We start from the raw sequence: 114,065 nt of genomic DNA, 5'->3' as shown, positions 1-114,065 counted from the left end.
CAACGCCCGCCCCGCCGACAACGCCTTCTGGCAGACCGTCGTGGCGGACCCGCAGCGCGACACCATGTTCGCCTCCGCCGTCTACCAGCGCGGCGCGATGACCCTCCAGATGCTCCGCGAACGCATCGGCGACACCGCGTTCTTCAAGCTCCTGCCCACCTGGACGAAGCTGCACCGCTACGGCAACGCCAGCACCGCGGACTTCATCAAGCTGGCCGAGAAGATCAGCGGGCAACAGCTCGACGACCTGTTCCAGACCTGGCTGTTCACGCCAGGGAAACCGACCCTGTAACCCTTGCTTTGAAAGGGAGGCACCCTTCTGTAGGTAAGAATGTGGGGTGCTTCAGCAACTGTTCAGTCCCTCCGTCCAGCACACGCTCGACCTCGTCGGCATCTTCGTGTTCGCCATCTCCGGCGCGCTGCTGGCCGTCCGCAAGAACTTCGACGTGTTCGGCATCGCCGTGCTCGCCGAGGTCACCGCGCTGGGCGGAGGGGTCTTCCGGGACCTCATCATCGGGGCCGTACCCCCGGCCGCCTTCACGGACCTGGGCTACTTCAGCACCCCGCTCGTCGCCGCGCTCCTCGTGTTCTTCCTCCATCCGCACGTGGAGCGCATCCAGGCCGGCGTCAACGTCTTCGACGCGGCCGGCCTCGGCCTCTTCTGTGTCACCGGCACGGTGAAGGCCTACGACTACGGGCTCGGCCTGACCGCCTCGGTGGCCCTCGGTCTCGGGTCCGCCGTCGGCGGCGGTGTGCTGCGCGACGTGCTGGCCAACGAGACGCCGTCCCTGCTGCGTTGGGACCGCGACCTGTACGCGGTCCCCGCCATCGTCGGCGCCACCATGGTCGCCGTGTGCATCCACTACGACGCGCTGGGCCCGTTCACCAGCGGGCTCGCGGTCGTCACCGCCTTCGTGTTGCGCCTGCTCGCGATGAAGTTCCACTGGCGAGCGCCTCGCGCCTGGAACCGGCGGTCGAATGCCCGAGAGGATCCGACGCCGACTTAGTGATCCTGGGGTGGTTCTGGCCCAGCTCCAGGGTCAGCCAGCGGAACACCGTCCTCACCTGCGGCCGCCACAGCGCCATGGTGTGTCCGCCGTCGCTGCGCGGCAGGAACACCACGTGCACGCTCGTCGGCGCCTTCGCGATCTGTTCGAGGGCCACGCCCGCCTGGTAGCCGTCGCCGGACTCGCCGGAGAGGTACATCGCGATCGGCGGCGGTGTCGTCGCCTTCTTGAGCAGCAGATAGGGGTTGTTGGCCTCGCGCAGGGCCACGCTCTGTGCGGCCAGCGAGTTGCGTTCGCCGATCGGGTCGTTGTAGCCGGACATGCTCACCGCGGCCTGGTAGCGGTCGGGGTGGGCGACGGCGAGCTTGACCGCGCAGTGCGCGCCGGCCGAGTAACCGGCGACCCCCCAGCCCTTGGGAGCGGGCTGGGTACGGAAGTTGTCCGTGACCATCTTCGGCACGTCGACGCTCAGCCAGGTGTCGGCGTTGACCGTGCCGGGGATGTTGGCGCACCCGGTGTCCACGCCGGCCAGCAGGTTGTAGCGCGGCGCGACCAGGATGAACGGCGCGATCCGTCCGCTCTTCATGAGCGGCTCCAGCTGCTGCGTCACGTGCATCGACCCGAACCAGGCCTTGGCGGAGCCGGGCCAGCCCGGCAGCAGTTCCACGACGGGGAACTTCTTGTGGCGGTATGCCGCCTCCTTGTACTGCGGCGGGGTCCAGACGTAGACCTCGGCGTTCACGCCCGACACCCGGCCCTTGAGCTGGGTGACCTCCACCTGGCCCGCGGAACTCATGCCGGGACCGGTCGCGGGGGAGAAGTCCTGCTTGACCTTGGGCAGCTTGTTCAGCGAGATGTTGCCGGTGCCGTTCTTGCCGAGGTTCGCGGCCTGCTGGACGTGGTTGCCGGTGCCGAGGAGGTCGGCCCAGTTGTCGTAGAGGTTGTTCTGGTTGTTGACCATGACGAAGACCAGGGTGACGGCCGTCGCCTGGGCGAACAGCAGCATCAGGGCCCGTGCCGCCACGCGGACGGCCTTGGGGCCGCGCAGCCGCGACCACAGCACGAGCGGCAGTATGAGGGCGACGATCGTCAGCACGACGGCGGTGTAGAGGAACGGAGTCCCGGTGAGGCTCATGTCCCCAAAGAGGGGGATCACGGGCCGCGGGTCACGGACGAGTCCGGACACTTACCAAGAAATTGCCGGTTCCTCACCCGGCCGGCGGACAACCCACCGGTGGTTTCATATGCCCGCAACAACAAAGCTACCGCTTAGTAATGTCATGTTGTACGGTTCATTCATGCGAGAAGCAGCACCCGCCCCGGCACCCACGCGGGCCGCACAGGCCACGATCGGCGACAGCGAGTTCGACCGCGACACGGCGGTCACCCGCCGCACGCCCGGCGTCTACGACATCGACCTCTCGCCCGGCTGGACGATCATCAGCGCGGTCAACGGCGGCTACCTCCTCGCCGTCCTCGGCCGAGCCCTGGCGGACGCGCTCCCGCACAGCGACCCGTTCACGATCTCCGCGCACTACCTCACGGCCTCCCAACCGGGACCGGCGGTCATCCGCACGGACACGGTCCGCACCGGCCGCACCCTCTCCACGGGCCAGGCGTCCCTCTTCCAGTACGACGAGGAGGGCAGGGAGATCGAACGCATCCGAGTCCTGGCCTCCTACGGCGACTTGGACACCCTCCCGGACGACATCCGTACGACGGCACGCCCGCCGGTGTTCCCGCCCATGGACCAGTGCTTCGGCCCGGAGGACGGCCCGGCCCCCGTCTCCGGCAGCTCGGCCATCGCCGACCGCCTGATGCTCAAGCTGGACCCCTCCACCCTCGGCTGGGCCCTCGGCGCCCCCTCCGGCAAGGGTGAAATGCGCTCCTGGTTCGGCCTGGCGGACGGCCGGGACGCGGACCCGCTCTCCCTCCTCCTCACGGTGGACGCCCTCCCCCCAACGGCCTTCGAGATCGGCCTGAAGGGCTGGGTCCCCACGGTCGAACTCACGGTCCACGTCCGCGCCCGTCCCGCACCGGGACCGTTGCGGGTGTCGATCACCACCCGCAACCTGGCCGGCGGCTTCCTGGAGGAGGACGCGGAGGTCTGGGACACCGAGGACCGACTGGTGGCCCAGTCAAGGCAGTTGGCGCGGGCCCGGCTCAGCTGACCGGCTTCCGCCCCAGCCAGGCCGCCAACTGCCCGTAGACGTCGGCCCCTTCGGGCGCGGCCTGTGCCGTGGCGAAGGGGGTGTCCGCGTCCCGCTCGGCGTCGGGCAGCACCCGGCGGGCCATGGCGAGCGCGAACTCGGCCAGTTCCGGGTCGAGTTGGAGAGGGTGGCCCAGGGACTCCGAGAGGTCCCAGACGTGGGTGACGTTCTCCATGATGTAGCCGGAGAGGGCGATACGGCCCGGTGTTCTGCCCCACGGGACCTGGACCAGGGCGTCCAGGCGGGTGTCGTCCGCCCAGGCGTTCCCGACCCGGACGCGGGCCTCGTCGTACGCGGCCGACCAGCCGTCGTCGGTCACGCCCTCCACGAAGGGGTGTACGGCCATGCCGTCGCCGCCCTCGCCGATCGTCGCGATGCGGTGGGTGCCGCCGACGAGGTGGCTCAGCAGGGTGCGTACGTCGAACTCCGTGCAGGGGGTGGGGGAGGAGAGCTGCTCCGGTCGTACCGTCCTGATCAGGGCGGCTGCCTGCTCGGTGGCTCGGGTGTAGAGGGGGCGGGGGTCGGTGCTGTTTGTGTTCATGGGGGCGATGGTGGGCCCATAACCTGACAGTTTCCGTCAACATTTGCGCGGGGTTTCCGGGAGGCGGATCCTGGGGGGCGTGAAGGCCGACCGTCTCCTCTCGATCCTCCTGCTCCTGCAGACCCGGGGGCGCGTTCCCGCGCACGAACTCGCCGACCGGCTGGAGGTGTCGGTGCGGACCATCTACCGGGACGTCGAGGCGCTGTCCGCCTCCGGGGTGCCGGTGTACGCCGAGCGCGGGCGGCACGGGGGGATCGAGCTGCTCGCCGGGTTCCGTACGGATGTGACGGGACTGACCGCCGACGAGTCGCGTGCCCTGTTCATCCTGGCCGCGCAAGGCGCCCACGCCGCCCTCGGTCTCGACGCCGCGCTCGGTTCCGCGCTGCGCAAGGTGATGGCCGCGCTGCCGGCGCCGTACCGGCCGGCCGCCGAGGTGACCTCGCGGCGCATCCTCGTCGACGCCACGCGCTGGAAGGGCGGGCCCCAACCCGCCGTGGATCTGGACGTGTTGCAGGACGCGGTCTTCGCCGACCGGCGGCTGCGGCTGCGTTATCGGCACAGCGGGGCGAAGGAGCCGAGCACCTACACCGTCGACCCGTACGGCCTCGTCTCCAAGGCCGGCGTCTGGTATCTCGTCGCCGACCGCCGGGCCCGCCCCCGCCTCTTCCGCGCCGACCGCGTGCACTCGGCCACCCTCCTGCCCGACCCGGTCAAGCGCCGCCCCGGCGTCGAACTCGCCGACGCCTGGGAGGAGTTGCGCCGTCAGGTCGAGGAACGCCCCGGCGGACTCGACGTCACCGTCCGCGTCCGCCGCTCCCGCCTCGACATGTTCCTGCGCCTCAACGCCTCCTCGCTCGCCGAACTCCCCGAGGACGAGGGCGAGAAGGAGTGGGTGACGGTCCGGCTGTCGTACGGCGTCGTCCGTGAAGCGCGTCAACTGCTCCAGTTCGCCGACGCGTTGGAGGTCGTATCACCGCCGGAGGTGCGTGTGGAGGTGGCCGCGGCGGCCGCTTCTGTCACGGAGCTGTACCAGCGAGTAGGCGCGGCCCGAGAGTGAAGTCGCAGGTCAGGGCGGTCTCTTGAGGCGCCCTTTACTTCGCGCACAGGGTGGGGACAGGGCTCCGACAACGAAGGCTTAAGCGGCGTTGGTTGAGTTCCCGTCACAAGACATCCTCATCGTTTTTGGAGCTGTTTCTCATGAAGCGTGCGCGTCTCCTCCCCGCAGTGGCCCTGCTGGCGCTCTCGCCCCTGGCCCTGGCGGCCTGCGGTTCGAGCGACTCTTCGTCGTCCTCCGGCAGCGGCAACTCCGGTTCCACACAGTCCTGTTCCGCCTCCGGCATGCCCACGGGCAACGCCACGGCACGGCCCAGCGGCGCCCCCTCCGGCGCGCCCACGGGCGCCGCGGCCTCGGGTAAGCCGACGGGCATGCCGACCGGCAACGCGTCCGGCATGCCGACCGGCGGCCCCGGCGGAGGCGGCGGACAGGGCGGCCAGGGCGGCGGCCCTGGCGGCGGGTGCGGCGGTGGCCCGGGCGGCGGCCAGATGAGCGGGGCCCCGCAGCAGGGCTGACCGCGGCCCCGCACAACAGGGGCGGCACGCTCGTACACCGGGCGTGCCGCCCCTGTCGTATGTCACGCGTGCGGGGTGATCAGCCGAGCCAGTGCCGCCGCCCCACGCTGATCAACCGCATCTGCTGCTGGGCGAGTTGGGCCACCCGCTCGCGCTCCTCGTCCGACGCCTCCAGTGCCTCCAGGAAGAGCGAGGCCGTGATGAGCATCTGGTCGACGTAGAGGTGGGCCAGCATCAGCAGGTCGTCGTCGCGCCAGCCCCGCGACTCGGGGTCCTTGGCGAGCTCGGCCTTCACCTCCTCGGCGAACCGGGCGAGTTGCTCCCGGATGGCCTCCCGCACCGGCTGCACCCCGCCGTGCCGCTCGCGCGCGATGAAGCGGACGTGCGCCGGATACGTGTCCACGTGATGGGCGATCAACTCGACGGCCCGCGTGATGCGTTGACCGCTGTCGGCCGGGGCCACCGTCTGCCGGATCATCGGATGCAGACTGCCCAGCGCCTCCTCGACGAGCGCGACCCCGAGGTCGGCCGTGGAGCGGAAGTGCCGGTAGAAGGCGGTCGGGGCGACGCCCACGGCCCGGGTGACCTCGCGCAGGCCGAGACTGCTCAGGCTCTGCTCCTCCAGCAGCCCCAACGCGGCGTCCAGCAACGCCTGTCGGGTCTTCTGCTTCTGTGCCTGCCGGATGCCGAGGGTGTGACTCATGTCATCCAGTTAACAACTGTTCTCCGTAATTGGAAAGTCGCCCGACGCGCTAGACTCAAGTTCAGTGAACAAGTGTTACTACAACCGTTCACCGAAACGTAACGAGAGCCGTCCCGGACGTCCCGGCCGGCTCGGAGGGGGATTCATCCCATGCTGTTCCTCGTCGTAGCGCTCCTGCTCTTCGGCGTCGTGGTGGGCACGGTGGCCCACGCGCCGCTCGCCTTCACCGCCGTCGCCGCCACCGTCATCGCCGTCTGGCTGGGCATCTTCGCGCTCCGCGAGCGGCACGGCCGCCGCAGCCGTACGACCGCCAACTGACCGTCCACGCCTGTCTGTTGACAGCCCGGCCCACCACCCGCCCGATCATCGGGAGCTGAACCCACATGCAACTCACCGCCCCGGCAAGCAACACCACCCATGACGCCAACGTGAAGCCCACCGGCCGTCGTGACGCCGACGGCATGGCCGTCGCGTCCTTCATCCTCGGCCTCGTCGGCCTGCTCGTGCTCAACGTGTTCCTCGGCCCGATCGCCATCGCCCTGGCTGGCGCGGCGCTGTGGCGCGGCACCGCCCGTCGCGGCCGTGCCTTCCTCGGCCTCGGACTCGGCATCGCCGATCTGCTGGTCCTCGTCGCCTTCATGCAGATGGACAGCACGGTTTCCTGGAGCTTCTAGGCGCGACCGGAGATCCTTCCGGCAGCCACCGGAAGCGACCGGCGCGGATGTGGTGACAAGCGGCCCGGGACGAGCCGCGCCACCACCGCCCCGTCCGGCACCGGACCGCCCGCCCCTCCGGGGTGCGCGCCGGGGCCCGTAGAATCGGCGTCACCATGGCATACCTCGACCACGCCGCGACCACCCCGATGCTTCCCGAGGCAGTCGAGGCGATGACGGCCCACCTGAGCATCACGGGCAACGCCTCCTCCCTCCACGCTTCCGGCCGCAAGGCCCGCCGTACGGTCGAAGAGGCCCGGGAGACCCTCGCCGAGGCGCTCGGCGCCCGGCCCAGCGAGGTGGTCTTCACCTCCGGCGGCACCGAGGCCGACAACCTCGCGGTGAAGGGCCTGTACTGGTCCCGCCGCGACGCCGACCCGGCCCGCACCCGCGTCCTGGCCAGCCCCGTCGAACACCACGCCGTCCTGGACGCCGTGCACTGGCTGGGCGAGCACGAGGGCGCCGCCGTCGAGTACCTCCCGGTCGACTCCTACGGCCGGGTCCACCCCGAGGTGCTGCGCGAGGCGATCGCCCGCAACCCCGACGACGTCGCCCTGGCGACCGTGATGTGGGCCAACAACGAGATCGGCACGGTTCTGCCGGTCCGTGAACTCGCCGAGGTGGCACGGGAGTTCGGGGTGCCGCTGCACGCCGACGCGGTGCAGGCCTTCGGCCAGGTCCCGGTCGACTTCGCCGCCTCCGGGCTCGCCGCGGCGACCGTCTCCGGCCACAAGATCGGCGGGCCGTACGGCATCGGCGCCCTGCTGCTGGGCCGCGAGTACACGCCCGTACCCGTCCTGCACGGCGGCGGCCAGGAACGCCATGTGCGCTCCGGCACCCTCGACGTCCCCGCGATCGCCTCCTTCGCGGTCGCCGGCCGCCTCGCCGCCGAACAGCGCGAATGGTTCGCCCGCGAGATCGGCGCCCTGCGCGACGACCTCGTAGCGGCCGTCCGTACGGCGGTCCCGGACGCGATCCTCGGCGGCGACCCGGTGGACCGCCTCCCCGCCAACGCGCACTTCACGTTCCCCGGCTGCGAGGGCGACTCCCTGCTGCTCCTGCTGGACGCCCAGGGCATCGAGTGCTCCACCGGCTCGGCCTGCACGGCGGGCGTCGCCCAGCCCAGCCATGTCCTGCTCGCCACCGGCACCGATCCGGACCTGGCCCGCGGCACCCTGCGCTTCTCCCTCGGCCACACCTCCACGGAGGCCGATGTCGAGGCGGTGGCCAAGGCGATCGGCCCGGCGGTCGAGCGGGCCCGCGCCGCCGGCCTGACCTGACCCGGACACACGAGAGCCGGGGAGAGCCCGCCGGCTCTCCCCGGTCTCTCCGGCAAGAGGTGTCCGGCGCCCACGGGGGAGGCCGACGCCGGACGGGCTTCTAGTCGTCCGTCGCGCTGGCGCTCGCGGTCGCCGTGGCGGTGGAGTCGTCCGTCGCGGTCGCCGACGCGGAGGCGCTCGCGGATGCCGTCGCGCTCGCGCTGGCCGTGGCCGTGGAGTCGTCGGTGTCCGTCGTGGTGGTGCTCGTGCCGTCGTCCGTGACCATGAGGGAGGCCATCATGCCCTCGTCCTCGTGCTGCAGGAGATGGCAGTGGAGCATGTACATGTAGGTGTCGTCGGCGAAGTCGGTGAACTCCATGGCGATCTTGATCGAGCCGCCGCCGACCACCTCGTAGGTGTCGTACCAGCCGAGCTGGACCCCGGTGGGATCCTCGCCGTTGATGGAGATCAACTGGTAGGGCACGTCGTGCAGATGGAACGAGTGCTCCAGCTGGGTCGAGTTCTGGATCGTCCAGATCTCCTTCGAGCCGAGCGTCGTACTGATCATCGCCATCGCGGCCATGGTCGTGCCCGCGGCCCCGTCGATCAGCATCGTGGCGCCGCTCTGGCCCAGCGTGATCGTCCGGGCGGTGAAGTCGCTCGTGTCGTAGCGGTCGATGGTGTTGAGGGTGCTGGGCAGGTCGGCCGGGGTGTCGGAGCCACTGGCCGTCACCGCGAGGACGTCGTACGTACCGCTGCCGCCGCGGATCCAGCCGGTGGTGATCACGGCCTGGAGGGTGGCGTCCGCGGTGAGGTCCATGACGAACTCGGCCCGGGCACCGGCCACCAGGCGGATCGTGGTGACCTCGGTGGCCGCGGTCAGATAGCCCTGGTCGGTGCTGATCTGGGTGAGGGTGCCGCCGTCGCTGCGCTGGATCACGATGATGTCGGACGGCGAGGCGTTCAGCGCGCGGAACCGGGTCCGGGTCTTCGTCGCGGTGAAACCGAGCGTGGTGGAGTCCACGTTGGTTCCGTTGAGCAGCAGCGGGAAGGTGGTGGTGCTCAGCCGGTAGCCGGCCGCGTCGTACTTGATGTCCCCGTCGGTGTCCACGGCGAGGGACTGGAAGATGAGCGGGATGTCGTCGACGCCGTAGTCGCTGGGCAGCGCGGCGGACGCGTCCGAGGAGTCCTCGACGATGATCATGCCGGCCAGGCCGTGCACGGCCTGCTTGGCGGTGGTGCCCAGGGCGTGCGGGTGGTACCAGAGCGTGGTGGCCGGGTCCTTGACCGTGAACGTGGGCGACCAGGTCGTGCCGTCGGCGAAGGCGACCTGCGGGCCGCCGTCCATCTTCGCGGGCACATGGGCGCCGTGGAAGTGGACCGTCGTGTCCTCGCCGATGTCGTTGGTGATGTTGAGCAGGACCTCGTCGCCGTTCGTCCACTTCAGGGTGGGGCCGAGGAAGTCCTGGTTGTAGCCCATCGTGCTGCTGGTGACGCCGGAGATCACCTCGTGGGTGCCGGTCTTCGCCTCCAGCGTGAACGTGGTGACGCCGCTGGTGGTGGTGCCCTCCAGCAGGTCCGGGATGACCAGGGTGCTGTCCGCCGCGGATGCCTTGTTCTTCGCCGCGTCGTTCAGCAGCGAGAAGGCGCCGCCGGCCGCGGCGACCGCCGCTATGCCGGCCCCGGCCATGCCGCCGAGGAATTTGCGCCGGTGCAGACCCTTGCCCCGGGCGGCGCTGTCCTTGCCGTGGTCGCGCTTCTCGGCGGTGGTCTTGCGGTGGTTGCCCTTGCTGTCTCTGTTCTGCTCGGACGCGGGCTCGCTGGTGTGTGTCATGCGGCAGAGATTTGACCTAAGGGCTGTGTAAAGACTGGGCGACGCTTAGTAGTCAGCACAGCAAGCTGTGAAAGGTAAGCGTGCACGATCCCTCCACAACTCCCCTTGAAGAGCAGCCGAGTTGACGTGCCCCAGGTCACATTCGGAGCAGGGGACGCAACGGACACCGCCGTAACTGAAACGACTCATAGCCAAAGCGCGGTGTGACCCGAGTCACACGTGTGTCTGGTGTGCCCGCCTTACGAGTGTCATGTACCGGTCCCAGTCCCAGTACCGCCCGGGATCCGTGTGATCCGTCCCCGGCACCTCCACGTGCCCGATGACGTGCTTCCGGTCCACAGGGATTCCGTAACGCCCGCATATCGCCGCCGTCAGCCGTGCGGACTCCGTGTACATCGCGTCCGTGAACGACGACTTCCGCTCCACGAAGCCCTCGTGCTCGATGCCGACACTGCGTTCGTTGTACTCCCGGTTCCCCGCGTGGAAGGCCACGTCCAGCTCGCGGATCATCTGCGTGACGGCCCCGCCCTTGCGGACGATGTAGTGCGCGGCGGCCTGGTGCCCGGGGTCCTGGAAGGCCTTCACCGCACTGCCGTAACCGCCCTGCGTGACATGGACGACCACCCGGTCTATCGCGTAGTCGTCCGGCCGGTCGGCCCGCCGGTAGTTCGCCGAGGAAGCCGCCACCCACGTGGCCCCCGGAAAATCGACGGCCCCCGGAGTCCGCGGCTTCTCCACCCCCGGCGTCCGCCACCACAACCGAGCCAACTCGTCCCGAGCCACCACAGCGGTCCCTACGGCGGCCACGACCCCGCCGATCAGCAGCGCACGCCGCCCGGGCCGCCGGACCGGGCCGCCCGGCGCGGTGTCCGCGGGCCCCGGTGGCTTCCCCGCCCGACCGTCCCCACCGTCCCCGGCGTCCTCACTGTCCCGACGGCTCTGCTCGCTCTGTGTCTCCCCCATGTGATCGTCAACGGATACTCGCGGGTTCCGGTTCCCGATGCCCCGTACCCTGGAAGGGTTATGACTGAGACCTCGCAGCGCCCTCGCCCCCTTCGCGTACTCGCCGCCATGTCGGGCGGCGTCGATTCCGCCGTCGCCGCCGCCCGCGCCGCGGAAGCCGGCCACGACGTGACCGGCGTCCATCTCGCGCTCTCCGCGAACCCGCAATCGTTCCGCACGGGCGCGCGTGGCTGTTGCACGATCGAGGACTCACGGGACGCCCGCCGCGCCGCCGACGTCATCGGCATCCCGTTCTACGTCTGGGACCTCGCCGACCGCTTCCGCGAGGACGTGGTCGAGGACTTCGTCGCCGAGTACGAGGCAGGGCGCACCCCGAACCCCTGCCTGCGCTGCAACGAGAAGATCAAGTTCGCCGCGCTCCTCGACAAGGCGCTCGCCCTCGGCTTCGACGCGGTCTGCACCGGCCACTACGCCCAGGTGATCGTGAACGAGGACGGCACCCGCGAACTGCACCGCGCCTCCGACATGGCCAAGGACCAGTCGTACGTCCTCGGCGTCCTGGACGAGCGGCAGCTCGCGCACGCCCTGTTCCCGCTCGGCGACACCGTGACGACGAAGGACGAGATCCGCGCGGAGGCCGAGCGCCGGGGCCTCGCGGTCGCCAAGAAGCCCGACTCGCACGACATCTGCTTCATCGCCGACGGCGACACCCAGGGCTTCCTCGCCAACCGCCTCGGCAAGGCCGAGGGCGACATCGTCGACGAGTCCGGCTCCGTCATCGGCTCGCACGAGGGCGCGTACGGCTTCACCATCGGCCAGCGCAAGGGCCTGCGCATCGGCACCCCGGCCGCCGACGGCAAGCCGCGCTACGTCCTGGACATCTCCCCGGTCGACAACACCGTGACGGTCGGCCCGGCCGCCTCCCTCGACGTCAGCGGCCTCACCGCCGTCAAGCCCCGCTGGTGCGGCACGGCCCCCTCCGGCCCCGGCACCTACACCGCCCAGCTCCGCGCCCACGGCGGCGAGACCGAGGTCACCGCCGAACTCGTCGACGGCACCCTGGAGGTGACGTTCACCGAGCCGGTACGGGGCGTGGCCCCCGGGCAGGCGATCGTGCTCTACGACGACACGCGCGTGGTGGGGTCGGCGACGATCGCGACGACCACGCGCGCGGCGACGGCGATGGCCTGACACGGCCGGTGCAGGGCCCGTAGGCGTGATGTCGGGCCCTTGCACGGCTGGTTGGCCGGTCGGCTAGTCGGCGAAGAACTCCGTGAGCACCGGCGCCAGGACGGCCGGGTCCACCATGTGGGTCTGGCCCTCCAACGTGCGGTACGTCCCGTCCGGCGCCGCGTCCGCCACGGCTCGCGCGGCCTCGCGCATCCACTCGGCGCTCGCGCCGCCCGCGATCGTGAGCACCGGGACGGACAGGGAGGCCAGCCGCTCCGCCGGCACCAGACCGTCGCCCATGGCCGCGTCGTCGTAGGCGAGGGTGGGGGCGATGGCCTCCATGCCGGACCACATGGGGGAGTTGCGGGCGCCCTCGATCATCTGCGGGGGTGCGCCGGTGAGCGCCATGAAGAGGGCGACGGCGTCGCCGTGGCGGTGCTCGGCGAGGAGTTCCGTGAGGCGCTCGGTGTACTCGGCGCGCTCCTTGGCGCCGGTCGTGTCGAGGGCGAACGGGGGCTCGTACAGGGCGACGTGGGTCACCGGGAGGCCGCTCGCCGCCGCGTGCAGGACCAGGGCGGCGCCGGAGGAGTGGCCGTAGAGCGCCGCGCTGCCGCCCACGGCGTCGATCAGCGCCGCGAGGTCCTCGACCTCACGGGCCACCGCGAAGGGCGCCGTGTCGCCGCTGGCGCCCCGGCCCCGGCGGTCGTAGGGAACGGCCCCGAACCGGTGCGCGAGCTGCGCGGCGAGCGGCAGCAGCCCGTCGCCCGTGGTCATCGCGCCACCGACCAGGACGACGGGCGCACCCGCACCGATGCGTTCGTACGCGATGGCGGTGCCGTCGCGCGAAACAGTCTTCTTGTCCATGGAACGTGAGACTGCCGCACCTCGCGGAACTAATCGGTCACAACACTTCTACTCCGTCACACCTCTTCTACTTCGTAGAAGCAGAGGTGGTCCTTGATCTGGGCGACGTCCGGCTTGGGGTCGGGGTACGCCCACACCAGGTCGGTCGCGTCGGGGAGGGACCAGTAGGACGCGTCGCCCTTGAAGGGGCAGTGCGTGTGGGTCTCGGAGGGGGTCAGGAGGTCCAGGCGTACGTCCTCCGGGGGGAGGTAGTACCGCACGGGACAGCCGGTCTCCTTCAGGATCAGGGGGCGGTCGCTCTCCGCCAGCACCTGGTCGCCGTGGACGACGCGTACGCGCCGGTCGCCCTGCTCGATCGTGATCGTGTGTCCTTGGGCCATACCGGAAAAGCACTCGCGGGCCCCTGGTTCTTCCCGCGTACGGTGACGACATGAAGATCTGTGTGTTTCTCTCCGCCGCCGACCTGGACGAGCGCTACACGCGCCCCGCGCGCGAGTTCGCGGAACTGCTGGGCAAGGGCGGGCACACGCTCGTGTGGGGCGGTTCGGACGTCGGGCTGATGAAGGTGGTCGCCGACGGCGTACAGGCCGCCGGTGGACGGCTGGTGGGCGTCTCGGTGACCTTCCTGGCGGCGAAGACGAGGGCGGGTGCCGACGAGATGGTGATCGCGGCCGACCTCGCCGAACGCAAGAAGCTGCTCCTGGAGAAGGCCGACGCCGTGGTGATCATGGTGGGCGGCACCGGGACGCTGGACGAGGCGACGGAGATCCTGGAGCTGAAGAAGCACGGCCACACCGACAAGCCGGTGGTGCTGCTCAACACCGCGGGGTTCTACGACGGCCTGAAGACCCAGTTCCGGCGCATGGAGGACGAGGGGTTCCTGCCCGTCCCGCTGACCGACCTGGTGTTCTTCGCGGAGGAGCCGGTGGGGGCGCTGGCCTACCTGGAGGCTGTGACATCAGCGGCTCCCGCCGCGGGCCAGGGCATCGAGTGATGCGAGCATGGCGGGCATGGCTACACATGTGATCACCGGGGCCGGTTCCGGCATCGGCGCGGCCGTCGCCCGCCGACTGCACGTGCGCGGGGACGACCTCGTGCTCCACGCGCGCGATGCGGGCCGCGCGAAGGAACTGGCGGCGGAGTACCCCGGGGCGAGCACCCTGGTGGGCGACCTGGCGGACCCGGACAAACTCAGCTGGGCGTTCTCGCACCAGACCCTGCCCGACCGCGTGGACACGCTGCTGCACATCGCCGGGGTGGTCGACCTGGGCCCGGTGGGCGACCTGACCCCGAAGACCTGGCGCCACCAGCTCAACGTCAACCTGATCGCCCCCGCCGAACTGACCCGCCACTTCCTGCCCCAACTCCGGCTCTCCGGCGGCCACGTGGTGTTCGTCAACTCCGGCGCGGGCCTGCGCGCGAGCGCCGACTGGTCCGTGTACGCCGCCTCCAAGCACGGCCTGAAGGCCCTGGCCGACTCCCTGCGCCACGAGGAGCACGCCCACGGCGTCCGCGTCACCTCGGTCTACCCCGGCCGCACGGCCAGCCCCATGCAGGCCAAGGTCCACCAACAGGAGGGCAAGCCGTACGACCCCGCCCAGTGGATCGACCCCGAGTCGGTCGCGACGACGATCCTCATGGCGATCGATCTGCCGGGGGATGCGGAGGTCAACGACCTGACGGTGCGGCCGGGGCGGTGAACGGGGCGAGCGGTGCCGAAATCCTGGGCTGGCTCGACGAGGTCTGGGAGCGCACGGCGGCCGCGGTCGTCCTCGAAGGCGGCGACAACTATGGGCCGCTCGCCGAACGTGGGCTCAGAGGTGAGGTGTTCGACGCCGAGGAGCTCGCGGAGCTGCGCTCTCTCACCACGACCGGCGCCTTCATCGACGACATCTGCCGCTGCTTCGGCAGCGCGACCATCGCCCTGCTCGACGCCGACGGCGAGTTCATCGGGAGCGGCAGCGTGCACGGCGGGACGGACGTCTCCTGGGAGCGCGACCGCTTCGGCAACAACTTGGAGGTCGCGGACCCGGAGCGGATGGTCGCGTTCCTGGAGCGGCTCAGGATCCGGCTGCGTTGAATCGCCGGTCATTTCTCAGCCCGTCCGGCGTTTGAGGACGAGATCCCTTCAGGGCCGATGCGGGGTCTGGGGGCGCAGCCCCCAGGGGCGCTGCTTCACCCCCGGAGGGTTCCGTAGTCTTCCGGGGTGAGCAACAACAGCCAGTTCAGCTTCGGTCCCGCCACCGGTGTCGGTTCCCTGCCCGGTGGTGACGCCCGTGAGGCCGCGAAGACCGCGACCGGGGCCTTCGAGGACTTCCCGTTCCTGCCCGAGCTGCCCGCCCGGGGACCCGGCGCGGACATGATCGGCCGGACCGCGGGGCTGCTCGTCGAGGTGTACGCGCGTGTGGAGCCCAGCGGTTGGCGGATCGGGGACCGGCCGGGACGGGACACGAAGCGGGCGTGGGCCTGGCTGGGGGAGGACCTCGACGCGTTCGAGGAGTTCACCCAGGGGTACGAGGGCCCGCTCAAGGTGCAGGCCGTGGGGCCCTGGACGCTCGCCGCCAGTCTGGAGTTGAGGAACGGCGAGTCCGCGCTCTCCGACCTCGGCGCCAGTCGGGACCTCGCGGGCTCGCTCGCCGAAGGCCTGCGCAATCACCTCGCCGACGTCCAACGCCGCGTCCCCGGCGCCCAGATCGTCCTGCAACTCGACGAACCCTCCCTCATGGCCGTCCTGCGCGGACACGTCAGATCGGCCAGCGGCTACCGCACGTACCGCGCCGGCGACCGCCAACTCGTCGAGGACACGCTCCGCGACGTCGTCGGCGTGCACGGGAACGGCCCGGTCGTCGTCCACTCCTGCGCACCGGACGTGCCGTTCGCCCTGCTGCGCCGGGCGGGCGCGGCCGGGGTCTCCTTCGACTTCTCGCTCCTCACCGAGCGTGACGACGACGTGATCGGCGAGGCGGTCGAGGCGGGCACCCGGCTCTTCGCCGGTGTCGTGCCGGGCACGGACACCGCATTGTCAGACCCTGCCGGTAGCGTCATGGGTGTCAGGACGCTGTGGCGCAGGCTGGGGCTGCGACCGGGACTTCTCGCGGAGTCGGTCACCATCACCCCGTCGTGCGGACTCGCGGGGGCTTCTCCCGAGTACGCGCGCCATGCCCTCGCCCACTGCGTCCGGGCGGCGAGATCCCTCGCGGACAACCCTGAGTGACGGAAGGACAACACGGTGGCCGGCGACAAGCAAGCGGAGACGACGGTGCCCGCAGAGGCACGGGAGAAGCACGCGCAGCTCGCTGAGCAGATCGAGGAGCACCGCTTCCGGTACTACGTGAACGACGCTCCGGTCGTCAGCGACGCCGAGTTCGACCAACTCCTGCGCGCCCTGGAGGGGTTGGAGGAGGAGCACCCGGAGCTGCGGACGCCGGACTCGCCGACCCAGAAGGTCTCCGGGGCGTACGAGACGGAGTTCACCTCCGTCGTCCACCGCTCCCGCATGCTCTCCTTGGACAACGCCTTCGACGACCTGGAGCTCGCGGCCTGGGCCGAGCGCGTCCAGAAGGACGTGGGCACCTCCGACTACCACTTCCTGTGCGAGCTGAAGGTCGACGGCCTCGCCGTCAACCTGACGTATGAGCACGGCCGCCTCACGCGCGCGGCGACCCGCGGCGACGGCCGCACGGGCGAGGACATCACGCCCAACGTCCGCACGATCGCGGAGATCCCGGACCGCCTGACCGGCGACCACGTGCCCGACCTCGTGGAGATCCGCGGCGAGGTCTACTTCCCGATGGAGAAGTTCGAGGAGCTCAACGCCCGCCTGGTCGAGGCCGGCGACAAGCCCTTCGCCAACCCCCGTAACGCGGCGGCCGGTTCACTGCGCCAGAAGGACCCGCGCGTCACCGCCACCCGCCCCCTGCACATGGTCGTGCACGGCATCGGCGCCCTGGAGGGCTTCGAGCCCCTCACCCGCCTCTCCGAGTCGTACGCCCTGCTGAAGTCCTGGGGCCTGCCGACCTCTTCGTACAACAAGGTGGTCGACGACCTCGACGGCGTACGGGAGTTCATCCGGTACTACGGCGAGAACCGTCACTCCGTGGCGCACGAGATCGACGGCGTCGTCGTCAAGCTCGACGAGATCCCCCTCCAGGGACGGCTCGGCTCCACCTCCCGCGCCCCGCGCTGGGCGATCGCGTGGAAGTACGCGCCCGAGGAGGTCAACACCAAGCTCGTCAACATCCGCGTGGGCGTGGGCCGTACGGGCCGGGTCACGCCGTACGCCCAGGTCGAGCCGGTGACGGTGGCGGGCTCGGAGGTCGAGTTCGCGACGCTGCACAACCAGGAGGTCGTCAAGGCCAAGGGCGTCCTCATCGGCGACACGGTGGTGCTGCGCAAGGCCGGTGACGTCATCCCGGAGATCCTCGGCCCGGTCGCCGACCTGCGCGACGGCAGCGAGCGGGAGTTCGTGATGCCGGCCGAGTGCCCCGAGTGCGGCACGCCGCTGCGGCCGATGAAGGAGGGCGACATCGACCTCCGCTGCCCCAACGCCCGTACGTGTCCTGCCCAGTTGAGAGAGCGCCTCTTCTACCTCGCGGGCCGCAAGGCGCTCGACATCGACCACTTCGGGTACGTCTCGGCGGCCGCCCTCACCAAGCCGCTGGAGCCCGCCGACCCCCCGCTGGCCGACGAGGGCGACCTCTTCGACCTCACCATCGAGCAGCTGCTGCCCATCAAGGCGTACGTCCTCGACCAGAACAGCGGGCTGCCCAAGCGGGACCCGAAGACCGGCGAGGAGAAGATCGTCACGGTCTTCGCCAACCAGCAGGGCGAGCCCAAGAAGAACGCCCTCGCGATGCTGGAGACCATCGCGGCGGCCAAGGACAGCCCGCTCGCCCGCCTCCTCACCGGCCTGTCGATCCGTCATGTCGGCCCGGTCGCGGCCGAGGCGCTGGCCCGCGGGTTCCGTTCGATCGAGCGGATCGAGCAGGCCACCGAGAAGGAGCTGGCGGACACCGACGGCGTCGGCGAGATCATCGCCGCCTCGGTCAAGGAGTGGTTCGCCGAGGACTGGCACCAGGAGATCCTCCGCAAGTGGCGGGCCGCCGGGGTACGTATGGAGGACGAGGGTTCCGGCGAGGACGAGGGTCCGCGCCCGCTGGAGGGCCTGACCGTGGTCGTGACCGGCACACTTGAGCACTTCACGCGGGACGGGGCGAAGGACGCCCTGCAGAGCCGGGGAGCGAAAGTGACCGGTTCTGTTTCGAAGAAGACGTCTTTCGTCGTCGTAGGTGACAATCCTGGTTCGAAGTACGACAAGGCGATGCAGGTCAAGGTGCCTGTTCTGAACGAGGACGGCTTCGTCGTCCTGTTGGAGCAGGGGCCCGAGGCGGCCGCCGAAGTCGCGCTTCCGGTCGAGGAGTAGCGAGGTGCGGCGGTTGAAGGCCACCCGATCGGCGCATACCAGATGCATACGGGTGGCCGGGTCGCATTCGGGCAACCGTCTACGACCGCTGCCCGTGGAAGCCTTCTGCGGCCTACTGTTGAGGTGTGCACCTGCCGTGCCCAGCTGCGGTTGGGGCAACCCCCTGCTCTTGGTGAGCAGGGGGAGGGGTTTTCCAAACGCGGTGCCGTTGACGGAAGTCGGGCATCGGACCGCGTGGCGTGGGCACCGCCGGCTGTGAGAGGGACGGGAATGGAACCGACCGAGAGCGCCCCCCCGGACTCACTGCTGCGCCGGGTCACCGGCGCCTGGCGGGAGAGTCGTTGGGGAGCGCGACCCGTGGAGCGTCCGGGCGCCCAGCCGCGCGCCACCGGACAGTACTCCACACCGGACGCCCGCCACTCGGCGCCGCTCTCCACCGACCCGGGCGCGGGACTGCCCGGCGACGGCGAGCGCCATCTCACCTGGCCCGCGCTGCCCACGGCGGTCGTGGTCGCGGCCGCGTTCGTCCTCGGTGCCGGCTTCTTCCGGGCGTTCACCGGCGACCACGCGCTCTTCCCGTCCGGCACGGTCGGCTGGTCGCTGGCCGTCCTCACGGGCATCATCGTCGGCCACCTGGTCGCGCTGGGCCGCGCCCGCTGGTGGGGCGGCACCGGCTCGGGCGCCGCCCTCACCCTCGGCGTCCTGCTGCTCTACGGCTGGGTCGCCGCCGGCATGGTCAGCCTCACCGTCGTCGTCCTGGTCGGCATAGCCCGGCGCAACCGCTGGCGCCAAGGCGTCCTGCACGGCGCGGTGGACATCCTCGGCATAGCCGCCGGCGCACTCGTGCTGGGCGTGTTCGGCCGGGTGCCGTCGGTCGAGACGCCCTGGAACCCGGACACCTGGACCGTCTACACCGCCCCCGAGGTGGTGCTGGTCGCCGTCGCGTATCTCGCCGTGACCCGCACCCTGCTCTGGTATCTGCACGCCCCGCGCCACGGCGGACTGCCCACCGTCGCCCGCACCGCCCTGCTCAGACAGGGCCTGGTCGCCGTAGCCCTGCTCGGCATCGCACCGCTGATCTGCGTGGTCGCCGTAGCGCAGCCGGTCCTGCTGCCCCTGTTCTCGATCCCGCTCATCGCGCTCGACTCCACCCTGTGGATGGCCAGGGCCCGGGCCGAGGAACAACTGCGCGACCCGCTCACCGGATTGCCCAACCGGCAGTGGCTCCTGGAGCGCATCTGGACCGCCCTGGACGACGCCGAGCGCATCGGAGCCAAGGCCGCGCTCATGCTGATCGACCTGGACCGGTTCCGGTCGGTCAACGACACGTTGGGTCATCTCGCCGGTGACCGGCTGCTGTTGCAGATAGCCGACCGGCTGCGGGTGGCGCTGCCGCGCGGGGCGGAGGCCGCGCGGCTCGGCGGTGACGAGTTCGCCGTCCTGCTGCCCGTCGCCGACTCCACCACGTCCGCGACCCGGGTCGCCCGCAACCTCGTCGCCGCGCTCAGCTCCCCACTCGACCTCGACGGGCTCACCCTCGTCCTGGAGGCCAGCGCGGGTGTCGCCGTCTTCCCCGACCACGCCCTCGACGCCGAGGGGCTGCTGCGCCGGGCGGACGTCGCGATGTACCAGGCGAAGCGGGACCGGACGGGCGTAGAGGTCTACGAGTCCAAGCGGGACTCCAACACCCCTGACCGGCTGGGTCTGTTGGGGGATCTGCGGCGGGCGCTCGACGCGCACGAGGTGCAGTTGCACTACCAGCCCAAGGTGCGCTTCGACGGTCAGGTGGCCGGGCTGGAGGCGCTGGTGCGGTGGGTGCATCCGGAGCGGGGGAAGGTGCCGCCGGACGAGTTCATAGCGATCGCCGAGTCGTCCGGGCTGATGCCGCATCTGACGGAGTACGTGCTGGACACGGCTCTCGCCCAGGTCGCCCGGTGGCGTGCCCAGGGGCTGTTCGTGCCGGTCGCGGTGAACGTCTCCCCGCGCGACGTCCACACCCCCGGGTTCGCCGGCTCGGTCGCCGCGCGCCTTGCCCGGCACGGCGTTCCGGCGGGCTCGCTCCAGCTGGAGATCACCGAACACGTCCTCCTGGAGGACCCGCAGCGCGCCGCGGACACCCTCAACGGGCTGACCGGGCACGGCGTGAAGATGTCTCTCGACGACTTCGGTACGGGGTATTCGTCCCTGGTGCATCTACGGCGGCTGCCGGTCAGCGAGTTGAAGATCGACCGGTCGTTCGTGGCTCGGCTCGCGGTGGACACGGAGGACGCGGAGATCGTTCGGTGCACCGTTGATCTCGCGCATTCCCTTGGGCTGCTGGTCGTTGCCGAGGGGGTTGAGGACGACGAGACGTGGGAGCGGTTGCGGGACCTCGGGTGTGATGCGGTGCAGGGGTGGCTTGTTGCTGCGGCGATGCCTCCCGAGGACATGACGGCGTGGTTGCGGGCGCGGGGGTCTCGGGGGTGGCAGCGGCCTCGGGCTGCGTTGCCTGCGGCCTTGCCTTCGGCTGCGGCCGATGATCCGGGGCGGATCGGGTGACCTTTCGCGCCTAGTGGGGTGGGGGTTTCTGTTTGGTCGCGGCTGCGGCCCGGTTGTGGCTGGTCGCGCCCACGCGGCGGAGCCGCAAATTGACACAGCCCCGCGCCCCTTGGGTGGGTCAGCTCGCCCCTGCTGTGAAGTGGGCGATCAGCAACGCAAGCCGCTGCTCGTGGGCCTTCTCCGGTAGGCGGCCGCTGCGCATCAGCGTCACCAGTCCATGGAGGCCCGCCCAGTACGTCTCCGTCAGCAGGCCCGGGTCGTCGCCCTCGGCCGCGATGGGTTCGACGGCCTGGAAGATCTCGCCGAAGGCTGCCTGCAAGGGCGCCGGTGCCTCCGGGGTGGCGAACGGCAGGTCCACCATGTGCGTGAACATCGCGTCGTAGAGGGCCGGGCGGCGGCGCGCGAATGACGTGTACGTCTCACCGACCGCGCTCAGCGCCCCACGCGTGCCCTTCGCCGCCGTGCGCGCCGTACGCAACTCGGCGGCCAGCACCGCGCAGCCCTCCACCGCCACCGCCGCCATGATCGCGCCCTTGTCCTTGAAGTGGCTGTAGAGGACGGGCTGGCTGTACTCGATCTCGGCTGCCAGGCGGCGGGTTGTCACCGCGTCCCAGCCCTCCGTCTCGGCCAGTTCGCGTGCGGCCGAGACGATCAGTTGCTCCCGCTCGGCCCGCTCGCGCTCCCGGCGCGTCTGAATCGTCATGCCCGGGATTCTAGCATCGCTAGCGTTTCTTTCGGTGCTCTGCTAGCTTCGCTCTTGAAGCTAGCGTTGCTAGAAAACAGCCGTGAGGAGAAGTGACGTGACCATCACCGCGTACACCCTGGCCGTCGTGCTCGACCTGTTCTGCCTGTTCCTGGGCTACCGGTTCCTGTTCCAGCCGGGCCCCGCCGCTGCCGGGTACGGAGTCCCGGCCGATCCCTCCGGTGACGCCGGCGCCTACCTCACGATCAAAGGCCTCAGGGACGGCACGCTGGGTCTGGTGGGCCTCGCGGTGCTGGCCTTCGCCGGGGCGCATGCCGAGGCCTGGTTCATGCTCTGCGTGGCCCTCGTGCCGTTCGGCGACACCCTGATAGTGCTGCGCCACGGCGGAGCCAAAGCGGTGGCCTTCGGGATCCACTTCGCCACGGCGATCGTTGTACTGATCAGCGCCGTGCTGCTGTTCCTTGTCTGACTCGTCCGAGCCGTACTCCTCATTTCCGGTCACCAAGTCGTCACCGCGGGACCCGGTGACCGGGGTCCCGGTGAAACCGTTTAACGGCTGAGGGCCCCCGCCCCATAGGATTGGCGCCAAACCACACACACTCACCCCAGAGGAACGCTGCATGCCTGGCATCACGCGCGAGGAGGTCGCCCACCTCGCCCGGCTGGCGCGTCTGGAGCTGAAGCCCGAAGAGCTCGAACACTTCGCGGGACAGCTGGACGACATCATCGGCGCGGTCGCCCGCGTCAGCGAGGTCGCCGACCAAGACGTACCGCCGACCTCCCACCCGCTGCCGCTGACGAACGTCATGCGCGCGGACGAGGTCCGTCCCTCGCTCACCCCCGAGCAGGCGCTCTCCGGCGCCCCGGCCCAGGAGCAGCAGCGTTTCAAGGTGCCGCAGATCCTGGGGGAGGACTAACCACCATGACGGACCACAGCAGCATCATCCGGCTCACCGCCGCCGAGATCGCCGCGAACATCGCGTCCGGCGTGCTCACGGCCGTCGAGGTCACCGAGGCCCACCTCGCCCGGATCGACGAAGTCGACGCGAAGGTGCACGCCTTCCTGCACGTCGATCGCGAGGGCGCCCTCGCGCAGGCCCGCGCCGTCGACGAGAAGCGGGCCCGGGGCGAGCAGCTCGGCCCGCTGGCCGGCGTACCGCTCGCGCTCAAGGACATCTTCACCACCGAGGGCATCCCGACCACGGTCGGCTCCAAGATCCTCGAAGGCTGGATCCCGCCGTACGACGCGACCGTCACCAAGCGGCTGAAGGCCGCCGACGTCGTCATCCTCGGCAAGACCAACATGGACGAGTTCGCCATGGGGTCCAGTACGGAAAACAGCGCCTACGGGCCTACCGGTAACCCCTGGGACCTCACCAAGATCCCCGGCGGTTCCGGTGGCGGTTCCTCCGCCGCGCTCGCCTCCTTCCAGTCGCCGCTCGCGATCGGCACGGACACCGGCGGTTCCATCCGCCAGCCGGCCGCCGTCACCGGCACGGTCGGCGTCAAGCCGACGTACGGCGCGGTCTCCCGCTACGGCATGGTCGCCTTCTCCAGCTCCCTGGACCAGGGCGGGCCCTGCGCCCGTACGGTCCTGGACGCGGCGCTCCTGCACGAGGCCATCGCCGGACACGACCCGCTGGACTCGACGTCCATCGACGCCCCGGTCCCGCCGGTCGTCGAGGCCGCCCGCAACGGCAGCGTGCAGGGCATGCGCGTCGGCGTCGTCAAGCAGTTCCGCGGCGAGGGCTACCAGGCCGGCGTCATCCAGCGCTTCGACGAGGCCGTCGCCGTACTGAAGGAACTCGGCGCCGAGATCGTCGAGTTGGACTGCCCGTCCTTCGACCTCGCCCTGTCGGCGTACTACCTGATCGCGCCCTCCGAGTGCTCGTCGAACCTGGCCCGTTTCGACGGTCTGCGCTACGGCCTCCGGGTCGGCGACGACGGCACCCACTCGGCCGAAGAGGTCACCTCGATCACCCGTGAGGCGGGCTTCGGCCCCGAGGTGAAGCGCCGCATCATGCTCGGGACGTACGCGCTGAGTTCTGGGTACTACGACGCTTACTACGGCAGCGCCCAGAAGGTCCGTACGCTCATCACCCGCGACTTCGAGAAGTCGTTCGAGAGCGTCGACGTGATCGTCTCGCCGACCACGCCGACCACCGCCTTCCCGATCGGCGAGCGTGCCGACGACCCGATGGCGATGTACCTCGCGGACCTGTGCACCATCCCGACCAACCTGGCGGGCAACTCGGCCATGTCGCTGCCCTGCGGTCTCGCGCCGGAGGACGGTCTCCCGGTCGGGCTGCAGATCATCGCCCCGGCGCTGAAGGACGACCGGCTTTACAAGGTCGGCGCCGCCGTCGAGGCCGCCTTCGTGGAAAAGTGGGGCCACCCGCTGCTTGAGGAGGCACCGTCGCTGTGAGCAACGCACTGTCGAAGGCCAAGGGCTTCAAGAAGTCCAAGTCCGGCACCTATGTGTCCATCGCCACCACCGCGTTCGGCGCGCTGGGTGTCGCCAAGCAGATCAAGAAGGCGCGCACCGAGCACGACACGCTCCGTCTGATCGACGCCACGGTCTCCGCCGTCGCGATCGTCACCGGCCTCGCCATCCTGTACCGCGAGCTGAAGCGGCTGGGCGACGACGACGTCCTGCTGGGCTGAGAGGGAACTTTTCACCGTGACCACCACGACCGACGAGTTGGTGTCGTACGAGGACGCCCTGGCGACCTACGACCCCGTCATGGGCCTCGAAGTCCACGTCGAACTCGGTACCAAGACCAAGATGTTCTGCGGCTGTTCGACCGAGCTGGGCGCCGAGCCCAACTCGCAGACCTGCCCGACCTGCCTCGGCATGCCCGGCGCGCTCCCGGTCGTCAACGCGATCGGCGTCGAGTCCGCGATCAAGATCGGCCTCGCGCTGAACTGCGAGATCGCCGAGTGGTGCCGCTTCGCCCGGAAGAACTACTTCTATCCGGACATGCCGAAGAACTTCCAGACCTCCCAGTACGACGAGCCGATCGCCTTCAACGGCTACCTCGACGTACAGCTGGAGGACGGCGAGACCTTCCGGGTGCAGATCGAGCGCGCCCACATGGAGGAGGACACCGGCAAGTCGCTGCACGTCGGCGGCGCGACGGGCCGTATCCACGGCGCCTCGCACTCGCTGCTCGACTACAACCGCGCCGGCATCCCCCTCATCGAGATCGTCACCAAGCCGATCGAGGGCGCCGGCGAGCGTGCTCCCGAGGTCGCCAAGGCGTACGTCGCCGAGCTGCGCGAGCTGATCCGGGCGCTCGGTGTGTCGGAAGCCCGCATGGAGCAGGGGCAGATGCGCTGCGACGTGAACCTGTCGCTGCGCCCGCACGGCCGCGAGAAGTTCGGCACCCGGAGCGAGACGAAGAACGTCAACTCGCTGCGTTCCGTGGAGCGTGCCGCTCGCTTCGAGATCCAGCGCCACGCCGCGGTGCTGAACTCGGGCGGCACGATCATCCAGGAGACCCGCCACTTCCACGAGGACACCGGGTCGACGACCTCGGGCCGCGTGAAGGAGGAGGCGGAGGACTACCGCTACTTCCCGGAGCCGGACCTCGTTCCGGTGGCCCCCTCGCGCGAGTGGGTCGAGGAGATCCGCGGCGGTCTGCCCGAGCAGCCGCTGGCCCGCCGCAACCGGCTGAGCGAGGAGTGGGGGATCACCGCGTTCGACATGCAGTCGATCCTCAACGCCGGTGCCATCGACCCGATCGTCGCCACGATCGACGCCGGTGCCGACGCGGCCTCCGCCCGCAAGTGGTGGATGGGCGAACTGGCGCGCAGCGCCAACGAGTCGGGCAAGGCGCTCGACGAGCTGCCCATCACGCCGGAGCAGGTCGCCCGGGTCACCGCGCTGGTCACGGCGGGCGACCTGAACGACAAGCTCGCCCGCCAGGTCATCGAGGGCGTTCTCGCCGGCGAGGGCACCCCGGACGAGGTCGTCGAGAAGCGCGGCCTGAAGGTCGTCTCGGACGACGGCGCCCTCACCACCGCCGTCCAGGAGGCCATCGCCGGCAACCCGGGCGTCGCCGACAAGATCCGCGGCGGCAAGGTCGCGGCGGTCGGCGCGCTGGTCGGCGCGGTCATGAAGGCCACCCGCGGCCAGGCCGACGCGGCCCGCGTTAAGGAGCTCATCCTGGAGCAACTGGGCGTCAGCGAAGGCTGATACGGCCGTAGGAAATCAGCCGTAGGAAATCAATAGCCCCAGGGGGTGCATCGGTTGCGATGCACCCCCTAGGTGTGTCATCACGTCCGGCGGCCCACGATCCGGGCGAAGCCGAGGGTGCGGCCTTCATCGGCTCGGACCAGTTCGACCGAGTCGCGCGCCATGTCCGCCATCCATGCGTACGGACTCTCCTCGGCGCACACCTCGCTCCACAGCAGCCAGTCCTTCCAGCCGTCGGGCTGCCAGTCGGCGGTCTCGACGTGCACGGTTCCGCCGCGGGTCCAGTGGCGGCGCCACCAGGCGGGGGAGTGGAACGCCCAGAAACCGGGGTCCCAGAAGGGCTTGAGGTGCTCCGGGGGTTCGTCGCCCTCCAGCTCCTCCTGGAGGGCGGGGACGACGATCCCGATCCGGCCACCCGGCTTCAACAGCTTTGTCAGGGTGGGCAGATAGAGGTCGGCGGTGCCGAAGTACTGATAGGCGTCGATCGACACGATCGCGTCGAACGTGCCCTCCCCGAAGGGGATGTCGTGCGCCTCCACCTGGAGGGGGAGGACCCGGTCCGCGACACCCGCCTCGGCGATCCGTACGGCGTTCTCCTCGGGCTTCACCCACAGGTCGGCGGCGGTGACCTGGAGGTCGTACTCCTTGGCGAGGAAGACGGAGGTCATGGCGCGGCCGCAGCCCAGGTCGAGCACGCGCGCGCCGGGGCGCAGGGTGTCCAGGCCGAGGGCCGGGGCCAGCCACTCCAGGAGCCACAGGGCGTGGGGGCCCATCTGGTTCTCGATGGTCCAGCGGGCGTCGTAGGTGCTGCTGCGCGGGTAGCGGGGGTGGGTCAGGCGGGCGGTCAGGTCGGTGTCGGGCATCGGTGAACGCGGTCCTCCGGTTCTGCGTAGGTTGCTGTGAGGAAGCAACGAGATTGTGGAGGACGTCGGTTGGCCGCGCACCAGGTTTCTCAGGCGGAGGCGCTACCCTCGCCCGCCATGGACGGACGCGGAGATTCCGAGACACCGGACTTCGGGGACCCGGCGCTGGACGCGCGACGGGCCCGTTGGACGGCCGCGCTGACCGGTGCCGTGCTGGCCCTCGCGGGCGTGGCCGCGGCGGTGCTGCGGGCGAGCGGGGCCGCGCCGGTGCTCGTCCCGGCCGCCTACGCGGTGGGCGCCGCGGTGTGTGCGCTCGCGTCGGTGCTCGGGTCCAGGGGCCGTACCAGACGGGCGCTTTGGCTGTTGGTCGTCGGGGCGATGGTGATGGCGCTGGGGGACCAGTTCGACTGAGCCGGCAGTCAAGGTGGCAGTCGGGGCTACAGAGTTGCCGTTACTGTCCTGTGATCTGGCTCCCACTCCCGTGATTCGGCGCACGAACGTCATGAACGATCATTTTCTGCTGCAAGAGTGGGCCCCGTATTGCTCATGCGTTCTTTGCGGGCTGTTCATCCCTTGAACCAGGATTCCCGGTCAAAGATCCACAATTCGCCTTCCCCGGGAGCACGTTCGTGGCAGCCCTTGCCCGCTGGTGTGTTCGGCACCGCCTTGTCGCCGTCCTGCTGTGGCTCCTCGCGTTCGGCGGGGTCACCGCGGCCGCCGCCGTCACCGGCTCGGCGTACTCGAACGACTACGAGGCCCCCGGCACCGAGTCGGGCCGCGCGACCCAGTTGCTCAAGGAGGGGTTTCCGGGTCTCGGCGGCGACAGCGATACCGTCGTCTGGCGCACCTCACCCGGCTCCGTCCGCGCCGCCGCCGTCGAACAGACCATGACCGCCGCCCTGGACAGGATCGAGAACCTGCCCGGAGTCGCCTCCGTGGTCAGCCCCTACGACGGCCAGGGCACCGGCCGGATCAGCGCCGACGGACGCACCGCGTACGCCACCGTCACCTTCGCGCACCCGGCCGAGGACATCGACAAGTCCGAGGCGCAGGCCGTCGTCCGCGTGGCCAAGGCGGCCCAAGTCGACGGACTCCAGGTCGAGTTGGGCGGCAGTGCCATCGCCCTCACCGAGTCGTCGAGCGGGCACACCGCCGAGATCGTCGGGGTCGCCGTCGCCGCTCTCGTGCTGTTCCTCGCCTTCGGGTCGCTCGCCGCGTCCCTGCTGCCCATCGGTACCGCCCTGGTGAGCGTCGGCACCGCGTACGCGGCGATCGTGCTGCTCGGGCACGCCATGACCGTCGCCGACTTCGCGCCGATGCTCGGCATGCTGATCGGGCTCGGCGTCGGCATCGACTACGCCCTGTTCATCGTGACCCGGCACCGGCGCGGGCTGAAACGCGGGCTGTCCGTCACCGAGGCGGTCACCAACGCGGTCGTCACCACCGGGCGCGCGGTCGTCTTCGCGGGCGCCACGGTGTGCATCGCCCTCCTGGGGATGCTGATCCTGCGGCTCGGCTTCCTCAACGGGGTAGCGATCGCCGCCTCGTTGACCGTGGTGCTCACCGTCGCGGCCTCTGTGACGCTTCTCCCGGCCCTGCTGTCCTTCATCGGCCCCCGCGCCCTCAGCCGCCGCGAACGGCGCCGGCTGGCCGAACACGGGCCCCAGCCGGAGCTCCCCACCGGCCTCGCCGCCCGCTGGTCCGCGTTCGTCGAGCGCCACCCGAAGTCGCTCGGCGCCGTCGCCCTGGTCGTGATGGCCGTCCTCGCGCTGCCCACCCTCGCCCTCCACCTGGGCACCTCCGACCAGGGCAACGACCCCCAGTCCTCGACCACCCGCCAGGCCTACGACCTCCTCGCGACCGGCTTCGGCCCCGGCGTCAACGGCCCCCTCACCCTCGTCACGAAGATCGACGGAGCCGAGGACAAGCTCACCCTCGACAACCTCGACGCCACCCTGCGCACCACCGAGGGCGTCGCCTCCGTGACCCCGGTGACCTACGACGCCGGCGGCTCCACCGGGTACTTCAGCGTCGTACCGGACTCGGCACCGCAGTCGCAGAAGACCAGTGACCTCGTCGACCGGCTGCGCACCGAGGTCCTGCCCCGGGCCGAGACCGGCACCTCGCTCGACATCCACGTCGGTGGAGTGACGGCGAGCTACGACGACTTCGCCGATGTGATCGTCGGCAAGCTCCCGCTGTTCGTCGGGGTCGTCATCTCGCTCGGCTGTGTGCTGCTCCTGCTGGCCTTCCGGTCGATCGGCATCCCGCTCAAGGCCGCCGCGATGAACGTCGCCGCCGTGGCCGCCGCCTTCGGGGTCGTCGTCGCGATCTTCCAGTGGGGCTGGGGGAGCGAGTTCCTCGGCCTGGGACGCGCCGGGCCCATAGAACCCTTCCTCCCCGTGATCATGGTGTCGGTCCTCTTCGGGCTCTCCATGGACTACCAGGTCTTCCTGGTGAGCCGGATGTACGAGGAATGGCTGGAAACCGGCGACAACCGCCGTGCCGTCCGCGTCGGCCTCGCCGAGACCAGCCGGGTGATCAACTCGGCCGCCGTCATCATGATCTCGGTCTTCCTCGCCTTCGTGCTCAGCGGCGACCGCGTCATCGCCATGTTCGGCATCGCCCTCGCGTCCGCCGTCGCACTCGACGCCTTCGTCCTTCGCACCCTCCTGGTGCCGGCCCTGATGCACCTCCTGGGGGGTGCCAATTGGTGGCTGCCCCGGGGCCTCGACCGGGTCCTGCCCCGCATCAGCATCGAGCCGCCCGAGTGCCGCGCCGCCCATGAGAGGCTGGCCGCCGCGACGGACGCCGAGGTGGCGGACGTCCTGGCCGAGGAGCAGGAGCAGGATGTACGCGATATCCCTGGGTGACGACGGAGCCGAACTGCGTCCCCTGGAGCCGTGGCACGCCGAGGAGTTCTTCGCTCACCTGGAGCGCGGCCGGGAGTTCATCGGACAGTTCATCTCCTTCGGCTCGAAGGAGACGGACGTCGACTCCGCGCGGGCCATGCTCCAGCGCTACGCCGACCTGCGTGCCGCCGACAGCGCGTCCCTGCACGGCATCTGGCTGGACGGCAAGCTCGTCGGCGGTGTCCTCTTCCTGAACTTCCACGCCGACCAGGGCAACTGCGAGGTCGGCTGCTGGCTGGAACCCGCCGCTGCCGGGCGCGGGCTGATCACCCGCGCGATACGGATTCTCATCGACTTCGCGATCGACCAGCGCGGCATCCACCGCGTCGAATGGCACGCCGCCGCGGGCAATGAGAAGAGCCTGAATGTTGCCCGCCGCATGGGCATGACCAGGGACGCGGTCCTGCGCGAGTCCCACCCCTACGGGGGCGTAAGACACGACATAGAGGTGTGGTCCGTGCTCGCCCCCGAGTGGCGCGAGGCACGCGCGCGTGCGCAACACAGCGATCTTTAAGGAACTTCTCAGACTTCACCCCTACCGTGCGCACCATGGGTACCAAGACTGTTGACGAGGCCGCGAACGAGGCCACCGAGGTGAAGAGCGACGCGGAGACCGTCGATGTCACCAAGACCGACGAGGCTGTGACCGCGCAGGAGGCGGACGACCAGACCGAGAACGCCGAGGCGGCGGCCGAGGACGAGGACGACCTCACCGAGGAGGAGTACGCGGCCGAGCTCGCGAAGCTCCAGCTGGAGCACCCCGAGGAGGGCCCCTCCGGCGTCGGCCAGGGCGCAGCCGCCGTGGTCTCCGCCGCGCTCGGCTTCATCTCGCTCTCCGGCGGCTGGATCGGCACCGTCGCCGCCGCCCGCGAGACCCTCGTGGGCCAGCTCCACACCGCCTCCACCGCGAGCGTGGCCACCCAGATCAAGGAGGTCTACGGCGACGCCTGGCACACCACCGCGCTGTGGGCCGGCATCTTCGCCCTGGTCGGCGCGCTCGTCGGTGTCGCGGCCCTCGTCCGGCCCGCGTTCGGCACCCCGGGCAAGCCGCAGGCCACCTGGATCAAGTCGGTCGCCTGGGCGGGCGTCGCGCTCGGTGTCGTAGGACTGCTCCTGGCCGTCCTGAAGTACACCGACGTCCTGCTCAGCCTGCCGTCGGCCACCTGACAGCCGGCTCGCGCCCCCGCACGTAACCAGGGGTCTTAGGGCCTCCGTAAGTACCTTACGGAGGCCCTAAGACCCCTCACGCATGTCTAAGGCCCGTCCGGCCCCGCAAGATGCGGAACTCTCCCGATGTGGCGGACCCCCCTTGGAGACGAAGGTTGAGGCATCGCAAGAAGCGAAGCCCGAAAAACCGCCTCCACCAAGGGACTTGAGATGTACGAGTACGAACTCCAGCAGATCCGCTCCGCCGAACTCCGCCGGCAGGCCGCGAACGAGCGGCTGGCCCGGGAGGCCGTGCGCGGCGCCCGCGCCGCCCGCCGCGAGCAGGCCCGCCAGGCCGCCGAGGGCGAGGTGCATACCGAAGGCCCCCGCAGGCACCTGTTCGCCCGCGCGTCGTGACCGTCCGGGCCCGGGAGGACGGCCGTACGGCGCCCGTCCGGCCGACCGGCGGGGCGCTCCTCCCGGCGGCCGCCCTCCCGAAAACCGGTGCCGCGTTGTCAGACCCGCGTGACATGCTCGCAAGTGTGGAGACCAGGTCCGTCAGTCCGGTCTTCGTCGGTCGCGCCGACGAACTGGACACGCTGAACGATGCGCTCGCCCGCGCCGCCGCGGGCGAGCCGCAGGCGTTGCTGCTAGGCGGCGAGGCCGGCGTGGGCAAGACCCGGCTCGTCGAGGAGTTCGCCACCGCCGCCTGCCGCAGGGGTGCCGTCGTCGCCCTCGGCGGCTGTGTCGAGATCGGCGCGGACGGACTGCCCTTCGCCCCGTTCTCCACGGCCCTGCGCGCGCTGCGCCGCGCACTGCCCGACGAGCTGTCCGCGGCGGCCACCGGCCAGGAGGAGGAACTCGCCCGGCTCCTCCCCGAGTTGGCGGAGACCCCCACCTCCCAGCGGACCGGCCGGCACGACGAGGAGGGCATGGCCCGCCTCTTCGAGCTCACCGCGCGCCTCCTGGAGCGCGTCGCCGCCGACCGCACGGTGGTCGTCGCCCTGGAGGACCTGCACTGGGCCGACGCCTCCACCCGGCACCTCCTCGCCTACCTGTTCCGCACCCTGCGCACCGGCCGCCTCCTCGTCCTCGCCACCTACCGCGCCGACGACATCCACCGCCGCCATCCACTGCGCCCCCTGCTCGCCGAGCTCGACCGGCTGCGTACGGTCCGCCGGATCGAACTGGGCCGCTTCAACCGGCAGGAAGTGGGCCGCCAGATCGCCGGCATCCACGCCGCCGAACCGGACCCCGCCCAGGTCGACGAGATCTTCGAACGCTCCGACGGCAACGCCTTCTTCGTCGAGGAACTCGCCGTCGCCGCCCACGACGGCTGCCGCAGCAACCTCACCGACTCCCTGCGCGACTTGCTCCTCGTCCGGGTCGAGTCGCTGCCCGAGAGCGCCCAGCGGGTCGCCCGGATCGTCGCCGAGGGCGGCTCCACCGTCGAGTACCGACTGCTCGCCGCCGTCGCCCGGCTCGCCGAGGACGACCTCATCGAGGCCCTGCGCGCCGCCGTCGGCGCCAACATCCTCCAGGCCGCGCCCGGTGACGACGGCTACCGCTTCCGCCACTCCCTGGTCCGCGAGGCCGTCGGCGACGACCTGCTGCCCGGCGAGCGCTCCCGCATCAACCGCCGCTACGCCGAGGTCCTGGAGGCCGACCCGACGCTCGTCCCCGCCGACCAGCGCGTCATGCGGCTGGCGAGCTACTGGTACCACGCCCACGACGCCGCCAAGGCCCTCCCCGCCGTCCTGGACGCCTCCGTGGCGGCCCGCGGCCGGCACGCCCACTCCGAGCAACTACGGCTCCTGGAGCGGGCGATGGAGCTCTGGGACACCGCCCCCGACGCCGTACGCGCCGGGCTGCGTCCCGTCGACTACACCGAGGTGTATCCGCCCTGCGGCTGCGACCCCGAGACCACACCCCTGCGCTATCTCGACCTGATGGCGGAGGCCGCCGTCGCCGGACGGCTGAGCGGGGAGCGCGAGCGCGCCCTGAAGATCACCAAGCGGGCGCTGCGTCTCCTGGAGGACGAGGGCGACCCGCTGCGGGCCGCCTGGTTCTGGGTGCAGCGCTCCGTCCTGGTCCGGCACCAGGCCCGCGGTGACGGCTGGGTGGAACTCGCCGCCGCCCAGGAGCTGGTCCGCGGACTGCCGCCTTCCGAGGTGCACGCGGAGGTCCTCGCCAAGGTCGCCGGCTGGTCCATGGTCCATGTGCCCGGACCCGACGCCTATGTGGCCGCCGAGCGCGCGGTCGAGTACGCGCGCATGGTGGGCGCCCGCGAGATCGAGATGGACGCCCGCCTCACCCTGGCCGGCCTCATGGTCGCCTCCGGCGACGTCGAGCGAGGCCTCGCCGAACTGGTCGACGTGAACGAACGCACGGTCGCCGAGGGCATCTGCACCGTCGCCGGCCGCAGCTATGTGAACCTTCCCTCCTCCCTCGAAACGGTCGGCCGCTCCCGCGAGGCCGTGCCCATCCTGGAGACGGGGCTCGCCTTCGCCAAGAAGTACGGCCAGTTCGACAAGGAGTCCTGGATCTGGGGGAACCTCGCCGAATCCCTGTTCTCCCTCGGCCGTTGGGACGAGGCCGCCGAGGCGGCGACCAAGTCGGAGCGCGTGGGCCAGAGCGCCAAACCCCGCGGCTTCCACGCCCGCATCCGCGCCGAACTCGCCCTCGCCCGCGGCGATTTGACGGAGGCCCGGCGCCAACTGGCCGCCGCCCGCCAGCACTTCGGCACCGACGACGTCGCCCCCCAGCACCATCTGCCCCTGGAGCGCATCGAACTCCAGGTCGCCACCGCCGAGGGCCGCGTCCTCGACGCCCGCGCCACTCTCGAACGGGTCCTGGACTCCGGCTTCCGCCCCGGCAGCCACTTCGAGGCCTGGCCCCTGCTGGTCACCGCGGCCGTCGCCGAGACCCGGGCCCTCGGCCTGCCCGTCGCCGACCCCGACCGCCCCAAGGTCCTCGAACGCATCCGGCAGGCCGCCAAGCCGGTCCCCACCACCGTCCCCGTCTGGCAGGCCCACGAACGCTGGCTCCGCGCCGAAGTCCGGCACGCCGAGGGCCGCGCCACCCCGGACGACTGGACCGAGGCGGTCGCCGCCTTCGAATGCCTCGACCGCCCCTACGATCTCGCCCGCGTCCGGCACCGGCTGGCCGAGGCGCTGCTGTCCGACCCCGACGGCGGTGACGACGAGCGGGACCGCGCCACGGAACTGCTCCGCCTGTCCGCCGCCGTCGCCGACCACCTCGGCGCCCGCCCGCTCGCCGACTCCGTCGCGCTGCTCGCCCAGCGGGCCCGGCTGACGCTCACGAAGGTCCCGGCGCGCAGAGCGGCCCCCGTCGACCCCGTCGAGGCGCTGGGCCTCACCAGCCGTGAGCGTGACGTCCTGCGCCTGGTCTCCGCCGGCCGCACCAACCGGCAGATCGCCGAGGAACTCTTCATCTCCCCGAAGACCGCGAGCGTCCACGTCTCGAACATCCTCGGCAAGCTCGGCGTCTCGGGCCGCGGCGAGGCGGCCGCCGTCGCCCACCGCCTGGAGCTGTTCCCGCCCGACCCGCTCCCCGTGCGCTCCGCGCGATGAGTCGTACGCTGTAGGGACCGGCACAGGGGAGGCGCCGTGTTCAACATGTTCGAGGAGTTGTTCTCACCGGGCCGCAAGCACACCCAGGACGAGGCCAACCGACTTGAGCTGACCAGGGTCGACGTCGCGGACGGAGACCCGGGGCGCGGGCCGATAGACCTGGAGTCGGGCACGGTGGTCGTACGCCTGCCCGATCACGCTCCTGAGGCAGCGCCCGATCACGCTCCTGAGTCAGTGCCCGAACCCGCTCCTGAGGCAGTGCCCGACCCTGCACCTGAGCCGGCGCCCGATCCCGAGCCGGTCCAGTCGCCGGAGTCCGCTTCGTCGCCCGGCCCCGCGTCACCCGGACCTATGTCACCTGAAGCTCCAGAATCCGGTCGTCCCCCGACTTAGGCGTGCCCCGGCCGTCCGTGTTGCTGGTGACGAGCCACAGCTTGTCGTCGCCGGCCGAGACCACCGTGCGCAGGCGGCCGTACTCGCCGGTGAGGAAGGCCTGCGGGGCGGCCGACAACTTCGTGCCGTCCAGCGGGATGCGCCACAGGCGTTGGCCCTTGAGTCCCGCCATCCATATCGAGCCCTCGGCGTAGGCGATGCCGCTGGGGGAGGCGTCGTCCGTGTGCCACTGGGTGATCGGGTTGTGGTACTTGGGGTTGTCGCCCTTGCCTTCCGCGTTCGGCCAGCCGTAGTCGTCGCCCGGGGTGATCGCGTTCAGCTCGTCCCAGGTGTCCTGGCCGAACTCCGAGGCGAACAGCCGCTGCTTGGAGTCCCAGGCGAGGCCCTGCACATTGCGGTGGCCGTAGGTGTACACCGGCGAGTTCGGGAACGGGTTGCCCGGTGCCGGGTCGCCCTCCGGGGTCAGCCGCAGGATCTTGCCGCCGAGGGACTTCTTGTCCTGCGCCAGGCCGCGCTGGCCGCTCTCGCCCGTGCCCGCGTACAGCATGCCGTCCGGGCCGAAGGCGATTCGCCCGCCGTTGTGGATATAGCCCTTGGGGATCCCCTTGAAGATGGTGTCGGGCGCGCCCAGCTGCTCACCGGCCGGCTTCTTCTCGTCGTACAGCATGCGGGCGATGCGGTTGTCCGAGGCCGTGGTGAAGTACGCGTAGACCATGTGGTCCGAGGCGTAGTCCGGGGAGAGCGCGATACCGAGGAGGCCGCCCTCGCCGGCCGCGGAGACCCCGGACACCTTGCCCAACTCGGTCTTCTTGCCGGTCTTCTCGTCGATCCGGGTGATCGTGCCGTCGTCGCGCGAGGAGACGAGGAGGTTCCCGTCGGGCAGCGGGGCGAGGCCCCAGGGCGTCTTCAGGCCCTCGGTGACGGTACGCAGCACCTTCACGGTGCCCTTGGCGGGCGGGGCGGCCTGTTCGGTGGACTGCGGGGAGGGGGACGACCCCGTCGCCGTACCGGAGCTGGTGGACGACGCGCTCGTGCCCTCGCCCGGGGATCCTCCCCCGTCGGAGGAGCAGCCCGCCGTCAGCAGGAGCGCGGTCACGGCCAGGGCGGCCGAAGCGACTCGACGTTGCACGATCAGGTCCTTTCGACGGGCGGGTACTCACCAGTGGGTACGACGGGTTCTTGCGGTGGGCTCACGACCGGCCCCTGCGGCTGGTTCTACTTTTCATACACCGCTCGCGCCGCCCGGGTTCCCGATCACCGCGCACCGACGCACGATCGAGCCGTCGGGGTGGGAAAGCGGGGCCGCGCTCGGCCTCAAGCCCCCAGCCCGCACACCCTCAGCCCTCAAGTCCCCAACACCCCCGCCACCCCCTCAATCCCAAGACCCCAACGCCCCCGGAAGTTCCGCCACCTCCGCCAGATCCTCGTCCGTCAACCGCACCCCCGCCGCCCCCGCGTTCTCCACCACCCACCGCTCCCGCTTCGTCCCCGGTACCGCCACCACATGCGCCCCCTGCGCCAGTACCCACGCCAGGGCCACCTGGGCCGGGGTCACCTCCGGGCCGTGGCGGCGGGCGATCCGGCGCAGGCCGGCGATGATCGGCTGGTTCGCCGCGGTCATTTCGGCGGTGAAGCGGGGGTGGCGGGCGCGGACGTCGTCCGGTTCGAAGCCCTCGCCCGGGGTGAGGGTGCCCGTCAGGAAACCGTTGCCCAGGGGCATGGCCGCCAAGAAGCCGACGCCTCGTGCCGCGCACCAGGGCAGCAGGGCGTCCAGGGCTTCCGGGGACCACACCGACAGTTCGGCCTGTACCGCTGTGACCGGGAACACCTGTTGTACGCGCTGGAGTTGGCGGATCGTTCCGTCATGGAGGCGGGCGCCGGGGCGGCGGGCGGAGCGGGCGCCTACCGCGCACAGGCCCAACGCCCGTACTTTTCCGGCCTGTACGAGGTCCGCCATCGCACCCCAGGTCTCCTCGACCGGGACCTCGGGGTCGGCGCGGTGGAGTTGGTAGAGGTCGATCACGTCCGTCTGGAGGCGGCGGAGTGACGCGTCGCACGCTCGTCTGACGTAGCCGGGGCGGCCGTTGGCCACGATGTGCTGTTCGCCGACCAGCAGGCCGACCTTGGTCGACACGAACGCGTCCGCGCGCCGCTCCTTCAACACCCGCCCCAACAACAGCTCGTTGGTGAACGGGCCGTACATGTCGGCGGTGTCCAGCAGCGTCACGCCGAGATCGAGCGCCCGGTGCACGGCCCTGACCGACTCGTCGCCCCGCCGCCGCGACCCGCTGTAGGCCCAGTTCATCGGCATGCAGCCGAGTCCCACGGCCCCCATAGCGAGCGCCCCCGCGCCGATCGTCCTGCGCTCCACCTGCTCGCGACCCTCCCTCTCCTGGCCCACCAACCTAACCTCTACGCGCGCGTGGCCCTGACATAGCCTCCTGACCATGACTGTTGACGTATGGCTGTCCATCCCGCCGGAGGAGATCGAGGGGCTCCCCGAAGGGCCCAACTACCTGTTCTGGGACGGGGGTGACGAGTTCCCCGCGGACCCGGCCGACTGCGCCTTCTACGTCGTGCCGTACATGAAGAGCGGCGAGACCGGCCTACGGCCGCTGCCGGAGATGAGGTCGGTGGAGGTCGTACAGACCCTCTCGGCCGGCATCGACAACGTGCAGCCGGGGCTCAAGTACCTGCGCCCCGGTGTGCAGTTGTGCAACGCGCAGGGCGTGCACGAGGCGAGCACCGGCGAGCTGACTCTGGCGCTGATCCTCGCCTCGCTGCGTGGCATCCCCGACTTCGTGCGGGCGCAGGACAAGGGGGAGTGGCGCGGCGGGTTCCACCCCGCCCTCGCCGACAAGTCCGTCCTCATCGTCGGCTACGGCTCCATCGGCGCCGCCATCGAGGACCGGCTCACTCCCTTCGAGCTCGCGCGGGTGGCGCGGGTGGCGCGCTCCGCGCGTACCACCGCGCGCGGGCCGGTGCATCCGCTCGCCGAACTGCCCGCCCTGCTCCCGGACATGGACGTCGTCATCCTGTCCACGCCGCTCAACGAGACCACCCGGCACCTGGTCGACGCCGAGTTCCTGGCGCGGATGAAGGACGGGGCGCTGCTGGTCAACGTGGCCCGCGGCCCGGTGGTCGACACGAAGGCGCTGCTCGCGGAGCTCGAAAGCGGCCGTATCACCGCCGCGTTGGACGTCACCGACCCCGAACCGCTGCCCCAGGGGCACCCGTTGTGGCAGGCGCCCGGCGTGCTGATCAGTCCCCATGTCGGCGGGCCCACGTCCGCCTTCCTGCCGCGTGCGAAGCGTCTGGTTGTCGACCAGTTGGGACGATTCGTGAACCGGCAGCCCCTGCGCAACGTGATCCTTACGACAGGCGAGACGGGGAAGCCGGAGAACTAGCCGCGACAGGCCGGTCATCCGCTTCCGGCACCCTCCGCAACCTTTCGGAAGCGGGGCGTGTACGCATCTCTGCTGGTCGTCACGGAGCGTAGAGGAACTATGTCCCTGAGTGACGAGACTGGTGTATCGTCCCGGCAGGGGCTGCGCCGCGCACCGTTCGGCGCCGGGGATGGACATTTCAGACTGTGAGGGGGGCGACGGGCGATGCACGGCCTATGGACGAGCGATCCGACGCGGCGGGGCCGCCGACGGCGACCCTGGCGCACCGCCGCGCGCAGCCGCGGCCATCACGCCAACCACTGCGGTCACGCCGGTCATGGCGGCCGCGCCGGACATCACAGCAACCACAACAGCCATCACCACCGCAGGCCCAACAGCCGCCGCAGGCACGCTCATCCAGCGCACCCGGGCCCGCGGGACCCGGGAGCGACGCGGACCGGGAGGGCCCGGTGAGTTCGCCACCGTCTCCGACGACCACCCTCAACGGGGCGCTCCGGGACCGGACTTCACCCGGGACGCGGCAGCCACGACCACCGGCGACCGGTGGCACGTGGAGCCTGGTCCAGCAACTCGTCCTGGCCCTGGTGTGCGCGGGATACGCCGTCGGTTCCGCGCTCGACTGGGGCTCGCACCAAGTCGCCCTGATCATGGGCGACTTCGGGCTCAGCGCGGCAGCCGGTACCGCCGCCGTCTCATGTTTCCTCTACGCGCGAAGCCGCCGTATCCGCTTTCGACCCGCCTGGCTGCTGTTCTCGCTCTCCTCGGCGATGGCGGCACTGGGCAACGGAGTCTGGGGGTGGTACGAGGTCGTCCTGGAGCGACAGGTGCCCAGCCCCAGTTTCGCCGATCTGTTCTTCCTGTGCTTCGCGCCGCCCGCCATCGTCGGGCTGCTGGTTCTCGCCAAGAGGCCGGTCACCAAGGCCGGTTGGGTCTGTCTGGCGCTGGACGCCTGGCTGATCGGGGGCTCGCTGCTCACGCTGTCCTGGAGCCTCGCGCTGGCCCAGGCCGCCAAGTTCGACGGGCCTAGCGTGGCTCACACCGCGCTGTCCCTGGCGTACCCACTGCTCGACATCGCGCTCGTCAGCATGGTGCTCGCGCTGCACTTCCGGCGTTCCTCGGTCAACCGCACCGCCGTGAACACCGCGATCGGCGCACTCGCCCTGACCGTGATGTGCGACGCCCTGTTCACCTCGCCGCTGCTCCACAACAACTACCACTCGGGCCAGTTGCTCGACGCGGGCTGGTTCGCCGGCTCGCTGCTCCTCGCCTACGCCCCCTGGGCCACGCCCCGGCACACCCACCCCGAGGGCGACGGGCACACGCGCGTGGTGCACGAGCACCGGCCCGGACCGCGGGTCGGCATCCCCCAGGCGCCCGCGCCCGGCGCCGACCACGGCCGGTATCCGGCCACCCGGCCCATCGCCGGTTCGCTGGCCGCGCTCACCCCGTATCTCGCCGCCGCCGTCTGCACGTTGGGGGTTCTCTACAACGTGCTCAACGGCCGCAGCCCCGACCGTGTGGTGCTCATCACCGCGGGCTGCGTGGTGCTCGCCCTCGTGGTGCGCCAGGGCATCATGCTGCTCGACAACATCACCCTCACCCAGGAGCTGGCGCAGAAGGAGAACCACTTCCGCTCCCTGGTGCAGGGCTCCAGCGACGTCATCATGATCGCCGCCCCGAACGGCATCCTCCGCTACGTCTCCCCGGCCGCCGCCGGTGTCTACGGCAAGCCCGCGGAGGAGCTGGTCGGGACCGAACTGGCCTCGCTCATCCACCCGGAGGACCTCGGCTGTGTGGTGCACGAGGTGCGCCGCTTCCTCACCGCCAACCCCTTCGAGGAGTCCACCACCCGCATCGAATGCCGCTTCCGCTCCGGCGACGACCGCTGGCTGAACGTCGAGTCGACGGTCAACCGCCACCACGGCGGCCTGATCTTCAACAGCCGGGACGTGACCGAACGGGTGCGCCTCCAGGCGCAGTTGCAGCACAACGCCGAGCACGACCCGCTCACCGACCTGCCCAACCGCGCGCTGTTCACCAAGCGCGTCCAGCAGGCCCTGTCCGGCCGCCGCTCCACCGACCGCGGCACGGCCGTGCTCTTCATCGACCTCGACGGCTTCAAGGCCGTCAACGACACCATCGGCCACCAGGCGGGCGACGAACTCCTCATCCAGGCCGCCCGCAGACTCGACGGCGCGGTCCGGCACGGCGACACCGCGTCCCGGCTCGGCGGCGACGAGTTCGCGGCCCTGATCGTCGGCGACGGCACCCGGGACCGCTCCGCCCGCGAGCGGCACATCATGGAACTCGCCGACCGCCTGAGAATCACCCTGTCCCAGCCGTACCTCATCGACGGCAACGATGTCCGCGTCGCCGCCTCCATCGGCGTCGCCTTCGCCGAACCGGGCCTGGGTGCGGGCGAGTTGCTGCGCAACGCGGATCTCGCGATGTACCGCGCCAAGGGCGCCGGCAAGGGCCGCGTCGAGCTCTACGCCCCGCAGATGCAGCAGGACGTCGTACGGAAGGCGGAGTTGGCCACGCGGCTGCGGGCCGCACTGCACGACGGGGAGTTCGCGCTGCTGCACCAGCCCGTGGTGTCGCTGGTGGACGGGCGGATCGCGTCGGTGTCCACGCAGGCGCGCTGGCGGTCCTCGCAAGGGGTGCTGTTCACGCCGGCCGAGTTCCTGCGGGTGGCCGAGGACAGCGACAAGACCGCCGAGCTGGGGCGCTGGATGCTGGAGGAGGCCGTGGAGCAGGCCGCCGAGCGGACCGCCACCGGGCTCGCCGTGTCCGTCGCCGTGCGGATAAGTGCCCGGCGGCTGCTGGACAAGTCGATGCCGCTCGGTTCGATCGAGGCGCTGCTGACCCGGCACGGGCTGCCGTCCGGGTCGCTGGTGATCGAGCTGTCCGACACCGATCCGAGGACCTCCCTGGACGAGCTGGAGCGCCGTCTGACCGCGCTGCGGCGGCTCGGCGTCCGGATCGCCCTCGACGGGTTCGGGAGCGGCTACGCGGCCATCACGACGCTTCGGCGGCTCCCCGTCGACGTACTGAAACTGGACCGCAGTCTGGTCGAGGGCGTCGTCGAGTCCGCGCGGCTGCACAAGATCACCAGCGGGCTGCTGCGGATCGCCTGCGATCTGGGGCTTCAGTCGGTGGCCGACGGGGTCGATCTGCCGGAACAGGTGGTCGCCCTGCGCGCGATGGGCTGTACGCACGGGCAGGGCATGGCCTTCTCCGGTCCGCTCGACGAGTACCGGCTGCGCCGGGCCCTGTCGCGCGGTCACTATCCGGTGCCGCACGGCCCGGCCGAGCCCGCGTTCGCGGGAGGCGCGCTGGGGGTGTACACCAGTGGTGTGCCCGCGGTTTTCGGTGGCGGAACGGCCCTCCGTTCACATAATGAGACTCCCGTCCCACCCACTTGACAGTGGATGCGTGCCGGGGGGAGGGTCAATGCCATGCGCACCCGAATTCTCGTACTTGGAAAGCGCGTCGGCTGACGCTGGTGACGTCCGGACGGACCCGGAACTCCCAGCGACCGCACCCGGCGCGCTCCCCTCGCTTGCCTCACGGCACGAGGGGTTTTTTGTTGCACAAGATCCAGTCGTGCAGCAGTAGAACCCCGCACAAACCTCGCAAAAACCCTCAGCATCGAGAAGAGAATGACGATGACCGAGCAGGCCACCGGGGCCCATCCGCAGCCGCGGCCCCGATCCGGAGGACAGCCGTCCGCCCCCGAGCACGTCACGGGCGCGCAGTCCCTCATCCGCTCTCTTGAGGAAGTCGGGGCCGACACGGTATTCGGCATTCCCGGCGGTGCGATCCTTCCGGCGTACGACCCGCTGATGGACTCGACGCGGGTGCGTCACGTGCTGGTCCGCCACGAGCAGGGCGCGGGCCACGCGGCCACCGGTTACGCGCAGGCCACCGGCAAGGTCGGTGTCTGCATGGCGACTTCAGGGCCCGGTGCCACCAACCTGGTGACGCCGATCGCCGACGCGCACATGGACTCGGTGCCGCTCGTGGCGATCACCGGGCAGGTCGCGTCGAAGGCGATCGGTACGGACGCCTTCCAGGAGGCGGACATCGTCGGCATCACGATGCCGGTCACCAAGCACAACTTCCTGGTCACCCAGGCCGAGGACATCCCGCGCGTCATCGCGCAGGCCTTCCACATCGCCTCCACCGGCCGCCCCGGCCCGGTGCTGGTCGACATCGCGAAGGACGCCCTCCAGGCGAAGACCACCTTCTCCTGGCCGCCGGTCATGGACCTGCCGGGCTACCGTCCGGTGACCAAGCCGCACGCCAAGCAGATCCGCGAGGCCGCCAAGCTGATCACCGCCGCGAAGCGGCCCGTCCTCTACGTCGGCGGCGGCGTCATCAAGGCCCACGCCACCGCCGAGCTGAAGGTCCTCGCAGAACTCACCGGAGCGCCCGTCACCACCACCCTGATGGCGCTTGGCGCATTCCCCGACAGTCACGAGCTGCACGTGGGAATGCCGGGCATGCATGGTGCGGTCACCGCCGTCACCGCATTGCAGAAGGCCGACCTGATCGTCGCCCTCGGAGCCCGCTTCGACGACCGCGTCACCGGCAAGCTGGACAGTTTCGCGCCGTACGCGAAGATCGTCCACGCCGACATCGACCCGGCCGAGATCGGCAAGAACCGTGCCGCCGACGTGCCGATCGTGGGGGACGCCCGCGAGGTCATCGCCGATCTCGTCCAGGCGGTCCAGAAGGAGCACAGCGAAGGCCACACCGGCGACTACAGCGCCTGGTGGAAGGACCTCAACCGCTGGCGCGAGACCTACCCGCTCGGTTACGAGCAGCCCGACAACGGTTCGCTCTCCCCGCAGCAGGTCATCGAGCGCATCGGCCAACTCGCCCCGGAGAACACCATCTTCGCGGCGGGCGTCGGCCAGCACCAGATGTGGGCCGCGCACTACATCCAGTACGAGAAGCCGGCGACCTGGCTCAACTCGGGTGGCGCGGGGACGATGGGCTACGCGGTCCCGGCCGCGATGGGCGCCAAGGCCGGCGCGCCGGACCGGACGGTCTGGGCGATCGACGGCGACGGTTGCTTCCAGATGACCAATCAGGAACTCACCACCTGCGCCCTGAACAACATCCCGATCAAGGTCGCCATCATCAACAACGGCGCCCTCGGCATGGTCCGCCAGTGGCAGACCCTGTTCTACAACCAGCGCTACTCCAACACCGTGCTGCACAGCGGCCCGGAGGCGGACGGCAAGCAGCCGAGCGCCGGCACGCGCATCCCCGACTTCGTCAAGCTGTCGGAGGCGATGGGCTGTTACGCGATCCGCTGCGAGTCCCCCGACGACCTCGACAAGGTCATCGAGGAGGCGAACTCGATCAACGACCGCCCCGTCGTGATCGACTTCATCGTCCACGAGGACGCCATGGTGTGGCCGATGGTCGCCGCCGGCACCTCGAACGACGAGGTCATGTTCGCCCGGGACGTCCGCCCCGACTTCGGCGACAACGAAGACGACTGAGCGAGAGAGACGAAAGAGAAATGTCCAAGCACACGCTCTCGGTCCTGGTCGAGAACAAGCCAGGTGTCCTCGCCCGGATCACCGCCCTGTTCTCGCGGCGCGGCTTCAACATCGACTCCCTCGCCGTCGGTGTCACCGAACACCCCGACATCTCCCGCATCACGATCGTGGTGAACGTGATCGAGGCACTCCCGCTCGAACAGGTCACCAAGCAGCTCAACAAGCTCGTCAACGTGCTGAAGATCGTCGAACTGGAAGCCGGTTCCGCGGTTCAGCGCGAACTCGTTCTGGTGAAGGTGCGCGCCGACAACGAGACGCGCTCCCAGATCGTCGAGATCGTCCAGCTCTTCCGCGCCAAGACGGTCGACGTCTCCCCGGAGGCCGTCACCGTCGAGGCCACGGGCAGCAGCGACAAGCTGTCCGCGATGCTCAAGATGCTGGAGCCGTACGGCATCAAGGAGCTGGTCCAGTCCGGCACGATCGCGATCGGCCGCGGCGCCCGCTCCATCACCGACCGCTCGCTGCGCGCGCTCGACCGCTCCGCGTAGAACCGTCTGCGGGCGGCCCCGGCCGCCCGCATTCCGAGACCCCCGAACTTCGATTCCCGCCGCCGTCATACGGTGGGACGCAACACCTGCACTCCAAGGAGAGAACCCAAAGTGGCCGAGCTGTTCTACGACGCCGACGCCGACCTGTCCATCATCCAGGGCCGCAAGGTCGCGGTCATCGGCTACGGCAGCCAGGGCCACGCCCACGCGCTGTCGCTGCGTGACTCGGGTGTCGACGTCCGAGTCGGTCTGCACGAGGGCTCCAAGTCCAAGGCGAAGGCCGAGGAGCAGGGCCTCCGCGTCGTGACCCCCGCCGAGGCCGCCGCCGAGGCCGACGTCATCATGATCCTGGTGCCGGACCCGATCCAGGCCCAGGTCTACGAGGAGTCCATCAAGGACAACCTCAACGACGGCGACGCGCTGTTCTTCGGCCACGGCCTGAACATCCGCTTCGACTTCATCAAGCCGCCGGCCAACGTCGACGTCTGCATGGTCGCCCCCAAGGGCCCGGGCCACCTGGTGCGCCGCCAGTACGAGGAGGGCCGCGGCGTTCCGTGTATCGCGGCCGTCGAGCAGGACGCCAGCGGCAACGGCTTCGCGCTCGCGCTGTCGTACGCCAAGGGCATCGGCGGCACCCGCGCCGGCGTCATCAAGACGACCTTCACCGAGGAGACCGAGACCGACCTGTTCGGTGAGCAGGCCGTTCTCTGCGGTGGTACGGCCGCGCTGGTCAAGGCCGGTTTCGAGACGCTGACCGAGGCCGGTTACCAGCCCGAGATCGCGTACTTCGAGTGCCTGCACGAGCTGAAGCTCATCGTCGACCTCATGTACGAGGGCGGCCTGGAGAAGATGCGCTGGTCGATCTCCGAGACCGCCGAGTGGGGCGACTACGTCACCGGCCCGCGGATCATCACGGACGAGACCAAGGCCACGATGAAGCAGGTCCTCGCCGAGATCCAGGACGGCACGTTCGCGCGTGAGTGGATGGCCGAGTACCACGGTGGCCTGAAGAAGTACAACGAGTACAAGCAGAAGGACGCCGAGTCCCTGCTGGAGACGACCGGCAAGCAGCTCCGCAAGCTGATGAGCTGGGTCGACGAAGAGGCGTAAGTCCTGAGGCACAGGGGCTGGAGCGAATGCTCCGGCCCCTTTGTCCAACCCGTCCAGCCACGGACGGGTGATCCTTCCGCAGAGGCGTAAGACGTCTGTCGGCGCGCCACTACACTGCCGTACTAATACGCGTCAGGCCCACAGCGTCGTGCGTCTCCACGCGGCCCCTTAGCGACACCGAGGAATGGCAGGCACACCCCCGCGCCGCCCGGCACGCACTCTCGCCGCACCGGCCGAAGGCCCTAGTAGCTCCGCTACGAGAACCTTCGTCCGGCACACCGAGAGCACGCACCGGCTGAGACATCAGCCGCTGCCGCGGCGGGCGCGGGAGCGCACCCGACATTCCCCGGCGCCGCTACCTCCACCGCCTGCGGCCGTCGGGACGGCCGTCCGCACGCAATGGACTTGTGAGGACTCACGTGAGCTCGAAACCTGTCGTACTCATCGCTGAAGAGCTGTCGCCCGCGACGGTGGACGCCCTCGGCCCGGACTTCGAGATCCGGCACTGCAACGGCGCCGACCGGGGCGAGCTGCTCCCCGCGATCGCCGACGTCGACGCGATCCTGATCCGCTCGGCCACCAAGGTCGACGCCGAAGCGGTCGCCGCCGCACGGAAGTTGAAGGTCGTCGCACGAGCCGGCGTCGGCCTGGACAACGTGGACGTCTCCGCCGCCACCAAGGCCGGCGTGATGGTCGTCAACGCGCCCACCTCGAACATCGTCACCGCCGCCGAACTGGCCTGCGGTCTGCTGCTGGCGACCGCACGCCACATCCCGCAGGCCAACGCCGCGCTGAAGAACGGCGAGTGGAAGCGCAGCAAGTACACGGGCGTCGAACTGGCCGAGAAGACCCTGGGTGTTGTGGGTCTGGGGCGCATCGGTGCCCTCGTCGCGCAGCGCATGTCCGCGTTCGGGATGAAGGTCGTCGCCTACGACCCCTACATCCAGCCCGCGCGAGCCGCGCAGATGGGCGTCAAGATCCTTTCGCTGGACGAGCTGCTCGAAGTCTCCGACTTCATCACCGTGCACCTGCCCAAGACCCCGGAGACGGTCGGTCTCATCGGCGACGAGGCGCTGCGCAAGGTCAAGCCGACCGTGCGGATCGTCAACGCCGCGCGCGGCGGGATCGTCGACGAGGAGGCGCTGTACTCCGCGCTCAAGGAGGGCCGCGTCGCCGGCGCCGGGCTCGACGTGTACGCGAAGGAGCCCTGCACGGACTCCCCGCTGTTCGAGTTCGACCAGGTCGTCTCCACCCCGCACCTCGGCGCCTCCACGGACGAGGCCCAGGAGAAGGCCGGCGTCTCCGTCGCCAGGTCGGTACGCCTCGCCCTCGCCGGTGAACTCGTCCCCGACGCGGTGAACGTCCAGGGCGGCGTCATCGCCGAGGACGTCAAGCCGGGCCTGCCCCTCGCCGAGAAGCTCGGCCGCATCTTCACCGCCCTCGCGGGCGAGGTCGCGGTCCGCCTCGACGTCGAGGTCTACGGCGAGATCACCCAGCACGACGTCAAGGTGCTCGAACTCTCCGCGCTCAAGGGCGTGTTCGAGGACGTCGTCGCGGAGACCGTGTCGTACGTCAACGCTCCTCTGTTCGCGCAGGAGCGGGGTGTCGAGGTACGGCTGACCACCAGCTCCGAGTCCGCCGATCACCGCAACGTCGTCACCGTGCGCGGCACGCTCGGCAGCGGCGAGGAGGTCTCGGTCTCCGGCACGCTCGCCGGTCCCAAGAACCTCCAGAAGATCGTCGCGGTCGGCGACTACGACGTCGACCTCGCGCTCGCCGACCACATGGTGGTGCTGCGGTACGAGGACCGGCCCGGGGTTGTCGGCACGGTCGGCCGTGTCTTCGGTGAGGCCGGGATCAACATCGCCGGGATGCAGGTGTCGCGGTCGGTGGCGGGTGGCGAGGCGTTGGCCGTGCTGACCGTTGACGACACGGTTGCGGCGAATGTGTTGGCGGAGGTTGCCGAGGAGATCGGCGCTACGTCGGCTCGTTCGGTGAACCTGGTCTGAGACTCGCAATAACGCCGGGTGGGTTGAGGAGATGATCCTCAACCCACCCGGCGTTTCTGTGTAGTTGGGGCTCACGCCTCCGCCTTCTGCGGTTCCGCCGTGACCGGCTCGGGTGCCTGTACCCGGATGCCCCGCAGGGTCCCCACCGCCGCGACCGCCGCCCCCAGCAACAGCACCGCCCCCGCGATCGCCGCGCCGTGCATGCCGTCGGTGAAGGCGTCCCGGGCAGTCGCGAGCAGGGCGTCTCCCGTGCGCCCCGGCAGCTGGTGGGCGACGGCCAGGGCGCCGCCGAGGGTTTCGTGGGCCGGGGCGGGGGCCGAGGTGGGGATGCCGTGGCGGTAGATCGCCGTACCGATGGAGCCGAGGACGGCCATGCCGAGGGCGCCGCCGAACTCGGAGCCCGTTTCCATCAGGGAGGACGCGACGCCCGCCTTCTCCACGGGGGCGGTGCCCATCGCGAGGTCCATGATCTGGGACATCACCATGACGATCCCGGAGGCGAGGACGCCGGCGGCGGCCAGGATCAGCCAGAGGGAGTCGGTGCCGGTGACGGCGAGCATGCCGTAGCCGCAGGCGGCGATCGTGAAGCCCGAGGCGACTACGTAGGCGCGGTCAACTCCCTTCTGGACGAGGGTGGTTGCCAGCGGGGCCGCCATGCCGATCGGTACCGAGGGGAGCAGGGCCCACAGGGCCGCCTCCATCGGGCTCTTGCCGAGGACCGACTGCAGGTACTGCGTGGTGAAGAAGGCCGAGCCCATCATGCCGAAGGCGGAGAGGAGGTTGAGGACGACCGAGGGGGCGAAGCCGCGGTTGCGGAACAGGGTCGGGTCGATCATCGGGGACGCGGTGGTGCGCTGGCGGTGGACGAAGAGGGTGGCGAAGAGCAGGCCGACGGTGATCGAGACGACGTACTGGGCGTGCCAGCCCTCGGAGGGGATCTCCTTGAGGCCGTAGATCACGGGCAGGACGGCGGCCATCGACAGCGGGACGCTCGGCCAGTCGAAGCGGCCGGGGGCGGGGTTCTTGGACTCGGGGAGCAGGAATGGGCCGATGAGCAGGAGCAGCGCCATCGCGGGGAGGTTGACCAGGAAGACCGAGCCCCACCAGAAGTACTGGACCAGGACACCGCTGAGCACCGAGCCGAGGGCGACGCCCGCGGTCATCACGCCGGACCACAGGCCGATCGCCTTCGCGCGCTGGCCGGGGTCGGTGAACATCGTGCGCAGCAGCGCCATCGTCGAGGGCATCAGGGTCGCGCCGCCGATGCCGAGGACCGCGCGGGCGGCGATGAGGGTCTCGGCGCTGGTCGCGTAGGCCGCGATGACGGAGGCGGTGCCGAAGGCGGCGGCGCCGATCAGGAGGAGCCGGCGGTAGCCGATGCGGTCGCCGACCGAGCCCATCGTCATCAGCAGGCCGGCCAGGACGAAGGCGTAGATGTCGAAGATCCACAGCTGCTGGGTGCCGCTGGGCTCCAGGTCCGCGCTGATCGCCGGGATGGCGAAGTAGAGGACGGAGACGTCCATCGAGACCAGCAGGAGCGGCAGCATCAGGACGCCGAGTGCGGTCCATTCGCGGCGTCCCGCACGGGAGTTGGGGGTGCTCGGGGGGTTCGGTGAGTGCGTCGGGTTCGTCATGGCAGTGAATGTACGCGCGTCTTAAACGCTTGTCTAGAACGAATGTATAGGACGTACGTGTAAGTCATGTGTCTGGGACGTCTGTATGGAATCGGCAGTACGGTGGGGGCATGGGACACCGTGAGGATCTGCTCGAAGGCGCGAAGCGCTGTCTGCTGGAGAAGGGGTTCGCGCGGACTACGGCGCGCGACATCGTCAAGGAGTCGGGGACCAACCTCGCGTCCATCGGCTACCACTACGGCTCGAAGGACGCATTGCTCGCGCAGGCGTACGTCTCGCTCGTCGAGAACACGTCCGACGCCTTCGAGGGGGGCGACGGCGATGCCGCCGCCGGGATCGAGGGGGAGCCCGGTTCGTTGGAGCGGTTCCGCTGGGTGTGGTCGAACATCGTCGCCACCATGCGGGAACCCGGCTCCGTCTGGCGGCTCAGCATGGAGGTCATGACCATCGAACTCCCGGAAGTGCGCGAGCACTTGGCCGCCGCGCAGCGCGAGGGCGGACGCGGGCTGGTCGCCCTGCTGATGGGGGTACCGGAGGAGGAGGTCACCGACGAGACGGCGGACACGCTCGGCCGCTTCTACCTCACCCTGATGACCGGGCTCATCGCCCAGTGGACGTTCGATCCGAAGACGGCGCCGGACGGGGAGTCGTTGGCGGAGGGGCTGCGGCAGGTGGTGGAGGGGGTCCGCAAGTCACTCTGATGCGGCGGGAGTTCGCCGGTCGCGCAGTGCGGGTACCAGCGCGCTCAGCATGAGCAGCGCGGTCAGGGCGAAGGCCCAGGGATATCCGGTCAGGCCGGCGACGAGGCCGAAGCCTGCCGCGCCTACGCCCATTCCGCCGTCGTAGGCCAGGTTCCACAGGGCGCTGACCGTGCCGTAGGAGGCGGCGGAGACGCGGGCGTACATCACGGCGAGGGTGGCGTTCTGGGCGATGCCGAAGCCCGCGCCGAAGAGGGCGGTGCCCGCAACGACCGCTACCGGGTGGGCGGTTGGGGCGATGACGAGGACGCCGGCCGCCGACAGGAGCAGGCCGGGGAGGACGAGGCGGGCGCTGCCGTGCCGGTCGCCGTGGCGGCCCGCGAGCCAGCGCGTCAGGGTGGAGGCGGCGGTCTGCGTGAACAGGGCCACCGCGACGACTCCGTCCGAGGCCGACGGTACGGCCAGGGGCAGGAAGGTCACCACGATGCCGGCGGCGGTGGCGGTGGCCGCGAAGACGAGGACCGGCCGGAGCAGCGCGCCGGTGCGCAACCCCCTTACGACGCCGAGGGGTTGCTCGGAGGGGTCGGAGAGGTCGGAGCAGTCGGAGCGGTCCGCTGGATCCGCTGGATCCGCTGGGCTCGCTCGGTCCGGGAGTCCGAGCACGAAGACGATCGCGGCCAGCGCGGCGAGGCCACCGGCCACGGCGACCGGGCCGTAGCCCACCCGCCCGACCAGCCACAGTCCCAGCGGCAGCGCGACCAGCGACGGTACCCCGGACACCACACCCACCAACGCGAGCCCCTCGCCCCGGCGTTGGTCCGGGATCAGCGACGCGGTGAGGGCGCCGCCCGCGACGATCGTCAACGCGAAACCGAGCCCGCGTACGAAGCACACGGCCGCGATCCAGCCGGCCTGCCCGGAGACGGTCAGCACCAACGCCGGTGCCCCTAGCAGGAACAGCCCCGCGACCAGGGTCAGTCGATACCCGAAGCGCACGACCAGCCGTGGCGTCCCCAGCTCCCCGAGCACCGTCGCCAACATCAACGAACCCGTCGCGAGCCCTGCCGCGCCCCCGCCGCCCAGCTCGGCGGCGTACGCCGGTACGACCGACAGCAGCAGGAAGAAACTGAGACTGGCCCCGACCATGCTCGCGAAACGGAGGAGGAGGGGGCGGGTGAGGAGCGGCGGGTGTGTGCCTGAAGTGGCTTCGGGGGCAGGGGAGTTGGGGGTGGTGGGGGTTGGGCGGTCGGGGGTCGGGCCGGGCGTCATGGCATCGACAGTAGGGTCCCGGCGGGGTGTCGGTCAGGTCCAATCGCGGGGTACTGGACTGGCTCGATGCCCTGGCCGGTACATGACTTGGGGCGATGTCAGTGCCGCCTGCCACAGTGCGGCCATGGATGACGAGACCTTCTGGAACCTGATCGAGAGCTGCCGCCGGCGGACGCCCGACCCGGACGAGCGGGTGGAGTGGCTGGCCGGGGAGTTGGCGCGTTGTGCCGAACCGGAGATCCTGCGGTTTCAGATGTGCCTGGAGCGGGTGCTGAACCCCACGTTCACCTGGGAGTTGTGGGCCGCGGCGGACCGGATCATGGGCTGGTGCTCCGACGACAGCTTCTTCTACTTCCGGCTCTGGCTGGTCGGGTCGGGGCGGGACGCGTTCGCGCGGGTGGCCCGTGATCCGGACGCGCTGGCGGAACTGCCGGAGGTCGTACGGCTCGTGGGCCGGGGTCGGGAGCACTGGGACGACGAGGAGTGGCTCGCGTGGGAGGAGTTGGACTACGCGGCGCTGCGGGCCTTCACGCGGGTGACGGGTCGGAGCGAGTGCGACTTCTACGATGCCGTCGACGCTCAACGGGGCGCGGACTTCGGGTCGTTGGACCCGGCCGGTGAGCGGTGGGACGCGCGTGACGACGCGGAGGCGGGGCGGCGGCTGCCCCGGCTCAGCGGGATGTTCCCCGTGTCGTAGGGCAACTCCGGTACGGCGAGAGGCAACTCCGGGACGGCGTAGGCAACTCCGGGACTAGGTAGGAGAGATGACTCCTGCGATGCCGTACGCCCTACGGTCCACCAGCCCCCTTGCGACCGCGCGCACGCCCCCCTTCTCCGCCGGGGGCGTGCCCCGTCACCCGCACGGGCGGCATCAACGCCGTTCACCCGTATGGCCGCTGCGGGTGGTTCCGGGGGTCCTTCATGATCGCCGTGCAAGCAGGCACCGCACGGAGCGAGGAGCAGGCAATGAACGTACGGAAGAAGATCAGCATGTTGGCCATGGCGGGCGCGCTGGCGTTGGGAATGGCCTCGGCGCAGTCGCCGGCGAGTGCGACCTCGGGTGCCGCCACGGTGAAGTCCGCGCGGGCCGAGTGCGGGGTGCGTTCCGACGCGCGGCTGTACTGCGGCAACAAGGCCGGTGCGAAGGGGTACGCGGATCGGTCCTATCGTTCCGCGACCCGGGGGCAGTTGAACGGGACCTTCAGCTGGTTCCAGTGTTGGGGCCACGGCGACCCGCACCCCGGCGGCAACGACATCTGGTACTGGACCCAGCTCGACAACGGCGCCTGGGGCAACGTCCCCGCCGTCGACGTCTCGACCGGCCAGGACCCGGCACCCGGTCTGCAACAGTGCTGAAGTCGCCTGCTCAGGGGGCTGATTCAGAGGCGCCGACGACGTAGCGGATCGCGGCCGCGGCGTCGACCGCGATGTGTGTGGGGCGGAACGCCGGCTCGGTCCACGGGCGGCCGTTCGACACCCACACACTGCGCGCGTCGACGTCCGTCGCGCCCCGGATGTCGGCGTGGGCCGAGTCGCCGACGACCCAGGACGAGTCGAGCGACGCCCCGACCTTCGTCGCCGCCGCGTGGAAGATCTCCGGCGCGGGCTTCTTGTGACCGGCCGACTCGGAGACCACCCAGCCGTGGACCAACGCGTCGAGCCCGGTCTTCCGGATCTTCAACTCCTGTTGTGAGACACGGCCGTTGGTGACGATCACGCACGTCCAGCCGGCCGCGACGGCTTCGGCGAGGGCATCGCGCGTGGGCCCGCCCAGGGTGACGCGATCGGCGGCGCCCCGGTCGAGGAACCTCCGTACGGCATCGCCGGTCACCGCCCCGCCGTAGCGCTCGGTCATGGCCGCAGCGACAGCCTGCCTCGGCGTGTAGCCGCTCGCCTCGACCGACATCAGCCAGGCGAGATCGCTGGACGGCAGGCCGTGCGCGGCCAAGAACTCCGACACCGCGTCCCGGAACGCGGCGTCGCGGTCGACGAGGGTGTTGTCCAGGTCGAGCATCAGCAGTGGCATGTCTGCGGCTCCTCGCCTCCGCACCGATGAATGAGCCGGGCATCGGACGACATGAGCCGGGCATCCGCGCCTGACCCGCGGCTAATGCCCTGCGCGTAGCTTCGTCGCTGCGGAGCGTAACGATTACCCGGTGTGGGCAGTTCCCCGGAATTGTGGCCCGGGGAGGGACCGACCTGTGACAGCAGTGGTGTTGGTGCACGGGATAGGGAAGCAGCACGAGGTGGCGCGGACGCTGCACGGTCAGCTCGCGAACGCGTTGTGCGGCGGCGTCGAGTTGGCCGGAGGCGTGGCGCCGGACGCCCGCGAGATCGGGATCGCCTTCTACGGCGACCTGTTCAGAGGCGACGGGGAGAGGGGAGCGGGGGCGGCTCCTGAAGCCGACGACTCGCCGATCGAAGCCGAACTGGCCCTCCAGTGGTGGCGTGCGGCGGCTCGCATCGATCCGGAGAACGTTCAGTCGCCCGATGCCGCGACGGACGTGAGAGGCCCCGTCCCGCACACCGTCAAGGCCGCGCTGCGCGCGCTCAGCATGTCCCGGTTCGCGACCCGCATGACACGACACGCCCTGCTCGGCGAGCTGCGCCAGTTTCGGGAGTACCTCTACGGAGACATGCGTGAACCGGTGCTGGACAGGGTCCGTGGGCTGATCGACCGGGACACCCGGGTCGTGGTCGGGCACTCCCTGGGTTCGATCGTCGCGTACGAGGCGCTGTGCGCGCTCCCCGGTCACGGGGTCAGGGCCCTGGTCACCCTCGGCTCGCCGCTGGGGATCCGGCATCTCGTCTTCGCACGGCTGCGCCCCGAACCCCGGGAGGGCAGGGGCGTCTGGCCGGGTGACGAGGTGCGGTGGACGAACATCTGCGACCGCCACGACGTGGTGGCCCTGGAGGAACGCCTGTGCGGCCTGTTCGGCGACGACCGAAGAACGGTCGCGGACACCCCGCCGGCGGACGACACCGTGACGGAGACCGCACCCCCGCTGCTGGACCTGACGGTCGACAACGGATGGCGCGCCCACGACCTGGGGCACTACCTGACCGCCAAGCCGACCGGCGGTGCGATCCACAAGGGGCTGACACGATGACGTACTGGTTCTTCGCCGCAGGATCCGGCACGTACCAGGAACTCGATCCGATCGAGGACGTCCCGGACGAACTGCGCCGGATGAACGGGCTGTTCGAGGAGAGGCTGCTGTACACCGCCGCTCCGGAGCTGTCGGAGCGGAGCGCCGACGACCTGCGGAAGGAACTGGCCGGTGGGCCGCAGCGGGGCTTCGGGGCCGATGACACCGTGGTGGTCTACTACAGCGGGCACGGCCTGCGCGGTGGTGGACGGCACTATCTCGCGTGCACGGACACCATCCACGCCGCCCCGGCCGCCACCGCACTGGCGACCGAGGACCTGGTCCGCCTGCTCGCCGAGCGAGGGGTACGTCGGCTGCTCCTCGTTCTCCACACCTGTCACGCCGGTGCCGGCGGGGCCGAAGCCGTGCGCGACGTGGCCCGGATGGTGCTGGGCGAGTTCGCACAGCGCCCGGAGGCCTACCAGAAGCAGCAGTTGGTTTCGTTCTCCGTGCTCTGCTCCTCGCGCGCTTACGAGACAGCCGTCGGGCAGTCCTTCGCCCATGCCCTGGAAGCGGCGGTGAACGACGAGGCGTGCGGGGGAGTCCTCGCGAAGAAACTGCTGCTGGAAACGCTGGTGGACCATGTCAACGGCCGGCTCAAGGGCACCGCACAGCACGCCACGCACGCGACCTTCCTCAGCGAGGGAAGCGAATACGGGTTCTTCCCCAACCCCCGCTACAGGAAAGGCGTTCAGGAGGGGGCACCCCTGACACAGCAGCGGGCCGGCCACGACGGCACGGGGTTCGCCGGCCGTACGGCCGCACTGGAGCGGTTGGACGCCTGGCTGAACTCGCCCGCCGCGCCCGGAGGTTGGCTGGCCATCACCGGGGCGCCAGGTTCGGGCAAGTCGACGCTGCTGCGCGCGTTCCACCGCCGTGTCGAGGAGAGGGCGACCCCGGCGTACGGATTCGGGCCCACGGTCACGCTTCTTGTCGATGTGCGACACCGGAGGCTTGAGTACTTGTCCAGCCGCATGGCCGAGATACGCGGCTCCGCGCGTGCCGCGGTGGCGGCAGGGGGACGGTTCGTGCTCCTGGTGGACGGATTGGAGGAGGCGGGGCAGCCGGGCGACGACGAACCGCGCAGGATCGCCGAGCGGATGAAGGCGCTGACGACCGACTTGCCGCACATCCGCGTGGTGGCCACCGCGCCGAAATGGCCCGCCCGGCAGATGGGCGTCGGGGCGGAGGTGGACCTGGACGGGGAGGATCCCACCGAGGACATGACGGCCTACGCCGCACGGCTGTTGGTCGAGCCCGACGGCCCGGGAAGCGGGAGCGGCTGGTCCCCTGAGGAGGCGCGCACGGCCGCTCCTGACATCGTCCGGCTGGCCGGGGGCAACCACTTGCTCCTTCGTCTGATCGCCCTCCGCACGGCGATGGCGCCTCCCGCCGACGACGCCGGGCCGCTGGATCAGCACACGGAACCCCCCACCGTCACCCGCGCCTTCTTGGACCTGCTCAGGACCCGCTGCGCCGACGACCAGGAGTTCGGGACCGTGTGCCAACTGCTGACCTCCCTGGCCTTTTCCCGGGGAGCGGGACTGCCCCGGGCGAGCGGTCTGTGGTCGCGCGTCACCATGCGCGCGTCCGACATGCCGGAATCGCTGACGGAGGAACAGGTACAACGTGTCCTCGACATCGCGGCACCGCTGGTGGCCGAATGCCTGGACCCGGCCGGACGCTCGGCGTACCGGCTCCACCACGAGTCGTACGCCGAGGCGCTCAGGGACGAGGCTCCGAGGGGAATGGCCGAACGTGTGGAATGGGCCCTGCGGGAGGAGCTGGAAGAGTTGGCCGACATTCATAAGGACCGGCCATACCTGGACCCGGAAGCCCCGTGGGGAGATCCCGGGCAGGGGCCAACAGCGACGAAGCTGGCAAAGGACATCGCTGATCTCGTCCACGCCCGGGTGCAGGAGATCTACGTCGAGCTCGCCGGGACCCTTCCGAGTTGGTGGAAGGAGTTTCCCGAGACGGTGATCGTCACCAGCCCCAGTGGCTTGGAGATCAAGTCGCCCCCCACGGACACACAAGGGGGGCAGACCGTCGTGGTGCACGCCCCCGAGGGCGGCAACATGCACGTCCGCAGGTTCTCCCAGCAGAACCGGTGGGAGTGAACAGCCCGCCTACAACCGCGCCCTCTTCAACGCCATGTGTAACAACAACCGATCCTCCCCGTCGTCCAGATCCAGCCCCGTCAACTGCTCCACCCGCGACAGCCGGTAGTACAGCGTCTGCCGGTGGATCCCCAACTCGGCCGCCGTACGCCCCGCTTGGCCCGCGCAGTCGAGGTACGCCTCGGCGGTGCGGGCGAGTTCGTGGTGGGTGGGGGAGAGGAGGGGGGCCACCGCTGGATCGTGGGGGGAGTCCGGGGGGAGGGAGGTGAGGAGGCGGTACGGGCCGATGTGGGACCAGTCGGCCACCGGGGCGAAGCGGGGTTCGGCCAGGGCGGCGCGGGCCGCTGCCGTGGCTTCCTGCCAGGTGGTGGCCAGGTCGGTGAGGCCGGTGCGAGGGGTGCCGATACCGGCGACGGGGGCGGTCTCGCGCGGCGGTCGTGAGGCGTTGCTCGCCGGGGGAGTCCGGCCGTCTGTCGGTGGTCGTGAGGTGGTGTTCGCCGTGGGAGTGCCTCCGGCGGAAGACGGTTGCGAAGTGCCGCCGGCCCCCGCATTCCGGCCGTTCGCGGGGGGCCGTGAAGCCGCCCTCGCCTCGGGTCCTCGGGTGTTGCTTGGTACCTGTGCCGCCGTGCTTGCTCCGGGTCCTCGGGTGTTGCTTGGTACCTGTGCCGCCGTGCTTGCTCCGGGTCCTCGGGTGTTGCCTGGCGCCTGTGCCGCCGCCCTCACCCCGGGCCCCCGTACATCCCCCAACACCCGCGCCGCCGCGCTCGCCGCCGGAGTCCCCACGTCCGTCGAGCGGAGCCGTACCAGTACCGCCAGGCACTGCTGGTCCGCCGCGCCCCACGGCACCGTGCACAGTGCCGTCGCGTGCGGGACCGTACGGGCGGAGGGGGCGTCGTCCGGGTCGGCGGACGGCCAGGGGGCGACGCAGACCACCGTGTGCGGGCCGTCGCCGCGTGGGCCGAGGGCCGTGCGGAGGGCGGCAACCGCCATGTCCCGCTGCCAGCCGCGCTCGGCGGTGAGGACCGCGCGGAGCTCGCGCGTCAGGTCGGCGCCCGCCTGTGCCTCGTCCGCGAGGAGCGCGCCGATTCGGGCCGCGACCTGCATCGCCGCGTCCAACTGCGGAGCGGACGGGCCCGGATCGTCGTCGTCCAGGAGCCAGACGTAGCCGAGGACGACACCCCGATGGCGTACGGGGAGGCAGATACGGCCTCGGTAGACACCCGCCTCGGGGGTGGGCGGGATGCGGACCGGGCCGGTCGCCCGCGTGATGCCGAAGCCCTCGAACCACGTGCGGATCGCCGCCGTGGAGCGTCGGGTCAGGATCGAGCGGGTGCGGACCGGGTCCAGGGCCGACGGGTCCAGGTCGCCCTCACCGTCGTAGGCCCCGAAGGCGATCAGCTCGAAGTCGCGGTTCTCCAGGGTCGCGGGGGCGCCGAGGAGCTCCGAGATCTCGTCCACGAGTTCCTGGTAGTCGCCGCTGGAATCGGATGTCACCCGGGCATTCTCCCGCATTCTCGCCGGGCCTTCATACATCTGTCTGAGATCTGCGGCACGGATGCGTGACAGCTGTCGATGGTCGACGATCGGAGAGATCCCTAGGTTTCACGGTGGTCCTGTCTGCTGGTTCTGTGGAGGTGCCCCGTGCTGGGTCCCGTGATTCTCGCCGCCTCGCGCAGCGATCAGATGCGTCGGCTGATCTCGGCGGCGCCGGTGACCAAGCAGGTCGTCGACCGCTTCATCCCCGGCGAGACCGTGGACGAGATCGTGCCGATCGTCCAGGAACTCACCGCCAAGGGTCTTGAGCTGACGATGGACGTCGTCGGCGAGGACATCACCACGCCCGAGCAGGCCGCCGCAGCGCGCGACGCGTATCTCCAACTCGTCGACCGGCTCAAGGAGTTGGAGCTCGGCACCCGGGCCGAGATGTCCATCAAGCTCTCCATGTTCGGGCAGGCGTTGGACGGCGGGCACGAGCTGGCCCTCGCGAACGTCCGGCCCGTCGTCGAGGCTGCCGCAGAGATCGGTACGACCGTCACGCTCGACGCCGAGGACCACACCACCCTCGACTCGATGTTCGCGATCCACGAGGAACTGCGGAAGGACTTCCCGCAGACCGGCTGCGTCATCCAGGCCTACCTCTTCCGCACCGAGTCCGACGCCCGCCGCCTCGCCGAGGCCGGCAGCCGCGTACGGCTCGTGAAGGGCGCGTACAAGGAGCCCGCCGAGGTCGCGTTCCAGCAGAAGCACGAGATCGACAAGGCGTACGTCCGGATCCTGCGCATCCTGATGGAGGGGGACGGGTACCCGATGGTCGGCTCCCACGACCCGCGCCTCATCTCCATCGCCCAGGAACTCGCCCGGCGCGCCGGCCGCAAGCTCGACGAGTACGAGTTCCAGATGCTCTACGGCATCCGCAGCGACGAGCATCTGCGGCTCGCCGCCGAGGGTCACCGCATGCGCGTCTATACCGCCTACGGCACGGACTGGTACGGCTACTTCATGCGCCGCCTGGCGGAGAAGCCGGCCAACCTCCTCTTCTTCGCACGCTCGACCCTCACCAAGGGCTGACCAAGGCCTGACCAGGGGATTGACCCCAACACCCGCTCACGTACAAGGAGTTACGGATCTCATGGACGCTGTGACCCAGGTCCCCACCCCCGTCAACGAGCCGGTGCACGGCTACGCGCCCGGCTCTCCCGAGCGCGCCCGTCTTGAGGTCAAGCTCAAGGAACTGGCCGAGAACCCGATCGACCTGCCGATGACCATCGGCGGCGAGAAGCGGATGGGCGGCGGCGAGCGCGTGGACGTCGTACAGCCGCACAACCACAAGGCGCGCATCGGCACGTACGCCAACGCCACCCAGGACGACGCCCAGGACGCGATCGACGCGGCCCTCGCCGCCGCGCCCGCCTGGCGTGCGATGTCCTTCGACGACCGCGCCGCGATCATCCTGCGCGCGGCCGAGCTGCTCTCCGGCCCGTGGCGCGAGACCCTCGCCGCCTCCACCATGCTCGGTCAGTCCAAGACCGCCCAGCAGGCCGAGATCGACTGTCCCTGCGAGCTCGTCGACTTCTGGCGCTTCAACGTCAAGTACGCCCGCGACCTGCTCGCCGAGCAGCCCCCGGCGAACTCCGCGGGCGTCTGGAACCGCCTCGACCACCGCCCGCTCGAAGGCTTCGTCTACGCGATCACGCCGTTCAACTTCACGGCGATCGCGGGCAACTTGCCGACGGCGCCCGCGCTGATGGGCAACGTGGTGGTGTGGAAGCCGAGCCCGACGCAGACCCACTCGGCGGTGCTGTTGATGCAGCTGCTGGAGGAGGCTGGTCTCCCCAAGGGCGTCATCAACCTCGTCACCGGTGACGGCATTGAGGTGTCGAAGGTGGCCCTTGAGCACCGCGACCTCGCCGCCATCCACTTCACCGGGTCCACCAAGACCTTCCAGTACCTGTGGAAGACGGTCGGCAACAACATCGAGAAGTACCGCTCGTACCCGCGTCTGGTCGGCGAGACCGGCGGCAAGGACTTCGTCGTCGCCCACCCGAGCGCGGACCGCGCGGTGCTGAAGACGGCGCTGACCCGGGGCTCCTTCGAGTACCAGGGCCAGAAGTGCTCCGCGTCCTCCCGGGCGTACATCCCGGCGTCGATCTGGAACTCCGGTTTCAAGGAGGAATTCGCCGCCGAGGTCGACTACTTGACCATGGGTGACGTCACCGACCTCTCGAACTTCATCGGCGCGGTCATCGACGAGCGCTCCTTCGCCAAGAACAAGGCGGCGATCGACCGCGCGAAGGCGGACCCCAACTGCACGATCGTCGCGGGCGGTTCGTACGACGACTCGGTCGGCTACTTCGTCCGCCCGACGGTCGTGGAGTGCAGCGACCCGACCAACGAGGTGTTCACCACTGAGTACTTCGGCCCGTTCCTGGCGGTCCACGTCTACGAGGACGAGAACTACGACGAGATGCTGACCCAGATGGAGTCGGTGTCCGACTACGCCCTCACCGGCTCGGTCATCTCCAACGACCGTGCGGCGGCGGCCTACACGATGGAGAAGCTCCGCTACGCGGCCGGCAACTTCTACATCAACGACAAGTCGACCGGCGCGGTCGTCGGCCAGCAGCCCTTCGGCGGTGGCCGCTCCTCCGGCACCAACGACAAGGCGGGCGCCCCGCAGAACCTGATGCGCTGGACGCTGACCCGCGCGATCAAGGAGACGCTGGTGGCTCCGACGGACTACACGTACCCGCACATGGGCTGAGGTTCGGACAGGTGATGTGAGGGGCCGGGCGGTTGTCCGGCCCCTTGTGTTTCTCCGAATGGGCCGGGCCGGTGAGCCTCCGTCTCCGATACTGACCCCGTGACCATCCGTATGCGCACCGCCCACACGGCCGACCTCACCCCGGCCGACCTCCGTGCCGCCCGCGAGCTGCTGGACGCGGCCTTCGCCGGTGACCTCACCGACCAGGACTGGGAGCACGGGCTCGGTGGCGTTCACGCGCTGCTCGCCGACGACACCGGGCGGCTCCTCGCGCACGGCTCGGTCGTCATGCGGCGGGTGCGGTACCGGGGGCGATGGCTGCGGGTCGGGTACGTGGAGGGGGTCGGTGTGCGGCCCGATGCCCGGCGGCGGGGGTACGGCGGGCTCGTCATGGGTGAGCTGGAGCGGATCGTCGATCACGCCTACGACGTCGGGCTGCTCGGGGCCAGTGATGACGGGGCCCGGCTCTACACCGCGCGCGGCTGGCGGCTGTGGGGCGGCAAGATCTCCGCGCTCGGGCCGGACGGGATCGTTCATCTGCCCGAGGAGGAGGACAGTACGTACGTCCGGACCGCGCTTGCCGGGTCCCTCGACCTCGGCGAGCATCTCCTCTTCGACTGGCGTGACGGGGATGTGCTCTGACCGCCCGGATCACAAAAGTCCAGGTCAGGCGCGTGTGACTCGTTTCACCGTCTCAGATAGTAGGAAGTCCGAGTAATTGTGGAGACAGATGCGCGGTCCTGTCCTAGCTTTGTAGAAGCCGAACGTCTCGCTAGACCAAGCGAATGGCGGTCGTGAGCCGGACACCGTGCAGGTAACCCCTGTGGTCCGTCGCTCCCCGTCTCTCTGGGGGCACCTCCCACGCCCATTAGGCAGTGGGGGAGTCTCGTAACCCCCTTCAGTACTCCAGGAATTATCGAAGGAGTCGGTTCTCCATGGCCGAGACGACCGTCCGCCCCCGCGTCCGCCACGTGTCCCGCACGAGCGAGTCGGAGCGCAAGAACGCCGCCGCCGCCCTCCAGCGCGCCCTCGACCGCCGGGACAACGGCGGCGAGACCGGCCACTGAGCCGACGTAGCGCCGGGAAGCCTTAAAAAAAGCACGCCCATCTTGAAGCACGCCCACAAGCCGGGAGCCGCGCCCGCACGAGGTGCGGCGCGGTCTCAGCGACCGCGCCGCACCTCGAAGTGGTCGACGCGCTTGCCGTTCCCGTCGAGGGCCGACACCTTGAGCCGGGGCGTGCTGCCGCTCTCCGCCTCCACGGACAGCAGCGAGAAACCCCGGTAGCGCACCCGCGACCACTCCACCGTCTCCGCCTGCGTGTGCTGGCCCTTCTCCCACCGCACGGTGTCGACCGTCCCGTGCCGCGTGACGTGCCCCTCGTAGCTCTCCTTGACGCCCGCCGGGAAGCCGTACAGATCGCGCCCGCCGCCGCCCGCCGTGACGTAGACGATCCCGTCCTTCGTCGGATCGGTCGACGCGCCGATCGGGACGGACCTGCCCACCTTGCCGTTCTTGATCGCGTCGGTGCGCTCGTAGACGTGGTTGTGCCCGTTGATCACCAGGTCCACCTGGTGCTTGGCGAACAGCGGCAGCCATTCCGCCCGTACCCCGCCGTCCGAGGCGTGCGACGAGGTCGAGTACGCGCAGTGGTGGAAGAAGACGACCACGAAGTCGACCTCCTTCGTCGCCCGCAGCTCACGCAGCCGGCCGTCCAGCCACTTCGTCTGCTTCCCGTCCGTGTAACCGAGGTTGGCGGTGATCTCGTACGACACGTCGTTCGCGTCGAGCGCCACGACGCCGACGTTGCCGTAGACGAAGGAGTACACGCCCGGCGCGTGCGACGGGTCGAAGCCGTTCTCCGGGAGAGACCAGCGGGCGAGTTGGCCGCCGTAGCCGTCGGGGGAGTACCAGGCCTCCATGTCGTGGTTGCCGGTCGTCACCATCCACGGGACGGAACGGGAGACGGGCTCGTTCTGCTTGAGGAACAGGTTCCAGTACGTCGGGTCGTAGCCGTCCGTCGTCTTGCCGAGGCCGTTGGTGTCGGCGTAGCAGATGTCGCCGGCGTGGAGGTGGAAGGCGGGGTTCTCGCGCAGGACGACGTGGTCGTTGGCGGCGGCGGCGTTGCTCACGCCCTGGTCGCCGAAGGCCGTGAACACGAACTTCTCGGGGTTCGCCGGGGCGGTGCGGAACTCCCCGATGGTCGAGCGGTGTTGCGGCGCGGCCGGGTCGAAGCCCTCGTGGCCTACGCCGTAGTAGTACGTCGTGCCGGGGCGGAGGTCGTCCAGGGCCGCGTGGACGTAGTACTGCTCGACGGCCGGGCGGACGCCGGTCAGGCCCGGTGTGTGCAGGTCGCGTACCTCGGCGGTGATGCGGCGGCTCAGGTCGTCCGGCTTCAGCCCCACGCGTACGTACGGCTTCTTGACCGCGAACGGGACCTGCCAGGAGATCCGCATCGCCGTCTTCGGGTCGGCGCCGAAGGCGAGGTGGCGGCCGAAGGGGGTGACGACCGCGCCGGGCACCTTGGAGGTGGCCGGGGCGGTCCCCTTTTGATCGCTCGTCCCCGTACCCCCACACCCCGCCAGCAGGCCCCCCGCCGCCACCGCGCCCGCCGTCACCAGCGTCCGGCGCCGGGTCAGCTTCGTGCGCAGGTACTCGTACTGCTCGGCCATGCTCATCCGGACCGCGAGATGCTCCGGGATGCCGACGTCGGGTACGGGGGGTTCGGGGGGTGTCCCCCCGATAAGCACAGTCATGTCGATGAAGCTCCCCCAGGATTCCAACGGGCGCCATGCGTAAGGGTGAACGTACGTCGAACGGCCGACACCGGCGCCCGGGAGCCGTCCGCACCCCGTCCGCATCATGGACACCCGGTGTCATCCCATGGGACGCGGAGTACGGTGGCGGGCATGTCTCGCAGCATCGATCTCGCAGTGATCCCCGGTGACGGCATCGGTCAGGAAGTCGTGGCCGAAGGTCTGAAAGTCCTCTCCGCCGTCCTTCCGCAGGATGTGAAGCTGGAGACCAAGGAGTTCGACTTCGGCGCCCGGCGCTACCACGCCACCGGTGAGACCCTCACCGACGCCGACCTGGCCGCGCTGAAGCCGCACGACGCGATTCTGCTGGGCGCGATCGGTGACCCGAGTGTTCCGTCCGGGGTGCTGGAGCGCGGCTTCCTGCTGAAGCTCCGCTTCGCCTTCGACCACCACGTGAACCTGCGGCCGAGCAAGCTGCTCCCGGGAGTGGCGACCCCGCTCGCCGGTGAGCCGGAGATCGACTTCGTCGTGGTCCGCGAGGGCACCGAGGGCCCGTACACCGGCAACGGCGGCACCATCCGCAAGGGCACCGAGCACGAGGTCGCCACCGAGGTCTCCGTCAACACGGCCTTCGGTGTCGAGCGCGTCGTCCGCGACGCCTTCGCCCGCGCCCAGGCCCGCCCCCGCAAGAAGCTCACGCTGGTCCACAAGAACAACGTGCTGACCTTCGCGGGCCACCTGTGGACGAACGTGTTCAACAAGGTCGCGGCCGAGTTCCCCGAGGTCACCACCGACTACATCCACGTGGACGCGGCGACGATCTACCTCGTCACCGACCCGGCCCGCTTCGACGTGATCGTCACCGACAACCTCTTCGGCGACATCATCACCGACCTCGCCGCGGCCGTCTCCGGCGGCATCGGCGTCGCCGCGAGCGGGAACATCAACCCGTCCGGCGAGTTCCCCTCGATGTTCGAGCCCGTGCACGGCTCCGCGCCCGACATCGCGGGCCAGGGGAAGGCCGACCCCACCGCCACGGTCCTGTCCGTCGCCCTCCTCCTGCGCCACCTCGGCTACGAGGCCGAGGCCGTCCGCATCGAGGACGCCGTCTCCGCCGACCTCGCGGAGCGCACCGGCAAGCCCGCGCGCAGCACCACCGAAATCGGCGACGCGCTCGCCGTACGAGTAGCCGGCTGACCCCGCCGCCACTCGAAAAACTCACGCAGTATTTCGAAGCCGCCGGGTCGCAACCGCACCCGGCGGCTTTTCTTACGTCCCCGCCGGGTGCCACCATCATCCCTGGGTCGCATTCACGCCGTTTTCGTCCACGGTCAACCTCGCGCGATAATCGAACGCGGAGCCGCGGAATGAGGGAATGCTCGGACGTCCTAACACTGGCCACTGGCAGTCGAGGGCGTGAGCGCGGCCCGTCACACACAACCGGTGAAGGACAACCACTCATGACGACGCCCACGATCGAGCTCAAGCCCTCGGCCTCGCCACTTTCCGCCGCCGAGCGCGACGCGATTCTGACGAACCCCGGGTTCGGCCGCCACTTCACCGATCACATGGTGACGATCAAGTGGACCGAGGGCCGCGGCTGGCACGACGGCCAGCTCGTGCCGTACGGCCCGCTCTCCCTCGACCCCGCGAACATGACTCTGCACTACGCGCAGGAGATCTTCGAGGGCCTCAAGGCGTACCGGCAGGCCGACGGTTCCATCGCGACCTTCCGCCCCGAGAAGAACGCCCGCCGCTTCCAGACCTCCGCCCGCCGGCTCGGCATGCCCGAACTGCCGGTCGAGACGTTCATCGAGGCCTGTGACGTGCTGGTCGCGCAGGACCGCGACTGGGTCCCGGCGCACGGCGGCGAGGAGTCCCTGTACCTCCGCCCCTTCATGATCGCGACCGAGGTCGGCCTGGGCGTGAAGCCCGCCAACGAGTACCTCTTCCTCGTCATCGCCTCCCCGGCCGGCGCCTACTTCCCCGGCGGCGTGAAGCCCGTCTCCATCTGGGTCTCCGAGGACCACGTCCGCGCCGTCCCCGGCGGCATGGGCGACGCCAAGACCGGCGGCAACTACGCCGCGTCCCTCCTCGCCCAGGCCGAGGCCGCCGAACAGGGCTGCGCCCAGGTCTGCTACCTCGACGCGGTCGAGCGCAAGTGGGTCGAGGAACTCGGCGGCATGAACCTGTACTTCGTCTACGGCGACCGGATCGTCACCCCGACCCTCACCGGCTCGATCCTGGAGGGCGTCACCCGCGACTCCCTCCTCACCCTCGCCCGTGACCTCGGCTACACCGCCGAGGAGGGCCGCGTCTCCATCGACCAGTGGCAGCGCGACTCCGAGAACGGCACGCTGACCGAGGTCTTCGCCTGCGGTACGGCCGCGGTCATCACCCCGGTCGGCACGGTCAAGCGCACCGGCGCCGAATGGCACCAGTCCGCGGGCGAGCCCGGCGAGGTCACCCTCCGCCTGCGCGGCGCCCTTCTCGACATCCAGCGGGGCGACTCCGTCGACAAGCATGGGTGGATGCACCCGCTGGGCTAGACCCAACTCCCGGTCGAGCCTCGTAAGTCGGTTCGACACGTAGCTCCTCCCCCGTACGGGCATCTCCAGAATCCGCGGGGGAGGAAGCACGGGTGAACGGAGGGTCGCCGCTGGTGAGACCACGTCGGCTCCTTCGCGCACTGTGCACCCCGCGCCGCCCGCAGGACTCACCGTGCTCTCCCTGCTCGCCGCCTGCGTGGGCCTGTTGCTGTGGTTCGCCAAGCGCATGGACCACTACGGCGAGAACCTCGCCCTCAACCTGGGCACCGACATCGTCGGCGTCGTCATCACCGTCTTCGCGATCGGCCCGCTGATCTCCCGCGCCGAGGAGGGCCGGGTCCGCGCACACACCCGGCTCGACTACGAGTGGTTCAGCGCCCAGGCCCACGGCTCGACGTCGAACGTCACGGTCCTCGACACCTTCTCCAACCTGTTCGGCCCGTGGTACTCCCCACGACCAATCGATGCTCCTGTCGAAGCGACCGACGGCCGCCGGGAGTTCACCCGCCGCTTCGTCCTCGTCGACGGCTGTCTGTACGCCGCCGGGCACGACCTCGTGTCGTACCTGGCCCGCTGTTGCCTCAACCAACTCTCCGCCTATAGCGCGGACTTGGATGTGTCAGGCCCGCACGAGTCGATCGTCGTGGACTGCGGGAGTGACCTGCGCGAGCTGCTCAGGCAGCACGTCACAGAGAAGTACGATCGTCGCCGACCGCATTCGCCGGATTGCGGCCACGGTCCTGGTCACGGAATAGAGGCCCGGCACTTTATGACTATCGACGAAGCGATCCTCCGTGCCGAAGCACGAGCAACACTCGGCGACTGGCTCCTGAAAGCCTTGACTGTCGCGGCGTATCTCGCCGTTCCCAGCTTGATCTGCCTCGCCCTTCTGGCTGTCCACAGCACTGCCTACGTGCCGTTGGCCGCGCCCATCGTCGGAGCCGCCGCAGCGCTGCTGCTGGTGGCACATCGCCCCTGGCGACATGCCACACAGCGCTGCAAGGCGAGGCGGGAAGCCAGGAGCTCGCTGTAGGCCGACCTACAGAGCAGCCTGCGGAGCGGCCACGTTCCCCCCACACCTCTTCGACTACCTCCGGTCCCACCCCTAAGCCACCAGCGCGCTGATCACGCGCGGCGCCAACTGGTGATGAGCCGAGGTCCTTCGCCGCTACGTCGATCCCCTCCTGGAGATCGACACGATCCGCTCCGGCCTCGCCCGCACGGTCCGCGGTCCGGTCATGTCCGCGATGCCGGGCAAGGTCTGCGTCGACGGACTCGCGGAGGTGGCTGGCGAGAAGGTCTTCGTCCTCCCCCGATCCAGGCCCGCGCCCCGTCCCTCGTCGACCGCCCGTTCTTCGCGGCCTACGACGAGAGGGTGACGTGATTCACCGACCTGAATCCGGCGTTCGGGGCGAGCGAGTTCCTGCCCGGGCTGGCCGCGTGATCCGGCACTCGGCGTTCGTGCCGACCTTGCTGGGGGTTGCGCCCCCAGACCCTCGCCTTCGGCCTAAGCGGCCTCGTCCTCAAACGCCGGACGGGCTGAGATGGCTGGGCTTTCGACAGAACACGCCCCGCGTTGCAGCACCGTGTACACCACACCTCCCACCGCCCCCGACAACAGGAAACTGCAGTCCACCCCACCGGTCAGCGACAACAACGGCCCCTCGTACGACGGCAACGACACCGCGAGCAGACCAACCCCCGCACCCACCGCCCAGGAGACCACCGCCGGGACGTTCCACCCCGCCCGGAACCAGTAAATCCCGCCCCGGGAACGGCGATTGAAGACCTGGAGGGCGTCCGCGTCGTAGACACCACCGCACCGCACGAAGCCGACGAGCGTGATCACCGCCCACGGTGTGCCGATCGCCGTCAGGAGCAGCACGAAGGACGTCATCGCGGACTGGGCGTTCCAGGCGTAGTGGCCGACGAAGACGCAGACCATCGCGACGACCGCGACCGTGCAGGTGGCCCGCGCCCGGGACGCGCGCGGCAGGATCGCGTCCAGGTCGAGGCCCATGGAGTAGAGCATCAGACCCGCGTTGCCGACCGACCCGGCGGACGCGGCGAGCAGCAGTGGGACCAGGTACCAGCCGGGGGAGGCCGACACCAGCGGGCCCGCGTAGTCGAGCGCCGCCCGTGCCCCGAACGCCGTGAACGTACCGAAGAGTTGGGGCACCAGGAGCCCCGCGATCAGCCCGAGCCAGGTCGCGTGCAGCACCCGGCGTGAGGTGTGGCGGACCGGGGAGATGTAGCGCGTGTAGTCCCCGAGCAGGGTGATGAACGCGATCGGCCCGGACAGCCCCGCCGCCACCGTCGCCAGACACCACGTGGGCCAGAACCCGCCCAGCAGATAGCCACCCGCCCCCGGCAGCGCGCCGGTCGTGAAGTGCGGGGCGTACGCGATCACGCCGAGCGCCAGCAGGGCCGTCATGCCGATGGACAGCACCCGGGACATGGCCAGCAGCACCCGGTAGCCGTACACCGCGCCCGCCACGGTCGCCGCCGCGAGCACCGCGTAGACGACGGCGTACGACACCCCGTCCGCCGGCAGCCCGAACAGCCGCCCCAGCACGCCCACCATCACATCGCCGCCGATCCACACGGTCAGCGCGGTGTAGCCGAGGGCGAGGAGCAGGCCGACGACTGATCCGACCAGCCGGCCCCGCACCCCGAACTGCGCGCCGGACGACGTCGACAGGTTGGTCGCGGTACGCAGCGAGACCAGCGCGAGCGGTGCCGTGAACAGGGTGCCGACCACCGTGCCCGCGACGATCGAGGAGACCGACGCCCACCAGTCGAGGCCGAACGACGGCGGCAGCCAGCCGAAGATGATCACGCCGAGGCAGAGGTTGGAGCCGAGCAGGATCGACACGAGATCACGCGGACCGCTGGTGCGTTCCACGTCGGGGACGGTGTCGACTCCGCGCTGTTCTATCGGCATGGTGGGCCACCTCTTTCTTAGAGTGATGTTCAATGTGAACCGGGCGATGGTGGCGCGTCAACCATTTCGGATATGGCTTTTACCGTTTAGAGTGATGCTCTAAAGGAGGGATACGGGATGAGGCTCACCCCCACGGAACGCGACCGCCTGCTGCTGTTCTCGGCCGCCGAACTGGCCCGCGCCCGCAAGGCGCGCGGCCTGCGGCTCAATGTGCCGGAGGCCACCGCGCTCATCGCGGACACGGTGTGCGAGGCCGCCCGGGACGGGCGGCGGCTGGCCGAGGCCATCGAGCGCGCGCGGTCCGTCCTCGGCCCCGACGACGTCCTCCCGGGCGTCGCCGACGTCGTCACCGAGGTGCATGTCGAGGCCGTCTTCGACGACGGTTCGCGGCTCGCAGTGGTCTCGGACCCGATCGGCGGGGGACTGGCCGGGGACGCCCCGGGCGCCCTGCTCCCGGGACCCGCGCACGCCGAACCCGAGGCCGTCGTCCGCGTCACGGTCACCAACACCGCGACCGTCCCCGTCTCAGTGACCTCCCACTTCCACTTCTTCGAGGCCAACCCGCGCCTCGACTTCCCCCGCGCCGAGGCCTACGGCATGCGCCTCGCCGTACCCGCCGGATCCTCCGTCCGCTTCGGCCCGGGCGAGAGTGCCGAGGTCGGCCTACTGCCCATCGGCGGCGAGCGTGTCGCGATCGGTTTCGCGGGCCTCGTCGACGGCCCGCTGGACGCGCCGGGCGCGAAGGCGGAGGCGCTTCGTCGCGCAACTGCCTGCGGCTATCTGGGAGTTGAGCTGTGAACCCGTACGAGTACGCCGCCACCCACGGCCCCCGCGCGGGCGACCGCGTCCGCCTCGGCGACTCCGGGCTGACGATCCGCGTCGAGTCCGACTCGCAGCGCTACGGCGACGAGTTCCTCGCCGGGTTCGGCAAGACGGCCCGCGACGGACTGCACCTCAAGGCCGCCGCCGTGCGCGAGACGTGTGACGTCGTGATCAGCAATGTCGTCGTGATCGACGCCGTGCAGGGGATCCGGAAAGTGTCCATCGGGATCCGGGAAGGGCGGATCTGCTCGATCGGGCGGGCCGGTAACCCCGACACCCTCGACGGGGTCGACGTCGTCGTCGGCACGGGTACCTCGATCGTCTCCGGTGAGGGGCTCATCGCCACCGCCGGTGCCGTCGACACCCACGTGCACCTGCTCTCGCCGCGCATCATGGAGGCCTCGCTCGCCTCCGGGGTGACCACGATCATCGGGCAGGAGTTCGGCCCGGTGTGGGGCGTCGGCGTCAACTCGCCCTGGGCGCTGCGCCACGCGTTCAACGCCTTCGACGCCTGGCCGGTCAACATCGGCTTCCTGGGCCGGGGTTCGTCGTCCGACGCGGCCCCGCTGATCGAGGCGCTCGCCGAGGGCGGGGCCAGCGGGTTCAAGGTGCACGAGGACATGGGCGCCCACACCCGCGCGCTGGACACCGCGTTGCGGGTCGCCGAGGAGCACGACGTCCAAGTCGCCCTGCACAGCGACGGGTTGAACGAGTGCCTGTCCGTCGAGGACACCCTGCGCGTCCTGGAGGGCCGGACGATCCACGCCTTCCACATCGAGGGCTGCGGCGGCGGACACGTGCCGAATGTCTTGAAAATGGCGGGAGTTGCGAACGTCATCGGCTCCTCCACCAACCCCACGCTGCCCTTCGGCCGGGACGCGGTCGCCGAGCACTACGGCATGATCGTCTCCGTCCACGACCTGAAGACGGACCTGCCCGGCGATGCCGCGATGGCCCGCGATCGCATCCGCGCCGGGACGATGGGCGCCGAGGACGTGCTGCACGACCTGGGCGCGATCGGCATCACCTCGTCCGACGCGCAGGGCATGGGCCGCGCCGGGGAGACCGTCCGCCGTACCTTCGCGATGGCCGGGAAGATGAAGGCCGAGTTCGGCGCGCTCGACGGTTCCCCGGAGACGGACCACGACAACGAACGCGTCCTGCGCTACATCGCCAAGCTGACCATCAACCCCGCCATCGCCCACGGACTTTCCCACGAGGTCGGCTCCATCGAGGTCGGCAAGCTCGCGGACATCGTGCTGTGGCGGCCGGAGTACTTCGGCGCGAAACCGCAGCTGGTGCTGAAGTCCGGGTTCCCGGCCTACGGCGTGGTCGGCGACCCGAACGCGGCGACCGACACCTGCGAACCCCTCGTCCTGGGACCGCAGTTCGGCGCGCACGGCAGCACGCCCGCCGACCTCTCGGTGGCCTTCGTCGCGCAGGCGGCCCTTGACCAGGGCAACGACTCGATGCCAACTCGGCGTCGGCGCGTGGCAGTTCGCGGCACGCGAGGCATCGGGCCCGCCGACCTGCGGCTCAACTCCCGTACCGGAGCGGTCGATGTGGACCAGCGGACCGGCCTGGTCACCCTGGACGGCGAGCCGATCCGCTCCGAACCGGCCGACTCGGTCTCCCTCAACCGCCTCTACTTCCTCTAGCACCCAGAACTTAGACACCAGAACGTAGAACCTAGGACTTGGGACTTCTGATGAGCTTCCGTATGCCCCCCGAGTGGGCCCCGCACGAGCGCACCTGGATGGCCTGGCCCGGACCCAACCCGACGTTCACCAACGCCGGGGAACTGGCGGAGGCCCGTACCGCCTGGGCGTCCGTGGCCCGTGCCGTGCGCCGCTTCGAACCGGTGACGATGGTGCACGGTCCGGGGCAGGGCGAGTCGGCGCGCGAACTCCTCGGCCCGGACGTCGAGTTGGTCGAGCGTGAGCTGGACGACGCGTGGATGCGGGACATCGGCCCCACGTTCGTCACCGACGGAAACGGTCAACTGGCCGCCGTGGACTGGACGTTCAACGGCTGGGGCGCCCAGGAGTGGGCCCGCTGGGAGCACGACTCCAAGATCGCCCGCCATGTCGCCGACCTGGCCGGAGTCCCCGCACTCAGCAGCACCCTCGTCAACGAGGGCGGCGCGATCCACGTCGACGGCGAGGGCACGGTCCTGCTCACGGAGACCGTCCAGCTCGGCGCCGGCCGCAACCCCGGCTGGACGAAGGCGGACGTCGAGGCGGAGATCCACGCCAAACTCGGCACCACAAAGGCGATCTGGCTCCCGCACGGCCTCACCGGCGACTACGGCGTCTACGGCACCCAGGGCCACGTCGACATCGTCGCCGCCTTCGCCGCGCCCGGCACCGTCCTGGTCCACAGCCAGCGCGACCCGGCGCACCCGGATCACGCCCGCTCGCAGGAGTACCTCGCCCTCCTCCGCGCCGAGACCGACGCGAGGGGCCGACGCCTGGAGGTCGTAGAGGTCCCGGCCCCTACCGTCCTGGAGGCCGACGGTCACTGGGCCGACTACTCCTACATCAACCACTACCTCTGCAACGGCGGGGTCGTCCTCTGCGCCTTCGACGACCCGAACGACGAGGTCGCGGCCGGGATCTTCCGGCGCCTCTTCCCCGAGCGGACGGTCACGCCGGTGGACGCCCGTACGATCTTCGCGGGCGGTGGAGGCATCCACTGCATCACCCAGCAGCAGCCGAAGGTCCAGTGACCCGGCGGGAGGGAGTCGGACGATGGCCGGTGCGCGGAAGAACGCGCCGCCGCGCGAGGACGTCCTCGCCGCGGCCATGGGCATGATCGCCGAACGTGGCCTGGAGCAGCTCACCATGGCGGCGCTCGGCCGCGAGGTCGGCATGAGCAGCGGCCATCTCCTCTACTACTTCCACTCCAAGGACGAACTCCTGCTCCAGGCCCTGGAGTGGAGCGAGGGCAGGCTCGGCGCCGAGCGCGGACGCCTGCTGACCCGTACGGCGACGACGGTCCGCGAGCGGGTCGACGCGTACGTCGACCTGTACGTCCCCGAAGGCCACCGCGACCCGCACTGGACCCTGTGGCTGGAGGTCTGGAACCGCTCGCAGAACGCCGACGACGAGGCCCGCGACCGGCAGGCCGCCATCGAGGGCGTCTGGCACCGTGACCTGGTCGCGCTGATCGCGGAGGGGGTGTCCCGGGGCGAGTTCCGAGCCGTCGACCCGGACCGTTTCGCCGCCCGGCTGCGCGCCCTCCTCGACGGCTTCTCCATCCATGTCGCGATCGGACTGCGCGGCACGGACCGGGCGCAAGTTCTCGGCCACGTACGGGAGTTCCTGAACGAGGGACTGCTCGCGGACGCGTGACCTTCCGTCCTGGTTGTACGCAATGCGACTGATTGACCCGGTGGAACCCGGTGCGCTTGCATCCCTGGGAGTCCCCGGTGCGGGACCGGGGGAAGACGAGGTTTCGGGGGAAGCCATGTTGATGTCCAGACGCACCACCGGTATGTCCTTGGGGGCCGCGCTGCTCCTCGCGCTGGGTGCCGCCGCCGTCCCGGCCGACGCGGCACCGCACCGGCCGCCCGGCGCGCAACGGGTCAGTACCGCCGCCGACGGCAGTCAGGCCGACGGGTCGTCCGCCGAGGCCGCGATCAGCGCCGACGGCCGGTCCGTCGCGTTCACGTCGACCGCGCCGAGCTTCGGCTGCGCGCGCTCCTTCTCGTGCCTGCGGGTGAAGAACCTGGCGACCGGCGGAGTGACCGCGATCGACCTCGGGCCCGGATTCACCTACAGCGCACCGGTGCTGAGCACGGACGGGAGCCGGGTCGCGTACTCCGCCGGCACCCGCTTCATGGCTCCGTACCTCTACGACCGCGCCACCGGCAGCTCGACGAAGCTGTGGCCCCAAGACCCGCCCGGAACCAACGAGTTGGGCCGCGTGGAGTCGCTCAGCCCGGACGGCACACATGTCGCGTACACCCTCGGCAGCCGCAACGGCCCGGACGCCACCCGGCTCCTCTACGTCCGCGACACGGCCACCGGCGCCGACGAACTGGTCTCACCGGCCGAGGAGGGCGACAAGAACGGCGCCTCGGTGAGCGGCGACGGCAAGCGGATCGCGTACGGCATCCGCACCGACTCCGAGACGGATCCGGCCGACGTCTACGTCAAGGACCGGGCGACGGGCAAGCGGACCCAGGTCGACGCGGACCTCGGCCCCGCCTACCTGGTCCGTATCACCGGGGACGGCCGCCGCGTCCTCCTCTACGCCGAGGGCGGCCTGTACGTCCACGACCTGCGCACCGGTACGTCGCGGCGCGTCGCGGAGGGGAACCCCGGGGCGGCCACGGCGGACGGCCGGTACGCCGTCGTCTCGGGCGACGACGGCACCCGGGTGCGCGATCTGCGGACCGGGCACAAGGGCGCCGCCCTCCCGTGGGCCAGCCAGGCCGGATCGGACGCGCTGACCGCCGACGGCCGTACGGTGGCGTTCAGTTCGGCGGTGTCGTACCTGGTGCCGGACGACACCAACCGGGAGTCGGACGTGTTCGTCTACTCGGGGAAGCTCGCCGCGCACCCGGCCCCGATCCCGTACGTCACCGAACGGATCAGCCTCACACGGGACGGGCAGCAGCGCACCGCCGCGTCCCACGACCCGGCGATCGCGGACGACCGCAACCTCTCCTTCACGTCGGACGGCAGCGTCTTCGTCAACGCGCCCGGAGGCATCGGCGAGGTCAACGACGCCACCCAGAAACCCTCGTCCCAGGGCACGCCCTGCACCAGCGGACGCATGGTGGGTTACGTGGCCCCGCACGCGACCGACGGCGCTCCGGAGGTCTTCATCCGCAACCGCTCGGTCGGCAAGCTGACCGGCCTCGCCTCCTACCAGGGCGTCCGCTTCACCTGGATGGGACAGCCCGCGATCGAACCCGGCTGCCGGTGGATCACCTACGCCGCCACCCTGCCCGCCACCACCACCGACCCCGCGCCCCAGCCCCGGATCTACCGCTTCACGTTCAACGGCGGCGCCTTCGACGTGGTCAGCGCTCCCACGGGCGAGGCGGCGGCCAACCCGTCCATCAGCTACAACGGCCGGTACATCGCCTTCGAGCAGGGCGGCGCCGTCTCCGTCCGCGACCTGGACACCGGCACCCTGGAGAAGGCCGGCGACAAGGCGTCGGCGCCCTCCCTCAGCGATGACGGCCGCAAGGTCGCCTTCCAGCACGGCCGGGACGTCTACGTCCGTGACCTCGACGCCGGGACCACGGTCCGGGTCGGCAGGGGCGCGGAGCCCTCGCTCTCCGGGGACGGCGCCCGGGTCGCGTACACCTCGGGGGGTTCCGTGTACCTGCTCGAACTCGCCACCGGCAAGCGGCAGTTGATGAGCGCCGACCGCTGGGGCGGCCGTAGCGACCTCCCGGCGCTGCACCCGTCCGTCAACGACGACGGCACGGCCGTGGCGTTCGAGTCGGCGTCGTCCGACCTGGTGCCGGGGGACACCAACGGGGTCTCGGACGTGTTCGTGCGCCAGGCGAGTTGATCAACCGACTGTTCGCATCATGAGACGGACGGTGAGCACGGACGCGGGGTGTGCCAGACTGCGTCCGTGTTCTCGTTCGCCACGATTATTGGCAGCAGGCGCGCCGGTCCGCAGTGACCGCCTCGTACGACCAGGTACGGGCGGCCACCGTCGTCACTCGACCCGCGCGCAGACCTCTCGCACCCGCGAGGGGTTTTTCGCTTTTCTGGCCCACCTGCAGCCGGGAAAGCAGTGCGAGGGATCATTGAGGGACGGTGGAGCCGGTCATTCCGGTACAGACCGAGATTCAGATCCTCAGGAGCCAGACACCATGACGGAAACCAGCGAGTTCGACGATTCGTTCCACGTCTTCGACACGACCCTGCGTGACGGCGCGCAGCGGGAGGGCATCAACCTCACCGTCGCGGACAAGCTGGCCATCGCTCGGCACCTGGACGACTTCGGCGTCGGCTTCATCGAGGGCGGCTGGCCCGGCGCCAACCCGCGGGACACCGAGTTCTTCGCCCGCGCCAAGCAGGAGATCGACTTCAAGCACGCCAAGCTGGTCGCCTTCGGCGCCACCCGGCGAGCAAAGGCCAAGGCGAGCGAGGACCCGCAGGTCAAGGCGCTCCTGGACTCCGGCGCCGACGTCATCACCCTCGTCGCGAAGTCCCACGACCGGCATGTCGAGCTGGCCCTGCGCACCACCCTCGACGAGAACCTGGAGATGGTCCGCGACACCGTCTCCCACCTGGTCGCCCAGGGCCGCCGCGTCTTCGTCGACTGCGAGCACTTCTTCGACGGCTACCGCGCGAACCCCGAGTACGCGAAGGCGGTCGTACGCTCCGCCGCCGAGGCCGGCGCCTCCGTCGTGATCCTCTGCGACACCAACGGCGGGATGCTCCCGGCGCAGATCCAGGCGGTCGTCTCCACGGTCCTCGCCGACACCGGCGCCCGGCTCGGCATCCACACCCAGGACGACACGGGCTGCGCGGTCGCCAACACCCTCGCCGCCGTCGACGCGGGCGCGACCCACGTCCAGTGCACGGCGAACGGCTACGGCGAGCGCGTCGGCAACGCCAACCTCTTCCCCGTCGTCGCGGCCCTGGAGCTGAAGTACGGCAAGAAGGTCCTCCCCGACGGCAAGCTCCGCGAGATGACCCGCATCTCGCACGCGATCGCCGAGGTGGTGAACCTCACCCCGTCCACGCACCAGCCGTACGTAGGCGTCTCGGCCTTCGCCCACAAGGCGGGCCTGCACGCCTCCGCGATCAAGGTCGACCCGGACCTGTACCAGCACATCGACCCCGAGCAGGTCGGCAACACCATGCGGATGCTGGTCTCCGACATGGCGGGCCGGGCGTCGATCGAGCTCAAGGGCAAGGAACTCGGCGTAGACATCAGCGGCGACCGCGAGCTGGTGGGCAGGGTCGTAGAGCGAGTGAAGGAGCGAGAGCTCAAGGGCTACACGTACGAGGCGGCGGACGCGTCCTTCGAACTCCTCCTCCGCGCCGAGGCAGAGGGCAAGGCCCGCTCGTACTTCGAGGTCGAATCCTGGCGCGCGATCGTGGAGGACCGCCCCGACGGCACCCACGCCAATGAGGCCACGGTCAAGCTGTACGCCAAGGGCGAGCGCATCGTCGCCACGGCAGAGGGCAACGGCCCGGTCCACGCCCTGGACAGCGCCCTGCGCGTGGCCCTGGAGAAGATCTACCCCCAACTCGCCAAACTGGAGCTCGTCGACTACAAGGTCCGCATCCTGGAGGGCAAGCACGGCACGTCCTCCACGACCCGCGTCCTGATCGCCACGTCGGACGGCTCGGCGGAGTGGTCGACGGTGGGCGTGGCCGAGAACGTCATCGCCGCGTCCTGGCAGGCGCTGGCCGATGCGTACACATACGGCTTGCTGCGCGCGGGAGTTGAGCCCGCGGAGTAATCCACCCGGGGTTCAGCAGGAGTCCTCGGCGAGCTTCTCGAACTCGCCGAGGCTCATGGCCTTGCCGTCGGCCCAGACCTGGCCGGGCCGGAGCGCGGTGATCTGTTCGGTGGTGAACTCGACGATCCCGTTGTACGAGTCGCCGGTGATGTAGTGCCCGAAGACCAGCGAGTACGTGTGCTTCGGCAGGAGCCGCTGCTCACCCCGGTGCCGGGCCTGCCACGCCGCCGGCGGCGAGAACAGCGGGAACTCGACGTCCCCGCGCAGCTTCTCCTTCCGCACGTCCCACCCCGTGGTGACCGGCCCGCCCTGGGCGCTCGCGGTCGTCCCGTCGAGCGACGGCGACTGGTAACTGTCGTCCCCGCACGGCCGGATGAGCGCGTACGGCGCCCCGTCCGCCCCGAGCCGTATCCCGGCCAGCGGCAGATCGACGGCGGCGCACCCGCTCAACACCAACGCACCGGCGACCGTGCCCAGCACGGCCGCCGCCCCCCGCGTACGTTTCATGACTCCCCTACTGCAGATGCCACTTCTGGTTGGCGGCCCCCGTGCACGTCCAGATCTGCGCCCTCGCCCCGTTCGTCGACGAATTGCCCGTCACATCAAGGCACTTGTTGGCCGCCGTATTCACCACATCACCGGTCGAGGAGTTGTACGACCACTGTTGCGCGGCGGTTCCGTTGCAGTCGTACAACTGCACCTTCGCCCCGTCGGCGGTCGAAGCCGACGTCACGTCGAGGCACTTGCCGAGCGAGCGCACCGTGCCGTCGGTGCCCACGGTCCACTGCTGGGCGGTCGAGCCGTTGCAGTCGTAGAGCTGGACGGCCGTGCCGTTGGTGGTCGAACCCCCGGCCACGTCAAGGCACTTGCTCGCGAGGCCGACGAACGCGCCGGTCTGGCTGCCGCCGCCGGCCTGCGTGCCCGTCCAGGTGAAGGTCGCGGACGTCTTGCCCGGCAACGAGTAAGTCGCGTGCTGGCCACCCCAGTTGATGGTCACCGTCTTCGCCGTGGACGCGTCGTTGTACGCGATCAGCGCCTTCGAGCCGTCCGGGTTGCGCCACGCCACGTTCGGCACGTTGGTGGACGCCGTCGACGCGATCCGCTGGGCTCCAGGCCGTACGAACTTCGTCAACTGGCCCATCGTGTAGTACTCGACGGTGTAGTCGACGGTCCCGCTCGCGCCGTCGCCGTTGTGCACGGTGATCAGGCCGGTGCAGGTGCCGCAGCCACCGTTGTGCGGGCCCATGTTCTGGTCCACGGCGAGCGACCACTTGGTCACCGACTTCGCCCAGTTCCGGGTGTAGTCGATGATGTTGTTCATGTCCTCGCGCTGCTGGTTGGCGATCCAGGTGCCACCGGAGTGCTCGGTGCCGAAGGCGTCCAGCGTCGGGTACTGGTTGTGCACGGTGGTCTGCTTGGTGACGTCACCGCCGTAGCCGTGCCAGGCGATCCCACCGAAGTTGGGGTTGGCGCGGACCGTCGCGTCATCGACCGTCGAGGCCGCGTACGAGTCGTACACGTCCCAGTTCCAGTCGTGCGCCAGCACCTTCGTCGTCAGCCCGGACGCGTTGAGCTTCGGGAGCAGCTCGCTCTTCGTGAAGTAGGCGAGCCCCGACGCGTTCCAGCTCATCGACGGGTAGCCGGAGCAACACGTCGGCTCGTTCTGGACGGTCACGTACGAGACCGGAACGCCCTGATCCTTGTACGCCTGGAGGTACTTGACGAAGTAGTTGGCGTACGCCCCGTAGTCCTCGGACTTCAGCCAGCCGCCGTTGAGCGAACCGCTGTCCTTCATCCACGCCGGTGCCGTCCATGGCGAGGCCATGACAGTCAGAGAGGGGTTCAGTGAGAGCGCCTGCTTGGTGAGCGGCACCACGTCCGCCAGGTCGTGCGCGATCGAGAAGGAGGTGAGGTTCGGGTCGGTCTGACCGGCCGCCACGTCGTCGTACGAGTAGCCGTACCGCGCGAGGTCCGATGCGCCCATAGGGTTGCGCAGGAACGAGAGACCGATGCCGTCCGTGGGCGAGAACAGCTTGGTCATGGTCGCGTTGCGGGTCGCCGCCGACAGCGCGCCGCTGCTGTTCATCAGCCAGGCCGCCGTGTCCGTGAAGGACGCGCCGCCCCCGGTGAACGTCTGGTAGCGGGTGTTCTCGTCGACAGTGATGTTCTCGCCGCTGCCGCCCGTCCCGGACGAGAAGGCGAACGGCGTCTGGGCCTGGAGGCCGCGCGTGACATGGCGTCCGGCGGCGTCGTCGGTGGTGGTGAGCCAGGCCGTGACCTGTTCACCGGCGGCGTGTGCGGGGGGTACGGCCGCGGTGAAGCCGGCCACGGAGAGCAGTCCGGCGAGCAGCAGCCGGGCCGTGCGGGGGGTTCTCCTGGACATGGATGCGTTAGCCCTTCCTGACGAGACGTCTTGACGGGTCTGCGGGCCGTTAGTTAACTCACGGCGTGATCTAAGTCATGAGTGAACTGTGCGAACCCAGAGTGAACCAGAGCCTCAGAGCCGAGGGAAGGTCCATGCCAAGAACCGCCCTGCTCGTTTCCACCGCCCTGTGCGCCGCGCTGCTGTCACCGGCGGCCGTCTCCCAGGCGGCCGCCGCCGCCGACCCAGCCCCCACGCCCGTCGACCGCTTCGAGGGCGAGGTGCCCTTCGCGAGCCAGCCCGCCGAGGGCATCTTCACCTGGGGCGGTGACACCGACGACCCGCCCCAACTCGCCCTGACCGCGAGACCGGACGCCCCCGAGGGCGCGAAGGTTCTTTCCGGCACGTACGACATCAGCGGCTACGGCGGCTTCACCCACGACTACGCCGCGACCGAACCCGGCCACGACTGGTCCGCCCACCAGGGCATCCGCTTCTGGTGGGACGGCCAGAACACCGGCAAGTCCACCAACTTCGAGATCAAGGACGGCGGCGCGAACGGCGAGGCCTCCGAGCTGTGGACGACGTCCTTCACGGACGACTTCACGGGCTGGAAGCAGATCGAGATCCCGTTCACCAACTTCGTCTACCGCACGGACTACCAGCCCGTCGGCGGCATCGACCACGTCCTCGGCCTCACCCAGATGTGGGGCTACGCGGTCACGCTCCCCGTCGGCATCAAGGGCCAATTCGCCATGGACGACGTCGAGTTGTACGGCAAGGCCGACCAGTCCCTGCGCGCCTCCGTCACCACCGACTCCGCCGTCTACCCGGTGAAGCAGGGCGCTACGGCCGCGGTCAAGGTCACCGTCTCCACCACCGGCGCCGTCCCGCTCGACGACCCGGTCACCGTCGCCTACACCTCCGACGGCGGCACGGCCACCTCTGGCAAGGACTACACCCCGGTCTCCGGCACGCTCACCTTCCCGGCGGGCACCGCGTCCGGCGCCACCCAGACCGTCAAGGTCCGCACGCTCAAGGACAAGTCCGCCGAGAACGCCGAGACGATCCCGCTGAAGCTCACGGTCACCGGCGCCAAGGCCTCGACCGAGAACCCGCAGGTCGTCATCGACGCGCACGGACTGCCGTACCTGGACAGCAAGTTGCCCGTCAAGAAGCGCGTCGCCGACCTCGTCAAGCGCATGTCGCCGGCGGAGAAGGCCGGGCAGATGACCCAGGCCGAGCGCGGCGCGATGAGCACCCCGAGCGACATCGCCTCCTACGACCTCGGCTCCCTGCTCTCCGGCGGCGGCTCGACCCCGACGCCCAACACGGCGGCGGCCTGGGCGAAGATGATCGACTCGTTCCAACTCCGCACGCAGGCAACCCGGTTCCAGATCCCGCTGATCTACGGCGTCGACGCGGTCCACGGCCACAACAACCTGGCCGGCGCCACGATCATGCCGCACAACATCGGCATCGGTGCGACCCGCGACCCCCAACTCGCCGAGAAGACAGGCGCGGTGACGGCAAGTGAGGTCCGCTCGACCGGCGTCCCGTGGGACTTCGCCCCGTGCCTCTGCGTCACCCGTGACGAACGCTGGGGCCGCTCCTACGAGTCGTTCGGCGAGGACCCGGCACTGGTCCAGTCGATGGAGACGGTGATCCAGGGTCTCCAAGGCGCCGCGAACGGCAAGCAGTTGAAGGACGACGACAAGGTCCTGGCCACCGCCAAGCACTTCGTCGGCGACGGCGGCACCGCGTACGGCTCCTCCACGACGGGCACGTACACGATCGACCAGGGCGTCACCACGGTCACCCGGCAGCAGCTGGAAGCCATCCATCTAGCCCCCTACCAAACGGCAGTTGACCGAGGCATCGGCACGGTCATGCCGTCCTACTCCTCGCTCGACATCGTCGGCGACGGCCTCGGCCCGGTGAAGATGCACGCCCGCGCCGACATGATCAACGGCGTCCTCAAGAACCGCATGGGTTTCGACGGCTTCGTCATCAGCGACTGGAACGCCATCGACCAACTCCCCGGCGACTACGCCGCGCACGTCGACACCGCGGTCAACGCGGGCGTCGACATGATGATGGTCCCGTACAGCTACAAGGACTTCAGCTCGACGCTCATCGCCGAGGTGAAGGCGGGCCACGTCACCGAGAAGCGGATCGACGACGCCGTATCGCGCATCCTCACCCAGAAGTTCAAGCTCGGCCTCTTCGAGAAGCCGTACGCCGACACGAGCAACGCCTCGAAGATCGGCTCGACTTCGCACCGGGCCGTGGCCCGGCAGGCGGCGGCCGAGTCGCAGGTGCTGCTGAAGAACGCGGGCAACGTCCTGCCGCTGAAGAAGTCGCAGAAGGTCTACGTCGCCGGTTCCAACGCCGACGACCTCGGCAACCAGACCGGCGGCTGGACCATCACCTGGCAGGGCGCGTCCGGCACGAACACCACCGGCACGACGATCCTCCAGGGGATGAAGAACGCCGGCGGGAACGTCACGTACTCCAAGGACGCGTCCGCCTCGACCAGCGGTTATGACGTGGGTGTGGTCGTCGTCGGCGAGACCCCGTACGCCGAGGGCGTGGGCGATGTCGGCAACGGCAACGACCTTTCCCTCACCCCGGCCGACCAGGCAGCCGTGGACAAGGTGTGCGCGGCGATGAAGTGCGCGGTGCTGATCGTCTCCGGGCGACCGCAGCTGATCGGGGACCGACTCCCCAAGATCGACGCCCTGGTGGCGTCGTGGCTGCCCGGCACCGAGGGCGACGGTGTGGCCGACGTGCTCTACGGCAAGCGGTCCTTCACCGGTCAACTCCCGGTCACCTGGCCGAAGTCGGAGGCCCAGCTCCCGATCAACGTGGGTGACACGTCGTACGATCCGCAGTTCCCGTACGGCTGGGGACTGACGACCGTGACGAAGACGCCGACGGGTGGCGCGGCCACGCTGAAGGCGCTGGAGGCCGCGGCGGCGCACACCAGGTCGGCGGCGACCGGCAAGGCGCTCGTCACCAAGGCGCGGCTGCTCGTGCAGGCGAAGGTGGGGCAGAACGTGACGGCTGCGGTGTCCAAGCCGTTCGCCGACGCGGACCATCTGCTGCTGACGGGTAAGTACGCGGCGGCTGTGCAGAAGTTGGAGGAGGCGTACAAGGCGGCGTAGGCCTTGGCTTGTTCGCTTGCTTCCGCACCCCCTGTGGCCTCAACGGCACGGGGGGTGCGGCTGGTTGGCGGGCAGTTCCACCGTGACGCGGAGGCCGCCGGCCGGGCGCGGGGTCAGGGTGAGGGTGCCGTCGTGGGCGCCGGTGATGGTCTTGACGATCGCCAGGCCGAGGCCGACTCCCGCGTGGTCGGTGTGGAGGCGTTCGGTGCCGCGCTGGAAGGGCTCGGTGAGGGTCGAGACCTGGTGCGGGGTGAGCGGGTCGCCGGTGTTCTCGACCGTGAGGACGGCGGATTTGGGGTGGATGGCGGTGTTGATCCACACGGTGCCCCGCTCGGGAAGGTTGTGGACGATCGCGTTCTGCACGAGGTTCGTGGTGAGTTGGAGCAGGAGGGCCTGGGAGCCGCGGGCGGGGGTGATGTCGCCGTCGGTCTCGATGGTGACGCCGTGTTTCTCCGCGAGGGGGAGGAGCGTCTCGGTGGCCTCTTCCGCGAGGAGCGAGAGGTCGACGGGTTCGCGGGTGATGGACCACTGGTTGGCGCGGCTGAGCAGGAGCAGGGCCTCGGTGGCGTCGATCGCCCGGGCGTTGACCGTGTGGAGGCGGTCGATGATCTCGCCGGTGTCCTGGTCCGGGTCGGTGCGGGCCAGGTCGAGGAGGGTCTTCGAGATCGCGAGCGGGGTGCGCAGTTCGTGGGAGGCGTTGGCCGCGAAGCGCTGCTGTTCGGTGACGTGGGCTTCGAGCCGGGCCAGCATCGTGTCGAAGGCGTCGGCGAGTTCGCGGAACTCGTCGGTGCGGCCCGGGAGTTGGATGCGGTGGGACAGCGAGCCGTTCGTGGCCAGACGGGTGGCCTCCGTGAGGCGGGTCAGCGGCGCGAGCATGCGCCCGGCGAGCAGCCACCCGCCCACGAGGCCGAACACCAGCAGGAACGCGAGGACGGCGGCCGCTCGCGGCGCGAAGACCTCCAGGAGGGCGGAGCGGATGGGGAAGACCCCGTCCGTGGGCCGGTCGTTGGGGTTGATGAGCATCGCGCGGTTGGGGACGTAGCGGAGGAGGAACACCCACACCGCCGTGAGCAGCAGGGCGCCCGCCACCATGAGGAACCCGGCGTAGCTGAGGGTGAGTTTGAGACGGACACTCATCCCGGGCGCCCTATCCACGGTCGTCTCCGTCATCCACGGCCTTCTCCCTCGCATCCGGCCCCGGGCTGCGCGTCGATCCGGTAGCCGACGCCCGGCACCGTGGCGATGATCCAGGGTTCGCCGAGCCGCTTGCGCAGCGCCGAGACGGTGATGCGTACGGCGTTGGTGAACGGGTCGGCGTTCTCGTCCCAGGCCCGCTCCAGGAGTTCCTCGGCGCTGACGACTCCGCCCTCGGCGACGACGAGGACGTCCAGCACCGCGAACTGCTTCCGGGTCAGGGCGACATAGCGGCCGTCCCGGTAGACCTCGCGGCGGAACGGATCGACGCGCAGGCCCGCCAACTCCCGTACAGGCGGCCTGTTGTGGGCGCGTCGGCGGTCCAACGCCCGCAGCCGGAGCGCGAGTTCCTGGAGTTCGAAGGGCTTCGTGAGGTAGTCGTCGGCGCCGAGTTCGAACCCGCTCGTCTTGTCGTCGAGACGATCGGCGGCGGTGAGCATCAGGATCGGCATCCCGCTGCCGGACGCGACGATACGGCGGGCGACCTCGTCGCCGGAGGGGCCGGGGATGTCGCGGTCGAGGACGGCGATGTCGTAGGCGTTGACGCTCAGCAGCTCCAGCGCGGTGTTCCCGTCCCCCGCGATGTCGGCGGCGATCGCGGCCAGGCGCAGGCCGTCGCGGATCGCCTCCGCCAGGTAGGGCTCGTCCTCGACGATCAGCACACGCATGGGTTCGATGGTAGGAGTCGGCCCATATCGTCCGCGTATCGAAAACTCCATACGGGCCGGCAACACCGGACCGCCTTGAGTGACGGGGTGAAGATCCCCCGGATTCCGCTCGAACCCTGGAAACGCCGCCCGGAGCTCGCGGCGCTGGCCCTGCTGCTCGGCCTGCTGATGATGCTGCACGCCCACATCCCGAACATCGCGGGAGTCGGCAGCCTGGTGGAGAACCTCCTGCCGTGGTTCGGCGTCTACGTGCCGGTGCTGCTGGCCGCGGCGCTGTGGCGTCGCTCCGCCTCCGCCCTGGTCGCGCTGGTGCTGCCGGTCACAGTGTGGCTGAGCCTGTTCGGCGGGCTGCTCACCGACAAGTCCCACCCCGGCGGCGACCTCACCGTCGTCAGCCACAACGTCGACGCCGGCAACTCCGACCCGGCCGGCACCGCCCGCCAACTCGCCGCCTCCGGCGCGGACTTGCTCGCCCTGGAAGAGCTGACCGACCAGGCCCGGGCCACGTACGAGAAAGGATTGGCGAAGGCGTACCCGTACCACGAGGTGCGCGGCACGGTCGGCCTGTGGAGCAAGCTGCCGCTGTCGGACACGCGGCCCGTCGACGTCGTACAGGGCGATGTCGGACCGCTGGCGAAGACCAAGCCGCCCGAATCCGCGGCGGAGACGGCGGCCGAGGTCCGGGCGCTGCGCACGACGGTGACCACGGCTCACGGGCCGCTGGCGGTGTACGTGGCGCACCTGGGTTCCGTGCGGGTGATGCCCGGCCAGGGCTTCTGGACGGACTCCCGCGACTTCGGCGCCCGCGCGCTGGCCAAGGCGATCGCCGCGGAACCCAACAAGCGGGTGGTCCTGCTCGGCGACCTGAACGGCACCACGGACGACCGCGCGCTCCACGGCCTCACCTCGCGCCTGACCTCGGCCCAGCAGACGGCCGGCAACGGCTTCGGCCTCACCTGGCCTGCGGCTTTCCCGATCGCGCGCATCGACCAGATCCTCGTACGAGGCGTACGACCGCGGAGCGCGTGGGTGCTGCCCGAGACCGGGAGCGATCACCTCCCGGTGGCGGCCCGGATCAGCTGGTGAGCGGCGGCCGACGGGCGGGCACAGGTGGGCCGACCAAGGGAGCCGGTGTCGGGTAGCGTCGAATCATGAAGGCCGTGATCCGGACCCGAACCCTCCCGGGGCTGCTGCTGGCCCTGTTGCTCGCCGCGCTGACCATGGCGTCCCCGGCCGCCGCGGACACCGGCGTCTCGACGATCGCCCAGGCGTTGCGCAAGAGCCCGGTCTACGTCGACCCGGCGGCCGGCTCCGCGTTGTCGTCGTCCGATGCCGACGCGCTCGCCCAGCGCATCAAGAAGGCCGACAAGCCGGTCTTCGTCGTGGTCCTCCCCGCCGGTTACCCGGCGACGAGCTTCTCGACCCTCCGCACCGCGACCGGCATCACCGGCCTCTACGCGGTCCGCGTCGGCGACCAGTTCGCTGCCCGCGCCGACTCCTCCGTCCTGTCGAACACCGCCGTGCAGAACCTGGTCGGCAGCGTGCAGGGCGAGGACGCGAAGACCCAGCTCACCGACTTCACCGACCGCGCGCTCGCGAGCATGGGCGGTTCGGCCCCCGCGTCCTGGGGCGGCTCCTCGGACGGCGGGGGAGTCTCCGGTACGGCGCTGATCGTCGCGGGCGGGGTACTGGTGGCGGGCGGCGCGGGGGCGTACACCCTCGTACGCCGCAGCCGTCGCCGCCGCGAGGAGGAACAGCGGGCGGCGCTGGACAAGCTGCGGGTGGTCGTGGACGAGGACATCACCGCCTTCGGCGAGGAACTGGACCGCCTCGAATTCCACCCGGCCGAACCCGGCGCCGACGACGCGATGCGCGCCGACTACGAACGCGCCCTGGACGCCTACGAACAGGCGAAGTCGTACATGGCGGCGGCCACGAAACCGGAGGACGTCCGGTCGGTCACCCAGGCCCTGGAAGACGGCCGCTTCTCCCTCGCGCAACTCGCCGCCCGCCGAGAGGGCCGCCCGCTGCCCGAACGCCGGGCCCCTTGCTTCTTCGACCCGCGCCACGGCCCGTCCGTCGCCGACGCCACCTGGACCCCGCCCGGCGGCGCACCCCGCGAGGTCCCGGTCTGCGCGGCCGACCAGGCCCGCCTCGCCGACGGCCGCGACCCGATGATCCGCGAGGTCGACACCGACTACGGCCGCCGCCCGTACTGGGACGCCGGCCCGGCCTACGGCCCCTGGGCAGGCGGCTACTTCGGCGGCGGCATCCTCCCCGGCCTCCTGCTCGGCACGGTCCTCGGCAGCATGATGTCCACCCCGTCCTACGCCTCCGACTACGGCACGGGCTACGGCGACTTCGGCAGCGGCGGGTACGACGGCGGCGACGTCTCCGGCGCGAACTTCGATTCCGACGACTTCGGTGGCGGCTTCGGAGGGGGCGGGGACTTCGGCGGCGGCGGAGACGGCGGTGGCGGAGGGGACTTCGGCGGCGGGTTCTGAGCGAGCTGCGGGGGTGGGAAACACGGGCCCGGCGCTCATGCGGCGCCGGACCCGCGGAAGAAGGACGTACGTCAGAGTGAAGCCGCCGCCGACGCGATCGCGGAGGCGAACGTGGACACCTCGCTGTACACACCGGGCGCGTTCGCGCGGGCGCACCCTATGCCCCAGCTGACGATGCCGACCTGGATCCAGGCGTTGGCGCTGTCCCGGCGGAACATCGGACCACCGGAGTCGCCCTGACAGGTGTCGACCCCACCGGCCGTGTACCCGGCACAGATCTCGTCACTGGCCACGAGCCCGCTGTACCCGCTGTAGGACCGGCAGGTGGCGTCACTCACGAACGGCACGGTGGCCTTGCGCAGATACCGCTGCTGAGCCCCGCCCTCACTGGCCGAACCCCACCCGGCGATGGTGAAGGTCCCGGTGTTGTACTCCGTGGTCGTGGCGATCTTCAGCGTCGGCACGGTGGTGATGGGCGAGGCGAGCTTGATGAGCGCCCAGTCCTTGCCGTTGCCGTTGTACCCCGGCGCCCGGTACACGTACGTCGACTTGACCTGGACCCGCCCGGTGGTGGACTGCAGGTCCACCACACCCGCGGTGGCGGTGATGCCGGTGTTCGCACCGGTCCCGCTCACACAGTGCGCGGCGGTCAGCACGATCTGCGGGGTGTAGAGCGCGCCGCCACAGCCCATCGAGAGCCGGACCATGAACGGGAACTCGCCCTGCGCGGCGGTGGTTCCGCCGACGACGGGCGTGGGGGCGGCCTGCGCCGCCGAGACAGGCTGAAGACTGGCGATCGCGAGAGCGGCGGCGCCGACGGCCGCGCATCTCTTGAGGGCGGTGAGGAGCTTCTTCAACGTGATGCCTTCCATGGGAGGTGGCAATGACGTGCGCATGCCAATCGAGAGCATTAAAGAAATGCCCAAGTTCTGACATGGGCCGGTCAAATCTGTTGAAGGATTATGGGAACCCTGTGAACGTCCGCACAAGGTGTGTATTTCAGCCATCGGCCAGCCGCTCCATCAAGGCCGACGCCAGCTCCAGCACCCCCCGCTCCGTCGCGCTCAGCGACGCCAGCGCCTCCGCCAGCCACACGTCCCGCTCGACCATGTCCTGATCCAGCGCCCGTCGCCCCTTCGTCGTCAGGGTGAGGACGGACTGACGCCGGTCCACGGTGCCCGGCTCGCGCGAGATCAGCCCCTCCGCCTCCAGTTCGGCGAAGGTCCGGGTGAGGGACTGGGGCCTCTGCCGCTCGGTCGCCGCGATCTCGCCGGGGGTCGCCGACGCGTGCCGGTGCAGATGCCCGAGCACGATCAACTGGTTCGGCGTGAGCCCCGCCTCGTTGCCGCGCTCCTGCCGCAACCGCCGATTCAGCCGTACGACGCCACGACGGATGCGGGCGGCCTCGGGAAGATGATCCATGCCGGATATCGTACGCGGATACTTACTATCTACGGTCCACGCACCCCGCTATCCTCCTGATGTGACCGCCAAACTAATACGCAACGCGTACGAAGCGGCTCTGACGATGACCGCCGTGCTGCTCAGCTGGGGCATGGCGCTCTGGCTGGAGGGCGCCGAGGGACTCCACACCGACGTACTGGTCCTCGCGGTCGCCCTGACCCTCACCCTGTCCTCCAGCCAGCGCACCGCCGACACCCGCCGCAGGCTCACCGCCCTCGTCCTGCTGCCCGTCACGGCCGGCGCCTCGATCTTCGTCGGCCGACTCCTCGCCTCCCACTACGTGCTCGGCGCAGCCGTCTACACGGCGGGCATGACTCTGGCCATCTGGATCCGCCGCTACGGCCCCGCCGCCACGAAGGCCGGCACCCTGCTGGCGCTTCCGCTCGTCGCCCTCCTCGTCGTACCCGGCCCCGCGCTGCCGTCCAAGGCGCAGAGCGGGTTGGTCACTTGGGGCTGGTCGGCGCTGGTCGGGGCGCTGGCGTGCGCCGGGGTCTGGCTCGTCCAGGGACTCGGAGACCGCTTCGGGCCCTGGCGCGCGGAACCCGCCCCCGAACAACCCCCGCGCCGCTCCCGCCTCCACCCCCGCCCCAGCACCCGCATGGCGTTGCAGATGGCGGCCGGGATCGCCGCCGCGTTCACCGTCGGGCATCTGCTCTTCGACGACCACTGGCCGTGGGTCGTCCTCACCGCGTACGTCGCCGCGAGCGGCAACCGAGGCCGAACGGACGTACTCCGCAAGGGACTTGAACGCCTCGCCGGAGCCACGGTCGGCACGCTGCTGGCCGCGGGTATCGCGGCGGCGGGAGTCACCGGCGACACCGCCGTGGCGCTCATGTTCACCGTCCTGGCAGTGGCGTTGTGGCTGCGCCCTCTCAACTACGCCTACTGGGCCGCCGGAATGACCTGCGCGCTCTCCCTCCTCCTCGGCTACTTCGGCCAGGACGCGCTGAGCCTGCTGCCCACGCGGCTCGAAGGGATCGCGGTCGGGGCGGTGTTGGCGGTCGCGTCGGCCTGGTGGCTGCTGCCGGTGCCGCGCGCCCGCCGCCGTCAGCCGGTCCTCGGCACGACGAGCCCCGTCTCGTAGGCCATGACTACGGCCTGCGTACGATCCCGCAGCCCCAGCTTCGACAGGATCCGGCTGACGTGTGTCTTCACGGTCTCCTCGCCGACGTGCAGCCGTTCGGCGAGTTCGGGGTTGGACAGGCCCTCCGCGAGCAGCCGCAGGACGTCGGTCTCGCGTGGGGTGAGGACGTCCAACTTCCCCTGCGCGGGCGCCTTCGGCCGCATTCGCGCGAACTCCGCGATCAGCCGCCGCGTGACCCCGGGCGCGAGCAACGCCTCACCGGCGGCCACGACCCGTACCGCCTCGAAGAGCCGTTCCGCGGTCACGTCCTTCAGCAGGAACCCGCTGGCACCGGCCGCGAGCGCGTCGTAGACATGCTCGTCGAGGTCGAAGGTGGTCAGCACCAACACCCGTGGTGTCGCAGGGCCGTTCTGGAGTAGCGCGGTGGCCTCGATGCCGTCCATGACCGGCATGCGTACGTCCATCAGCACCACGTCGGGCGACTCCTCGCGGCAGACGCGCACCGCCTCGGCGCCGTCGCGGGCCGTGCCCACGACCGTGAAGTCGGCCTGGGTGGCGAGGATTCCGGCGTATCCGAACCGGACGATCTCGTGGTCGTCGGCGACGACGATCCGGATGCTCACGGCAGCGCCGTCGCCTCCTCCTCCGACTTGACGGGCAGTCGCGCCTCGACGACGAATCCGCCCCCGGGTGCGGGTCCGGTGCGCAGGGTGCCGCCGACCGTCGCGGCCCGCTCCCGCATGCCCAGCAGCCCGTGGCCGGAGAGCTCGACGGCCGGCCCCGGCCCGTTGTCGCGCACGCGGACCGCCAAGTCCTCGTCCCCGTAACGGAGTTCTACGTCCACTGCTGCGCCCGGCGCGTGCCGGCGGGCGTTGGTGAGGGCCTCCTGGACGATCCGGTACGCGGTGACCTCGATGCCGGGGTCGAGCGGGGTGATGGGGCCGCTGACGATGAGGCGGGTGCGGGAGCCGGCCGCGTCGCGTGACTCGTCGACCAGGTCCATGAGTTGGGCGAGGCCGGGCTGGGGCCGGCGTTGGACTCCGGTGTCGGCGTCCTCCCGCAGCACGCCCAACAGCCGCCGCATCTCGGTGAGTGCGGTGCGGGCGGTGTCGCCGATGGCGAGGAGGCGGGTGGCGCCCTCGGTCGGCAACCCGGGGGTGGTGAGCCGGGCGGTCTCGGCCTGGACGGCGATCATCGAAATATGATGCGCGACGACATCGTGCAACTCCCGTGCGATACGCGCCCGTTCACCCCGGGCTGCATGTTCGAGGAGGGTGTCCGCGAAGGCCTGTTCCGTCGCGCTGTGGGCCTGGGCGGTGCTGCGGACGTGGTGGGCGATGCCGGTGGCCGCGGCGGCGGAGGCGAGGGTCGCGACGAGGACGGCGACGATCCGGGTCAGTTCCTCATGGCTGCCGAGGGCGATCACGACGTAGGGGAGGACGAGCAGGCCGCCGAGGCGGGTGGCTCCGGCGCGGCCCAGGACGTACACGCACACCAGTTGGGCCACGACCCCGCCGACGGTGAGCCCGGCGAAGGGGACGAGGGAGAGTACACAGGCGAGGCTGAGCGCGAGGGCGGCGCAGCTCCGGGCGAGGCGTCCGGTGCCGAGGACGAAGGCGAGGGGCAGGGTGGAGGCGAGGGCGAGAAGCAGCAGGGCGGCGAAACCACCGGCCAAGTCCGTGCTGCGGACGAGGACTTCGGTGACGGCGAGGACGGCCAACGCGACGCCTGTGACCAGGGCGCGGGTACCGGCCTCGGCGGTCCGCCACCGGGACCTCACCGCCCGTACGCCCTCACTGTCGTCACCCACTCCGTCATTGTGCCGACCCACCTGCCCGTCGGCGTCCCCCTCGTGAGGGACCTCTGTCGCGTGACGACGGGGGGTGTCCGTCGCCTCTAGCCTCCCTCACCATGAGTCACGCAACCGACGCAACCATCGAAGTCCGGGACCTGCGCAAGCGGTTCGGGCGGACGCTCGCGGTCGACGGGCTGTCGTTCACGGTCGAGCCCGGCACGGTGACCGGGTTCGTCGGTCCCAACGGGGCGGGGAAGTCCACCACCATGCGGGCCCTGCTGGGCTTGGACGCCCTCGACGGGGGACAGGCGCTGATCGGCGGCCGTCCCTATCACGCCCTGCGCACCCCGCTGTTGGAGGTCGGCGCCCTTCTCGATGCCGCCGCCCTGCACCCCAGCCGCCGGGGTCGCGACCATCTCCGCTGGCTGGCCCACTCCCACGGTCTGTCGATGCGGCGCGTGGACGAGGTGCTCGAACAGGTCGGGATGGAGGAGGCGTCCCGGCGGAGGGCGAGCGGCTACTCCCTCGGAATGCGTCAACGCCTGGGCATAGCCGTCGCGTTGCTGGGGGACCCTCCCGTACTTCTTCTCGACGAACCGGTCAACGGCCTTGATCCGGAAGGCATTCAGTGGATCCGCGGCCTCCTCCGGCACCTCGCCGCCGAAGGCCGGGCGATCCTCGTCTCCAGCCACCTGATGAGCGAACTGGAGGACACCGCAGACCACTTGGTCGTCATCGGCCGGGGCCGGCTGATCGCCGACACGGCCGTGGCCGACCTCCTCGCGGCGGCCTCCGGCGACCGGGTACGGCTGCGCACGAGCAGTCGTACGGAAGCGATGGAACTGCTGGCCCGGGAGGGCGGGACGGTCGCCGTCAACGACCGCGACACCCTCACCGTCACCGGCCTGCCCGCCGAACGGATCGTGGAGCTGCTCTCCGCGTCCCGGGTCCCCTTCGCCGAAGTGGGCGCACACCGGGCGTCGTTGGAGGAGGCCTACATGGAACTCACCCGGGACGCGGTCGAGTTCACGTCCACGCCGGCCGAGGAAACGGACGAGGTGACCCGCTGATGACGACGACACCGACGAGGACGGTCCCCCCGTACCGCTCGGCGCTGCACCCGGCCCGGGCCGGTTTCGGGCGGCTGCTGCGGGCGGAGTGGGCGAAGTTCTGGACGGTCAGGGCCTGGTTGCTGGTGCTGGCGATCGCCGCCGTGGTCACGGTCGTGATCTGCCAGTTGGGCGCGAGCGGTTCCAGCGTCGGCGGCGGCCCCACGATCGTCCTGGGCCCGGGCGGTGAGGTCGTCCACGACTCCTTCCGTTTCACCCACCGCGCGCTGACCGGCGACGGGACGGTCACGGCTCGGGTCACCGGTCTGAAGGACGCCTCCGGCAAGGGGCTGGGGCCCTGGACGAAGGGCGGGATCATCGTCAAGTCGAGCCTGAAGCCGGGCTCGCCGTACGCGGCGGTGATGGTGACCCCCGGCCATGGCGTGCGCATGCAGTGGAACTTCACCCAGGACAAGGCGGGCCCGAGCAGTGATCTGGCGAAGGCCCCGCAGTGGCTTCGCCTGAAAAGGCTGGGGGAAAAACTGACCGGCTATGCGTCGGTAGACGGTAAGAAGTGGACCCTGCTTGGAGAGGTGGGGGTCGGGGGGTTGGGGAGGACGGTTCAGGTCGGGCTGTTTCTGGCGGCTCCCGACCATCAGATCGTCCACCGCTCCTTCGGCGGCACGAGCGAGGTGGCAGGGAGCGGCCAGGCCACCGGCACCTTCGACCACCTCACCCTCCAGGGCGAGTCGACCGACAGCACCTGGTCGGCCACGGACGTCGGCGCCCCGCCCCCCAACGGACCGAACAGCCGGCCCGGTACGACGACGGTGTCGCCGGCCGGCGCCTACAGCCTCACCGGCCAGGGAGACATCGCCCCCGACGAGAACAGCCCCGACATGCTCCAGATGAGCTTCCAGGGAGTCTTCATAGGCCTCCTGTTCATGGCCACCCTGGGCACGCTCTTCGTGACGACCGAATACAAACGGGGCCTGATCCGTACGACGTTCACGGCGGCGCCGTCGCGACTGAGGGTGCTGGCGGCGAAGGCGACGGTGACAGGAGCTGTCACCTTCACAACAGGCCTGCTGGCAACGGCAATCGGCTTCACCCTGGCCCAGAAGACCCTGCGCTCCAACGGCTTCAAGCCCCCCGAGTTCCCGGACCTCTCCCTCCTGGAGAACCCGGCCCTGAGGGCGGTGGTGGGCAGCGCGGTACTGCTGTCATTGGTGGCGGTTCTGGCTCTGGCCGTGGGAGTGGTGCTGCGCAGCAGCGCGGGCACGATCGCGACGGTGGTGGTCCTGGTGATCCTCCCGCAGATCCTGTCCTTCGCCTTCCCGCTCCCGGCCGCGCAATGGCTCCTGCGGGTGACACCGGCGGCGGCCTTCGCGATCCAGCAGGGCGTGACGTACTACCCGCAGGTCCAGCACAACTGCCTTCCCGAGAGCGGCTGTTACCCCCTCACCCCGTACCACGGCCTGGCGGTCCTGGTGGCCTACACGGCGGCGGCCCTGCTGCTGGCGGCCTGGACGCTAAGGAGGCGGGACGCGTGAGATGGCTGGGCTCGTTCCACGCAGAGTGGACCAAACTCCGTACGCTGCCGAGCACTTGGTGGCTCCTGACAGCATCGGTCGCCCTGACGGCGGCGGTCGGCGCGGCGGCGGCCTCGTCGCTCACGACCCAGGTGTGCCCGTCCCCGACGGCCTGCCACGAGGACACGGTCAAACTGAGCCTCACTGGTATCCAGTTGAGCCAGTCCCTGTGCCTGGTGCTGGGCGTGCTGTCGATCGGCGCGGAGTACAGCACGGGCACGATCCGCACGACGCTCACGGCGATGCCGGGGAGGTGGCGGGTACTGGCATCAAAGGCGCTGGCCTTGTCGCTGCTGACGTCGGCTGCGGGAGTGCTGGCGGTCCTGTCAGCCCTGGCCCTGTCCCGCCTGATCCTCCCGAGCCCCACGGACGGCGCGACGCTCCGAGCGGCGGCGGGCTCGACCCTGATCCTCGTCCTGGTAACGCTCCTGGGCCTGTCCCTGGCGACCTTGCTCCGCGACACGGCCGGCGCGATCACCCTGGGCCTGGGCGTCCTCTACGTCACCCCGCTCCTGTCCCACCTGGTCAACTCCCCAACCTGGCAACACCGTTTGCAGCGCTGGACCCCCATGCCGGCGGCGCTCTCCATCCAGGCGACGAAGAACCTGGAGAGGCTGGCGATCGCTCCGTGGCCGGGGTTGGGGGTGCTGGCGGCGTATGCGGTGGGGTTGTTGGTGATCGGGGGAGCGGCGTTCAGGATGAGGGACGCGTGACCTGGCTGAGGAACTCTGTCCAAGTGCTGGGTGAGACGGTGAGGTTGGCACCGGCGGGGAGCTTGGAGTCGCGGATGTGGATGGCGGTGGGGTGGGCGGCGACTTCGATGCAGTCCCCGCCTTCGCTGCCGCTATAGCTGGACTTCCGCCAAGCGTAAGCGACTTCGATGCAATCGCCGCCCTCGCTGCTGCTGTAGCTGGACGTCAACCACGTCAAGTGCTGCCGTGCTGGGGCGTTCATCAGTCTCCTAGCAGACGTGACCGAGGAATTCCGTCCAAGTGCCGGGCGAGATGGTGAGGATGCCACCGGCGGTGACCTTGGAGTCACGGACGTGAATGGCGGCGGGGTGGGCGGCGACCTCGACGCAGTCCCCGCCCTCGTTGCTGCTGTAACTGGACTTCCGCCAGTCGTAGGCAACTTCGATGCAGTTGCCGCCCTCGCTGCTGCTGTAGCTGGACTTGAACCACGCCAAGTGCTGCCGTGCTGCGGTGTTCATCACTCTCCTAGCAGTCTGTCCAGGAGGCGCGCACTCTCGTCGGGAGAGAGGGCCTGTGACCGCAGCATTCCATACTTCAGCTGATAGACGCTGACCTCGTCCGGATCGTCCACCAGGAAACTTGCGCGCTGCACCTCCAGGTAGACCACGTGATCGTGATCGGGCGTTTCCAACAGGATCATGGGCCCAGCGAGACCCGCGTGCGGTACACGCCCCATGGGCATGATCTGGATCCCCATGTGAACGAGGTCGCAGGCGTCCCGCAGCTTACGGATCTGCGCCCGCATGACTTCCGGGCCGCCGAGAGCCGTCCGCAGGATCGACTCCTCCAAGATGAAGTGACCGAACGGCGGTTGCTTGCGCTGCCAGATCTTCTGCCGCTCCATCCGCGAGGACACCCATTGCTCCTCCGTCTCGTCCTCGAAGCGCGGGAAGCGGCTCTCGAAGGACGCACGGCAGTAGTCCTCCGTCTGTAGGAGGCCGGGAATCATCTGTGTCTGATAGGAGAGGATGCTGACTGCGCTCTGCTCGATGTCGACTAACCCCTGCGCGAACTGCGGCATCCGCTCCCGCACCGGCAACTTGTCCACCAGCGCGAACAACACCCCACCTGTGTGCAGCAGTTCATCGAACTCGATCGCCCGATGCTCCTGGAGCGCAAGCCGCCCTTGCTCGATGGACCTGATGGTGTCAACGTGCAGGTTCGCGATCTCCGCGAACTGCTCCTGCGTGAGCCCCGCCTGCCTCCGGAAGTGGGCGACCAGCCCGCCGACCGCTTGCCAAGTACCGACCTTCTTGGGCTTCTTCGCCGATTGCATGCGTGTCCCTTTCCCCCGCGCACACTTGAAGTCGTCGTAGTGAGGTCGTAGAGAAAACAAATACGACCTCACTCACTGCCCCACGATAGTGACTGCCTGTGACAGTGGCCTCGTGAGTGAACAACTCCAACAAGGCCACACACGCGAGGCGTTCTACCGGCGCGACCGCAGATCGGTTGCCCTGGCCCGCGAGTTCACCCGGAACACCCTCGCGGACTGGACCATCACCGACCGGACCGACGATGTCCTGCTCTGCGTAAGCGAGTTGGCGACCAACGCGGTCCTCCACGGCGTACCACCGGGCCGGGGCCTCGCCCTGCGCCTGTGCATCCACCTCGACGGAGTCCTCCGCGTCGAGGTCCACGACAGCGGCACCGGCGAACTTCGCAAGGTCAGGACGCCGTACCGGGATCTCCACGCGGAGGACGGCCGCGGCCTGATGCTGGTCTCCGTGCTCGCGGACAAGTGGGGGGTGGGGGAACGGGCGCCGGGGAAGGTGGTGTGGTGCGAGTTCGGGGTGGGTTATGGGTGAGTGTTCGGGAGCTTGACGATGTACTGCTCGTGGCCGGACTCCCGGTACAGATCCAGGGCTTGGCGCGTGGCTGATCGTGTCTTTTCGGTGCGGTCGAGCTGAAGGAGCACGATGCGTATGCCAGCCCGGGCCAGGGCCTCTCCATGCCAGTCGCGGAAAGAGAGATACCAGTTCAATGCCCGGATGTGGGCTCCGAGCGCCTCGTCATGCAGCCCCAACTTATGCCAGGTCCACCCCAAGTTGTTCCAGGTGTTGGCCCGGTAGTGCCAGTCGCCGGATTCGGCGCACAGCCCCAGAACATGGACGAAAGCTGCGACGGCTTCCTCATGTCGGCCCAGCCTGAGAAGGGTGACGCCAAGACCGTTGCGGGCCGTTGTCTCGCCTTTCTTGTCACCGAGTTCCACGTGGATGGCCAGGGCTTCTTCGAAGACGTCGTGTGCCTCTTCCGCGCGACCAGCCTCAGCCAGTGCGGCGCCGAGATTCATGCGCACCCTGGATGTCTGCCGGACCAAGCCGATCTCGGCGGCGATCCGCGCGCTGCGGGTATGGGCGTCGATCGCGTCGTCATACCGTCCGAGTTGCCGCAGCGTGAGTCCGATGTGGTCCCACACCATGGCCTGTCCCTCGGCGTCACAAGACTCCTCGGACAACCGCAGGGCTCTGCGCTGGACGGTCTCGGCCTCCTCGAACCGCCGCAGATGGAGCAGGGCTCCACCGTGAGCACTGGACGCCTTAGCCTCGGCCCAGGGGTCGTGGACCCGACGGGCGGCTTCATATGCGGCCTTCGTCACGGTGGCCCAGTCGTCGAAGGCGCGTCGAAAGATGAGGTAGCTATCCAGGTTCAGGGCGATCGAAAGAGAGCCGGGTCGCCCGTTGTCCTTGCGGTCGGGCCAGTGGGCGATCTCCAGCAGCCCCGTACACTCGGAGTCGAGCCATTTCAGGGCGAGTTCGCGTGTGTTGAAGCCATCTGGGCGCACCTCTTCAGGAATCTCCTCGACGTGAGCCTTGGCGGATATGAGCAGGTGGCCGTAGAACTCCAGCAGCCTTCTCCGGGCCTCGGCCACTTCCTCGTGCACCCCAGGATCCTCGACGGCGACGAGGCGGGCGTAGACCCGTACGAGGTCATGCATCACCCAGCGCTCACCACCTGGGAGTGCGGTGAGGAGCGAGACGGCGGCCAGTTCGTCGAGGAGTGGTTCCAGGCACTCCGGTTCCAACGAGGTCAAGCTGATCGCGGCCCCGACCCAGATGCTGTCCCCCGGCGCCTGCCCCAACAGCCGGAAAACCCGGGCCAGTTCAGGCTCCAGCCGCGCATACATCACGTCGAACACGGGCCGCAGACTCAGTTCCTTGCCGTACTGATCAACCCCCTTCGCCCGCAACGCCCGCACCCGATCCTCGGCCGCCCGCAACTCAACGACCAGCGTGGAAACCGGCCGCTGTCGACGCCGCCGCAGCAGCGCCGAGACGATCAGCAGAGCGAGCGGCAAGTGACCGCACAGCTCGGCGAGTTGCCGTACAGCCTCCGGCTCATCCGCAACCCGACGATCCCCGGGGTCGGACAGCCGTAGCGACCGTTCGATCAAGTCCCGCGACGCGTCCGGCGACAGCCCGTCCACCCTGAACTGCCGTACCGGAAGCGAGTCCTGGACCTCCCGAGACGTCACCAGAACCCGGTGCCCGCCCCCTTCCCCCGGCAGCAGTGGAACGATCTGAGCCGGGTCGGAGGCGTTGTCCAGAAGGATCAGCACAGGCTCACGGGAACTCAACTCGCCCCGATATCGCGCGTACTGCTCATCAGCCGTAGGCGGCAGATCCGCATCCCCCACCCCCAGCGCCCGCAACAACGCCAGCACCGCCTGATCCGCAGTTACCGGAACGTCGTCGTACCCCCGCAGATCGACGAACAACGCACCCCCGGAAAACCACCCCCGCCCCCGCGCCGCATGCGCAACACACAACGCCAGCGCGGTCTTTCCGACACCGCCGAGACCCGAGACCGCAGAGATGACGACGGACTCGGAGCCACCACCGACCCCCGGATCGAGCGCACTCAGCAACTCGGCCACCTCGTCCTCACGACCGGTGAAGACGGCGGGCGCGGCCGGCAGCGCGGACAGTGCCGTGGGGGAGGGCGCCGCACGTGGGGACTCCGATTTCCCCGTCACGGGACCGTGGAACGTACCGCCCCGAAAGTCGAAGTAATCCCCGTCGCCCACTCGTCCCGCCCACCGCTCGTCCCCACGCAGCACCACCCACTGCCGTATCCCATAGTGCCCGCGATGTCAGTGGGGCGTCCTAGGGTCAACAGACACAGGCAGGGCGGCTGTTCGCGGCGGAAAGGGGCGGCACGTGGGGGACGGCATTCAGTGGCTGGTGGGTGCTACGACGAGTTCCGGGTGGATGCTGGACGTCCACTTCGCCCGCGGTATCGGCGCAGAGGAACTGGCGCTCCGCCTCGGCGCACCACCCGGGGCGAGGGCCGAACCGATGACCGACGCCGAACTGGCCGATCTCGACATCGATGCCTACCCCGACCGCGGGCCGGGCAGCGCCGTGATCCGCGTCGGCGAGGACGCCGGCTGGGCGTTCGCCCTCACGTACGGTCCCTACGTCGAGCGGCTGGCGGAGGTCTCACGGGACGGCGTCGAAGCGGTCCACTACCACTACAACTCGGAGCACCCGCCCACGATCGTCCTGTATGCGCGCAACGGCCGCACCGTCTGCGGATTCGGGCTGTGCGAAGAACGCCGCCGCTACGGGCACGAACCCGACCTGCTCCTGCCCGACCTCGTCGCCGCCGGGATCCTGCACCCGGACGGAGAGACCTACCGCGCTCCAGGCATCGGTATCGGCATCGACGACTACTGCGCCCGCAAGCGCCTCGGCCTGGCCGTCTTCGAGGACCGCTTCGGCCTCTCCCTGCCCCGCTCCGTACTCGCCGAAGACCCCCTCCCGGTGTACGCGATCATGGGTTCACCGGCCCCCGACTTCGAAGAGATCTCCACGTGGGCCGCAGCCAACGAGCAACCCTTGCCCGACCCACACCTGCGCCTGATCCCGGCCGGCCTGCGCAACGACTACGAACGGGCCACCGACCCCCAGTGGTGGGAGCGCCGAACACGCCCCCTCACCGGAGGCGTCGGCCTCGGCAGGTTACACACCCTCGGGGTCCTGAAGAACCCGGACGGCGAGACGGAGGGGTGACGGACCAACGCGACGGGGACGGCCCTGGACGCACCTCAACTGCCCTTGCCCGCACGGGGATCGCCGCTCCGCATGGCCGCGTGTACGAGCTTCGTCGCATCCCTCGCCGAACCAACCCGCCCAGTGGGAGCCCCCATGCATGAACTCACCCGCCCCCAAGCCCGCCGCATCGCCGTCCAGGCCCAGCTCCTCGACGCCCACCGCCCCACCGAACTCCACGCCGTCGTACGCCAGTTGACCCTGCTCCAGATCGACCCCACCGCCGCGATCGCCCCCAACGCCGACCTGGTCGCCTGGAGTCGCCTCGGTTCGTCGTACGCGCCGGATGAGCTGACGGCGGCACTCAAGGACCGGACCCTCCTCGAACTCCGCGCGATGATCCGCCCGAGCGAGGACCTGGCGCTGTACCGCGCCGACATGGCCGTATGGGAAAGGGAATCGAAGCACTACCGCGAGTGGGTCGCCGCCAACGACGTGTGCAGGCGGGACATTCTGGAGCGGCTCGGCGGTCAAGGGCCGCTCACCTCACGGGAGTTGCCCGACACGTGCGCGGTGCCGTGGAAGTCGTCGGGGTGGACGCACAACCGGAACGTCAGTCAGCTGCTGGAGCTGATGGTGTTGCGGGGGGAGGTCGCCATCGCGGGGCGCGCGGGGCGGGAGCGGTTGTGGGACCTGGCCGCACGCGTCTACCCGGACGAACCCGCCGTGCCGGTCGACGAAGCGCGCCGGCGACGGAACGAACGGCGGCTGCGCGCCCTCGGTATCGCCCGCGCCACCGGCACCGCCCTCCCGGTCGAACCCGCCGTCGTCGGCGACGCCGGTGAACCGGCCGTCGTGGAAGGGGTGAAGGGGGAGTGGCGCGTCGATCCGGCCTACCTGGAGCGGCCGTTCAGCGGGCGGGTCGCACTGCTCTCGCCCTTCGACCGGTTGATTCACGACCGGAAGCGCACCACCGAACTCTTCGGCTACGACTACCAGTTGGAGATGTACAAGCCGGCCGAGAAGCGCCGCTGGGGTTACTTCGCGCTGCCGATTCTCTACGGCGATCAGCTCGTCGGAAAGCTCGACGCCACCGCCGACCGCAAGGCCGGCGTGCTCCTGGTGAACGCCGTCCATCAGGACGTGGAGTTCAGCAGGAGCATCGCCGATGCCGTGGACGCCGAGATCGAGGATCTGGCGCTGTGGCTGGGCCTCAGGCGCTCTTGATCGCCGAGATGTCGAAGTTCAGCTTGATCTTCTCGGAGACGAGGACGCCACCGGTCTCCAGCGCCGCGTTCCAGGTGAGGCCGAACTCGGAGCGCAGGATCTCGGCCTTGCCCTCGAAGCCGACGCGCTCGTTGCCGAACGGGTCCTTCGCCGCGCCGTTGAACTCCAGGTCGATGGTGATCGGCTTGGTGGTGCCGAGGATCTCCAGGTCACCGGTGATGCGGTAGTCGTCGCCACCGAGGGACTCGGCGGAGGTGGAGCGGAAGGTCATCGTGGGGAACTCGTCCGTCTTGAAGAAGTCCGCGCTCTTGAGGTGACCGTCACGGTCCGGCGAGCCGGTGTCGATGCTGTCCATCTTGACGTCGAGGGACGCGGTGGACTTGGCCGGGTCGGTGCCGTCCAGGTGCAGCGTGCCGGTGAAGTCGAGGAACTTGCCCTTGACGTTGGTGACCATCGCGTGGCGGGCGGTGAAGCCGAGCGTGGTGTGCGCCGGGTCGATCGTGTAGTCGCCGGTCAGCGCGGCCAGGTCAGGGTTGACGGCGGCGGGGGCCGAGGTGGTGGTGTCGGTCTCGTCGCTCTTGCGGCCGAAGATGCCCATGACGTGCTCCTAAAAATGGGGACGGGAGTGTGCGGGGGTGGTACGGGGTGAAGCGGAGTGGTGCGGGGGTTGAATCTGTTGAACGTTCAACGATGCCAACACGAAGGACCGTAGACCTATTCCATTCAATTTTCAACATCATCCGCAGGGTGTTGCGCCAACTACTACGAGTACGCTCTCCCGGCAGTCCCGGCAACGCGAGAACCACTCCGCGCATCACTCCAGCGATGGCATCCGCCGCACGTGAATGTGAGGTGGCTCTCAGCTGTCGGGTTTGTGTAACCCCTACAACCGGCATGCCTCGTGAGCAGTCGGAACGGCTGCATGCCGGTGAGGTTCTGTTCAGTGGCACCAGGAAAACGGTCCGGAGACTGTGCAGAGTCGACGGCGCCCTTTCCTTGGACTCCTTCGTAGGGTCAGTACATGACCGTTTTGGATGAGGCGCCGGGTGAGCCGACGGACGCGCGCGGGCGAGTGGCCGAACTGCACGAGATCCGTGCGCGGGCACTGGCCGGCCCGAGCGAGAAGGCGACCGAGGCGCAGCACGCCAAGGGGAAGCTGACCGGTCGGGAGCGCATCGACCTGCTCCTCGACCCCGGGTCCTTCCGCGAGGTCGAGCAGCTGCGCCGGCACCGTGCCGTGGGCTTCGGCCTGGAGGCCAAGAAGCCGTACACCGACGGTGTCATCACCGGCTGGGGCACGGTCGAGGGCCGCACGGTCTTCGTCTACGCGCACGACTTCCGTATCTTCGGCGGCGCGCTGGGCGAGGCCCACGCCACGAAGATCCACAAGATCATGGACATGGCCATCGCGGCCGGCGCGCCGCTGGTGTCGCTCAACGACGGCGCCGGTGCCCGTATCCAGGAGGGCGTCTCCGCCCTCGCCGGCTACGGCGGCATCTTCCAGCGCAACACCAAGGCGTCCGGTGTCATCCCGCAGATCAGCGTGATGCTCGGCCCGTGCGCGGGCGGCGCGGCCTACAGCCCCGCCCTCACGGACTTCGTCTTCATGGTCCGCGAGACCTCGCAGATGTTCATCACCGGTCCGGACGTCGTCAAGGCGGTCACCGGCGAGGAGATCTCGCAGAACGGGCTCGGCGGTGCCGACGTCCACGCGGAGACCTCCGGCGTCTGCCACTTCGCGTACGACGACGAGGAGACCTGCCTCGCCGAGGTGCGCTACCTCCTGTCGATGCTCCCGCAGAACAACCGCGAGAACCCGCCCCGCGCCGAGTCGAGCGACGAGGCCGAGCGCCGCTCGGAGATCCTGCTGGACCTGGTTCCGGCCGACGGCAACCGGCCGTACGACATGACCAAGGTCATCGAGGAGATCGTCGACGACGGCGACTACCTCGAAGTCCACGAGCGCTGGGCCCGCAACATCATCTGCGCGCTGGCCCGCCTCGACGGCCAGGTCGTCGGCATCGTCGCCAACCAGCCGCAGACCCTCGCCGGCGTCCTGGACATCGAGGCGAGCGAAAAAGCTGCGCGCTTTGTCCAGATGTGTGACGCTTTTAACATTCCGATCGTTACGTTCCTGGACGTTCCGGGATTCCTTCCCGGCGTCGACCAGGAACACGGCGGAATCATCCGGCACGGAGCGAAGCTGCTCTACGCGTACTGCAACGCCACCGTGCCGAGGATTTCGCTCATCCTGCGCAAGGCGTACGGAGGTGCCTACATCGTCATGGACAGCCAGTCCATCGGCGCCGACCTCACCTACGCCTGGCCCACCAACGAGATCGCCGTGATGGGCGCCGAAGGTGCCGCCAACGTCATCTTCCGCCGCCAGATCGCCGACGCCGAGGACCCCGAGGCGATGCGGACGCGCATGGTCAAGGAGTACAAGTCCGAGCTGATGCACCCGTATTACGCGGCTGAGCGCGGACTCGTCGACGACGTCATCGACCCCGCCGAGACCCGCGAAGTACTCATCAGGTCGCTCGCGATGCTGCACACCAAGCACGCGGACCTGCCCTCGCGCAAGCACGGCAACCCCCCGCAGTAACCCAGCGGACCCTCCGCGCTACCCGTGCGGAAACCTCAGCCACGGAGACTGAACCTATGAGCACCCCTGACATTCGTGTCGAGAAGGGCCACGCCGAGCCCGAGGAAGTTGCCGCGATCACGGCGATCCTGCTGGCTCGTGCGGCGGCTGCGCCTGCCGATGCCCCGACCCACCGTCCGCTTCCCAAGGCCGGCTGGCGTCGGCTGGAGCGCGAGGGCGGGTTCCGCGCTCCGCATAGCTGGCACTGAGGCTTTTAGCGCGTTCACTGCGGCCCCACTCTTCTTCGGGAGGGTGGGGCCGTTGGCGTTTGCAGGTCAGTTGATGGTGAGGTCCTTGACTGGAAGGTCGAGGGTGGTGATGCGGGCGCCGTCGGGAGATCGGCAGGTCACAATGGTCAGCGAGTCGAGGGAACTGAGGTCGCGGTAGGTGCGGGAGTCCCCAGGTACGACGCAGCCAAGAAGCGTGAGCCTCCTCAATTTGGAGGGAAGCGGCTCACGTGCTGTCAGCCACTCCAGCAAGGACATGCAGCTGAGGCGGAGGTCTAGGAGCCTGGGCATGGCGGTGACGCTGCTCAGGCCACGCGGCGTACATGTGTCCGCGGTCCCCAGGAGAAGGCTTGTGACATCGGGGAGGTTTCTCAAAAAGGTCAGTTCGCTGGTCTCGCTCAGCTCGTTGAGGCTCAACCAGGCCGTCGTCGGCCCAAGACGCAGACTGTCGAGGTCGGTCGTGCCCCGGTGGTCGAGCGCGAAGTAGAGGAGCTTCCCCAAGTTCTCCATAGATTCCAGGCCGTGCAGCTTTCCTTGCCCAAAGACCGTGAGCATCAGCAGCTGTGAGTGGGCCGTCAGTACTGAGAGGTCTCCGGGGCCGCTGAGGTTGTAGATCGACAGACACTGCAGGGGCGGGAGTTGGTCCAGTGCAGCGAGCGTTGGGAACGGGTAATAGATCGACAGCGTTGTGATGGACTTCAACCGAGTCGCTGCGCGCCACTGCTGGGAGTGAGAGAGACGCACTTCGTGTCCTTCCAGCGGCAGCCCAGCCAATACTTCCTCGCCGTAAGCGTCCGCGTCGAAGTATGCCCAGGCATCAATGAAGGCTTCGATGACGCGGCGGCGCCGGTCCTCCGCGTACCCCACCATCAACGCCAACGCCTCCTCACCCCCGATCATCGCCACGGTCCGCACCGTCTGCACGGCGGCTTTCTCCGTCAACTCGCCCAGCGAACGCGGCAGGCGCCGCAGCAAGCTCGTCCCCACCGCCGCCAGAGCCGGCGCATCTGTAGGCCGCCGAGCCGGAAGCAGCGCAGCCACCGCCCCATCCAGCCGCCTCGCCAGCCCCTCCGAAACCGTCGGCAACGTCTCCTGACAAGAAGCCGCGAGCAACCGCAGCCCCCGCGCATACCGGGGTTCCGCCTCCGCCCGATCCAGAATCCCGTCCAACAACTCCTGCCGCTGACGGGAGTTGGCATGCCCCGCAGCCATGATGATCGTCTCGCGCCACAGGTCCAGGTGGGCCCGCCCGACCAGATTCCCGATCCGGTCCTCCTCCGTCGCCTCCTCCGCTGCCAGGTACTCCTGGAAGGTCCGGTGGACGAAGTCCAGGCGCCCCTCGACGGGGGAGCGGAGGATCCCGGAGCGGTCCCGCAACTGCTCCAGAACGCCGTGGCCGTCCTGTACCTCCAGGTGCCGCATCGCCGAAAGCTTGCCCGCGACATGGACGGCAGCCTGATCCAGGGCGATCTCGCTGCGGTTGTTGTCCGAGAGACGCCAGGCCAGATCCCGCAGCACGACCAGCTTGTCGCCGAGGCTGAGCTTGCTGTCCAGCGCGCTCGGGACGTTCCGGTCGGCGTCTCGGTCGTGGACCAGGGTATGGAGCGCGTTCCGGTACAACTCCATCCGGTCCCGGGGGAGTTGGCTACCCCGGTTCAGATGCATCGCGCACAGCATCGCCGCCAGCAACGGCGTCCCCGCCAGGGACTGGAGATGCGCACGATCCTTGAGGCTGTTCAGCAAGGACTGCTCGTAGCGCGGCAACTCGTCGACACCGCACGGAAGTTCGTCCCCCAGCTCCCGCACCGCCTCGTGCCACTGCCGTACGAACGCGGCCAGGTCAGGCGGTGTCATCCGGTCCAAGTGCAGCGCGGTGAAGTCCTCCCGGCGCAGCCAGTCCGCCCCGGCGGCGGTCGGACGCGAGGTCACGACGACCCGTATGCCGCCGTAGGCCCCAAGAAGCTTGCGGAGCCAGTCACGCACCGACCGGCGTTCCGAGCCGAGCAGCTCGTCCACTCCGTCCACCAGCAACAGGACCTTGTTGTCCCGCAGTTGGCGCTCCACCCACCCCCTGGGCATGATCCCGGTGATGTTCCCGGCGACACCGTCCAGCAGCTCCTCGGGCTTCTTGGGGAGCGAACGGCCGCTGTACTCACGGAGCTTGACGAAGACCGGCGTCAGGCCGTTCCAGTCGGCCAGTTCCGCGGTGAAGGCGCCCCGCGCCGCCGTGATCGCCAGCCAGCGCAGCAGTGTCGTCTTGCCGGAGCCCGCCTCGCCGCGCAGGAGCACCCTGGACGCCCCGCCCAGCGCCGACTCCACCCGCATCCCGGAACTCTCCGTCCCGGACTCCTCCCAGCCGCTCAGGTCCGGCCTGAGGGGTAGTGCGCGGACGGAACGGCGGCGGGTTCCGTCGTCCCCCGTGGCGCGCAGGCTGACGTAGGCCACGGACAGTCGTACCTGCGCGGCGGCGCGGTCGGATGTGCGGCGGAAGAGTTCCACCTCGTCGAGGGTGTTGCTGACCAGCTCCATGTACCAGCGGCGGAACTGGTGGTCCTGATCCGTGCCGTCGGGGGCGAACAGGGAGCGGTCGGGGAGGCGTTCGAGGACGCGGGCGACCCGGTCGCTCAACGAGCTGGTGCGGGCCAGGAGTTCGGCCAGGGTGCGCTCCTCGAAGACCGGGAGGGTGCGCACGATGCTGACGTAGTACTCGCAGCACTCGCTGAAGAGGAGGTCGTAGAGGCGGGTCTCGGGTTCGTTCAGGCCTATCGGTGGGCTTACCGATGCCGTGATGCGGCGGATCAGTTCGGCCGGTTGTGCGTCCGCCGCCAGGATCGCCTCGTCGGACAGGTCGGCGCGCTCGAACGTGTCGCACACCCCGTTGAGCGCCGCCTCGCGGCCGCTCTCGTCCAGGCCGCGGAACTCCTGGGCCAGGAACGGCTCGATCCGCGCGGCCACCGTGTCGGCCATCTCCTCGAACTGGCGCTGGACGCTGCGCTGTTGGCGCAGGCCCGGCAGCCGTCGTCGTACGAGATCGTCCATCGGGAGCCGGCGTTCCTGCTCCTGCCGCTTGCCGCCCAGCCATGTCTGCGCCGCCGCCTTCACCACGGTCGTCCCCAGGCGTAGTGCAGCCGCCTCCGCGCTCATCGTGTCCCCCTTGCCGAACCGAAGAGCGTTCATTGTGGCAGGGGGGTACGACAAAGGGGCCTACTCCAGGCGGAGTTGGCCCCTTGGCGTGGTAATGCCGCGTACTACCGGAGGCGGGCCATCAGCGCGTGCTCCACCAGCGTGATCAGAGCCGACTTCGCGTCCGCGCGGTGGCGGGCGTCCGTCGTGATGATCGGGGTGTCCGGGCCGATCTGCAGGGCCTCGCGGACCTCGTCCGGGTTGTACGGCTGCTGGCCGTCGAAGCCGTTCAGGGCGATGACGAAGGGCAGGCCGCTGTTCTCGAAGTAGTCGACCGCGGGGAAGCAGTCGGCGAGACGGCGGGTGTCCACGAGCACGATCGCGCCGATCGCGCCGCGCACCAGGTCGTCCCACATGAACCAGAAGCGGTCCTGGCCCGGCGTACCGAAGAGGTACAGGATCAGGTCCTGGTCCAGGGTGATACGGCCGAAGTCCATCGCGACCGTCGTGGTCGTCTTGTCTCCGGTGTGGGTGAGGTCGTCGATGCCCGCGGACGCGGACGTCATCACAGCCTCGGTACGCAGCGGGTTGATCTCCGAGACGGCCCCGACGAACGTGGTCTTGCCCACGCCGAAGCCACCCGCCACCACGATCTTCGCCGAGGTGGTGGAGCGGGAAGGCCCTCCGCTAGAGCTTGCGAAGTCCACTGAGCACCCTTTCGAGCAGTGTCACATCTGGCTGGCCGCCGGCGTTCTCGTCGCCGCCGGGTTGATGGATGGCGACCAGGCCCGCCTCCGCCAAGTCGGCGACGAGGATCCTGGCCACACCGAGAGGGATCGTCAGGAGGGCCGAGATCTCGGCCACCGACTTGATCTCCCGGCAGAGGTTGCAGATCCGCTGATGCTCGGGCAACTGGCCCTGCATCTGGTGCGGCTGCGCGGTGGTGTGCACCAGCGCCTCGATGGCGAGCTGGTAGCGGGGGCGGGTCCGGCCGCCGGTCATGGCGTACGGACGCACCAAGGGGTTGCTCGACGACCCGGCGGGTGCCGACTCGGGTGAGCGTCGATGCGGCTGCACGGGCTGGATGCGCGGCGCCGGCGGCTGGTCGTACGGCGACGGACCGGGACCCTGTGGGCCCTGCGGGTACTGCGGGCGGCGCGGGGACGGCGAGGAGGGGAAGTTGTACCGGTTCTGGGAACCGTCGCCCTGCCCCTGGCCGGGGCCGTACGACCAGTTGCCCGAAGACGAACCGCCTGGGGGTGTTGCCACTTTCTCCTCCTCCGACTGTGCCGGGCACCCATCAATGTGGAGCCGCGTCCCGAAACCTTATGGCCTCAGGACGCCAAAACGCACCGTCCGTCTGTTAGTTGAGAAGGCTCCCCTGGAGCTCTGCTCGAAGGTCCGGGGTCAGGACCGTACCGGCACGGTCCACCAGAAGGGCCATCTCGTACCCAATGAGGCCGATGTCCGCCTCGGGGTGCGCGAGAACCGCGAGCGAGGAACCATCGGATACGGACATGATGAAGAGGAATCCCCGCTCCATCTCCACAACCGTCTGATTCACGCTGCCGCCCTCGAAGATGCGCGAGGCACCGGCGGTCAGTGAGGTAAGACCCGACGCTACGGCCGCCAACTGGTCGGCACGGTCACGCGGGAACCCTTCGGACATCGCCAGAAGGAGTCCGTCGGCGGAGACCACCACGGTGTGGGACACCCCCGGGGTGTTGTCCACGAAGTTGGTGATCAACCAGTTCAGGTTCTGCGCCGCCTGGCTCATCGGGCTCACACTAACGCTCCTGGTTGTAGGTGCTGTCAGAGCCGAAGCCCTGACCGTTCGTTTCACTGCCTTCGCTGCGTCCCCGCTGGACCCCGCGGCGCAGGTTGCTCAGCCTGCCCCGGATGTCCTCGGGAGCGCGGGAGACCTGGGGGCCGCCCTGCGGGGTGCTCTCGGCGGTGCCCTCGACCAGGTTGGCCTTGGGTACCCGCCGCGGCAGGCCGGAGGAGGTGACCCCGCCCGCCTTCGGCTTCTTCAGCGCCGACGCCTGCTGCCAGCGCTCGTCGTTCGCCGACTGCCAGTCCGTCGTGCCCGTACTGCCGTTGGCACTCGCGGTACCGAAGATATCGACCTTGCTGCTCTCCGGTGCGGAGGGCGACGAGGCGGGCTGCGAACCGTTGCTGCCGTTCGCGGCCGAACCGCGGCGCGGCAGTCCGGCGTCGGTCAGCGCGTGGACGGCGGAGGGAGCCGGTCCCGGACGCTCGAAGCCTACGTGGTCCCGCTCACTCACGTCAGCGGCCTGCGTGGACTCCGCTTCCGGAGCGTACTGGTCCGGGTACCCGTTGCGGTAACCGTCCTGCTGGGGCCAGTCGTCCTGGTAGGACGGCTCTTCGAAGCCCGAGAACGTCTCCGACCCGTTGGGGTGCGCCGACGCGTGCTCCTCCTGCACCGGCTCCGCGTAACCCGGCTCCGGGTAACCGCCGTTCGACGGGAAGGAGTCGGGGAACGAGTCGGTCCCCGGTGCCCCGCCGTTCGGCGGGAAGTACTGCTCCTCGTACGAGGGCTGGCGCGGCTCGTCGTACGACGTCTGCTGCTGCTCCTCGTACGCCGGCTGACCGGTGAAGCCGGTCGGCTGGTCCTGGTAGCCCTGCTGTCCGTTGCCGTACGGCTGCTGCTGCGGGGCGTCGAACTCGTTGAACTCCGCGTACTCGCCCGCTTCCAGCTCCTGGCCCGGCTTCTGGGACTCCAGGGCCGCGCGGCGCTCCTCGCGCATCAGCGAGCGGCCCACCGGGTCCAGCTCGCGGATGTCGTCCGGAACCTCGGAGTAGCGGGTGTCGTCGAAGCCGAGCTCGGCCGCGGTGCGCATCGGGGCGTGGTTGAAGTCCTCGCCCTGGAACTGCTGCTGCGGCTGCTCCGGCATGATCTGCGAGACGGTGAACTCGTCGCGCTGGAGCTGCGATTCGCCACCGCCACCGTGCGTGATCGCGTCCGGCAGCATGACCAGCGAGGTCGTGCCGGCCTGCTCGCCCGAGGGGCGGAGCTGGACGCGGATGCCGTGCCGGTCGGACAGCCGGCCGACCACGAACAGGCCCATGCGCTGGGAGATCGCGACGTCCACGGTCGGCGGGTTGGCCAGCTTGTGGTTGATGTCCGCGAAGTCCTCGGCGGTGAGGCCGATGCCCTTGTCGTGGATCTCGATCATCACGCGGCCGTCGGGGAGACGGGTCGCGGTGACGCGGACCTTGGTCTGGGGGGAGGAGAACGTCGTCGCGTTCTCCAGCAGCTCGGCGAGCAGGTGCACGAGGTCGGTCACCGCGCGGCCGTGGATCTCGGCCTCCGGGACGCCCGACAGCTCGATGCGCTCGTACTGCTCCACCTCGGAGGAGGCGGCGCGCAGCACGTCGACCAGCGGGACCGGCTGGTCCCAGCGACGGCCGGGCTCCTCGCCGGCGAGGACCAGGAGGTTCTCGCCGTTGCGGCGCATACGGGTCGCGAGGTGGTCCAGGCGGAAGAGGTTCTCCAGCTGGTCCGGGTCGGCCTCGTTGTTCTCCAGGTCGGTGATGAGGGTCAACTGGCCCTCGATCAGCGACTGGTTGCGGCGCGACAGGTTGGTGAAGATCGCGTTGATGTTGCCCCGCAGGAGGGCCTGCTCGGCGGCCAGTCGTACGGCTTCGCGGTGGACCTGGTCGAAAGCTCTGGCGACTTCGCCGATCTCGTCGGTCGTGGTGATCGGGATCGGGGAGATCCGGGTGTCCACGCGTCCGGGGTCGGTGCGCGAGAGCTGGTCGACCAGCATCGGCAGGCGCTGCTCGGCGATGCCGAAGGCCGCGTTGCGCAGCTGGCGCATCGCGCGGCTCATCTGGCGGGCGACGGCACCGGCCAGGATGAAGGCGAGGAGCAGGGCGACGACGACGGCGGCACCGGTGATGATGGCGTCGCGCTTGGCGGTGTTGGCGATGTCGGACGCCTCGCTCACCGCGGTGTCGGCCTTGTCCTCCTCGATCTTGCGGTAGGCCTCGTACTTGAGGGTCGTACCCGCCCACCAGTTCTGCGCGGTGATGCCCTTCGTGGCGAGCACCGCACGCGCCGAGGGGTCGGTGGTCTGCAGCTGCGACATCGCCGTGATCATGTCGATCGGGTTGGCGGGCGGCGGCACATACGTCTCGTTGGCGGCCTTCGCCTGCGCGGCGGCCTGCTTGACCATGGCCGCGCCGTCGGTCTTGACCTTCGCCAGGGCCGTGTTCAGCCGCGTGATGTCCGCGTCGGTACCACCGGCCTGGTACTCCTGGATGGCGATGCCCTCCAGGTACGCGTACGAGGTGATCGCGGTGCGCTGGGTGGCGAGGCTGCCCTCGCCGGGGCCGGGCTTCACCAGCAGGTGCATGCCGATGGAGCGCTCCAGGGAGAGCGCGCCCTTGGCGAGTGCGATGGCGTAGACCGAGCGGCCGTAGCTGGTGATGTTGCCGGTGCCCAGGCCCAGTTCGTTCGAGAACTCAAGGAGCGGGTGCTCCAGGTTGACGTAGGCCTCTTCGGTCTGCACACCCGTGAACTTGGTGGTGTACGCGGCGGCCCGGATGGACGTCAGCTGCGGTTCGACCTTGCGGAAGCGGCTGAGCCGGCGTTCCAGGCCCGACTGGTCCGGCATGTTCTGCGCGGCCTTGTCGAAGGTGTCCGCGGCGTCGTCCGTGGCCTTGCGGGCGGCGACGACCGTCGGGTCCTTCACGCCCTTGCCCAGCAGCAGGGGCGCGGCGGTCACGTCACGCTCGTTGGTGATCGCGTTGCTGTAGGTCAGGGCAGCCTGTACCAGGCGGGCGGTCTTCTCCGCGTCCTCGGCGTTCTGCCAGGTGTCGATCGAGTTCTTCACCTGGAAGCCGCCCATGACGAGGCCGACCACCACGGGTATGAGCAGAATCGCGTTCAGCCTGGTCGGCACCCGCCAGTTGCGGGGGGAGAAACGGCCGCCGCTCGGAGCGGGTGGCGCCGTGGGCTCCGAGCCTGGCACAGGGGCGGGCGCCGCTCCGCGCGGCGGCGGGGTGAAGTTGCCCCGGGCCGACGGCTCGGGACCGTTCTTGCTTCGCCTCACTCGACCAACAACCTTCCGGCGGTCGGCACCTATCGTCGTGCCGCAGTGTCTCAAGCCCGTCAACGGCCCCTGCTTATCAGTACGTCGTTGACTATTGGGCAGTTCACGCATTCCAGCACGTCAGCATGCGCGATTCCAAACAGTCGGAACCGCGGATTCCGAGTGATGTAAGCCCCAGATAAAACGGTCATAAAGAGCGAGCCCCGTCAAAAGACGGGGCTTTGTTAGCGCAGTGGCACCGGATGACCGCGACGCGTTGCGGTACCACCCGATTCCTCTGCCGAAACGTTATGAACACCGGGGCCGACCGTGTCAAAGGCCACAGCCGGCTCCGGGGTGTCTACGACAACTGCCGTATGGCGCTGCCGACTTGAGCACTGCATTCAGGGCCGCCGCGTGCTACCGCAGCCGGGCCATGAGCGCGTGCTCGACCAGCGTGATCAGCGCACTCTTGGCGTCCGAGCGGTGCCGGGCGTCCGTCGTGATGATCGGTGCGTCCGGACCGATCTGCAGCGCCTCGCGCACCTCTTCCGGCGAGTACGGCTGGTGCCCGTCGAAGCCGTTGAGGGCGATGACGAAGGGCAGCCCGCTGTTCTCGAAGTAGTCGACCGCGGGGAAGCAGTCGGCCAGCCGGCGGGTGTCGACCAGGACCACGGCGCCGATCGCGCCGCGCACCAGGTCGTCCCACATGAACCAGAAGCGGTCCTGACCCGGCGTACCGAAGAGGTACAGGATCAGGTCCTGGTCCAGGGTGATGCGTCCGAAGTCCATGGCCACCGTGGTGGTGGTCTTGTCCCCGGTGTGGGTGAGGTCGTCGATGCCCGCGGACGCGGACGTCATGACGGCCTCCGTGCGCAGCGGGTTGATCTCCGAGACGGCACCCACGAACGTGGTCTTGCCGACGCCGAAGCCACCCGCCACCACGATCTTCGCGGAGGTGGTCGCCCGCCCTCCGTCAGAGCTTGCGAAGTCCACTGAGCACCCTTTCGAGCAGCGTCACGTCCGGTGCGCCGCCGTTGTTCTCGTCGCCGCCCGGCTGGTGGATGGCCACCAGACCGGCCTCGGCGAGGTCCGCGACGAGGATCCTGGCCACACCGAGGGGCATGGCGAGGAGTGCCGACACCTCCGCGACCGACTTGACCTCGCGGCACAGGTGGCAGATGCGCTGGTGCTCAGGGAGCAGTCCCATCAGCGCTGCCGGGTCGGCCGTGGTGCTGATCAGCGCCTCGATGGCGAGCTGGTAGCGCGGCCGGGTCCGGCCGCCGGTCATCGCGTAAGGACGTACCAGCGGCTGGTCGCCCTCGTCCCCGTACGGCTCGGCGTACGGATCATGAGAGGCGGTGGGCGGGGTCATGAATCCTCCGGGCGGGACAGCAAGTCGGTCGGGCTAGCCGTCTGACAGGGCCGGTGGGGGGATTGTGGCGGCCGGACGGTGATTTGGTGAGACGGGTGGTGCCGGGGCCGGTCAGTGAAGCAGACTGCCCTGGAGTTCGGCGCGCAGGTCCGGTGTGAGGACCGCCCCCGCACGGTCGACGAGCAGTGCCATCTCGTAGCCGACGAGGCCGATGTCGCACTCGGGGTGCGCGAGCACCGCCAGGGACGAGCCGTCCGAGACGGACATGAGGAAGAGGAATCCCCGCTCCATCTCCACGACCGTCTGTGCCACGTCGCCGCCCTCGAAGATCCGGGATGCCCCGGCCGTCAGCGAGGTCAGCCCGGAGGCCACGGCCGCGAGCTGGTCGGCGCGGTCGCGCGGGAACCCTTCCGACATGGCCAGAAGGAGTCCGTCGGCAGACACGACGACGGTGTGGGACACACCCGGGGTGTTGTCCACAAAGTTGGTTATCAACCAGTTGAGGTTCTGTGCCGCCTGGCTCATCTGGCTCAACTAACGCTCCTGCTGGTGAGTGGGGCTGGGGAAGCTGCCGGTCTGGCCGGTACCCGTACCGGCCTGTCGACCCTGTGCGATGCCCCGACGGAGATTGGTCAGCCGGCCACGTACGTCGTCAGGCGCACGGGAGACCTGCGGACCGGTTTGGTGCTGTTGCTGCTGAGCCGTGCCCGGGACGAGGTTCGCCCTGGGCACCCGGCGCGGCAGGCCGGAAGTGGTGACGCCGCCCGCGGCCGGTTGCCGTACACGCTCTGCCTGCCGAACGAGGTCGTCGTTCGGCGAGCTGCGCCAGGTACCGCCCGTGGGACGTTGAGGGGGTGTCGCCGGAGCCGACGGTGCCTGCGGCTGCGGGGCGGGAGCGGAGCCGTTGCTCAAGGAGCCGTTGCTCTGCTGCTGTTCCGCCTGCTGACC

At 69.8% G+C, this 114,065-nt stretch carries 102 protein-coding genes and 1 pseudogene (2 of these 103 cut by a window edge); 64 read left to right on the top strand and 39 right to left on the bottom strand.

The genetic code is table 11. From position 1 onward, the window contains the following. Positions 1–292 carry the end of a M1 family metallopeptidase gene (locus ACIBK4_RS02160; RefSeq protein WP_398991248.1) on the top strand. 1,100 nt of this gene lie to the left of the window's left edge, so only the last 292 of its 1,392 coding nucleotides appear in the window; the start codon falls outside the window, past its left edge; it ends in the stop codon at positions 290–292. Between the two features lie 46 nt (positions 293–338). Beyond that, positions 339–1,007 (top strand): trimeric intracellular cation channel family protein, encoded by a 669-nt coding sequence (locus tag ACIBK4_RS02155; RefSeq protein ID WP_398991246.1) that lies wholly within the window; start codon positions 339–341, stop codon positions 1,005–1,007. On the opposite strand, the gene ACIBK4_RS02150 is transcribed toward ACIBK4_RS02155, so the two are convergent. Continuing rightward, positions 904–2,142, bottom strand: a complete 1,239-nt coding sequence (locus ACIBK4_RS02150; protein WP_398991244.1) for an alpha/beta hydrolase — start codon at positions 2,140–2,142, stop codon at positions 904–906. The two genes, ACIBK4_RS02155 and ACIBK4_RS02150, sit on opposite strands and share 104 nt — an antisense overlap. A gap of 163 nt (positions 2,143–2,305) precedes the next feature. Here ACIBK4_RS02150 and ACIBK4_RS02145 point away from each other — a divergent pair, with 163 nt between their 5' ends. Further along, a complete protein-coding gene (locus ACIBK4_RS02145; RefSeq protein ID WP_398991242.1) occupies positions 2,306–3,178 on the top strand; it encodes a thioesterase family protein in 873 nt (290 codons plus the stop codon). Here the strand turns inward: ACIBK4_RS02145 and ACIBK4_RS02140 are convergent. Next, positions 3,171–3,758, bottom strand: coding sequence for a TIGR03086 family metal-binding protein (locus ACIBK4_RS02140; RefSeq protein ID WP_398991240.1), 588 nt, complete (start codon positions 3,756–3,758; stop codon positions 3,171–3,173). The two genes, ACIBK4_RS02145 and ACIBK4_RS02140, sit on opposite strands and share 8 nt — an antisense overlap. Before the next feature lie 79 nt (positions 3,759–3,837). On the opposite strand from ACIBK4_RS02140, the gene ACIBK4_RS02135 reads away from it, so the two are divergent. Both ACIBK4_RS02135 and ACIBK4_RS02130 read left to right on the top strand, forming a co-directional pair. Next, positions 3,838–4,815, top strand: a complete 978-nt coding sequence (locus tag ACIBK4_RS02135) for a helix-turn-helix transcriptional regulator (RefSeq protein ID WP_398991238.1) — start codon at positions 3,838–3,840, stop codon at positions 4,813–4,815. Positions 4,816–4,955: 140 nt separating this feature from the next. Then, complete coding sequence (locus ACIBK4_RS02130) at positions 4,956–5,327, top strand: hypothetical protein (protein ID WP_366098151.1); 372 nt, start codon at positions 4,956–4,958, stop codon at positions 5,325–5,327. Between the two features lie 79 nt (positions 5,328–5,406). On the opposite strand, the gene ACIBK4_RS02125 is transcribed toward ACIBK4_RS02130, so the two are convergent. Continuing rightward, a complete protein-coding gene (locus ACIBK4_RS02125; RefSeq protein WP_398991236.1) occupies positions 5,407–6,030 on the bottom strand; it encodes a TetR family transcriptional regulator in 624 nt (207 codons plus the stop codon). 150 nt (positions 6,031–6,180) lie between these two features. Between ACIBK4_RS02125 and ACIBK4_RS02120 the strand changes: the two genes are divergently transcribed. From ACIBK4_RS02120 to ACIBK4_RS02110, 3 genes are all read left to right on the top strand, one after another. After that, positions 6,181–6,348, top strand: a complete 168-nt coding sequence (locus ACIBK4_RS02120; protein ID WP_365306810.1) for a hypothetical protein — start codon at positions 6,181–6,183, stop codon at positions 6,346–6,348. Positions 6,349–6,413: 65 nt separating this feature from the next. Continuing rightward, the gene (locus ACIBK4_RS02115) at positions 6,414–6,704 is read left to right on the top strand and encodes a DUF4190 domain-containing protein (RefSeq protein WP_398991234.1); all 291 of its coding nucleotides are present in this window, start codon (positions 6,414–6,416) and stop codon (positions 6,702–6,704) included. A 155-nt stretch (positions 6,705–6,859) separates the two neighbouring features. After that, complete coding sequence (locus ACIBK4_RS02110) at positions 6,860–8,023, top strand: cysteine desulfurase family protein (protein ID WP_398991232.1); 1,164 nt, start codon at positions 6,860–6,862, stop codon at positions 8,021–8,023. A 100-nt stretch (positions 8,024–8,123) separates the two neighbouring features. Here ACIBK4_RS02110 and ACIBK4_RS02105 read toward each other — a convergent pair whose 3' ends face one another. Both ACIBK4_RS02105 and ACIBK4_RS02100 read right to left on the bottom strand, forming a co-directional pair. Continuing rightward, positions 8,124–9,836, bottom strand: coding sequence for a multicopper oxidase family protein (locus tag ACIBK4_RS02105; protein ID WP_398991230.1), 1,713 nt, complete (start codon positions 9,834–9,836; stop codon positions 8,124–8,126). A 213-nt stretch (positions 9,837–10,049) separates the two neighbouring features. Continuing rightward, positions 10,050–10,799: an N-acetylmuramoyl-L-alanine amidase gene (locus tag ACIBK4_RS02100; RefSeq protein ID WP_398991228.1), complete on the bottom strand. Its 750-nt coding sequence runs from the start codon at positions 10,797–10,799 to the stop codon at positions 10,050–10,052. A 60-nt stretch (positions 10,800–10,859) separates the two neighbouring features. Between ACIBK4_RS02100 and mnmA the strand changes: the two genes are divergently transcribed. Beyond that, entirely contained in the window at positions 10,860–11,990 is a 1,131-nt protein-coding gene (gene mnmA / locus ACIBK4_RS02095) for a tRNA 2-thiouridine(34) synthase MnmA (RefSeq protein WP_398991226.1), read from the top strand. Between the two features lie 63 nt (positions 11,991–12,053). Here the strand turns inward: mnmA and ACIBK4_RS02090 are convergent, their stop codons facing one another. Both ACIBK4_RS02090 and ACIBK4_RS02085 read right to left on the bottom strand, forming a co-directional pair. Beyond that, the gene (locus tag ACIBK4_RS02090) at positions 12,054–12,833 is read right to left on the bottom strand and encodes an alpha/beta fold hydrolase (RefSeq protein WP_398991224.1); all 780 of its coding nucleotides are present in this window, start codon (positions 12,831–12,833) and stop codon (positions 12,054–12,056) included. A gap of 56 nt (positions 12,834–12,889) precedes the next feature. Next, entirely contained in the window at positions 12,890–13,213 is a 324-nt protein-coding gene (locus ACIBK4_RS02085) for a DUF427 domain-containing protein (protein WP_366434167.1), read from the bottom strand. A gap of 50 nt (positions 13,214–13,263) precedes the next feature. Here ACIBK4_RS02085 and ACIBK4_RS02080 point away from each other — a divergent pair, with 50 nt between their 5' ends. The 6 genes from ACIBK4_RS02080 to ACIBK4_RS02055 all read left to right on the top strand — a co-directional run bounded on the left by ACIBK4_RS02080 (position 13,264) and on the right by ACIBK4_RS02055 (position 20,793). Next, on the top strand, positions 13,264–13,827 hold the full coding sequence (locus tag ACIBK4_RS02080) for a TIGR00730 family Rossman fold protein (protein WP_398991222.1): 564 nt from the start codon (positions 13,264–13,266) through the stop codon (positions 13,825–13,827). 7 nt (positions 13,828–13,834) lie between these two features. Further along, positions 13,835–14,533 (top strand): SDR family oxidoreductase, encoded by a 699-nt coding sequence (locus tag ACIBK4_RS02075; RefSeq protein ID WP_398991220.1) that lies wholly within the window; start codon positions 13,835–13,837, stop codon positions 14,531–14,533. Continuing rightward, positions 14,530–14,913, top strand: a complete 384-nt coding sequence (locus ACIBK4_RS02070) for a hypothetical protein (RefSeq protein WP_398991218.1) — start codon at positions 14,530–14,532, stop codon at positions 14,911–14,913. Before ACIBK4_RS02075 ends, ACIBK4_RS02070 begins: the two co-directional genes overlap by 4 nt. 126 nt (positions 14,914–15,039) lie before the next feature. Continuing rightward, positions 15,040–16,047 (top strand): methionine synthase, encoded by a 1,008-nt coding sequence (locus ACIBK4_RS02065; protein ID WP_398991216.1) that lies wholly within the window; start codon positions 15,040–15,042, stop codon positions 16,045–16,047. A 15-nt stretch (positions 16,048–16,062) separates the two neighbouring features. Beyond that, positions 16,063–18,255: an NAD-dependent DNA ligase LigA gene (ligA, locus tag ACIBK4_RS02060; RefSeq protein WP_398991214.1), complete on the top strand. Its 2,193-nt coding sequence runs from the start codon at positions 16,063–16,065 to the stop codon at positions 18,253–18,255. 270 nt (positions 18,256–18,525) lie between these two features. Then, on the top strand, positions 18,526–20,793 hold the full coding sequence (locus tag ACIBK4_RS02055) for a putative bifunctional diguanylate cyclase/phosphodiesterase (RefSeq protein ID WP_398991212.1): 2,268 nt from the start codon (positions 18,526–18,528) through the stop codon (positions 20,791–20,793). A gap of 118 nt (positions 20,794–20,911) precedes the next feature. Here ACIBK4_RS02055 and ACIBK4_RS02050 read toward each other — a convergent pair whose 3' ends face one another. After that, on the bottom strand, positions 20,912–21,496 hold the full coding sequence (locus ACIBK4_RS02050) for a TetR/AcrR family transcriptional regulator (RefSeq protein ID WP_398991210.1): 585 nt from the start codon (positions 21,494–21,496) through the stop codon (positions 20,912–20,914). 97 nt (positions 21,497–21,593) lie between these two features. Between ACIBK4_RS02050 and ACIBK4_RS02045 the strand changes: the two genes are divergently transcribed. From ACIBK4_RS02045 to gatB, 5 genes are all read left to right on the top strand, one after another. Next, positions 21,594–21,965: a DUF4267 domain-containing protein gene (locus ACIBK4_RS02045; RefSeq protein WP_398991208.1), complete on the top strand. Its 372-nt coding sequence runs from the start codon at positions 21,594–21,596 to the stop codon at positions 21,963–21,965. A 151-nt stretch (positions 21,966–22,116) separates the two neighbouring features. Further along, positions 22,117–22,413: an Asp-tRNA(Asn)/Glu-tRNA(Gln) amidotransferase subunit GatC gene (gene gatC / locus ACIBK4_RS02040; protein ID WP_007384860.1), complete on the top strand. Its 297-nt coding sequence runs from the start codon at positions 22,117–22,119 to the stop codon at positions 22,411–22,413. A 5-nt stretch (positions 22,414–22,418) separates the two neighbouring features. Further along, positions 22,419–23,921, top strand: a complete 1,503-nt coding sequence (gatA, locus tag ACIBK4_RS02035; RefSeq protein ID WP_398991206.1) for an Asp-tRNA(Asn)/Glu-tRNA(Gln) amidotransferase subunit GatA — start codon at positions 22,419–22,421, stop codon at positions 23,919–23,921. Next, a complete protein-coding gene (locus ACIBK4_RS02030; RefSeq protein WP_019068646.1) occupies positions 23,918–24,160 on the top strand; it encodes a hypothetical protein in 243 nt (80 codons plus the stop codon). Before gatA ends, ACIBK4_RS02030 begins: the two co-directional genes overlap by 4 nt. 16 nt (positions 24,161–24,176) lie before the next feature. Further along, entirely contained in the window at positions 24,177–25,694 is a 1,518-nt protein-coding gene (gatB, locus tag ACIBK4_RS02025) for an Asp-tRNA(Asn)/Glu-tRNA(Gln) amidotransferase subunit GatB (RefSeq protein ID WP_398991204.1), read from the top strand. 80 nt (positions 25,695–25,774) lie between these two features. Here the strand turns inward: gatB and ACIBK4_RS02020 are convergent, their stop codons facing one another. Continuing rightward, a complete protein-coding gene (locus ACIBK4_RS02020; RefSeq protein WP_398991202.1) occupies positions 25,775–26,557 on the bottom strand; it encodes an SAM-dependent methyltransferase in 783 nt (260 codons plus the stop codon). A gap of 117 nt (positions 26,558–26,674) precedes the next feature. On the opposite strand from ACIBK4_RS02020, the gene ACIBK4_RS02015 reads away from it, so the two are divergent. The 7 genes from ACIBK4_RS02015 to ACIBK4_RS01985 all read left to right on the top strand — a co-directional run bounded on the left by ACIBK4_RS02015 (position 26,675) and on the right by ACIBK4_RS01985 (position 34,601). Further along, the gene (locus ACIBK4_RS02015; RefSeq protein ID WP_033282853.1) at positions 26,675–26,968 is read left to right on the top strand and encodes a hypothetical protein; all 294 of its coding nucleotides are present in this window, start codon (positions 26,675–26,677) and stop codon (positions 26,966–26,968) included. A gap of 218 nt (positions 26,969–27,186) precedes the next feature. Next, on the top strand, positions 27,187–29,430 hold the full coding sequence (locus ACIBK4_RS02010; RefSeq protein WP_398991200.1) for an MMPL family transporter: 2,244 nt from the start codon (positions 27,187–27,189) through the stop codon (positions 29,428–29,430). After that, complete coding sequence (locus tag ACIBK4_RS02005; protein ID WP_398991198.1) at positions 29,408–29,983, top strand: GNAT family N-acetyltransferase; 576 nt, start codon at positions 29,408–29,410, stop codon at positions 29,981–29,983. The genes ACIBK4_RS02010 and ACIBK4_RS02005 overlap by 23 nt, the downstream gene beginning before the upstream one ends. Positions 29,984–30,018: 35 nt before the next feature. Next, positions 30,019–30,636, top strand: a complete 618-nt coding sequence (locus ACIBK4_RS02000) for a hypothetical protein (protein ID WP_398991196.1) — start codon at positions 30,019–30,021, stop codon at positions 30,634–30,636. A 210-nt stretch (positions 30,637–30,846) separates the two neighbouring features. Then, the gene (locus ACIBK4_RS01995; RefSeq protein ID WP_398991194.1) at positions 30,847–31,032 is read left to right on the top strand and encodes a hypothetical protein; all 186 of its coding nucleotides are present in this window, start codon (positions 30,847–30,849) and stop codon (positions 31,030–31,032) included. 113 nt (positions 31,033–31,145) lie between these two features. After that, a complete protein-coding gene (locus tag ACIBK4_RS01990) occupies positions 31,146–34,208 on the top strand; it encodes an AAA family ATPase (RefSeq protein ID WP_398991192.1) in 3,063 nt (1,020 codons plus the stop codon). A 45-nt stretch (positions 34,209–34,253) separates the two neighbouring features. Beyond that, a complete protein-coding gene (locus ACIBK4_RS01985) occupies positions 34,254–34,601 on the top strand; it encodes a DUF6191 domain-containing protein (RefSeq protein WP_398992911.1) in 348 nt (115 codons plus the stop codon). Here ACIBK4_RS01985 and ACIBK4_RS01980 read toward each other — a convergent pair. Next, positions 34,558–35,736, bottom strand: coding sequence for a PQQ-dependent sugar dehydrogenase (locus tag ACIBK4_RS01980; protein ID WP_398992909.1), 1,179 nt, complete (start codon positions 35,734–35,736; stop codon positions 34,558–34,560). The genes ACIBK4_RS01985 and ACIBK4_RS01980 overlap by 44 nt on opposite strands. A gap of 237 nt (positions 35,737–35,973) precedes the next feature. Beyond that, entirely contained in the window at positions 35,974–36,972 is a 999-nt protein-coding gene (locus ACIBK4_RS01975) for an aldo/keto reductase (protein WP_398991191.1), read from the bottom strand. A gap of 76 nt (positions 36,973–37,048) precedes the next feature. Here ACIBK4_RS01975 and ACIBK4_RS01970 point away from each other — a divergent pair, with 76 nt between their 5' ends. The 6 genes from ACIBK4_RS01970 (at position 37,049) to serA (ending at position 47,191) form a co-directional block, all read left to right on the top strand. After that, positions 37,049–38,008: a 2-hydroxyacid dehydrogenase gene (locus ACIBK4_RS01970; RefSeq protein WP_398991189.1), complete on the top strand. Its 960-nt coding sequence runs from the start codon at positions 37,049–37,051 to the stop codon at positions 38,006–38,008. 449 nt (positions 38,009–38,457) lie between these two features. Next, positions 38,458–41,433, top strand: a complete 2,976-nt coding sequence (locus ACIBK4_RS01965) for a putative bifunctional diguanylate cyclase/phosphodiesterase (protein WP_398991187.1) — start codon at positions 38,458–38,460, stop codon at positions 41,431–41,433. Positions 41,434–41,670: 237 nt separating this feature from the next. After that, complete coding sequence (locus tag ACIBK4_RS01960; protein WP_398991185.1) at positions 41,671–43,524, top strand: acetolactate synthase large subunit; 1,854 nt, start codon at positions 41,671–41,673, stop codon at positions 43,522–43,524. 20 nt (positions 43,525–43,544) lie between these two features. Next, entirely contained in the window at positions 43,545–44,072 is a 528-nt protein-coding gene (ilvN, locus tag ACIBK4_RS01955) for an acetolactate synthase small subunit (protein ID WP_019058577.1), read from the top strand. Between the two features lie 111 nt (positions 44,073–44,183). Further along, on the top strand, positions 44,184–45,182 hold the full coding sequence (gene ilvC / locus ACIBK4_RS01950) for a ketol-acid reductoisomerase (protein ID WP_398991184.1): 999 nt from the start codon (positions 44,184–44,186) through the stop codon (positions 45,180–45,182). Between the two features lie 419 nt (positions 45,183–45,601). Beyond that, positions 45,602–47,191, top strand: coding sequence for a phosphoglycerate dehydrogenase (gene serA, locus ACIBK4_RS01945; protein WP_398991183.1), 1,590 nt, complete (start codon positions 45,602–45,604; stop codon positions 47,189–47,191). Between the two features lie 71 nt (positions 47,192–47,262). On the opposite strand, the gene ACIBK4_RS01940 is transcribed toward serA, so the two are convergent. After that, positions 47,263–48,825 (bottom strand): MFS transporter, encoded by a 1,563-nt coding sequence (locus ACIBK4_RS01940; protein ID WP_398991182.1) that lies wholly within the window; start codon positions 48,823–48,825, stop codon positions 47,263–47,265. Positions 48,826–48,935: 110 nt separating this feature from the next. On the opposite strand from ACIBK4_RS01940, the gene ACIBK4_RS01935 reads away from it, so the two are divergent. Beyond that, positions 48,936–49,526, top strand: a complete 591-nt coding sequence (locus ACIBK4_RS01935; protein ID WP_398991181.1) for a TetR/AcrR family transcriptional regulator — start codon at positions 48,936–48,938, stop codon at positions 49,524–49,526. Here the strand turns inward: ACIBK4_RS01935 and ACIBK4_RS01930 are convergent. Then, positions 49,518–50,792 (bottom strand): MFS transporter, encoded by a 1,275-nt coding sequence (locus ACIBK4_RS01930; RefSeq protein ID WP_398991179.1) that lies wholly within the window; start codon positions 50,790–50,792, stop codon positions 49,518–49,520. The genes ACIBK4_RS01935 and ACIBK4_RS01930 overlap by 9 nt on opposite strands. 124 nt (positions 50,793–50,916) lie before the next feature. Between ACIBK4_RS01930 and ACIBK4_RS01925 the strand changes: the two genes are divergently transcribed. After that, entirely contained in the window at positions 50,917–51,489 is a 573-nt protein-coding gene (locus ACIBK4_RS01925; protein WP_398991177.1) for a DUF4240 domain-containing protein, read from the top strand. 269 nt (positions 51,490–51,758) lie between these two features. Continuing rightward, positions 51,759–52,148, top strand: a complete 390-nt coding sequence (locus ACIBK4_RS01920; protein ID WP_398991175.1) for a hypothetical protein — start codon at positions 51,759–51,761, stop codon at positions 52,146–52,148. A 10-nt stretch (positions 52,149–52,158) separates the two neighbouring features. On the opposite strand, the gene ACIBK4_RS01915 is transcribed toward ACIBK4_RS01920, so the two are convergent. After that, complete coding sequence (locus ACIBK4_RS01915; protein ID WP_398991173.1) at positions 52,159–52,818, bottom strand: HAD family hydrolase; 660 nt, start codon at positions 52,816–52,818, stop codon at positions 52,159–52,161. Between the two features lie 175 nt (positions 52,819–52,993). On the opposite strand from ACIBK4_RS01915, the gene ACIBK4_RS01910 reads away from it, so the two are divergent. Together ACIBK4_RS01910 and ACIBK4_RS01905 are read left to right on the top strand one after the other, a co-directional pair. Then, entirely contained in the window at positions 52,994–53,902 is a 909-nt protein-coding gene (locus tag ACIBK4_RS01910) for a hypothetical protein (RefSeq protein WP_398991172.1), read from the top strand. After that, entirely contained in the window at positions 53,899–56,061 is a 2,163-nt protein-coding gene (locus ACIBK4_RS01905) for an AAA family ATPase (RefSeq protein WP_398991170.1), read from the top strand. Before ACIBK4_RS01910 ends, ACIBK4_RS01905 begins: the two co-directional genes overlap by 4 nt. A 9-nt stretch (positions 56,062–56,070) precedes the next feature. Here the strand turns inward: ACIBK4_RS01905 and ACIBK4_RS01900 are convergent, their stop codons facing one another. Continuing rightward, complete coding sequence (locus ACIBK4_RS01900; protein ID WP_398991169.1) at positions 56,071–57,573, bottom strand: helix-turn-helix domain-containing protein; 1,503 nt, start codon at positions 57,571–57,573, stop codon at positions 56,071–56,073. A 129-nt stretch (positions 57,574–57,702) separates the two neighbouring features. Between ACIBK4_RS01900 and ACIBK4_RS01895 the strand changes: the two genes are divergently transcribed. From ACIBK4_RS01895 to ACIBK4_RS01880, 4 genes are all read left to right on the top strand, one after another. Further along, positions 57,703–58,629 (top strand): proline dehydrogenase family protein, encoded by a 927-nt coding sequence (locus tag ACIBK4_RS01895; protein WP_398991167.1) that lies wholly within the window; start codon positions 57,703–57,705, stop codon positions 58,627–58,629. 61 nt (positions 58,630–58,690) lie between these two features. Further along, positions 58,691–60,322 (top strand): L-glutamate gamma-semialdehyde dehydrogenase, encoded by a 1,632-nt coding sequence (pruA, locus tag ACIBK4_RS01890; protein ID WP_398991166.1) that lies wholly within the window; start codon positions 58,691–58,693, stop codon positions 60,320–60,322. Positions 60,323–60,421: 99 nt separating this feature from the next. Then, positions 60,422–60,964: a GNAT family N-acetyltransferase gene (locus ACIBK4_RS01885; protein ID WP_398991163.1), complete on the top strand. Its 543-nt coding sequence runs from the start codon at positions 60,422–60,424 to the stop codon at positions 60,962–60,964. A 293-nt stretch (positions 60,965–61,257) separates the two neighbouring features. Next, the gene (locus ACIBK4_RS01880) at positions 61,258–61,389 is read left to right on the top strand and encodes a hypothetical protein (protein ID WP_327401110.1); all 132 of its coding nucleotides are present in this window, start codon (positions 61,258–61,260) and stop codon (positions 61,387–61,389) included. A 95-nt stretch (positions 61,390–61,484) separates the two neighbouring features. On the opposite strand, the gene ACIBK4_RS01875 is transcribed toward ACIBK4_RS01880, so the two are convergent. Further along, entirely contained in the window at positions 61,485–63,077 is a 1,593-nt protein-coding gene (locus tag ACIBK4_RS01875; protein ID WP_398991161.1) for a purple acid phosphatase family protein, read from the bottom strand. Between the two features lie 153 nt (positions 63,078–63,230). Between ACIBK4_RS01875 and ACIBK4_RS01870 the strand changes: the two genes are divergently transcribed. From ACIBK4_RS01870 to ACIBK4_RS01855, 4 genes and pseudogenes are all read left to right on the top strand, one after another. Beyond that, positions 63,231–64,274: a 3-isopropylmalate dehydrogenase gene (locus ACIBK4_RS01870; RefSeq protein ID WP_398991160.1), complete on the top strand. Its 1,044-nt coding sequence runs from the start codon at positions 63,231–63,233 to the stop codon at positions 64,272–64,274. A gap of 263 nt (positions 64,275–64,537) precedes the next feature. Continuing rightward, positions 64,538–65,626, top strand: coding sequence for a branched-chain amino acid aminotransferase (locus tag ACIBK4_RS01865; RefSeq protein ID WP_398991157.1), 1,089 nt, complete (start codon positions 64,538–64,540; stop codon positions 65,624–65,626). Positions 65,627–65,798: 172 nt separating this feature from the next. Continuing rightward, a complete protein-coding gene (locus tag ACIBK4_RS01860; protein WP_398991155.1) occupies positions 65,799–66,659 on the top strand; it encodes a hypothetical protein in 861 nt (286 codons plus the stop codon). A gap of 175 nt (positions 66,660–66,834) precedes the next feature. Then, positions 66,835–66,995: pseudogene (locus tag ACIBK4_RS01855) on the top strand (lysine 2,3-aminomutase); the annotation flags it as partial. A gap of 138 nt (positions 66,996–67,133) precedes the next feature. Here ACIBK4_RS01855 and ACIBK4_RS01850 read toward each other — a convergent pair. Then, positions 67,134–68,570: a cytosine permease gene (locus ACIBK4_RS01850; protein WP_398991153.1), complete on the bottom strand. Its 1,437-nt coding sequence runs from the start codon at positions 68,568–68,570 to the stop codon at positions 67,134–67,136. A gap of 117 nt (positions 68,571–68,687) precedes the next feature. Here ACIBK4_RS01850 and ureA point away from each other — a divergent pair, with 117 nt between their 5' ends. The 6 genes from ureA to cimA all read left to right on the top strand — a co-directional run bounded on the left by ureA (position 68,688) and on the right by cimA (position 76,839). After that, a complete protein-coding gene (ureA, locus tag ACIBK4_RS01845; protein WP_398991151.1) occupies positions 68,688–69,368 on the top strand; it encodes an urease subunit gamma in 681 nt (226 codons plus the stop codon). Beyond that, positions 69,365–71,050, top strand: coding sequence for an urease subunit alpha (locus tag ACIBK4_RS01840; RefSeq protein WP_398991149.1), 1,686 nt, complete (start codon positions 69,365–69,367; stop codon positions 71,048–71,050). Before ureA ends, ACIBK4_RS01840 begins: the two co-directional genes overlap by 4 nt. Before the next feature lie 50 nt (positions 71,051–71,100). After that, positions 71,101–72,120: an agmatine/peptidylarginine deiminase gene (locus tag ACIBK4_RS01835; protein WP_398991147.1), complete on the top strand. Its 1,020-nt coding sequence runs from the start codon at positions 71,101–71,103 to the stop codon at positions 72,118–72,120. Positions 72,121–72,142: 22 nt separating this feature from the next. Continuing rightward, the gene (locus ACIBK4_RS01830) at positions 72,143–72,745 is read left to right on the top strand and encodes a TetR/AcrR family transcriptional regulator (RefSeq protein ID WP_398991145.1); all 603 of its coding nucleotides are present in this window, start codon (positions 72,143–72,145) and stop codon (positions 72,743–72,745) included. 121 nt (positions 72,746–72,866) lie between these two features. Further along, complete coding sequence (locus tag ACIBK4_RS01825) at positions 72,867–74,924, top strand: hypothetical protein (protein WP_398991143.1); 2,058 nt, start codon at positions 72,867–72,869, stop codon at positions 74,922–74,924. Positions 74,925–75,234: 310 nt separating this feature from the next. Then, positions 75,235–76,839, top strand: coding sequence for a citramalate synthase (cimA, locus tag ACIBK4_RS01820; RefSeq protein WP_398991141.1), 1,605 nt, complete (start codon positions 75,235–75,237; stop codon positions 76,837–76,839). A 12-nt stretch (positions 76,840–76,851) separates the two neighbouring features. Here the strand turns inward: cimA and ACIBK4_RS01815 are convergent, their stop codons facing one another. Together ACIBK4_RS01815 and ACIBK4_RS01810 are read right to left on the bottom strand one after the other, a co-directional pair. After that, positions 76,852–77,346 (bottom strand): hypothetical protein, encoded by a 495-nt coding sequence (locus ACIBK4_RS01815; RefSeq protein WP_398991139.1) that lies wholly within the window; start codon positions 77,344–77,346, stop codon positions 76,852–76,854. A 7-nt stretch (positions 77,347–77,353) separates the two neighbouring features. Beyond that, the gene (locus ACIBK4_RS01810) at positions 77,354–79,222 is read right to left on the bottom strand and encodes a ricin-type beta-trefoil lectin domain protein (RefSeq protein WP_398991137.1); all 1,869 of its coding nucleotides are present in this window, start codon (positions 79,220–79,222) and stop codon (positions 77,354–77,356) included. 134 nt (positions 79,223–79,356) lie between these two features. On the opposite strand from ACIBK4_RS01810, the gene ACIBK4_RS01805 reads away from it, so the two are divergent. Continuing rightward, positions 79,357–82,368 carry a glycoside hydrolase family 3 protein gene (locus tag ACIBK4_RS01805; RefSeq protein WP_398991135.1) on the top strand — a complete coding sequence of 1,004 codons (3,012 nt, stop codon included), beginning with the start codon at positions 79,357–79,359 and terminating at the stop codon, positions 82,366–82,368. Positions 82,369–82,407: 39 nt separating this feature from the next. Here the strand turns inward: ACIBK4_RS01805 and ACIBK4_RS01800 are convergent, their stop codons facing one another. Together ACIBK4_RS01800 and ACIBK4_RS01795 are read right to left on the bottom strand one after the other, a co-directional pair. Continuing rightward, positions 82,408–83,505: a sensor histidine kinase gene (locus tag ACIBK4_RS01800; RefSeq protein ID WP_398991133.1), complete on the bottom strand. Its 1,098-nt coding sequence runs from the start codon at positions 83,503–83,505 to the stop codon at positions 82,408–82,410. Between the two features lie 29 nt (positions 83,506–83,534). Beyond that, positions 83,535–84,230, bottom strand: coding sequence for a response regulator transcription factor (locus ACIBK4_RS01795; protein WP_398991131.1), 696 nt, complete (start codon positions 84,228–84,230; stop codon positions 83,535–83,537). Positions 84,231–84,398: 168 nt separating this feature from the next. On the opposite strand from ACIBK4_RS01795, the gene ACIBK4_RS01790 reads away from it, so the two are divergent. Then, positions 84,399–85,316 (top strand): endonuclease/exonuclease/phosphatase family protein, encoded by a 918-nt coding sequence (locus tag ACIBK4_RS01790; protein ID WP_398992907.1) that lies wholly within the window; start codon positions 84,399–84,401, stop codon positions 85,314–85,316. A gap of 65 nt (positions 85,317–85,381) precedes the next feature. Further along, positions 85,382–86,734, top strand: coding sequence for a hypothetical protein (locus ACIBK4_RS01785; RefSeq protein WP_398991129.1), 1,353 nt, complete (start codon positions 85,382–85,384; stop codon positions 86,732–86,734). Positions 86,735–86,805: 71 nt separating this feature from the next. Here the strand turns inward: ACIBK4_RS01785 and ACIBK4_RS01780 are convergent, their stop codons facing one another. After that, on the bottom strand, positions 86,806–87,591 hold the full coding sequence (locus ACIBK4_RS01780; protein ID WP_398992905.1) for a S1 family peptidase: 786 nt from the start codon (positions 87,589–87,591) through the stop codon (positions 86,806–86,808). Between the two features lie 142 nt (positions 87,592–87,733). Further along, entirely contained in the window at positions 87,734–88,156 is a 423-nt protein-coding gene (locus ACIBK4_RS01775; protein WP_398991127.1) for a MarR family winged helix-turn-helix transcriptional regulator, read from the bottom strand. Between the two features lie 61 nt (positions 88,157–88,217). Between ACIBK4_RS01775 and ACIBK4_RS01770 the strand changes: the two genes are divergently transcribed. Beyond that, positions 88,218–89,282, top strand: coding sequence for an FUSC family protein (locus ACIBK4_RS01770; RefSeq protein ID WP_398991125.1), 1,065 nt, complete (start codon positions 88,218–88,220; stop codon positions 89,280–89,282). Here the strand turns inward: ACIBK4_RS01770 and ACIBK4_RS01765 are convergent. Both ACIBK4_RS01765 and ACIBK4_RS01760 read right to left on the bottom strand, forming a co-directional pair. Next, a complete protein-coding gene (locus ACIBK4_RS01765) occupies positions 89,246–89,905 on the bottom strand; it encodes a response regulator (RefSeq protein ID WP_398991123.1) in 660 nt (219 codons plus the stop codon). The two genes, ACIBK4_RS01770 and ACIBK4_RS01765, sit on opposite strands and share 37 nt — an antisense overlap. Continuing rightward, entirely contained in the window at positions 89,902–91,062 is a 1,161-nt protein-coding gene (locus ACIBK4_RS01760) for a sensor histidine kinase (RefSeq protein WP_398992903.1), read from the bottom strand. Before ACIBK4_RS01760 ends, ACIBK4_RS01765 begins: the two co-directional genes overlap by 4 nt. Before the next feature lie 131 nt (positions 91,063–91,193). On the opposite strand from ACIBK4_RS01760, the gene ACIBK4_RS01755 reads away from it, so the two are divergent. Genes ACIBK4_RS01755 through ACIBK4_RS01745 form a run of 3 tightly spaced genes read left to right on the top strand, consistent with a single transcriptional unit; the run spans position 91,194 to position 94,431 of the window. Next, positions 91,194–92,147 (top strand): ABC transporter ATP-binding protein, encoded by a 954-nt coding sequence (locus tag ACIBK4_RS01755; RefSeq protein ID WP_398991121.1) that lies wholly within the window; start codon positions 91,194–91,196, stop codon positions 92,145–92,147. Further along, positions 92,147–93,679 carry a hypothetical protein gene (locus tag ACIBK4_RS01750; protein ID WP_398991119.1) on the top strand — a complete coding sequence of 511 codons (1,533 nt, stop codon included), beginning with the start codon at positions 92,147–92,149 and terminating at the stop codon, positions 93,677–93,679. Before ACIBK4_RS01755 ends, ACIBK4_RS01750 begins: the two co-directional genes overlap by 1 nt. Then, positions 93,676–94,431: an ABC transporter permease subunit gene (locus ACIBK4_RS01745; protein WP_398991117.1), complete on the top strand. Its 756-nt coding sequence runs from the start codon at positions 93,676–93,678 to the stop codon at positions 94,429–94,431. Before ACIBK4_RS01750 ends, ACIBK4_RS01745 begins: the two co-directional genes overlap by 4 nt. On the opposite strand, the gene ACIBK4_RS01740 is transcribed toward ACIBK4_RS01745, so the two are convergent. From ACIBK4_RS01740 to ACIBK4_RS01730, 3 genes are read right to left on the bottom strand one after another with little or no spacing between them, the layout of a single operon-like run. After that, a complete protein-coding gene (locus tag ACIBK4_RS01740) occupies positions 94,412–94,672 on the bottom strand; it encodes a DUF397 domain-containing protein (protein ID WP_398991115.1) in 261 nt (86 codons plus the stop codon). The two genes, ACIBK4_RS01745 and ACIBK4_RS01740, sit on opposite strands and share 20 nt — an antisense overlap. A gap of 7 nt (positions 94,673–94,679) precedes the next feature. Next, positions 94,680–94,928: a DUF397 domain-containing protein gene (locus ACIBK4_RS01735; RefSeq protein WP_398991113.1), complete on the bottom strand. Its 249-nt coding sequence runs from the start codon at positions 94,926–94,928 to the stop codon at positions 94,680–94,682. Further along, entirely contained in the window at positions 94,928–95,746 is an 819-nt protein-coding gene (locus ACIBK4_RS01730; RefSeq protein ID WP_398991112.1) for a helix-turn-helix domain-containing protein, read from the bottom strand. Before ACIBK4_RS01730 ends, ACIBK4_RS01735 begins: the two co-directional genes overlap by 1 nt. Positions 95,747–95,858: 112 nt before the next feature. On the opposite strand from ACIBK4_RS01730, the gene ACIBK4_RS01725 reads away from it, so the two are divergent. Further along, positions 95,859–96,278, top strand: coding sequence for an ATP-binding protein (locus ACIBK4_RS01725; RefSeq protein ID WP_398991110.1), 420 nt, complete (start codon positions 95,859–95,861; stop codon positions 96,276–96,278). On the opposite strand, the gene ACIBK4_RS01720 is transcribed toward ACIBK4_RS01725, so the two are convergent. Beyond that, complete coding sequence (locus ACIBK4_RS01720) at positions 96,269–98,446, bottom strand: tetratricopeptide repeat protein (protein WP_398992901.1); 2,178 nt, start codon at positions 98,444–98,446, stop codon at positions 96,269–96,271. The genes ACIBK4_RS01725 and ACIBK4_RS01720 overlap by 10 nt on opposite strands. Before the next feature lie 184 nt (positions 98,447–98,630). Here ACIBK4_RS01720 and ACIBK4_RS01715 point away from each other — a divergent pair, with 184 nt between their 5' ends. Beyond that, the gene (locus ACIBK4_RS01715; RefSeq protein WP_398991108.1) at positions 98,631–99,485 is read left to right on the top strand and encodes a DUF6461 domain-containing protein; all 855 of its coding nucleotides are present in this window, start codon (positions 98,631–98,633) and stop codon (positions 99,483–99,485) included. Positions 99,486–99,620: 135 nt separating this feature from the next. Then, a complete protein-coding gene (locus tag ACIBK4_RS01710; RefSeq protein ID WP_398991106.1) occupies positions 99,621–100,691 on the top strand; it encodes a DNA glycosylase AlkZ-like family protein in 1,071 nt (356 codons plus the stop codon). Here ACIBK4_RS01710 and ACIBK4_RS01705 read toward each other — a convergent pair. After that, on the bottom strand, positions 100,678–101,289 hold the full coding sequence (locus tag ACIBK4_RS01705) for a YceI family protein (protein WP_398991104.1): 612 nt from the start codon (positions 101,287–101,289) through the stop codon (positions 100,678–100,680). The genes ACIBK4_RS01710 and ACIBK4_RS01705 overlap by 14 nt on opposite strands. 423 nt (positions 101,290–101,712) lie before the next feature. On the opposite strand from ACIBK4_RS01705, the gene ACIBK4_RS01700 reads away from it, so the two are divergent. Next, positions 101,713–103,296, top strand: coding sequence for an acyl-CoA carboxylase subunit beta (locus ACIBK4_RS01700; protein ID WP_366434103.1), 1,584 nt, complete (start codon positions 101,713–101,715; stop codon positions 103,294–103,296). Between the two features lie 56 nt (positions 103,297–103,352). After that, positions 103,353–103,544 (top strand): acyl-CoA carboxylase subunit epsilon, encoded by a 192-nt coding sequence (locus ACIBK4_RS01695; protein WP_398991102.1) that lies wholly within the window; start codon positions 103,353–103,355, stop codon positions 103,542–103,544. A 66-nt stretch (positions 103,545–103,610) separates the two neighbouring features. On the opposite strand, the gene ACIBK4_RS01690 is transcribed toward ACIBK4_RS01695, so the two are convergent. From ACIBK4_RS01690 to ACIBK4_RS01650, 9 genes are all read right to left on the bottom strand, one after another. Next, positions 103,611–106,739 carry an NACHT domain-containing protein gene (locus ACIBK4_RS01690; protein WP_398991101.1) on the bottom strand — a complete coding sequence of 1,043 codons (3,129 nt, stop codon included), beginning with the start codon at positions 106,737–106,739 and terminating at the stop codon, positions 103,611–103,613. Between the two features lie 71 nt (positions 106,740–106,810). Next, positions 106,811–107,392, bottom strand: coding sequence for an ATP/GTP-binding protein (locus tag ACIBK4_RS01685; protein ID WP_009314218.1), 582 nt, complete (start codon positions 107,390–107,392; stop codon positions 106,811–106,813). Then, positions 107,373–107,954 carry a DUF742 domain-containing protein gene (locus tag ACIBK4_RS01680; protein ID WP_318019037.1) on the bottom strand — a complete coding sequence of 194 codons (582 nt, stop codon included), beginning with the start codon at positions 107,952–107,954 and terminating at the stop codon, positions 107,373–107,375. Before ACIBK4_RS01680 ends, ACIBK4_RS01685 begins: the two co-directional genes overlap by 20 nt. Before the next feature lie 94 nt (positions 107,955–108,048). Further along, on the bottom strand, positions 108,049–108,462 hold the full coding sequence (locus ACIBK4_RS01675) for a roadblock/LC7 domain-containing protein (RefSeq protein ID WP_005479603.1): 414 nt from the start codon (positions 108,460–108,462) through the stop codon (positions 108,049–108,051). Between the two features lie 10 nt (positions 108,463–108,472). Then, the gene (locus tag ACIBK4_RS01670; RefSeq protein WP_398991098.1) at positions 108,473–111,763 is read right to left on the bottom strand and encodes a nitrate- and nitrite sensing domain-containing protein; all 3,291 of its coding nucleotides are present in this window, start codon (positions 111,761–111,763) and stop codon (positions 108,473–108,475) included. 399 nt (positions 111,764–112,162) lie between these two features. Further along, positions 112,163–112,738, bottom strand: coding sequence for an ATP/GTP-binding protein (locus tag ACIBK4_RS01665; RefSeq protein WP_266772908.1), 576 nt, complete (start codon positions 112,736–112,738; stop codon positions 112,163–112,165). Beyond that, positions 112,719–113,117 (bottom strand): DUF742 domain-containing protein, encoded by a 399-nt coding sequence (locus ACIBK4_RS01660; RefSeq protein ID WP_019058642.1) that lies wholly within the window; start codon positions 113,115–113,117, stop codon positions 112,719–112,721. The genes ACIBK4_RS01665 and ACIBK4_RS01660 overlap by 20 nt, the downstream gene beginning before the upstream one ends. 111 nt (positions 113,118–113,228) lie before the next feature. Next, on the bottom strand, positions 113,229–113,642 hold the full coding sequence (locus tag ACIBK4_RS01655) for a roadblock/LC7 domain-containing protein (RefSeq protein WP_005479910.1): 414 nt from the start codon (positions 113,640–113,642) through the stop codon (positions 113,229–113,231). Positions 113,643–113,651: 9 nt separating this feature from the next. Then, positions 113,652–114,065: the 3' portion of a nitrate- and nitrite sensing domain-containing protein gene (locus tag ACIBK4_RS01650; RefSeq protein ID WP_398991096.1), read on the bottom strand. Its footprint extends 3,519 nt past the window's final position; the window shows 414 of its 3,933 coding nt (coding positions 3,520–3,933); the start codon falls outside the window, past its right edge — the gene reads right to left on this strand; it ends in the stop codon at positions 113,652–113,654.

Origin of the sequence: Streptomyces sp. NPDC050528 (genome assembly GCF_044457795.1) — a bacterium.
GTDB lineage: Bacteria > Actinomycetota > Actinomycetes > Streptomycetales > Streptomycetaceae > Streptomyces.
The sequence above is the reverse complement of the archived record's forward strand: the minus strand, read 5'-3'. Positions and strand labels throughout refer to the sequence as shown.

Excerpts from the sequence above, each read along its gene's own strand:
- ACIBK4_RS02150 (WP_398991244.1), bottom strand. The coding sequence starts at position 2,142 with ATGAGCCTCACCGGGACTCCGTTCCTCTACACCGCCGTCGTGCTGACG.
- ACIBK4_RS02145 (WP_398991242.1), top strand. The coding sequence starts at position 2,306 with ATGCGAGAAGCAGCACCCGCCCCGGCACCCACGCGGGCCGCACAGGCC.
- ACIBK4_RS02140 (WP_398991240.1), bottom strand. The coding sequence starts at position 3,758 with ATGAACACAAACAGCACCGACCCCCGCCCCCTCTACACCCGAGCCACC.
- ACIBK4_RS02130 (WP_366098151.1), top strand. The coding sequence starts at position 4,956 with ATGAAGCGTGCGCGTCTCCTCCCCGCAGTGGCCCTGCTGGCGCTCTCG.
- ACIBK4_RS02125 (WP_398991236.1), bottom strand. The coding sequence starts at position 6,030 with ATGAGTCACACCCTCGGCATCCGGCAGGCACAGAAGCAGAAGACCCGA.
- ACIBK4_RS02120 (WP_365306810.1), top strand. The coding sequence starts at position 6,181 with ATGCTGTTCCTCGTCGTAGCGCTCCTGCTCTTCGGCGTCGTGGTGGGC.
- ACIBK4_RS02115 (WP_398991234.1), top strand. The coding sequence starts at position 6,414 with ATGCAACTCACCGCCCCGGCAAGCAACACCACCCATGACGCCAACGTG.
- ACIBK4_RS02110 (WP_398991232.1), top strand. The coding sequence starts at position 6,860 with ATGGCATACCTCGACCACGCCGCGACCACCCCGATGCTTCCCGAGGCA.
- ACIBK4_RS02105 (WP_398991230.1), bottom strand. The coding sequence starts at position 9,836 with ATGACACACACCAGCGAGCCCGCGTCCGAGCAGAACAGAGACAGCAAG.
- ACIBK4_RS02100 (WP_398991228.1), bottom strand. The coding sequence starts at position 10,799 with ATGGGGGAGACACAGAGCGAGCAGAGCCGTCGGGACAGTGAGGACGCC.
- mnmA (WP_398991226.1), top strand. The coding sequence starts at position 10,860 with ATGACTGAGACCTCGCAGCGCCCTCGCCCCCTTCGCGTACTCGCCGCC.
- ACIBK4_RS02090 (WP_398991224.1), bottom strand. The coding sequence starts at position 12,833 with ATGGACAAGAAGACTGTTTCGCGCGACGGCACCGCCATCGCGTACGAA.
- ACIBK4_RS02085 (WP_366434167.1), bottom strand. The coding sequence starts at position 13,213 with ATGGCCCAAGGACACACGATCACGATCGAGCAGGGCGACCGGCGCGTA.
- ACIBK4_RS02080 (WP_398991222.1), top strand. The coding sequence starts at position 13,264 with ATGAAGATCTGTGTGTTTCTCTCCGCCGCCGACCTGGACGAGCGCTAC.
- ACIBK4_RS02075 (WP_398991220.1), top strand. The coding sequence starts at position 13,835 with ATGGCGGGCATGGCTACACATGTGATCACCGGGGCCGGTTCCGGCATC.
- ACIBK4_RS02055 (WP_398991212.1), top strand. The coding sequence starts at position 18,526 with ATGGAACCGACCGAGAGCGCCCCCCCGGACTCACTGCTGCGCCGGGTC.
- ACIBK4_RS02050 (WP_398991210.1), bottom strand. The coding sequence starts at position 21,496 with ATGACGATTCAGACGCGCCGGGAGCGCGAGCGGGCCGAGCGGGAGCAA.
- gatC (WP_007384860.1), top strand. The coding sequence starts at position 22,117 with ATGCCTGGCATCACGCGCGAGGAGGTCGCCCACCTCGCCCGGCTGGCG.
- gatA (WP_398991206.1), top strand. The coding sequence starts at position 22,419 with ATGACGGACCACAGCAGCATCATCCGGCTCACCGCCGCCGAGATCGCC.
- ACIBK4_RS02020 (WP_398991202.1), bottom strand. The coding sequence starts at position 26,557 with ATGCCCGACACCGACCTGACCGCCCGCCTGACCCACCCCCGCTACCCG.
- ACIBK4_RS02015 (WP_033282853.1), top strand. The coding sequence starts at position 26,675 with ATGGACGGACGCGGAGATTCCGAGACACCGGACTTCGGGGACCCGGCG.
- ACIBK4_RS02005 (WP_398991198.1), top strand. The coding sequence starts at position 29,408 with ATGTACGCGATATCCCTGGGTGACGACGGAGCCGAACTGCGTCCCCTG.
- ACIBK4_RS02000 (WP_398991196.1), top strand. The coding sequence starts at position 30,019 with ATGGGTACCAAGACTGTTGACGAGGCCGCGAACGAGGCCACCGAGGTG.
- ACIBK4_RS01995 (WP_398991194.1), top strand. The coding sequence starts at position 30,847 with ATGTACGAGTACGAACTCCAGCAGATCCGCTCCGCCGAACTCCGCCGG.
- ACIBK4_RS01990 (WP_398991192.1), top strand. The coding sequence starts at position 31,146 with ATGCTCGCAAGTGTGGAGACCAGGTCCGTCAGTCCGGTCTTCGTCGGT.
- ACIBK4_RS01985 (WP_398992911.1), top strand. The coding sequence starts at position 34,254 with ATGTTCGAGGAGTTGTTCTCACCGGGCCGCAAGCACACCCAGGACGAG.
- ACIBK4_RS01970 (WP_398991189.1), top strand. The coding sequence starts at position 37,049 with ATGACTGTTGACGTATGGCTGTCCATCCCGCCGGAGGAGATCGAGGGG.
- ACIBK4_RS01960 (WP_398991185.1), top strand. The coding sequence starts at position 41,671 with ATGACGATGACCGAGCAGGCCACCGGGGCCCATCCGCAGCCGCGGCCC.
- ilvN (WP_019058577.1), top strand. The coding sequence starts at position 43,545 with ATGTCCAAGCACACGCTCTCGGTCCTGGTCGAGAACAAGCCAGGTGTC.
- ACIBK4_RS01940 (WP_398991182.1), bottom strand. The coding sequence starts at position 48,825 with ATGACGAACCCGACGCACTCACCGAACCCCCCGAGCACCCCCAACTCC.
- ACIBK4_RS01935 (WP_398991181.1), top strand. The coding sequence starts at position 48,936 with ATGGGACACCGTGAGGATCTGCTCGAAGGCGCGAAGCGCTGTCTGCTG.
- ACIBK4_RS01930 (WP_398991179.1), bottom strand. The coding sequence starts at position 50,792 with ATGACGCCCGGCCCGACCCCCGACCGCCCAACCCCCACCACCCCCAAC.
- ACIBK4_RS01925 (WP_398991177.1), top strand. The coding sequence starts at position 50,917 with ATGGATGACGAGACCTTCTGGAACCTGATCGAGAGCTGCCGCCGGCGG.
- ACIBK4_RS01920 (WP_398991175.1), top strand. The coding sequence starts at position 51,759 with ATGAACGTACGGAAGAAGATCAGCATGTTGGCCATGGCGGGCGCGCTG.
- ACIBK4_RS01915 (WP_398991173.1), bottom strand. The coding sequence starts at position 52,818 with ATGCCACTGCTGATGCTCGACCTGGACAACACCCTCGTCGACCGCGAC.
- ACIBK4_RS01905 (WP_398991170.1), top strand. The coding sequence starts at position 53,899 with ATGACGTACTGGTTCTTCGCCGCAGGATCCGGCACGTACCAGGAACTC.
- ACIBK4_RS01900 (WP_398991169.1), bottom strand. The coding sequence starts at position 57,573 with ATGCGGGAGAATGCCCGGGTGACATCCGATTCCAGCGGCGACTACCAG.
- pruA (WP_398991166.1), top strand. The coding sequence starts at position 58,691 with ATGGACGCTGTGACCCAGGTCCCCACCCCCGTCAACGAGCCGGTGCAC.
- ACIBK4_RS01880 (WP_327401110.1), top strand. The coding sequence starts at position 61,258 with ATGGCCGAGACGACCGTCCGCCCCCGCGTCCGCCACGTGTCCCGCACG.
- ACIBK4_RS01875 (WP_398991161.1), bottom strand. The coding sequence starts at position 63,077 with ATGACTGTGCTTATCGGGGGGACACCCCCCGAACCCCCCGTACCCGAC.
- ACIBK4_RS01870 (WP_398991160.1), top strand. The coding sequence starts at position 63,231 with ATGTCTCGCAGCATCGATCTCGCAGTGATCCCCGGTGACGGCATCGGT.
- ACIBK4_RS01865 (WP_398991157.1), top strand. The coding sequence starts at position 64,538 with ATGACGACGCCCACGATCGAGCTCAAGCCCTCGGCCTCGCCACTTTCC.
- ACIBK4_RS01850 (WP_398991153.1), bottom strand. The coding sequence starts at position 68,570 with ATGCCGATAGAACAGCGCGGAGTCGACACCGTCCCCGACGTGGAACGC.
- ureA (WP_398991151.1), top strand. The coding sequence starts at position 68,688 with ATGAGGCTCACCCCCACGGAACGCGACCGCCTGCTGCTGTTCTCGGCC.
- ACIBK4_RS01835 (WP_398991147.1), top strand. The coding sequence starts at position 71,101 with ATGAGCTTCCGTATGCCCCCCGAGTGGGCCCCGCACGAGCGCACCTGG.
- ACIBK4_RS01830 (WP_398991145.1), top strand. The coding sequence starts at position 72,143 with ATGGCCGGTGCGCGGAAGAACGCGCCGCCGCGCGAGGACGTCCTCGCC.
- ACIBK4_RS01825 (WP_398991143.1), top strand. The coding sequence starts at position 72,867 with ATGTCCAGACGCACCACCGGTATGTCCTTGGGGGCCGCGCTGCTCCTC.
- cimA (WP_398991141.1), top strand. The coding sequence starts at position 75,235 with ATGACGGAAACCAGCGAGTTCGACGATTCGTTCCACGTCTTCGACACG.
- ACIBK4_RS01815 (WP_398991139.1), bottom strand. The coding sequence starts at position 77,346 with ATGAAACGTACGCGGGGGGCGGCGGCCGTGCTGGGCACGGTCGCCGGT.
- ACIBK4_RS01810 (WP_398991137.1), bottom strand. The coding sequence starts at position 79,222 with ATGTCCAGGAGAACCCCCCGCACGGCCCGGCTGCTGCTCGCCGGACTG.
- ACIBK4_RS01805 (WP_398991135.1), top strand. The coding sequence starts at position 79,357 with ATGCCAAGAACCGCCCTGCTCGTTTCCACCGCCCTGTGCGCCGCGCTG.
- ACIBK4_RS01800 (WP_398991133.1), bottom strand. The coding sequence starts at position 83,505 with ATGAGTGTCCGTCTCAAACTCACCCTCAGCTACGCCGGGTTCCTCATG.
- ACIBK4_RS01795 (WP_398991131.1), bottom strand. The coding sequence starts at position 84,230 with ATGCGTGTGCTGATCGTCGAGGACGAGCCCTACCTGGCGGAGGCGATC.
- ACIBK4_RS01790 (WP_398992907.1), top strand. The coding sequence starts at position 84,399 with ATGATGCTGCACGCCCACATCCCGAACATCGCGGGAGTCGGCAGCCTG.
- ACIBK4_RS01785 (WP_398991129.1), top strand. The coding sequence starts at position 85,382 with ATGAAGGCCGTGATCCGGACCCGAACCCTCCCGGGGCTGCTGCTGGCC.
- ACIBK4_RS01775 (WP_398991127.1), bottom strand. The coding sequence starts at position 88,156 with ATGGATCATCTTCCCGAGGCCGCCCGCATCCGTCGTGGCGTCGTACGG.
- ACIBK4_RS01755 (WP_398991121.1), top strand. The coding sequence starts at position 91,194 with ATGAGTCACGCAACCGACGCAACCATCGAAGTCCGGGACCTGCGCAAG.
- ACIBK4_RS01750 (WP_398991119.1), top strand. The coding sequence starts at position 92,147 with ATGACGACGACACCGACGAGGACGGTCCCCCCGTACCGCTCGGCGCTG.
- ACIBK4_RS01740 (WP_398991115.1), bottom strand. The coding sequence starts at position 94,672 with ATGAACGCCCCAGCACGGCAGCACTTGACGTGGTTGACGTCCAGCTAC.
- ACIBK4_RS01735 (WP_398991113.1), bottom strand. The coding sequence starts at position 94,928 with ATGAACACCGCAGCACGGCAGCACTTGGCGTGGTTCAAGTCCAGCTAC.
- ACIBK4_RS01730 (WP_398991112.1), bottom strand. The coding sequence starts at position 95,746 with ATGCAATCGGCGAAGAAGCCCAAGAAGGTCGGTACTTGGCAAGCGGTC.
- ACIBK4_RS01710 (WP_398991106.1), top strand. The coding sequence starts at position 99,621 with ATGCATGAACTCACCCGCCCCCAAGCCCGCCGCATCGCCGTCCAGGCC.
- ACIBK4_RS01705 (WP_398991104.1), bottom strand. The coding sequence starts at position 101,289 with ATGGGCATCTTCGGCCGCAAGAGCGACGAGACCGACACCACCACCTCG.
- ACIBK4_RS01700 (WP_366434103.1), top strand. The coding sequence starts at position 101,713 with ATGACCGTTTTGGATGAGGCGCCGGGTGAGCCGACGGACGCGCGCGGG.
- ACIBK4_RS01695 (WP_398991102.1), top strand. The coding sequence starts at position 103,353 with ATGAGCACCCCTGACATTCGTGTCGAGAAGGGCCACGCCGAGCCCGAG.
- ACIBK4_RS01690 (WP_398991101.1), bottom strand. The coding sequence starts at position 106,739 with ATGAACGCTCTTCGGTTCGGCAAGGGGGACACGATGAGCGCGGAGGCG.
- ACIBK4_RS01675 (WP_005479603.1), bottom strand. The coding sequence starts at position 108,462 with ATGAGCCAGGCGGCGCAGAACCTGAACTGGTTGATCACCAACTTCGTG.
- ACIBK4_RS01660 (WP_019058642.1), bottom strand. The coding sequence starts at position 113,117 with ATGACCCCGCCCACCGCCTCTCATGATCCGTACGCCGAGCCGTACGGG.
- ACIBK4_RS01655 (WP_005479910.1), bottom strand. The coding sequence starts at position 113,642 with ATGAGCCAGGCGGCACAGAACCTCAACTGGTTGATAACCAACTTTGTG.